The sequence below is a fragment of the Streptomyces sp. DSM 120436 genome (assembly GCF_055778765.1).
Genome location: NZ_JBSKBS010000001.1, coordinates 1806205 through 1919846 on the forward strand (window position 1 = coordinate 1806205; position 113642 = coordinate 1919846).

107 protein-coding genes, 1 pseudogene and 1 riboswitch (1 of these 109 running past the window's edge) are annotated in these 113642 nt (G+C 71.6%); of the genes and pseudogenes, 76 read left to right on the forward strand and 32 right to left on the reverse strand.

Annotated features, from left to right (window positions below; translation table 11 throughout):
- Positions 1–518: the 3' portion of a phosphotransferase family protein gene (locus ACWH4W_RS08280; protein WP_473075156.1), read on the forward strand. 460 nt of this gene lie to the left of the window's left edge; the window shows 518 of its 978 coding nt (coding positions 461–978); its start codon lies beyond the left edge, outside the window; the stop codon is at positions 516–518.
- Between the two features lie 86 nt (positions 519–604).
- On the opposite strand, the gene ACWH4W_RS08285 is transcribed toward ACWH4W_RS08280, so the two are convergent.
- Entirely contained in the window at positions 605–1213 is a 609-nt protein-coding gene (locus ACWH4W_RS08285) for a hypothetical protein (protein WP_473075157.1), read from the reverse strand.
- Positions 1214–1529: 316 nt separating this feature from the next.
- Between ACWH4W_RS08285 and hemL the strand changes: the two genes are divergently transcribed.
- From hemL to ccsB, 7 genes are all read left to right on the forward strand, one after another.
- The gene (hemL, locus tag ACWH4W_RS08290) at positions 1530–2846 is read left to right on the forward strand and encodes a glutamate-1-semialdehyde 2,1-aminomutase (protein ID WP_473075158.1); all 1317 of its coding nucleotides are present in this window, start codon (positions 1530–1532) and stop codon (positions 2844–2846) included.
- A gap of 38 nt (positions 2847–2884) precedes the next feature.
- Positions 2885–3532 (forward strand): histidine phosphatase family protein, encoded by a 648-nt coding sequence (locus ACWH4W_RS08295; protein WP_106416299.1) that lies wholly within the window; start codon positions 2885–2887, stop codon positions 3530–3532.
- A gap of 142 nt (positions 3533–3674) precedes the next feature.
- Positions 3675–4988, forward strand: a complete 1314-nt coding sequence (locus ACWH4W_RS08300) for a polysaccharide deacetylase family protein (RefSeq protein ID WP_473075159.1) — start codon at positions 3675–3677, stop codon at positions 4986–4988.
- Between the two features lie 77 nt (positions 4989–5065).
- On the forward strand, positions 5066–5725 hold the full coding sequence (locus ACWH4W_RS08305) for a TlpA family protein disulfide reductase (RefSeq protein WP_473075160.1): 660 nt from the start codon (positions 5066–5068) through the stop codon (positions 5723–5725).
- A 1-nt stretch (position 5726) separates the two neighbouring features.
- Positions 5727–6500 carry a cytochrome c biogenesis CcdA family protein gene (locus ACWH4W_RS08310; RefSeq protein ID WP_473075161.1) on the forward strand — a complete coding sequence of 258 codons (774 nt, stop codon included), beginning with the start codon at positions 5727–5729 and terminating at the stop codon, positions 6498–6500.
- A 4-nt stretch (positions 6501–6504) separates the two neighbouring features.
- Complete coding sequence (gene resB, locus ACWH4W_RS08315) at positions 6505–8355, forward strand: cytochrome c biogenesis protein ResB (protein WP_473075162.1); 1851 nt, start codon at positions 6505–6507, stop codon at positions 8353–8355.
- A complete protein-coding gene (gene ccsB / locus ACWH4W_RS08320) occupies positions 8352–9461 on the forward strand; it encodes a c-type cytochrome biogenesis protein CcsB (RefSeq protein WP_473075163.1) in 1110 nt (369 codons plus the stop codon). The genes resB and ccsB overlap by 4 nt, the downstream gene beginning before the upstream one ends.
- Before the next feature lie 416 nt (positions 9462–9877).
- On the opposite strand, the gene ACWH4W_RS08325 is transcribed toward ccsB, so the two are convergent.
- Positions 9878–10210, reverse strand: a complete 333-nt coding sequence (locus ACWH4W_RS08325) for a PLD nuclease N-terminal domain-containing protein (protein ID WP_473075164.1) — start codon at positions 10208–10210, stop codon at positions 9878–9880.
- 66 nt (positions 10211–10276) lie between these two features.
- Here ACWH4W_RS08325 and ACWH4W_RS08330 point away from each other — a divergent pair, with 66 nt between their 5' ends.
- Positions 10277–11734, forward strand: coding sequence for a menaquinone biosynthesis decarboxylase (locus ACWH4W_RS08330; protein WP_473075165.1), 1458 nt, complete (start codon positions 10277–10279; stop codon positions 11732–11734).
- Entirely contained in the window at positions 11731–12636 is a 906-nt protein-coding gene (mqnP, locus tag ACWH4W_RS08335; RefSeq protein ID WP_473075166.1) for a menaquinone biosynthesis prenyltransferase MqnP, read from the forward strand. The genes ACWH4W_RS08330 and mqnP overlap by 4 nt, the downstream gene beginning before the upstream one ends.
- 97 nt (positions 12637–12733) lie before the next feature.
- Here the strand turns inward: mqnP and ACWH4W_RS08340 are convergent, their stop codons facing one another.
- Positions 12734–13339 carry a rhomboid family intramembrane serine protease gene (locus tag ACWH4W_RS08340; protein ID WP_473075167.1) on the reverse strand — a complete coding sequence of 202 codons (606 nt, stop codon included), beginning with the start codon at positions 13337–13339 and terminating at the stop codon, positions 12734–12736.
- Between the two features lie 90 nt (positions 13340–13429).
- Here ACWH4W_RS08340 and ACWH4W_RS08345 point away from each other — a divergent pair, with 90 nt between their 5' ends.
- The 11 genes from ACWH4W_RS08345 (at position 13430) to ACWH4W_RS08395 (ending at position 25005) form a co-directional block, all read left to right on the forward strand.
- On the forward strand, positions 13430–14116 hold the full coding sequence (locus ACWH4W_RS08345) for a UbiX family flavin prenyltransferase (RefSeq protein WP_473075168.1): 687 nt from the start codon (positions 13430–13432) through the stop codon (positions 14114–14116).
- Between the two features lie 102 nt (positions 14117–14218).
- The gene (locus ACWH4W_RS08350) at positions 14219–14677 is read left to right on the forward strand and encodes an Lrp/AsnC family transcriptional regulator (protein WP_473075169.1); all 459 of its coding nucleotides are present in this window, start codon (positions 14219–14221) and stop codon (positions 14675–14677) included.
- 49 nt (positions 14678–14726) lie between these two features.
- Positions 14727–15890, forward strand: a complete 1164-nt coding sequence (mqnE, locus tag ACWH4W_RS08355) for an aminofutalosine synthase MqnE (protein WP_473075170.1) — start codon at positions 14727–14729, stop codon at positions 15888–15890.
- Between the two features lie 225 nt (positions 15891–16115).
- Positions 16116–16640 (forward strand): GNAT family N-acetyltransferase, encoded by a 525-nt coding sequence (locus tag ACWH4W_RS08360; protein ID WP_473075171.1) that lies wholly within the window; start codon positions 16116–16118, stop codon positions 16638–16640.
- Positions 16641–16763: 123 nt separating this feature from the next.
- On the forward strand, positions 16764–17081 hold the full coding sequence (locus tag ACWH4W_RS08365; protein WP_473077446.1) for a DUF4229 domain-containing protein: 318 nt from the start codon (positions 16764–16766) through the stop codon (positions 17079–17081).
- A gap of 206 nt (positions 17082–17287) precedes the next feature.
- On the forward strand, positions 17288–17374 hold the full coding sequence (locus ACWH4W_RS08370; RefSeq protein ID WP_354670993.1) for a putative leader peptide: 87 nt from the start codon (positions 17288–17290) through the stop codon (positions 17372–17374).
- A gap of 57 nt (positions 17375–17431) precedes the next feature.
- Positions 17432–18751, forward strand: a complete 1320-nt coding sequence (locus ACWH4W_RS08375; protein WP_473075172.1) for a dicarboxylate/amino acid:cation symporter — start codon at positions 17432–17434, stop codon at positions 18749–18751.
- A 199-nt stretch (positions 18752–18950) separates the two neighbouring features.
- Entirely contained in the window at positions 18951–21077 is a 2127-nt protein-coding gene (locus ACWH4W_RS08380) for a LamG domain-containing protein (RefSeq protein ID WP_473075173.1), read from the forward strand.
- A gap of 165 nt (positions 21078–21242) precedes the next feature.
- Positions 21243–22958: an SPFH domain-containing protein gene (locus ACWH4W_RS08385; protein WP_473075174.1), complete on the forward strand. Its 1716-nt coding sequence runs from the start codon at positions 21243–21245 to the stop codon at positions 22956–22958.
- Entirely contained in the window at positions 22955–24280 is a 1326-nt protein-coding gene (locus ACWH4W_RS08390; protein WP_473075175.1) for an SPFH domain-containing protein, read from the forward strand. The genes ACWH4W_RS08385 and ACWH4W_RS08390 overlap by 4 nt, the downstream gene beginning before the upstream one ends.
- A 23-nt stretch (positions 24281–24303) precedes the next feature.
- Complete coding sequence (locus tag ACWH4W_RS08395; protein WP_473075176.1) at positions 24304–25005, forward strand: TetR/AcrR family transcriptional regulator; 702 nt, start codon at positions 24304–24306, stop codon at positions 25003–25005.
- 220 nt (positions 25006–25225) lie between these two features.
- Here ACWH4W_RS08395 and ACWH4W_RS08400 read toward each other — a convergent pair whose 3' ends face one another.
- Together ACWH4W_RS08400 and ACWH4W_RS08405 are read right to left on the reverse strand one after the other, a co-directional pair.
- Positions 25226–26092, reverse strand: coding sequence for a MaoC family dehydratase (locus ACWH4W_RS08400; RefSeq protein ID WP_473075177.1), 867 nt, complete (start codon positions 26090–26092; stop codon positions 25226–25228).
- Positions 26089–27396, reverse strand: a complete 1308-nt coding sequence (locus tag ACWH4W_RS08405; protein WP_473075178.1) for a 3-oxoacyl-ACP reductase — start codon at positions 27394–27396, stop codon at positions 26089–26091. Before ACWH4W_RS08405 ends, ACWH4W_RS08400 begins: the two co-directional genes overlap by 4 nt.
- Positions 27397–27496: 100 nt before the next feature.
- On the opposite strand from ACWH4W_RS08405, the gene ACWH4W_RS08410 reads away from it, so the two are divergent.
- Positions 27497–28783, forward strand: a complete 1287-nt coding sequence (locus ACWH4W_RS08410; protein ID WP_473075179.1) for an acetyl-CoA C-acetyltransferase — start codon at positions 27497–27499, stop codon at positions 28781–28783.
- A gap of 279 nt (positions 28784–29062) precedes the next feature.
- On the forward strand, positions 29063–30985 hold the full coding sequence (locus tag ACWH4W_RS08415) for an AMP-dependent synthetase/ligase (RefSeq protein ID WP_473075180.1): 1923 nt from the start codon (positions 29063–29065) through the stop codon (positions 30983–30985).
- Between the two features lie 7 nt (positions 30986–30992).
- Here ACWH4W_RS08415 and ACWH4W_RS08420 read toward each other — a convergent pair whose 3' ends face one another.
- From ACWH4W_RS08420 to ACWH4W_RS08430, 3 genes are read right to left on the reverse strand one after another with little or no spacing between them, the layout of a single operon-like run.
- Positions 30993–31676, reverse strand: a complete 684-nt coding sequence (locus tag ACWH4W_RS08420) for a class I SAM-dependent methyltransferase (RefSeq protein ID WP_473075181.1) — start codon at positions 31674–31676, stop codon at positions 30993–30995.
- Between the two features lie 51 nt (positions 31677–31727).
- The gene (locus ACWH4W_RS08425; RefSeq protein WP_473077447.1) at positions 31728–32024 is read right to left on the reverse strand and encodes an AzlD domain-containing protein; all 297 of its coding nucleotides are present in this window, start codon (positions 32022–32024) and stop codon (positions 31728–31730) included.
- A gap of 14 nt (positions 32025–32038) precedes the next feature.
- On the reverse strand, positions 32039–32752 hold the full coding sequence (locus tag ACWH4W_RS08430) for an AzlC family ABC transporter permease (protein WP_473075182.1): 714 nt from the start codon (positions 32750–32752) through the stop codon (positions 32039–32041).
- A gap of 68 nt (positions 32753–32820) precedes the next feature.
- Here ACWH4W_RS08430 and ACWH4W_RS08435 point away from each other — a divergent pair, with 68 nt between their 5' ends.
- Positions 32821–33387: a helix-turn-helix domain-containing protein gene (locus ACWH4W_RS08435; RefSeq protein WP_473075183.1), complete on the forward strand. Its 567-nt coding sequence runs from the start codon at positions 32821–32823 to the stop codon at positions 33385–33387.
- Positions 33388–33656: 269 nt separating this feature from the next.
- Here ACWH4W_RS08435 and ACWH4W_RS08440 read toward each other — a convergent pair whose 3' ends face one another.
- Positions 33657–33860 carry a cold-shock protein gene (locus tag ACWH4W_RS08440; RefSeq protein ID WP_006133199.1) on the reverse strand — a complete coding sequence of 68 codons (204 nt, stop codon included), beginning with the start codon at positions 33858–33860 and terminating at the stop codon, positions 33657–33659.
- A gap of 298 nt (positions 33861–34158) precedes the next feature.
- On the opposite strand from ACWH4W_RS08440, the gene ACWH4W_RS08445 reads away from it, so the two are divergent.
- Positions 34159–35007, forward strand: a complete 849-nt coding sequence (locus ACWH4W_RS08445) for a menaquinone biosynthetic enzyme MqnA/MqnD family protein (protein WP_473075184.1) — start codon at positions 34159–34161, stop codon at positions 35005–35007.
- A 251-nt stretch (positions 35008–35258) separates the two neighbouring features.
- Here the strand turns inward: ACWH4W_RS08445 and ACWH4W_RS08450 are convergent, their stop codons facing one another.
- Positions 35259–39983, reverse strand: a complete 4725-nt coding sequence (locus tag ACWH4W_RS08450) for an FtsK/SpoIIIE domain-containing protein (protein ID WP_473075185.1) — start codon at positions 39981–39983, stop codon at positions 35259–35261.
- A 327-nt stretch (positions 39984–40310) separates the two neighbouring features.
- Between ACWH4W_RS08450 and ACWH4W_RS08455 the strand changes: the two genes are divergently transcribed.
- Complete coding sequence (locus ACWH4W_RS08455; RefSeq protein WP_006133193.1) at positions 40311–40610, forward strand: WXG100 family type VII secretion target; 300 nt, start codon at positions 40311–40313, stop codon at positions 40608–40610.
- Between the two features lie 352 nt (positions 40611–40962).
- Here the strand turns inward: ACWH4W_RS08455 and ACWH4W_RS08460 are convergent, their stop codons facing one another.
- Entirely contained in the window at positions 40963–41433 is a 471-nt protein-coding gene (locus ACWH4W_RS08460) for a hypothetical protein (RefSeq protein WP_473075186.1), read from the reverse strand.
- Between the two features lie 199 nt (positions 41434–41632).
- On the opposite strand from ACWH4W_RS08460, the gene ACWH4W_RS08465 reads away from it, so the two are divergent.
- On the forward strand, positions 41633–42478 hold the full coding sequence (locus tag ACWH4W_RS08465) for a hypothetical protein (protein ID WP_473075187.1): 846 nt from the start codon (positions 41633–41635) through the stop codon (positions 42476–42478).
- Positions 42479–42656: 178 nt separating this feature from the next.
- Here the strand turns inward: ACWH4W_RS08465 and ACWH4W_RS08470 are convergent, their stop codons facing one another.
- The 9 genes from ACWH4W_RS08470 to ACWH4W_RS08510 form a co-directional block, all read right to left on the reverse strand.
- On the reverse strand, positions 42657–43295 hold the full coding sequence (locus ACWH4W_RS08470; RefSeq protein ID WP_473075188.1) for a hypothetical protein: 639 nt from the start codon (positions 43293–43295) through the stop codon (positions 42657–42659).
- 53 nt (positions 43296–43348) lie between these two features.
- Positions 43349–43981: a hypothetical protein gene (locus tag ACWH4W_RS08475; protein ID WP_473075189.1), complete on the reverse strand. Its 633-nt coding sequence runs from the start codon at positions 43979–43981 to the stop codon at positions 43349–43351.
- Complete coding sequence (locus ACWH4W_RS08480) at positions 43968–44381, reverse strand: hypothetical protein (protein ID WP_366253692.1); 414 nt, start codon at positions 44379–44381, stop codon at positions 43968–43970. The genes ACWH4W_RS08475 and ACWH4W_RS08480 overlap by 14 nt, the downstream gene beginning before the upstream one ends.
- Positions 44382–44390: 9 nt before the next feature.
- On the reverse strand, positions 44391–45749 hold the full coding sequence (locus ACWH4W_RS08485; protein WP_473075190.1) for a hypothetical protein: 1359 nt from the start codon (positions 45747–45749) through the stop codon (positions 44391–44393).
- Entirely contained in the window at positions 45746–46042 is a 297-nt protein-coding gene (locus ACWH4W_RS08490) for a WXG100 family type VII secretion target (RefSeq protein ID WP_366253690.1), read from the reverse strand. Before ACWH4W_RS08490 ends, ACWH4W_RS08485 begins: the two co-directional genes overlap by 4 nt.
- Before the next feature lie 40 nt (positions 46043–46082).
- A complete protein-coding gene (locus ACWH4W_RS08495) occupies positions 46083–47168 on the reverse strand; it encodes a hypothetical protein (RefSeq protein WP_473077448.1) in 1086 nt (361 codons plus the stop codon).
- The gene (locus ACWH4W_RS08500; protein ID WP_366253689.1) at positions 47159–47830 is read right to left on the reverse strand and encodes a hypothetical protein; all 672 of its coding nucleotides are present in this window, start codon (positions 47828–47830) and stop codon (positions 47159–47161) included. Before ACWH4W_RS08500 ends, ACWH4W_RS08495 begins: the two co-directional genes overlap by 10 nt.
- 157 nt (positions 47831–47987) lie before the next feature.
- A complete protein-coding gene (locus tag ACWH4W_RS08505) occupies positions 47988–48143 on the reverse strand; it encodes a hypothetical protein (RefSeq protein WP_473075191.1) in 156 nt (51 codons plus the stop codon).
- Positions 48144–48215: 72 nt separating this feature from the next.
- Positions 48216–48578, reverse strand: coding sequence for a hypothetical protein (locus ACWH4W_RS08510; RefSeq protein ID WP_473075192.1), 363 nt, complete (start codon positions 48576–48578; stop codon positions 48216–48218).
- A gap of 455 nt (positions 48579–49033) precedes the next feature.
- On the opposite strand from ACWH4W_RS08510, the gene ACWH4W_RS08515 reads away from it, so the two are divergent.
- The 5 genes from ACWH4W_RS08515 to ACWH4W_RS08535 are packed head-to-tail and all read left to right on the forward strand — an operon-like array spanning position 49034 to position 52419.
- On the forward strand, positions 49034–49345 hold the full coding sequence (locus tag ACWH4W_RS08515; RefSeq protein ID WP_473075193.1) for a WXG100 family type VII secretion target: 312 nt from the start codon (positions 49034–49036) through the stop codon (positions 49343–49345).
- Positions 49342–50565 carry a putative T7SS-secreted protein gene (locus ACWH4W_RS08520; protein ID WP_473075194.1) on the forward strand — a complete coding sequence of 408 codons (1224 nt, stop codon included), beginning with the start codon at positions 49342–49344 and terminating at the stop codon, positions 50563–50565. The genes ACWH4W_RS08515 and ACWH4W_RS08520 overlap by 4 nt, the downstream gene beginning before the upstream one ends.
- 33 nt (positions 50566–50598) lie before the next feature.
- Positions 50599–51195 (forward strand): hypothetical protein, encoded by a 597-nt coding sequence (locus ACWH4W_RS08525; protein ID WP_473075195.1) that lies wholly within the window; start codon positions 50599–50601, stop codon positions 51193–51195.
- The gene (locus ACWH4W_RS08530) at positions 51176–51844 is read left to right on the forward strand and encodes a hypothetical protein (RefSeq protein WP_473075196.1); all 669 of its coding nucleotides are present in this window, start codon (positions 51176–51178) and stop codon (positions 51842–51844) included. Before ACWH4W_RS08525 ends, ACWH4W_RS08530 begins: the two co-directional genes overlap by 20 nt.
- Positions 51841–52419 (forward strand): hypothetical protein, encoded by a 579-nt coding sequence (locus ACWH4W_RS08535; RefSeq protein WP_473075197.1) that lies wholly within the window; start codon positions 51841–51843, stop codon positions 52417–52419. The genes ACWH4W_RS08530 and ACWH4W_RS08535 overlap by 4 nt, the downstream gene beginning before the upstream one ends.
- Before the next feature lie 81 nt (positions 52420–52500).
- Here the strand turns inward: ACWH4W_RS08535 and ACWH4W_RS08540 are convergent, their stop codons facing one another.
- The 3 genes from ACWH4W_RS08540 to ACWH4W_RS08550 form a co-directional block, all read right to left on the reverse strand.
- Complete coding sequence (locus ACWH4W_RS08540; RefSeq protein ID WP_473075198.1) at positions 52501–53457, reverse strand: hypothetical protein; 957 nt, start codon at positions 53455–53457, stop codon at positions 52501–52503.
- Positions 53458–53564: 107 nt separating this feature from the next.
- Positions 53565–54233 carry a hypothetical protein gene (locus ACWH4W_RS08545; protein ID WP_473075199.1) on the reverse strand — a complete coding sequence of 223 codons (669 nt, stop codon included), beginning with the start codon at positions 54231–54233 and terminating at the stop codon, positions 53565–53567.
- A 365-nt stretch (positions 54234–54598) separates the two neighbouring features.
- On the reverse strand, positions 54599–55237 hold the full coding sequence (locus ACWH4W_RS08550; RefSeq protein ID WP_473075200.1) for a hypothetical protein: 639 nt from the start codon (positions 55235–55237) through the stop codon (positions 54599–54601).
- Positions 55238–55788: 551 nt separating this feature from the next.
- Here ACWH4W_RS08550 and ACWH4W_RS08555 point away from each other — a divergent pair.
- From ACWH4W_RS08555 to ACWH4W_RS08625, 15 genes are all read left to right on the forward strand, one after another.
- Positions 55789–56520 carry a hypothetical protein gene (locus ACWH4W_RS08555; protein WP_473075201.1) on the forward strand — a complete coding sequence of 244 codons (732 nt, stop codon included), beginning with the start codon at positions 55789–55791 and terminating at the stop codon, positions 56518–56520.
- 17 nt (positions 56521–56537) lie between these two features.
- Complete coding sequence (locus ACWH4W_RS08560) at positions 56538–57404, forward strand: hypothetical protein (RefSeq protein WP_473075202.1); 867 nt, start codon at positions 56538–56540, stop codon at positions 57402–57404.
- Positions 57401–58708 (forward strand): TadA family conjugal transfer-associated ATPase, encoded by a 1308-nt coding sequence (locus ACWH4W_RS08565; RefSeq protein ID WP_473075203.1) that lies wholly within the window; start codon positions 57401–57403, stop codon positions 58706–58708. The genes ACWH4W_RS08560 and ACWH4W_RS08565 overlap by 4 nt, the downstream gene beginning before the upstream one ends.
- 112 nt (positions 58709–58820) lie before the next feature.
- Entirely contained in the window at positions 58821–59777 is a 957-nt protein-coding gene (locus ACWH4W_RS08570; RefSeq protein ID WP_473077449.1) for a type II secretion system F family protein, read from the forward strand.
- Positions 59778–59791: 14 nt separating this feature from the next.
- The gene (locus ACWH4W_RS08575; protein ID WP_473077450.1) at positions 59792–60703 is read left to right on the forward strand and encodes a type II secretion system F family protein; all 912 of its coding nucleotides are present in this window, start codon (positions 59792–59794) and stop codon (positions 60701–60703) included.
- A gap of 85 nt (positions 60704–60788) precedes the next feature.
- The gene (locus ACWH4W_RS08580) at positions 60789–61040 is read left to right on the forward strand and encodes a hypothetical protein (RefSeq protein WP_473075204.1); all 252 of its coding nucleotides are present in this window, start codon (positions 60789–60791) and stop codon (positions 61038–61040) included.
- 29 nt (positions 61041–61069) lie between these two features.
- Positions 61070–61519: a TadE family protein gene (locus ACWH4W_RS08585; protein ID WP_473075205.1), complete on the forward strand. Its 450-nt coding sequence runs from the start codon at positions 61070–61072 to the stop codon at positions 61517–61519.
- Positions 61519–61947, forward strand: coding sequence for a TadE/TadG family type IV pilus assembly protein (locus ACWH4W_RS08590; protein WP_473075206.1), 429 nt, complete (start codon positions 61519–61521; stop codon positions 61945–61947). Before ACWH4W_RS08585 ends, ACWH4W_RS08590 begins: the two co-directional genes overlap by 1 nt.
- A gap of 38 nt (positions 61948–61985) precedes the next feature.
- A complete protein-coding gene (locus ACWH4W_RS08595) occupies positions 61986–62471 on the forward strand; it encodes a TadE/TadG family type IV pilus assembly protein (RefSeq protein ID WP_473075207.1) in 486 nt (161 codons plus the stop codon).
- Between the two features lie 37 nt (positions 62472–62508).
- On the forward strand, positions 62509–62826 hold the full coding sequence (locus tag ACWH4W_RS08600; RefSeq protein ID WP_473075208.1) for a hypothetical protein: 318 nt from the start codon (positions 62509–62511) through the stop codon (positions 62824–62826).
- Positions 62823–64250, forward strand: coding sequence for a putative T7SS-secreted protein (locus ACWH4W_RS08605; RefSeq protein ID WP_473075209.1), 1428 nt, complete (start codon positions 62823–62825; stop codon positions 64248–64250). The genes ACWH4W_RS08600 and ACWH4W_RS08605 overlap by 4 nt, the downstream gene beginning before the upstream one ends.
- The gene (locus ACWH4W_RS08610) at positions 64247–65569 is read left to right on the forward strand and encodes a hypothetical protein (protein WP_473075210.1); all 1323 of its coding nucleotides are present in this window, start codon (positions 64247–64249) and stop codon (positions 65567–65569) included. The genes ACWH4W_RS08605 and ACWH4W_RS08610 overlap by 4 nt, the downstream gene beginning before the upstream one ends.
- Positions 65566–66180, forward strand: coding sequence for a hypothetical protein (locus ACWH4W_RS08615; protein ID WP_473075211.1), 615 nt, complete (start codon positions 65566–65568; stop codon positions 66178–66180). The genes ACWH4W_RS08610 and ACWH4W_RS08615 overlap by 4 nt, the downstream gene beginning before the upstream one ends.
- An 8-nt stretch (positions 66181–66188) precedes the next feature.
- Positions 66189–66779 (forward strand): hypothetical protein, encoded by a 591-nt coding sequence (locus ACWH4W_RS08620; protein WP_473075212.1) that lies wholly within the window; start codon positions 66189–66191, stop codon positions 66777–66779.
- A 360-nt stretch (positions 66780–67139) separates the two neighbouring features.
- Positions 67140–67367, forward strand: coding sequence for a hypothetical protein (locus tag ACWH4W_RS08625; protein WP_048459635.1), 228 nt, complete (start codon positions 67140–67142; stop codon positions 67365–67367).
- A 43-nt stretch (positions 67368–67410) separates the two neighbouring features.
- Here the strand turns inward: ACWH4W_RS08625 and ACWH4W_RS08630 are convergent, their stop codons facing one another.
- Entirely contained in the window at positions 67411–67737 is a 327-nt protein-coding gene (locus ACWH4W_RS08630; protein WP_086699836.1) for a hypothetical protein, read from the reverse strand.
- 365 nt (positions 67738–68102) lie between these two features.
- On the opposite strand from ACWH4W_RS08630, the gene ACWH4W_RS08635 reads away from it, so the two are divergent.
- The 5 genes from ACWH4W_RS08635 (at position 68103) to ACWH4W_RS08655 (ending at position 74505) form a co-directional block, all read left to right on the forward strand.
- Entirely contained in the window at positions 68103–71069 is a 2967-nt protein-coding gene (locus tag ACWH4W_RS08635) for a BTAD domain-containing putative transcriptional regulator (RefSeq protein ID WP_473075213.1), read from the forward strand.
- Positions 71070–71082: 13 nt separating this feature from the next.
- On the forward strand, positions 71083–71868 hold the full coding sequence (locus ACWH4W_RS08640) for a prepilin peptidase (protein WP_473075214.1): 786 nt from the start codon (positions 71083–71085) through the stop codon (positions 71866–71868).
- Positions 71869–71936: 68 nt separating this feature from the next.
- Positions 71937–73136 (forward strand): cyclic dehypoxanthinyl futalosine synthase, encoded by a 1200-nt coding sequence (gene mqnC / locus ACWH4W_RS08645; RefSeq protein ID WP_473075215.1) that lies wholly within the window; start codon positions 71937–71939, stop codon positions 73134–73136.
- Positions 73137–73143: 7 nt separating this feature from the next.
- A complete protein-coding gene (locus ACWH4W_RS08650) occupies positions 73144–73743 on the forward strand; it encodes an imidazolonepropionase-like domain-containing protein (RefSeq protein WP_473075216.1) in 600 nt (199 codons plus the stop codon).
- A gap of 66 nt (positions 73744–73809) precedes the next feature.
- Positions 73810–74505 (forward strand): demethylmenaquinone methyltransferase, encoded by a 696-nt coding sequence (locus ACWH4W_RS08655; protein WP_473075217.1) that lies wholly within the window; start codon positions 73810–73812, stop codon positions 74503–74505.
- Here ACWH4W_RS08655 and ACWH4W_RS08660 read toward each other — a convergent pair.
- Positions 74492–74857 (reverse strand): PASTA domain-containing protein, encoded by a 366-nt coding sequence (locus ACWH4W_RS08660; RefSeq protein ID WP_473075218.1) that lies wholly within the window; start codon positions 74855–74857, stop codon positions 74492–74494. The two genes, ACWH4W_RS08655 and ACWH4W_RS08660, sit on opposite strands and share 14 nt — an antisense overlap.
- 111 nt (positions 74858–74968) lie before the next feature.
- Positions 74969–75475 carry a GNAT family N-acetyltransferase gene (locus tag ACWH4W_RS08665; RefSeq protein ID WP_473075219.1) on the reverse strand — a complete coding sequence of 169 codons (507 nt, stop codon included), beginning with the start codon at positions 75473–75475 and terminating at the stop codon, positions 74969–74971.
- 98 nt (positions 75476–75573) lie between these two features.
- Here ACWH4W_RS08665 and ACWH4W_RS08670 point away from each other — a divergent pair, with 98 nt between their 5' ends.
- Both ACWH4W_RS08670 and ACWH4W_RS08675 read left to right on the forward strand, forming a co-directional pair.
- A complete protein-coding gene (locus ACWH4W_RS08670) occupies positions 75574–76857 on the forward strand; it encodes a geranylgeranyl reductase family protein (RefSeq protein ID WP_473075220.1) in 1284 nt (427 codons plus the stop codon).
- A 186-nt stretch (positions 76858–77043) separates the two neighbouring features.
- Positions 77044–78747, forward strand: a complete 1704-nt coding sequence (locus ACWH4W_RS08675; protein ID WP_473075221.1) for a hypothetical protein — start codon at positions 77044–77046, stop codon at positions 78745–78747.
- Positions 78748–79025: 278 nt separating this feature from the next.
- Here the strand turns inward: ACWH4W_RS08675 and ACWH4W_RS08680 are convergent, their stop codons facing one another.
- Complete coding sequence (locus tag ACWH4W_RS08680) at positions 79026–79877, reverse strand: C40 family peptidase (RefSeq protein ID WP_473075222.1); 852 nt, start codon at positions 79875–79877, stop codon at positions 79026–79028.
- Between the two features lie 920 nt (positions 79878–80797).
- Between ACWH4W_RS08680 and ACWH4W_RS08685 the strand changes: the two genes are divergently transcribed.
- The 15 genes and pseudogenes from ACWH4W_RS08685 (at position 80798) to recQ (ending at position 99126) form a co-directional block, all read left to right on the forward strand.
- A complete protein-coding gene (locus ACWH4W_RS08685; protein ID WP_007490928.1) occupies positions 80798–81157 on the forward strand; it encodes an NADH-quinone oxidoreductase subunit A in 360 nt (119 codons plus the stop codon).
- A gap of 13 nt (positions 81158–81170) precedes the next feature.
- Positions 81171–81725, forward strand: a complete 555-nt coding sequence (locus ACWH4W_RS08690) for a NuoB/complex I 20 kDa subunit family protein (RefSeq protein WP_030565381.1) — start codon at positions 81171–81173, stop codon at positions 81723–81725.
- Positions 81722–82471 carry an NADH-quinone oxidoreductase subunit C gene (locus ACWH4W_RS08695; protein WP_473075223.1) on the forward strand — a complete coding sequence of 250 codons (750 nt, stop codon included), beginning with the start codon at positions 81722–81724 and terminating at the stop codon, positions 82469–82471. Before ACWH4W_RS08690 ends, ACWH4W_RS08695 begins: the two co-directional genes overlap by 4 nt.
- Positions 82468–83844 (forward strand): NADH-quinone oxidoreductase subunit D, encoded by a 1377-nt coding sequence (locus ACWH4W_RS08700; protein WP_473075224.1) that lies wholly within the window; start codon positions 82468–82470, stop codon positions 83842–83844. The genes ACWH4W_RS08695 and ACWH4W_RS08700 overlap by 4 nt, the downstream gene beginning before the upstream one ends.
- A gap of 146 nt (positions 83845–83990) precedes the next feature.
- Positions 83991–84702 (forward strand): annotated as a pseudogene (nuoE, locus tag ACWH4W_RS08705) (NADH-quinone oxidoreductase subunit NuoE).
- Positions 84702–86048, forward strand: coding sequence for an NADH-quinone oxidoreductase subunit NuoF (gene nuoF / locus ACWH4W_RS08710; protein WP_473075225.1), 1347 nt, complete (start codon positions 84702–84704; stop codon positions 86046–86048). The pseudogene nuoE and the gene nuoF overlap by 1 nt, the downstream one beginning before the upstream one ends.
- Complete coding sequence (locus ACWH4W_RS08715) at positions 86045–88549, forward strand: NADH-quinone oxidoreductase subunit G (protein WP_473075226.1); 2505 nt, start codon at positions 86045–86047, stop codon at positions 88547–88549. The genes nuoF and ACWH4W_RS08715 overlap by 4 nt, the downstream gene beginning before the upstream one ends.
- Positions 88546–89919 carry an NADH-quinone oxidoreductase subunit NuoH gene (gene nuoH / locus ACWH4W_RS08720; protein ID WP_473075227.1) on the forward strand — a complete coding sequence of 458 codons (1374 nt, stop codon included), beginning with the start codon at positions 88546–88548 and terminating at the stop codon, positions 89917–89919. The genes ACWH4W_RS08715 and nuoH overlap by 4 nt, the downstream gene beginning before the upstream one ends.
- Positions 89912–90553, forward strand: coding sequence for an NADH-quinone oxidoreductase subunit NuoI (gene nuoI, locus ACWH4W_RS08725; protein WP_473075228.1), 642 nt, complete (start codon positions 89912–89914; stop codon positions 90551–90553). Before nuoH ends, nuoI begins: the two co-directional genes overlap by 8 nt.
- Entirely contained in the window at positions 90550–91392 is an 843-nt protein-coding gene (locus ACWH4W_RS08730) for an NADH-quinone oxidoreductase subunit J (protein WP_473075229.1), read from the forward strand. The genes nuoI and ACWH4W_RS08730 overlap by 4 nt, the downstream gene beginning before the upstream one ends.
- A complete protein-coding gene (gene nuoK, locus ACWH4W_RS08735) occupies positions 91389–91688 on the forward strand; it encodes an NADH-quinone oxidoreductase subunit NuoK (protein WP_004927567.1) in 300 nt (99 codons plus the stop codon). The genes ACWH4W_RS08730 and nuoK overlap by 4 nt, the downstream gene beginning before the upstream one ends.
- 14 nt (positions 91689–91702) lie before the next feature.
- Positions 91703–93667 (forward strand): NADH-quinone oxidoreductase subunit L, encoded by a 1965-nt coding sequence (gene nuoL, locus ACWH4W_RS08740; RefSeq protein ID WP_473075230.1) that lies wholly within the window; start codon positions 91703–91705, stop codon positions 93665–93667.
- Between the two features lie 5 nt (positions 93668–93672).
- Complete coding sequence (locus tag ACWH4W_RS08745; protein ID WP_473075231.1) at positions 93673–95244, forward strand: NADH-quinone oxidoreductase subunit M; 1572 nt, start codon at positions 93673–93675, stop codon at positions 95242–95244.
- Entirely contained in the window at positions 95241–96893 is a 1653-nt protein-coding gene (nuoN, locus tag ACWH4W_RS08750; RefSeq protein ID WP_473075232.1) for an NADH-quinone oxidoreductase subunit NuoN, read from the forward strand. Before ACWH4W_RS08745 ends, nuoN begins: the two co-directional genes overlap by 4 nt.
- A gap of 226 nt (positions 96894–97119) precedes the next feature.
- Entirely contained in the window at positions 97120–99126 is a 2007-nt protein-coding gene (gene recQ / locus ACWH4W_RS08755; protein WP_473075233.1) for a DNA helicase RecQ, read from the forward strand.
- 17 nt (positions 99127–99143) lie between these two features.
- Here recQ and ACWH4W_RS08760 read toward each other — a convergent pair whose 3' ends face one another.
- Together ACWH4W_RS08760 and fahA are read right to left on the reverse strand one after the other, a co-directional pair.
- Complete coding sequence (locus ACWH4W_RS08760) at positions 99144–100082, reverse strand: M56 family metallopeptidase (protein WP_473075234.1); 939 nt, start codon at positions 100080–100082, stop codon at positions 99144–99146.
- 156 nt (positions 100083–100238) lie between these two features.
- Positions 100239–101453 (reverse strand): fumarylacetoacetase, encoded by a 1215-nt coding sequence (gene fahA, locus ACWH4W_RS08765; protein ID WP_473075235.1) that lies wholly within the window; start codon positions 101451–101453, stop codon positions 100239–100241.
- Between the two features lie 262 nt (positions 101454–101715).
- Here fahA and ACWH4W_RS08770 point away from each other — a divergent pair, with 262 nt between their 5' ends.
- Positions 101716–102588, forward strand: a complete 873-nt coding sequence (locus ACWH4W_RS08770) for an HAD family hydrolase (RefSeq protein ID WP_473075236.1) — start codon at positions 101716–101718, stop codon at positions 102586–102588.
- Here ACWH4W_RS08770 and ACWH4W_RS08775 read toward each other — a convergent pair.
- Entirely contained in the window at positions 102552–103025 is a 474-nt protein-coding gene (locus ACWH4W_RS08775) for a transglycosylase SLT domain-containing protein (RefSeq protein ID WP_473075237.1), read from the reverse strand. The two genes, ACWH4W_RS08770 and ACWH4W_RS08775, sit on opposite strands and share 37 nt — an antisense overlap.
- Before the next feature lie 3 nt (positions 103026–103028).
- Positions 103029–103157: riboswitch (cyclic di-AMP (ydaO/yuaA leader) on the reverse strand.
- Between the two features lie 568 nt (positions 103158–103725).
- Here ACWH4W_RS08775 and ACWH4W_RS08780 point away from each other — a divergent pair.
- The 4 genes from ACWH4W_RS08780 (at position 103726) to ACWH4W_RS08795 (ending at position 108135) form a co-directional block, all read left to right on the forward strand.
- Positions 103726–104736: a polyprenyl synthetase family protein gene (locus tag ACWH4W_RS08780; RefSeq protein WP_473075238.1), complete on the forward strand. Its 1011-nt coding sequence runs from the start codon at positions 103726–103728 to the stop codon at positions 104734–104736.
- A gap of 255 nt (positions 104737–104991) precedes the next feature.
- Positions 104992–106218 (forward strand): LolA family protein, encoded by a 1227-nt coding sequence (locus ACWH4W_RS08785; protein WP_473075239.1) that lies wholly within the window; start codon positions 104992–104994, stop codon positions 106216–106218.
- A gap of 44 nt (positions 106219–106262) precedes the next feature.
- Positions 106263–107252, forward strand: a complete 990-nt coding sequence (locus tag ACWH4W_RS08790; protein ID WP_473075240.1) for an ABC transporter ATP-binding protein — start codon at positions 106263–106265, stop codon at positions 107250–107252.
- Positions 107239–108135, forward strand: coding sequence for an ABC transporter permease (locus ACWH4W_RS08795; protein ID WP_473075241.1), 897 nt, complete (start codon positions 107239–107241; stop codon positions 108133–108135). Before ACWH4W_RS08790 ends, ACWH4W_RS08795 begins: the two co-directional genes overlap by 14 nt.
- Here ACWH4W_RS08795 and ACWH4W_RS08800 read toward each other — a convergent pair.
- Together ACWH4W_RS08800 and ACWH4W_RS08805 are read right to left on the reverse strand one after the other, a co-directional pair.
- The gene (locus ACWH4W_RS08800) at positions 108125–109291 is read right to left on the reverse strand and encodes an amidase family protein (protein ID WP_473075242.1); all 1167 of its coding nucleotides are present in this window, start codon (positions 109289–109291) and stop codon (positions 108125–108127) included. The genes ACWH4W_RS08795 and ACWH4W_RS08800 overlap by 11 nt on opposite strands.
- Positions 109288–109794, reverse strand: a complete 507-nt coding sequence (locus tag ACWH4W_RS08805; RefSeq protein ID WP_473075243.1) for a DUF6668 family protein — start codon at positions 109792–109794, stop codon at positions 109288–109290. The genes ACWH4W_RS08800 and ACWH4W_RS08805 overlap by 4 nt, the downstream gene beginning before the upstream one ends.
- A gap of 159 nt (positions 109795–109953) precedes the next feature.
- On the opposite strand from ACWH4W_RS08805, the gene ACWH4W_RS08810 reads away from it, so the two are divergent.
- Both ACWH4W_RS08810 and ACWH4W_RS08815 read left to right on the forward strand, forming a co-directional pair.
- Complete coding sequence (locus tag ACWH4W_RS08810; protein ID WP_473075244.1) at positions 109954–111693, forward strand: tetratricopeptide repeat protein; 1740 nt, start codon at positions 109954–109956, stop codon at positions 111691–111693.
- Positions 111694–111888: 195 nt separating this feature from the next.
- Entirely contained in the window at positions 111889–113517 is a 1629-nt protein-coding gene (locus ACWH4W_RS08815; RefSeq protein ID WP_473075245.1) for a recombinase family protein, read from the forward strand.
- The last annotated feature ends 125 nt before the right edge of the window (positions 113518–113642 follow it).

Consider the following 113642-nt stretch of genomic DNA (forward strand, 5'->3'; position numbering starts at 1 on the left):
ACCGGCGCCCCCGCGCCTACCAGGCCTGGGCCTCCCCGGACCGGGTGACACCGCCCCCGGCCGCCCGGCGTCCCGAGCTGTGGCACCGGGCCGCCGACGTCATCCGCCGCGAACCCCCCGCCCACGCGGGCCGCTTCCTGCACCGGGACTTCCACCCGGGCAACGTCCTGTTCACCGGCCCCGACGACGCCCCGAAGGCCAGTGGAGTCGTCGACTGGGTGGAGACCTCCTGGGGACCGGCCGACCTGGACGTGGCCCACTGCTCGACCGCCCTCGCCCTGCTGCACGGCGCCCCCGAGGGCATGGCCTTCGCCGACCGCTACACCGCCGCCGGCGGCGCCCTCGACCCCGACCCGGCCGCCCACCTCTACTGGCGCCTCCTGGACACCCTGGGCTACGGCGACGCGGAGAAGGTCGCGGTCCCCTGGCGCCACCTGGGCCGCACCGACCTGACCCCCGCACTCCTCACCCGCCGCCTGGAGGGCTACCTCGACGCCCTGTTCACCCGGTACGGCTGACCCGCCCCCGGCCGCCACGGACGCGAGAAGGGGCGGGTTCCGGGAACCCGCCCCGTCACGTCATGCCCCGTCGCGTCAGTCCTCGCTCAGGGCCACACCAGGCAGTACGGCTGGTGCCCCGCCTCGTGCAGCCGGTGGCTGAAGTCCTGCCACTCGTGGAGGAGCCGGTAGACGTTGAACGCGTCGCGCGGGCCGCCGCGGTCCGGGACCGTCGACCAGATGAACGCGGCCGCGCCGACCGCTTCCTCGCCTATGTCGCGGAGCGGGTCCACCACCGTCATGGGCAGCTTCACGACCGCGTAGTCCGGGTGCAGGACGACCAGTTCGAGCGGCGGCACCCGGTGCAGGGGCACGCCCTCGATGCCCGTGAGGACCATCGCGGCCATGGTCTCCGGCTTGATCTTGGTGAACATGCCGCCCATGCCCAGCTCGTCCCCGCCGAGCTCCTCGGGGCGCATGGAGATCGGGACGCGGGCCGCGGTGGCGCCGTCCGGCGCACCGAAGTACTTGTACGTCACCCCCACCCGACCACCATTCCTGCTCCCCGCCCCGCTCACAGGGCCGATCCGCTCCGGCTCGCCGTGTGAACGACGCGTCTGATGTGTTTCCTCCGCTTCGCGTCGGTGCCTTCCCCGCCGGGCACGTCGAGGACCCAGGTCGCCGGTCCCCTCGCCCAGTCCGCCACCGCGATGCATATCTCCACCCGACTGCTTTTCTAGGACGCGTGGTCCCCGCCGCGCAACCCGATCATCGTGACAGTGACCTCCCCCACGGCCGCCCGCCGAAACGTGCGGTGAACCATCCGTCCGCGAGTTCTTCGCGGGCCCTGGCCGCCCCGGCCGTGCGAGCTGTGTGCACCAGAGGTCAGTTTCGCAGATCACGGCCGCTCCGGGGCCCCGATCGGGGCGGGGACGCCTCTCGGCGCCCCTGGCCTACCCTGAAACGAGTCACAGCAGCCGCAGCCCGGAGGACCACCCGGGACGTCGGAAAAGGTCGGAGAAGTCGCAGGTCATGAGCGAACTGCCATATTCGTACGAAGCCCCAGCCTCGCAGGCGCTGTTCGATCGTGCCGCGGCCGTCACTCCCGGTGGTGTGAACTCACCGGTGCGTGCCTTCCGCGCCGTCGGCGGCACGCCCCGGTTCATGGTCTCCGGCACCGGGCCGTACCTGACCGACGCCGACGGACGGGAGTACGTCGACCTGGTGTGCTCCTGGGGGCCGATGATCCTCGGGCACGCGCACCCCGAGGTGATCGCCGCCGTCCAGGAGGCCGTCGCGCGCGGCACCTCCTTCGGCACGCCCGGTGAGGGCGAGGTCGCGCTCGCCGAGGAGATGGTCGCCCGGATCGAGCCGCTGGAGCAGGTGCGGCTGGTGTCCAGCGGCACCGAGGCCACCATGTCGGCGATCCGGCTGGCGCGCGGCTTCACGCGGCGCACCAAGGTGATCAAGTTCGCCGGCTGCTACCACGGCCACGTGGACTCGCTGCTCGCCTCCGCCGGCTCCGGCGTGGCGACGTTCGCGCTCCCGGACACCCCGGGCGTCACCGGCGCGCAGGCCGGCGACACCATCGTGCTGCCGTACAACGACCTGGAGGCCGTGCACGCCGCGTTCGCCGCGCACCCGGGCGAGATCGCCTGCGTGATCACCGAGGCGTCCCCCGGCAACATGGGCGTCGTCCCGCCGCTGCCCGGCTTCAACCAGGGGCTGAAGGACGCGTGCGCCGCGAACGGCGCGCTGTACATCTCCGACGAGGTCATGACCGGCTTCCGCACCAGCCGCGCCGGCTGGTACGGCGTCGACGGCGTGCGCCCCGACCTGATGACCTTCGGCAAGGTGATGGGCGGCGGCTTCCCGGCCGCGGCGTTCGGCGGGCGCGCCGACGTCATGGCGCACCTCGCCCCGGCCGGCCCCGTGTACCAGGCGGGCACCCTCTCCGGGAACCCGGTCGCCACCGCCGCCGGGCTCGCCCAGCTGCGGCTGCTCGACGACGCCGCCTACGAGAAGGTGAACGCGGTCTCCGCGCAGATCCAGTCCCTCGTCACCGAGGCGCTGACCAAGGAGGGCGTCGCGCACACGCTGCAGAACGCCTCCAACATGTTCTCCGTGTTCTTCACGGAGAACCCGGTGCGCGACTACGAGGACGCCAAGGCGCAGGAGTCGTTCCGCTTCACCGCGTTCTTCCACTCGCTGCTGGCGAACGGCGTCTACCTGCCGCCGTCGTCCTTCGAGTCCTGGTTCGTGTCCACGGCCCACGACGAGCGGGCCGTCCAGCGCATCGCCGACGCCCTCCCGGCGGCGGCCCGAGCAGCGGCGGAGGCCACCGCGTGAGCGACAAGAACACCGAGGACGTCACCGTCGTCCACCTGATGCGGCACGGCGAGGTCGAGAACCCCGACGGCGTCCTCTACGGCCGCCTCCCCGGCTACCACCTCTCCGAGCTGGGCCGCCGCATGGCCGACCGGGTCGCCGAGCACCTGGCGCCCCGCGACATCGTGCACGTCGGCGCCTCCCCGCTGGAGCGGGCGCAGGAGACGGCCGAGCCGATCGCCAAGGCGCACGGCCTGGACATCGCCACCGACCGGCGGCTGATCGAGGCGGAGAACGCCTTCCAGGGCAAGACCTTCGGCATCGGCGACGGCGCGCTGCGCCGCCCGGCCAACTGGAGGCACGTCCGCAATCCGTTCAAGCCGTCCTGGGGCGAGCCGTACGTCGACCAGGTGGTCCGGATGATGGGCGCGCTGGAGGCGGCGAGGGACGCGGCCCGCGGGCACGAGGCGGTGCTGGTGAGCCACCAGCTGCCGATCTGGATCGTGCGGTCCTACGTGGAGAAGCGCCGGCTGTGGCACGACCCGCGCCGCCGCCAGTGCACGCTGGCCTCGCTGACCACGTTCACGTACCGCGGCGACACGATCGTGTCCGTCGGTTACAGCGAGCCCGCCCTCGACCTGGTGCCCGCGCATCTGCGGGCGGGCGCCAGGCCGGTGAAGGGCAAGGGCAAGGCCTTCGGCGCGTGACGCCCGTGTGAGGGCGGTGCGCCGCTCTCGTGGGGGTTTCGTCGCGCAACCTCCGCTTCACCTCCGCTCCCGACGGGAACCTCCCCCTTCGTCGTGTCCTCTGAACGGGTGACCGCTCACGGACGTGACGAAGGGGGCCGCCATGCGCGCTCTCTCCCGCAGGGGAATGCTCGGGCTCGGCGCGGGCGCCGCTGCCGCCGTCTCCTTGGCCGGCTGCGGCGGGCTCACCGGCTCCGACGGAGCCGCCCCCGGCGGCGGTTCCCGCCCCGGGTCCGGTGACCGCCCCGGGACCGCCGGCCGTCCCGCGTCGCCGAGGCCGACCGCGACGGTCCGTCCGATCGGCGACGGCTCCACCTCCTTCACCGGCAGGCAGCCCCACCAGCCCGAGCCGCCCGTCCCCCTGGAGCCGGGTCAGGCGCCCCCGCAGTTCGTGGTGTTCTCGTGGGACGGCGCCGGCGAGGTCGGCGACGGGCTGTTCCCGCGCTTCCTCGACCTCGCCCGGGAGCACGGCGCGTCCATGACGTTCTTCCTCTCGGGGCTGTATCTGCTGCCCGAGTCGAAGAAGCGGCTCTACGACCCGCCGAACAACCCGCGCGGCGCCTCCGACATCGGCTACCTCACCGACGGGCACATCAAGGACACGCTGCGGAACCTGCGCCGCGCCTGGCTCGAGGGCCACGAGATCGGCACCCACTTCAACGGGCACTTCTGCGCCGGCCCGGGCAGCGTCGACGCCTGGACGCCCGCGCAGTGGCGCAGCGAGATCGAGCAGGCGAAGGCGTTCGTGAAGGAGTGGCGGACCAACTCCGGGTGGACCGACGTGGAGTCGCTGCCGTTCGACTACGACAAGGAGCTGACCGGCGGCCGTACGCCCTGTCTGCTGGGCCAGGACCGGCTGCTGCCCGCCGCCCGGGAGCTGGGCTGGCGCTACGACGCCTCCTCGCCCGGCGGACGCCAGGTCTGGCCGTCCAGGAAGCAGGGCCTGTGGGACCTTCCGCTCCAGCAGATACCTTTCCCCGGGCGCTCTTTCGAAGTCCTCTCGATGGACTACAACATGCTCGCCAACCAGTCGCCCCACTCCACCGACGCCCCGGCGCACCACCACCCGGGCTGGCGGCGGCAGGCGGCGCAGGCGTACATCTCCGGCTTCCGGCGGGCGTACGAGACGAACCGGGCGCCCTTCTTCGTCGGCAACCACTTCGAGCAGTGGAACGGCGGCATCTACATGGACGCCGTGGAGGAGGCGCTGACGCACATCGCGCGGGAGGGGGAGAGGGGCGGCGACGTGAGGATCGTCTCCTTCCGGCAGTTCTGCGACTGGCTCGACGCGCAGAAGCCCGAGACGCTCGACCGGCTGCGCACCCTGGACGTCGGCGAGGAACCCCCCGGCGGCTGGCAGGCGTTCACCCGCGACCTCGCCGACGCGGCCGCCACGGGGGCCGCCGGCCCCGTCTGAGAGGCGGGTCCCCGCCCGTTCCGGGGCGCGCAGGGGGGTGCGCAAGATCCCCAGAACGGGCATGCGAAACTTTTCACATGAGTGCCGCCAGCCGTTCCCCCCAGCGCTCGAACCGAGCCGCGCCGAGCCCGCGGCGCGCTGCCCGTGCCGTGCGCGCCCGCCGCCGTGCCGCCCTGGCCGCCGGCGCCGCCGCGGCCGCACTGCTCCTCACCGCGTGCGGAGAGGGGGGCACCTCCGGCGGGGGCGGCGACACCGGCTTCGTCACCGGCACCGACGGCATCTCCACCGTCCCCGCGGGCGAGCGCGTCGCCGCGCCCGAGCTGTCCGGGGAGACCCTGGAGGGCGAGCAGCTCGACGTCGGCGACTACAAGGGCAAGGTCGTCGTCCTCAACGTGTGGGGCTCCTGGTGCAACCCGTGCCGCGCCGAGGCCAAGTACTTCGCCAAGGTGTCCCAGGAGTACGCGGACCAGGGCGTCCAGTTCGTCGGCATCAACACCCGCGACGGCAGCACCACCGTCGCGCTCGCCTTCGAGAAGGACTTCGGCATCACCTACCCGAGCCTGTACGACCCCACGGGCAAGCTGATGCTCCGCTTCGAGAAGGGCACCCTCAACCCGCAGGCCATCCCCTCCACCCTGGTGCTGGACCGGGAGGGCCGGATCGCCGCCCGCTCGCTGACCGCCCTCGACGAGGAACGGCTGCGGAAGATGCTCGAACCGGTCGTCGCGGAGAAGTGACGTGACGGCCCTGCACACGCTCGCCGCGGAGACGGGCTACAACGGCACGGTGCTGAACGGCGCCCTGCTGGTGGCCCTGCCCATCGCCGTGCTCGGCGGACTGGTCTCCTTCTTCTCCCCCTGCGTCCTGCCGCTCGTCCCCGGCTACCTCTCCTACGTCACCGGCGTCTCCGGCACCGACCTGGCCGAGGCCCGGCGCGGCCGCATGGTCGCCGGCGCCTCCCTGTTCGTGCTCGGCTTCACCGTCGTCTTCGTCTCGGGCGGCGCCTTCTTCGGCTACTTCGGGCAGACGCTCCAGGAACAGTCGGGCGTGCTGTCCAAGGTGCTCGGCGTCTTCATGATCCTCATGGGCGTCTTCTTCATGGGCCTGATGCCCTGGCTCACCCAGCGGGAGTTCCGCTTCCACAAGCGCCCCGCCACCGGCCTGGTCGGCGCGCCCGTGCTCGGCGCCCTCTTCGGCATCGGCTGGACCCCCTGCATCGGGCCCACCCTCGCCTCCGTCCTCACCCTGTCCGCGCAGCAGGAGAGCGCCGGGCGGGGCGCGGTCCTGACCGTCGCGTACTGTCTGGGGCTGGGCGTGCCCTTCGTCCTGGCCGCCGTGGCCTTCCGCAAGGCGCTCGGCGCCTTCGGCTGGGTCAAGCGGCACTACGTCTGGGTGCTGCGCGTCGGCGGCACGATGATGATCGCGACCGGCGTGCTCCTGCTGACCGGCGCGTGGGACACCCTCGTGGCGGAGATGCAGACCTGGTCCAACGGCTTCACGGTGGGGATCTGACCCGATGAGCGACACGACGACGGACAACACCACGAAGACCGGTGACGACCAGGACCTGGGCGCCGCCGGCTCCCGGCTGTCCACCGCTCCGGCGGAGGACTCGCCCTCGCCCGACCTGCCCGCCCTGGGCGTCATCGGCTGGGCCCGCTGGTTCTGGCGGCAGCTCACCTCCATGCGGGTGGCGCTGCTGCTCCTGCTGCTGCTGTCGCTCGCCGCGATCCCCGGCTCGCTCATCCCGCAGACCGGCATCGACGCGACGCGGGTCGCCGACTTCCGCGAGCGGCACGACGTCCTCGCGCCGATCTACGACAAGCTCGGCCTCTTCAACGTCTACAGCTCGGTGTGGTTCTCCGCGATCTACATCCTGCTGTTCATCTCCCTCATCGGCTGCATCGTGCCCCGCACCTGGCAGTTCGTCGGCCAGCTCCGCGGCCGTCCGCCGGGCGCGCCCCGCCGGCTGACCCGGCTGCCCGCGCACACCACCTGGCGCACCTCGGCCGCCCCCGAGGAGGTGCGCGAGGCCGCCCTCGCGCTGCTGAGGAAGCGCCGCTTCCGCGCCCACGTGGTGGGCGACGCCGTCGCCGCGGAGAAGGGCTACCTGCGCGAGCTCGGCAACCTGGCGTTCCACCTCGCGCTGATCGTGATGCTGATCGCCTTCGGCTGGGGCCAGCTCTTCAAGTCCGAGGGCAACAAGATCGTCGTCGAGGGCGACGGCTTCTCCAACACGCTCACCCAGTACGACGACTTCAGGTCCGGCAACCTCTTCACCAACGACGACCTGGAGCCGTTCAGCTTCGACGTCGAGGAGTTCACCGGCACCTACGAGCGCACCGGCCCCAACCGGGGCACCCCGCGCACGTACGAGACCGAGGTGACGTACACCGAGGGCGCGGACGGCGAGGAGAAGAGCGCCGTCATCAAGGTGAACAAGCCGCTGGAGATCGGCGACGCCAAGATCTACCTCGTCAGCCACGGCTACGCGCCCGTCGTGACCGTCCGCGACGGCAAGGGCGAGATCGTCTACCAGGACGCCGTGCCGCTGCTGCCGCTGGACAACAACGTCACCTCCAACGGCGTCGTGAAGGTCCTCGACGGCTACCGCAACCCGCAGGGCGAGAAGGAGCAGCTCGGCTTCCAGGCCTTCTTCGTGCCGACCTTCGGCGGGTCCGCGAGCGGCACGATGCTCTCCCAGTTCCCGGCGCTGGACTACCCGGTGCTCGCGCTCAACGCCTACCACGGCGACCTGAAGGCCGACTCCGGCATTCCGCAGAGCGTGTACCAGATGGACAAGACGAAGATGAAGGAGTTCAAGGACGCCGACGGGGAGCTGCTGAAGAAGCTGCTCCTCCCCGGCGAGACCATGACGCTCCCCGGCGGCGCCGGCTCGATCACCTTCGAGAAGGACATCAAGGAGTGGGCCGGCTTCCAGGTCGTCCAGGAGCCGGGCGGCGGCTGGGCGCTCGGCGGCGCCGTCGTCGCGATCGGCGGACTGGCCGCCTCGCTGTTCGTCCAGCGCCGCCGGGTGTGGGTGCGCGCGGTGCGCGGCGACGACGGCGTGACCGTCGTCGAGATGGCGGGCCTCGGCCGCAGCGAGTCCGCGAAGGTGCCCGAGGAGCTCGGCGACCTCGCCGGGATCCTCTACGACCGGGCGCCCGGCGTACCGGACCCCGGACCGGACGGCACACGGGAGCCTGACGGTACACAGAAGCCTGACGGCACACGGGAGCCGAAGGGCGCACCAGGCCCGGACGGCACACCCCCCGAAGACCCCGGAACGCCCGACGGATCCGGAAGAACCAAGTCCACCGACCCCGACTCTCAAGCCGTGCCTGCCGAAGGGGCTGAGCAGCAGTGACTCTCGCCGCCGCGACCAACGAGAACCTCGCGGAGATCAGCAACGTGCTGATCTACTCCGCGATGGCGGTCTACACCCTCGCTTTCTTCGCGTACATCGCCGAGTGGCTCCTCGGCAGCCGGAGCAAGGTCGCCCGCACGGCGGCCGCGCTCACCCCGAAGAAGACGACGGGGCAGGCGCCGGCCGTGACCGTGAGGCAGGGCGGCGGCACCGCCGTGCTGGAGCGGCCGAAGGTCGTGGTCCGCGCCGCGTCCGGCGCGCGGGACGTGCCCGACGGGCCCGGGGCGCACGGCGGCGACGAGAAGGGCGACCTCTACGGACGTATCGCCATCTCCCTCACCGTGCTCGCGTTCGCGCTGGCGTTCGGCGGGGTGCTCACCCGCGCGCTGTCCGTGGAGCGGGCGCCGTGGGGCAACATGTACGAGTTCAACATCACCTTCTCCACGACCGCGGTGGGTGTGTACCTCCTGCTGCTGGCGCTGAAGAAGAACGTGCGCTGGCTCGGCCTGTTCCTCACCACGTCGGTCCTCCTCGACCTCGGTCTCGCCGTCACTGTTCTGTACACCGAGAGCGACCAGCTGGTTCCCGCCCTGCACTCGTACTGGCTGTACATCCACGTCTCCACGGCGATCCTGTGCGGCGCGGTGTTCTACGTCGGCGCGTTCACGACGATCATGTACCTCTTCAAGGACGCGTACGAGAACAAGCTGGCCAACGGCGGCAAGCCGGGCGGCTTCGCCACGTCGTTCCTGGAGCGGCTGCCCGCGGCGGCCTCGCTGGACAAGTTCGCCTACCGCGTCAACGCGGCCGTGTTCCCGCTGTGGACGTTCACGATCATCGCGGGCGCCATCTGGGCCGGCGACGCGTGGGGCCGCTACTGGGGCTGGGACCCCAAGGAGACCTGGTCCTTCATCACCTGGGTCGCCTACGCCGGCTACCTGCACGCCCGCGCCACCGCCGGCTGGAAGGGCCGCAAGGCCGCCTACCTGGCCCTGCTCGCCTTCGGCTGCTGGCTGTTCAACTACTACGGCGTCAACATCTTCGTCTCCGGCAAGCACTCCTACGCCGACGTCGGCCTGGGCGTGCTCCAGGCGGCCGGTTTCTGAGCCGGGCCGCCACGCGCCGCACGGAGGCCGCCCCGGACCACGGTCCGGGGCGGCCTCCGCCGTGTCCGCGCGCTCCGATGTCCTCGCCCGTCACACCGCGCGCCGGCCCGGAGGGGGCGGCAAGGATGCCGCGGCGGCCCGGTGGAGCCCGCGGAGCGTCTCGGGGCGGCACGTACCGGGCCGTCCCCACGGCGTCCGGCGCCTGCCTGTCCGCCTACGGCTCGACGCACCTGGGCGCGTGTGACGCGGGCGACGCCGGGGAACGGCGTCCCGGTTCGGTCGGCACCGCGATCCTCGTGAAGACCGGCAGGCGCCTGGAACACGCCCGGCCGAGCGGCATGATCACGGTGCGGGGCCGCGCGGGCACGGCGGCCCGGAGCCGGAGCTGGATCAGGAGCCGACGCGGGCGGAGACGGTCAGCCGGCCCCGCCGCGGTCGCCGTCGCCCGGCTTGTCGTCCTTGTCCTTGTCGTCGTCCAGCGACTTCAGGAAGTCCGGGTTGTCGTCCGGCGCGACCCACTGCTGCCGGCCGCCGCCCCGGCCCCAGGCGGAACCGCCCGCGCCGGCGGGGTGCCGCTTCTTGCCGGCGATGATCCAGGAGATCGACCCGACCAGCGGGAACAGCAGCACGAGGATCGCCCACAACGGCTTGGGCATGTGCCGGATGTCCTCGTCCTTGGTGCTGATGCAGTCGATGAACGCGTAGACGCTCAGGGCCAGTGGCACGAGGAACATGAGCACCCGAAGCATGGGCCTCTCCAGCGAAAGGGGTGGGCGGTACCCGTCCAGCGTAGCCGCTCGGGGATACTGGACCCCATGGCTTACGACGATCTTCGCTCCCTGCTCAGGGCGCTGGAGCGCGAGGGAGACCTCAAGCGCATCAAGGCCGAGGTCGACCCGCACCTGGAGGTCGGTGAGATCGTCGACCGGGTGAACAAGGCCGGCGGTCCCGCCCTGCTCTTCGAGAACGTGCGCGGCTCCGCGATGCCCCTCGCCATGAACGTCTTCGGCACCGACCGCCGGCTGCTGAAGGCCCTGGGCCTGAAGTCCTACGCGGAGATCGGGGAGAAGATCGGCGGGCTGCTCAAGCCCGAGCTGCCGCACGGCTTCGTCGGGGTGCGCGAGGCGTTCGGGAAGCTCGGCGCGATGACGCACGTGCCGCCGAAGAAGGTGAAGTCCTCCGACGCGCCCGTGCACGAGGTCGTGCTCACCGGCGACGACGTGGACCTGGAGTCGCTCCCGGCGCTCTTCACCTGGCCCAAGGACGGCGGCTCCTTCTTCAACCTGGGGCTCACCCACACCAAGCACCCCGAGAGCGGCGTCCGCAACCTGGGCCTGTACCGGCTGCAGCGCCACGACAAGCGCACCATCGGCATGCACTGGCAGATCCACAAGGACAGCCGCAACCACTACCAGGTGGCCGCGCGGCGCGGTGAGCGGCTGCCGGTCGCCATCGCCTTCGGCTGCCCGCCCGCCGTGACGTACGCCTCCACCGCGCCGCTGCCCGGCGACATCGACGAGTACCTGTTCGCCGGGTTCCTCCAGGGCAAGCGGATCGAGATGGTGGACTGCAAGACGGTCCCGCTCCAGGTCCCCGCGCACGCGGAGGTCGTCCTGGAGGGCTGGCTGGAGCCCGGCGAGATGCTGCCGGAGGGCCCCTTCGGCGACCACACCGGCTTCTACACCCCGCAGGAACCGTTCCCCGCGCTGACGATCGACTGCGTGACGATGCGGAAGCGCCCGCTGCTCCAGTCGATCGTGGTCGGCCGCCCGCCGACGGAGGACGGCCCCCTGGGCCGGGCCACCGAGCGCTTCTTCCTGCCGCTGCTGAGGATCATCGTCCCGGACATCGTGGACTACCACCTGCCCGAGGCCGGCGGCTTCCACAACTGCGCGATCGTCTCGATCGACAAGAAGTACCCGAAGCACGCGCAGAAGGTGATGCACGCCATCTGGGGCGCGCACATGATGTCGCTGACCAAGCTGATCGTGGTCGTCGACTCCGACTGCGACGTGCACGACCTGCACGAGGTCGCCTGGCGGGCGCTGGGCAACACCGACTACTCCCGCGACCTCACCGTCGTCGAGGGCCCCGTCGACCACCTCGACCACGCGTCGTACCAGCAGTTCTGGGGCGGCAAGGCGGGCATCGACGCGACGAAGAAGTGGCCCGAGGAGGGGTACACGCGCGACGGCGGCTGGCCCGACATGGTCGAGTCCGACCCGGAGACCGCCGCGAAGGTCGACCGCCGCTGGAAGGAGTACGGCCTGTGACCTCGGCCTCCGCCGCCCTCCCGCAGCAGCCGGGCCGCGCCAAGGCCTTCCTGCGTCTGGTGATGATCGAGCACTCGGTGTTCGCGCTGCCCTTCGCCTACATCGCCGCGCTCACGGCGATGTACGAGTGGGACCAGAACATCCACTGGGGGCGGCTGCTGCTGGTCACGCTGGCGATGGTGGGCCTGCGCACCTTCGCGATGGCCGCCAACCGCATCATCGACCGCGAGATCGACGCCCGGAACCCGCGCACCGCGCACCGCGAGCTGGTCACCGGCGCGATGTCGGTCAAGCACGCCTGGACCGGCGCGCTGATCGCCCTCGCCGTGTTCCTCGGCGCGGCGGCCCTGCTCAACCCGCTGTGCCTGGCCCTCGCGCCCGTCGCCGTCATCCCCATGGTGGTGTATCCCTACGGCAAGCGGTTCACCGACTTCCCGCAGGCCATACTCGGTCTCGCGCAGGCGATGGGCCCGGTCGGCGGCTGGCTGGCGATCACCGGGTCGTGGTCCTGGGAGGCGGTCGTCCTCGGCCTCGCGGTCGGCATCTGGATCGGCGGCTTCGACCTGATCTACGCCTGCCAGGACGTCGAGACCGACCGGGAGATCGGCGTGAGGTCCGTCCCGGCCCGCTTCGGCATCCCCGCGGCGATCTGGGGCGCCCGCGCCTGCCACACCGTGACGACGGCCCTGTTCGTCTGGTACGCGGTGCTCACCGACGCCGGCGCCTTCTTCTGGCTGGGCCTGCTCATCGTGGCCGCCGCCTTCGTCTACGAGCACACCATCGTCCGCCCGCACGACCTGACCCGCGTCAACCGCGCCTTCTTCAGCGTCAACGGCTTCATCGGCATCGCCCTGTTCGTCTGCGCGCTCCTCGACCTGCTGGTGCGCGGGCTCACCGTGTGAGCGGGCAGGTACAGGGGACCGGCTTTCGGGGTTCCGCCGGGCGACCGACTCCCGGCGTCCCGTCGGGTGGTGGCGGAGACCGTGTGAGCGGGCAGGCCTAGAAGACCGGCTCGCGGCGTCCCTCCGGGCGGCGGCGGAGGAGGAAGGCCGCCGCCACGCCCGCCGCCAGGCCGATCAGATGGCCCTGCCAGCTGACGCCGGACTGGGTGGGGGCGATCCCCGCGAGGATCGAGCCGCCCCAGACCGCGGCCACCAGGACGCCCACCAGCACGCCCAGCGGGCGGCGCTCGACGAAGCCGCTCACCAGCAGATAGCCGAACAGGCCGAAGATCAGGCCGGAGGCGCCCGCGGTGTTGCTGTCCGCGGGGGAGACCAGCCACACGCCCAGACCGTCCGCGACGACGATCAGCGCGCACACGACGAGGAACCGGCGTATCCCGCCGAGCGCGGCGAGGAAGCCCAGCACCAGCAGCGGCACGCTGTTGGCGGCCACGTGGGAGAAGCCGAAGTGCACGAAGGCGGACGGGACGACGTCCACCAGCTCGGACGGGGTGCGCGGCACGACGCCGAAGCCGTCCAGCGCGTGCCCGGTGGCCACGTCGACCACCTCGAGCACCCACAGCAGCGCCACCCAGCCCGCCATCAGCACGGCGGCGGCCCGCACCCGGTCGCCGCGCGACCATGTGAGACGCGTGTCCGTCATCGTCCACCCCCACGCCGGGCCGTTGTCGGGTAGAACGCCCGGCACCCCTGGGCCGGTTCCCGCCCTGCGACTTTGGATAGGCTCGGTCCCGTGAACCCAGTCAAGCCAGGAGAGACGCGGCGTACGCCTTGGATCGTGGGGGTCTCGGGCGCATCGGGCACTCCCTACGCCGCCGCCGTGCTGCGGGGGCTGCTCGCGGCGGGGGAGAGCGTCGACCTCGTCGTCAGCCGGGCCTCGCGGCTCACCCTGCTGGACGAGACCGAGATCGCCTTCCGGGACGCCCACTGGCGTGACGACCTGCGGGAATGGCTCTCCCGGGGGGCGGACGGAAAGCCGGAAACCTTCTCCGTCGACCTCGACGGCGTACGGTACTGGGCCGCCGGGGACCTCGCGGCCGGACCGTCCTCGGGGTCGTACCCGAGCAAGGGCATGCTGATCGTGCCAGCCTCCACGGCGAGCGTCGCCGGAGTGGCGCTCGGGCTGTCCAAGGACCTGCTGCAGCGCGCGGCGAGCGTCACCCTCAAGGAGGGCCGCCCGCTGGTCGTGACCGTGCGGGAGACCCCGCTGAACGGACAGACGCTGCGGCACCTGGTGACGCTGGACGACGCGGGCGCGACCGTGCTGCCCGCCTCACCGGCCTTCTACGCGGGCGCGACGCGCATCCAGGACCTGGTGGACTTCGTCGCCGGACGCGTGCTCGACACGGCGGGCGTCCCCCACACCCTGTACCGCCGCTGGGAGGGCGAACTGGGCGGCGGATCCCGCGCGGACGGCTGACCCACCCGCCCCGCGGCCCGGTGCGCCCGCCGGACCGCGGACGCACCACACGGCACCACCTCTCGGAAACTCCGTACCTCTTCAGTGGAAGGCATCGATTCGATGGACGCGGTGGACAGGCAGCTCATCCAGGCCCTGCGGGAGAACGGCCGGGCCTCGTACGCGGAGCTGGGGCGCCTCGTCGGTCTGTCGGGACCCAGCGTCACCGACCGCATCAACCGGCTGGAGGCGGCCGGCGTCATCACCGGTTACCGCGCCACGGTGGACGCCGCCTCGCTCGGCCTCGGCGTCACCGCCCTCATCGGCATCTCCCTCTCCGACGCCGCCGACCACGAGGACGTGGCGCAGCGGCTGAAGGACCTCCGGGAGATCGAGGACTGCTGGTTCATCGCCGGTGAGGACTCGTTCATGCTCAAGGTGCGCGCCACCGACGTGGACGGCCTGGAGAGCATCATCCGCCGGCTGTCCGGCACCAAGGGCGTCTCCCGCACCCGCACCACCATCGTGCTCTCCACCAAGTGGGAGAACCGCGTCGGTGAGCTGCCCGAGGAGGTCGGCTGACCGGGGCGTACGGTGGGGCGAGTCGGTCTTTCGGGAAAGAGGTAACGGCATGGACGTCGGGCTCAAGCGCGAGTTGGAGGAGAAGGTCCGCTCCGGTGAGCGGCTGACCCGCGAGGACGGCATCGCGCTCTACGAGTCGGACGACCTGGCATGGCTGGGCGGACTGGCGCACGAGGTGCGCACGCGCCTCAACGGCGACGTCGTGCACTTCAACGTCAACCGCCACCTCAACATGACCAACGTGTGCACGGCGTCGTGCGCGTACTGCTCCTTCCAGCGCAAGCCGGGGGAGAAGGACGCGTACACGATGCGCATCGAGGAGGCGGTGAAGCTCGCCGAGGAGATGCGGTCGGAGAACCTCACCGAGCTGCACATCGTCAACGGGCTCCACCCCAACCTGCCGTGGCGCTACTACCCGCGGTCGCTGCGGGAGCTGAAGGCGGCGCTGCCGGAGGTGTCGCTGAAGGCGTTCACCGCCACGGAGATCCACCACTTCGAGACGATCTCCGGGCTCGGCGCGAGCGAGATCCTCGACGAACTCATCGACGCGGGGCTCGAGTCGCTCACCGGCGGCGGCGCCGAGATCTTCGACTGGGAGGTCCGGCAGCACATCGTGGACCACGACACCCACTGGGAGGACTGGTCCCGCATCCACCGGCTGGCGCACGAGAAGGGCCTGAAGACCCCGTGCACCATGCTCTACGGCCACATCGAGGAGCCGCGCCACCGCGTGGACCACGTGCTGCGGCTGCGGGAGCTGCAGGACGAGACCGGCGGCTTCCAGGTCTTCATCCCGCTGCGGTACCAGCACGACTTCGTGGACATGAAGGACGGCAAGATCCGCAACCGGCTGCAGGCGCGGACGCAGATGGCGACGGGGGCGGAAGCGCTGAAGACCTTCGCGGTGTCGCGGCTGCTGTTCGACAACGTGCCGCACGTCAAGGTCTTCTGGGTGATGCACGGCGTGCAGACGGCGCAACTGGCGCTGCAGCACGGGGCGGACGACATGGACGGGTCGGTGGTCGAGTACAAGATCACGCATGACGCGGACGACTTCGGCACGCCGAACAAGCTGACGCGCGAGGATCTGCTGGACCTGATCCGCGACGCCGGGTTCCGGCCCGTGGAGCGGAACACGCGGTACGAGATCATCCGCGAGTACGACGGCCCGGACCCGGCCCGTCGCGAGTCGCCCCAGCCGATGCGGGTCTGACCCCGTCAGGGGGTCCTGGCCGTCGCCGTCCGCGGCGGAGCGGCGGGCCGGTCGCGCAGTTCCCCGCGCCCCTGGGGGTGCTGCGGTGACCGCGCCCCGAAGGGGCGCGGGGAACTGCGCGAGCAACCCATGACGACCCGCGCCCGGGCCGGCGTCGTGACCCCTGCGGCGGTGGCCGCCGGAATTCGACTACGGTCCTGCGGGAGTAAGGGCTAACATCCCAGCATGTCCCTTACTTTCGCCGTGGACCCCGACGTCACCCCCGCCCTCCGCGACGGCATCCTCGACCTGTGGACCGACGTCTCCAACGCCGGCGGGGCCGTCGGACACGTGCCGCCGGTGACGCGGGAGGACATCCGCCCCGGCCTGCTGCGGCAGTTCGCCGACATGACGCAGGGGCGTTCCCGGCTGGTCGTGGGGCACGACGAGGAGGGCCGGGTCGCCGCGACGGCGTTCCTCACCCGGAACGACCACCCTCTGATGACCCACTGGATCTGGCTCTACACGGTGATGGTCCACCCCCGCCACCAGGGCAAGGGGTACGGCCGCGACCTGCTCGCCGAGGCCGAGCGGACCGCCCGCACCATGGACGGCGTGCAGGCGATCCGCCTCGGCTGCCGCGGCGGTCTCGGCCTGGAGCACTTCTACGCCTCCTGCGGCTACAAGGAGGTCGGCCGGGTCCCGGGCGCGATCCGCGTGGCGCCCGGCGACGACCGCGACGACGTGATCATGCTGCTCACGCTGGCGTGAGGCCCGTACCACCCCGTACCGCCGCCCTCCCACCCCGCTGAAAGATCGACCGCCGGTCGTGCTTCACTGGACGTCGTCCCCTTACGGGATGTTTCTGACCGTACGCACGGAAGAGTGGATGAGATGCTCCGCTACACGCTGATGCGCCTCGGGATCTTCACGGGCTGCCTCGTGGTCGTCTGGGCCCTCGTCTACTCGGGGCTCGCGCCGCGCGGTCTCGGCGACTCCAACGGCCTGTGGATCGTGCTGCTCGCGCTGCTGATCTCCGCGCCGATCAGCCTCGTCGTGCTCCGCAAGGAACGGGACCGGGCCTCGGAGCGGATCGTGCGCCGCATGCAGCGCGCCAAGGCCGACCTGGAGGCCAACCGCTCCCAGGAGGACGCGGCCGACGACACGGCCCGTGCCCAGGTCCAGGCCCCGGGCCAGACGCAGACCTCGTGACCCCGTGACGTCGTGACCCCGTGACGCCGGGGCACCGTGACGTCCCTCACGTCCGCGCACCCCACGTCGGCGCCCCGGACTCCCTCTCGCCAGGGAGACCGGGGCGCTTTGCGTTCTGTGCGTGTGGCCGCCGTCACGCCTTTCAAAGCAAGACTTTGAGGTTCCCAAAGTTCAGGTGTTACGGTCGTCGGGTGAAGTCAGCAGCCGTGTTCCCCACGCCCCGGAGTGTTCCGCTCGTGGCGCGCCTGCACGTGGATCTCTGCCGGGTCACCACCGCGAACTGTCAGCCCTGACGCCGCGCCGCCCCCGAGTCCCCCGTCACATCCCTCACGCGTCCCCCTCACCGGAGCATGTCCGTGTCCTCGAACACGCAGTTGAAGCGGTCCGTCCGCGTGCCCTTCTGGGCCCAGATACTCATCGGCCTCGTCCTGGGCGTCCTGCTCGGCTGGCTCGCCCGCAGCCAGGACCTGTCCTGGCTGGTCACCACCCTGGAGAAGGTCGGCGGCACCTTCATCGGCCTGCTGAAGCTGGCCGTCGCCCCGCTGGTCTTCTTCGCGATCCTCGTCTCCATCACCAATCTCAGGAAGGTCAACAACGCGGCCCGGCTGGCCTCGCGGACCCTCCTGTGGTTCATGGTCACCTCGCTGATCGCGGTGGCGATCGGCCTGGTCATCGGCCTGGTCACCAACCCCGGCGCGGGCACCGGCCTCACCCCGGCCGACGGCAGCGTGCCGGAGAAGACCGGCTCCTGGATCGACTTCCTCACCGGCATCGTGCCGACCGACGTGATCACGCCGTTCACCGAGCTGAACGTGCTGCAGATCGTCTTCATGGCCGCCGTGGCCGGCATCGCCGCCCTGCAGCTCGGTGAGAAGGCCCAGCCGATCCTCACCCTCAGCGAATCCGTCCTGGAGCTGCTGCAGAAGGCCCTGTGGTGGGTCATCCGCCTGGCCCCGATCGGCACCGTCGGCCTCATCGGCAACGCCATCGCCACCTACGGCTGGAACCTGATCGGCCAGTACGCCACCTTCACCGCCGACATCTACGTCGGCTGCCTCATCGTCCTCTTCGGCGTCTACCCGGCGCTGCTGGCGACGGTCGCCAAGGTCAACCCGGTGCAGTTCTTCAAGGGCGCCTGGCCCGCGATCCAGCTGGCCTTCGTCTCCCGCTCCTCCGTCGGCACCATGCCGCTCACCCAGAAGGTCACCGAGCGTCTCGGCGTGCCCAAGGAGTACGCGAGCTTCGCCGTGCCGTTCGGCGCGACCACGAAGATGGACGGCTGCGCCGCGATCTACCCGGCCATCGCCGCGATCTTCGTCGCGCAGATCTTCGACGTCCCGCTCGGCGTCGGCGACTACCTGCTGATCGCGTTCGTCTCGGTGGTGGGCTCCGCCGCCACGGCCGGCCTCACCGGCGCGACGGTCATGCTGACCCTCACCCTGTCCACCCTCGGCCTGCCGATGGAGGGCGTGGGCCTGCTCCTCGCCATCGACCCGATCCTGGACATGATCCGCACGGCGACGAACGTCGCGGGGCAGGCCCTGGTCCCGGTCGTCGTCTCCGCCCGCGAGGGGCTGCTCGACCACGACAAGTACAACGCGGTCCACGCCTCCCCGGTCGACGAGACCCCCGACCCGGAGGACACCCGCCCGGTCGCCGCGACGGCCTGACCGGCCGGCGTCGCAGAGCGTCCCCAGGTCCGTTCGCGGCCTGGGGGTGCTCTTCGTCGTCCGTGGCCCTGTGAAGCCCGCCGACCGGTCTCCCGGAAAACGTGATCGCCGATGTCGGAAGCCGCTGTTAGCCTCCTGCCGCCCGGCCGTTCGGTGATCGGGCATTCCAGGGGAGGGGCTTTCGTCCGTGTCGGGAAGAGTGCGCAAAAGACGTGCGCTGCTGGGCAGTTGCCTCGCGGCGCTGGTGGCGGGGACGGTGACGCCGTCCGCCGCGTACGCGGCGGAGCAGCCGAATCTGCCGCCCGCCGTGCAGGACCTGCAGGCCCAGCCCGGGGACTGCGCGTCGGGTGACGAGCCGGCGTACGTCGGGAGTCCTCCGGTGCTCAAGGCCCGGCTGACCGATCCGGTGGAGGACGACCGCATCGGGTATCCGGAGCAGCTCACCGCCGAGTTCGAGATCTGGTGGTCCGACCTGGATGGCACCGAACAGCGCCGCTCCTGGACCACCTGGCCGACCTATGTGGACCGCGTCCACTCCATCCCCCTGCCGTCCGACATCCCCTCGGACACGGTGATCTCTTGGCACGTTCGGGCCAATGACGGAGTGGCGTACTCGTCCTGGAGCTCGGACGCGCCGGGTGCCGCCTGCCGGTTCGTCTACGACGGCGAGATCCCGGCCGCTCCCGTCGTGAGCTCACCGGAGTATCCGGCGGAGACGTACTGGGCCGGCGGAGTCGGTATCTACGGCAGCTTCACCATGGACTCCCCCTCGGCGGACGTCGTCGAGTACCGGTACACCTTCCTCGGCGGCCCGAGCGGTGCCGTGCGCCCCGCCGAGATGGGCGGACCCGCCACCGTCCGCTACGTCCCGCTGAGCAGGGGGCCGAAGACCCTCAGCGTCCAGGCACTGGACCGGGCCGGCCGGATGAGCGCGCCCACCGACTACACCTTCCACCCGGACGCGGCGAGCGCCCCCGTCTCCCGTTGGAAGCTCGACGACGAGGCCGGCTCCACCACGGCGGCGGCCGACGCGGGAGAGGCGGCGCGGGCAGGACGTGGCGTGACCTTCGCAGGCCCCGCGCCCTCAGGGACCCCGCTCACGTCCACGGCCACCCTCGACGGCAGCCGTTACGGCTTCCTCACCACCGACAGCCCGGCGGTCGACAGCGGCGGAACCTTCGCCGTCGGCGCCTGGGTGCGCCCGGCACGGGACGACCGTTCCATGACCGTGCTGAGCCAGGACACGGCATCCGGCGCCGCCTACGCGCTGGCGCTCGAGGCCCCGCGGAATGCGAGCGCCTCCTATTCCTTCGTCCTCGGCGACACGAAGATCACCGGCGGAACCCCCGAGGCCGGCGAATGGGCTTACCTGCTGGGGCTCTACGACACCGAGACCGGGTACGCCCAGCTCTTCGTCAACGGCCACGAGGTCGGCACCAAGGCCGAGGCCGCTCCGGTCAGGGCGGACGGCGCCTTCCAAGTCGGCCGGATCCTGGGTCCGCACGGTTACCGCCAGCGCTGGCACGGCGAGATCGGCGACGTCCGGGCGTACGACCGTCTCGTCGTCCCGAGCGAGGTGACCGAACTGGCCCATCGCAAGCCGAAGTTGCTGGGGCACTGGTCGTTCAGTACGGCCGACGACGGCACCACGCCCGAGAACGCGGGGGGAGCGCCCCTGCGACTCGCGCCGGGTGCGTCGATCCACCGCGGGCCGGACAGCTGCGCCCCCGACATCGACCCCGACTGCCCGTGGCAGCCGTATCCGCTGGTCGGCGAAGGGCACCTGCAATTGGACGGTGAGAGCGGTCACGCGGCCCTCGACACACCCGTCGTCGACACCGGTGACAGCTTCACCCTCGGAATCGTCGTGCGGATCGCGCAGGAGGACGCCACCCGTCCGATGACGGTGCTGTCCCAGGCTGGCGAGCACACCGACGCCTTCAAGCTGCGCTACGACCCGGCGCGGTACGCCTGGCAGCTGATTATGCCGGAGCGGGACGAGGCCGGCGCACCGGAGACGGTCGTCACGCAGCTCACGATGCCGGACGGCGCCAGCGGTCAAGGCACGCGGCTGGCCATCGTCTACGACGACGCGACCGACACGGTCACGCTGTATGCCGACGGCTACACCGAGGCGGACGCCACCGCCCACGTCCGGGACGGCTGGACGAGCGACGGTCCGCTCCAGGTGGGCCGTGCCCGCACGGCCGACGGCTGGGACGAACACCTGAAGGGACAGGTGGACGAGCTCCAGGCGTACGCGGGCGCCCTCAAGGAAGCCGACGTGATCGGCCTGGGCTGGGAAAGCGATCCCTGCCTCTGCTGACGCCTCCGCGACCGCGCCGAGGGGCGCATCCCGGCAACGAGACACGGGTGACCGTTGCTGGGGTGCGCCCCTTCCGCAGGTTCGCTTTCGTGGTGTGTGATCACCGGACCACACGATTCCCCGCCGTCCAGTGCGGGGACGGCACCACAGGCGAAGGGGGACCCCGTGGCACGTACGCGGGCGCAGAGCCTACGCAACGTCGCACAGTCGGTCGTCGGCGGCGCGGATCCGCGCGCCGCGGCCCGTGAGGAACTGCACCGCCGCATCGGAGGCGGCGGTGTGCCGTCGTCGGCCGGCACGCGCGGGGACACGGGCGAGGACGAGCGGTTCGAGACGGGCGAGGGCATGGATCCGGCCGACTTCCCGGCCGCCCGGGAGCAGGACGGCAGCTCCGTCGACACCGTGATGCGGCAGAAGACCGTGTCGCTGGACGAGGCAGGCGAGGCGCTGAGCCGCAGCGAGCAGCTGCGGGAGGACGGGGAGACGGTGCACGCCATCTACCCGATGGTGATGCCCAAGGGCCGTTCCCTGCTGTCCATGCTGCCGGTCCTGTCGCTGCTGGTGGTCGGGCTGATCGGCACGTCGGTCGTGTCCGCGGCCGGCGGGTGGAGCGTGACCCAGCCGCTGTTCGGGCTGCACTACTGGGTGATCGCGGTGGCCGCCGTCGCGTTCGTGTGGTGGCGGCAGGGTCTGGTCATGGTGCCGGACGGCTGCCAGGCGATGATCACCCGCTTCGGCAAGCTGGAGAAGGTCGTCGGGCCCGGCCGGGTGACCCTGATCAGCCCGTGGAAGCGGGTGTCGTACATCGTCAACACCACCCGTGAGTACCCGTTCAACGCGCCGGTGCGGGAGGCCCCCACCAAGGGCGGTGTGAAGGCGTCCATCGACCTGTTCATCCAGTTCCGGATCAGCGACCCGGTGGAGTTCGTCTACACCCTCGGCGCGGTGCGCGGCTTCGAGGAGAAGCTGGGCAACGCGGTCAGCGAGACCATCCGCAGCCTGATCTACGAGCAGGAGGCGGCCGGCATCTACGACATGGTCGGCGAGGACAGCGGGCGGCTGCTGGAGCAGCTCAACCAGCAGTTCCGCCCGGCCGTGGAGCTGACCAACGCCAACATCACGCACGCCGAGCCCTCGGACCGCCGCTACCGGATGGACCTGGCCGCGCCCGAGATGGTGCGCATGGCCAAGGAGGCGTACACGCACGAGTACGCGCTGCAGTTGCGCAAGGAGCAGGACGAGGGCGACCTGAACCGCGAGCTCGCCTCCAGCCAGGAGACGCTGTCCGCGATCCAGGCCGACATCGCCCAGTACCAGGCACAGATGGACACCGCCGTGGAGCGCGAGACCAACCGCGCGGAGGCCCTCGCCCGCCAGCGTTACGTGCAGGCCGAGTCGGAGGCCAAGGCCAACGCGGCGCTGCTGGAGGCGCAGGCCCTCGACATCCGCGCGGTGACCGCCGCGCAGGCCCCGGAGATCCTGGAGTACCGCTACCAGCAGCAGGTGCTCGACACCCTGGAGCAGGTCGCCGACCACCTGCCCCGGCTGGTGCGCATCGGCGGCGGCGACGGCGGCGGGGCCGCCGGGATCGACTTCCTGGAGCTGGCGCGCGAGCTGGTCGGCGAGCGCGGCGCGGAGCTGTTCGGCGACGCGGAGATGGCCGCCGTGCGGGAGCGGCTGGCGGAGGTGTCCGAGCGGATCGCCTCCCGTGAGGAGGAGATCGCCGCGCTGCTGGAGGCCGAGCGGCCGACGGTCGTGCCGCAGATGCCCGACGAGCCCGGCGAGTCCGGCGCGGGCGTCACGAACGAGGTGCCCGAGGGCGCCGCAGCAGGCGACGAGTCCGGGTCCGGGTCCGGGTCCGCCGAGGAGGTCCAGCCGTGAGTTCCGTCCGCAGTCACCGTCGTTCGGTCATCTCCGAGGCCGTCGCGCCCTGGGGTGACATCGCCCGCCTGCTGCGCGGCGGCGAGGCCGGCACCCTGCTGCCGGTCATCATCCCCAAGCACCGCCGCCGCCTATGGTGGATGCTGCCGCTCTGGGCCGGCGGCTACGCCCTGCTGACGGGCGTGATGCTGACGCTGAAGGAGTCCGGCTCCGACGGGCTCGGCGGCATGGCCGCCGGCGCCCTGGCCGCCTTCTCCTACGTCGTCGGCGTGCTGCTGCTGGTGATCGGCGGCCTGTGGTGGTGGCGCTCCTCGATCGTCGAGATCGAGCAGGGCACCCACGGGGTGCTCACCCGGTACGGGGCCGTCGTGCGCACTCTGGACGCGGGCCGGCACTACCTGTGGCACCCCTGGTCGCGGGTGGACTTCGTCGTCGACACGGCCACCGAGATCCCGTACTCGGCGCCCGTCATGGCCTGCCCGACGCAGGAGAACGTGCCGCTGCGCTCGATCGAGTTCTTCCTGAAGTTCCGCATCACCGACGCGGTGCTGTTCGTCCGCACCATCGGCGCGGGCAACTTCGACCTGGTGCTGTCCAGCGCCGTGCAGGACGCGATCCGGCAGCGGGCCCGCAAGGTGCGCACCGAGCGCGCCTACGACCTGCGCGGCTCGGACGTGGCCGACATGCAGGACCTGCTCAACCGCCAGCTCGACCGCTACGGCGTGCGGATCACCGGCTGCAACATCCCCGACGTGCAGCTCCCGGCGCAGTACCAGCAGCACCTGGCCACCCGTGAGCAGGTCGCCAAGGAGCGCACCGCCTACGAGCAGGAGTGGGGCCTGATCCGCAAGCGCCGCATCGACAGCCTGGGCATGGACATCGAACGGGCCAAGAAGATCCGCGACGCCCGGATCGTCGAGGTGCGGGCGGCGCTGAACCGGGCCCGCGAGGAGGTCGCCCAGCTGCTGGAGCGGCAGGAGACCGAGGCCCAGCGGGTGCGCTTCGAGATCGAGACGCGCGGCCGCAGCGGTCTCATCGCCGCCGAGAACGAGGCCCGCGCCCAGCAGGCCCTCGCCCAGGCGTACCGGGACAACCGCGCGGTGCTCCAGTACGAGCTGGCCCGCAGGCGGCTGGAGGTGGGCTCCCGGCTGGCCGGGAAGGCGCCGCGTCCGGTGGTGGTGCGCACCGACGGCGGCACCGACACCTCGGCGCTGTCGACGCTGTTCACCGCGCAGCTGCTGCCCCGGCTCACCTCGGGCGACCGGGCGCCGGCCGGCGGCCTGGTCCGGCCGGCCGAGGACGGTGGCCACGACCCGCAGTAGCGGCGGACCGTACGCTGTGTCCCATGGGTGCCGTGAAGACGAAGCGGATGCCGCGTGCGGTCCGTGAACAGCAGATGCTGGACGCAGCCGTACGCACCTTCGGACACCGGGGGTACATGGCCGCGTCGATGGACGAGATCGCCGAACTGGCGGGCGTGTCCAAGCCGTTGGTGTACCTGTACCTCAACTCCAAGGAGGACCTGTTCACCGCGTGCATCCGCCGGGAGGCCAGGGCGCTCACCGAGGCGGTGCGCGCGGGGGCCCGGCCCGGACTGCCGGCGGACCGGCAGCTCTGGTCGGGCCTGACCGCGTTCTTCACGCACACCGCCCGGCACCCCGACGGCTGGGCGGTGCTGCACCTCCAGGCGCGCACCCACGGCGAGGTGTTCGCCGCCGAGGTGGCCGAGATGCGCGCGGAGATCGTCGCGTTCGTGACGCAGCTCATCCTGGCCGCCGCGCGGGAGGCCCACCGGGACCCCGATCCGCGGGAGGCGGAGGTCTCCGGGCTGGCGGAGGCGCTGGTCGGGGCCGCCGAGTCGCTCGCCGACTGGGCCAACGCCACCCCCGGCGTCACCGCCCGGCAGGCGGCCACGACGCTGATGAACTTCGCGTGGGCCGGGCTGGGCGACCTGATGGCCGGACGCCACTGGACGCCACCTGATGACGACACCGGGGACGGGGACGTTCCGGAGGCTCGGAGTGCGGTCGCCTCGCCGGTGAGGTGAGTCCGGCTGCGGCTCTTGCGCCGGGGGACTGTGCTGGTGGGGTGTGCCGGGTCGCGGCTGTGCGGGGACGCGGGCGTTGCTGAGCGCGGCCACTTCACCGGTGAGGTGAGTCTCGCCGCCCTTCCCCCCGCACAGGATGACGCGGACGGCGCCGGCGCGGGCGGACCCGACCGGTGAGACAGATCCTTCCGCGGCCCCGCGCAAGGGGCCGCGGAAGGCGTCAGAGCGGGCGTACCTCACCGGTGAGGTGGACCCTGCCGCGGCCCCCGCGCAGGGCGAACCGCCCGCCGTGCGCCGTGTACGTCACGGTGCCGGGCAGCAGCACCGGCGCCCGGAAGTCGGCCCGCACCCCGGCCGCGTCCGGGGTGCCGTGGGCGGCGAGGCAGCGGGCGACGGTCCACATGCCGTGCGCGATGGCGCGGGGGAAGCCGAAGAGGCGCGCGGTGAGCGGGTGCAGGTGGATCGGGTTGCGGTCGCCGGACGCGGCGCCGTAGCGGCGGCCCAGGTCGCCGGGGAGCCGCCACTCCTCGACGGCGGGCAGCTCGGGCTCCTCCACCCGGGCCGGCTCCCTCGAAGAAGTCGTTCTGTGCCGGGCCAGGTAGGTGCTGCGCGACTCCCACACCAGCTCGTCCTCCGCGCGCAGTTCCGTGACCACGGCGGCCTCGGTGCCGCGCCGGTGCGGGGCCAGCCCGTCGACGTGCACGGTGAGGTCGTAGCGGGCGTCGGACGGGGTCGCGCGGTGCCGGGTGATGCCGATCGACGTGTGCACGAGGCCGAGCAGCGGGAGCGGGAAGTCCCGGGCGCTCATCAGCCGCATCGCCAGCGGGAAGCCCAGCACGTGCGGATACGTCACCGGCAGGGTGTCCGCGCCGGCCGGGAAGCCGCACACCCGCGCGTACGCGGCGAGCCTGGCGGGGTCGGGGCGCAGGCCCGGCAGGACCAGCCGGGTGCGGGGGTGCGCGGCGGCGGGGTCCGGGCGCCGGAAGGGCGACAGGAGCGCGCCGCGGGCGAGCAGCGGGGGGAGGGACGGGGTGCGGGAGAGCACGGCCACGGCCTGCTCCGGCGGGGTCGCTGGCACGGCGGTCACGCCCCCAGCAGGCTCTGGCCGCAGACGCGCACGACCTGGCCGTTGACCGCGCCCGAGCCGGGGTGGGCGAACCAGGCGGTGGTCTCGGCGACGTCGACGGGCAGGCCGCCCTGGGCGAGGGAGTTCATCCGGCGTCCGGCCTCCCGGATGAAGAGGGGGACGGCGGCCGTCATCTTGGTCTCGATGAAGCCGGGCGCGACCGCGTTCACCGTCACCCCGTGCTCGGCGAGCGCCCGGGGCGCCAGGGCGCGGACGAGGCCGGTGACACCCGCCTTGCTCGCGCCGTAGTTGGTCTGGCCGGCGTTCCCGGCGATGCCCGCGATGGAGGCGGTGGCGACGATCCGGCCGTCGCGGCGCAGCGCCCCGGCCTCCAGCAGCGCGTCGGTGGTGCGCAGCACGCTCGCCAGGTTCACCTCCAGCACCGAACTCCAGCGGTCCTTCGCCATGTTGACCAGGCGGCGGTCGCGGGTGACGCCGGCGTTGTGGACGAGCACGTCCAGCCCGCCGAGGAGCGCCTCGGCGATGCGGGCGCCCGCGTCGGCCGCGGTCATGTCGAGCAGCAGCACGCCGCCGCCGATGCGTTCGGCCACCCGGCGGGCGTCCTGCTCGGCCTGCGGGACGTCGAGGACGACCACCTCGGCGCCGTCCCGGGCCAGGGTCTCGGCGACGGCCTCGCCGATGCCCCGCGCGGCGCCGGTGACCAGGGCGGTGCGGCCGGCCAGGGGGCGGCCGGCGTCCTCGGGGGCGGGGCTCTCCCGGTCGCCGACGGCGATGACCTGGCCGCTGACGTAGGCGGACTTGGGAGAGAGCAGGAAGCGCAGGGTGGACTCGGCGGCGGGGGCGTCGGTGAGACGGACCAGGTTGACGGTCCTGCCGCCGCCGATCTCCTTGCCGAGGGAGCGGGTGAAGCCCTCCAACGCCTGCTGGACGGCGGCCTGGTGGTGGTCGGCGGCGTCGAGCGGAGCGCCGAGCACGACGATCCGGCCGCTCTCGGCGACGGACCGGACGACGGGGTGCAGGGCGGCGTGCACCCCGTCGAGGTCCTCGACGGTGCGCACCCCGGTGGCGTCCAGGACGACCGCGGCGGGCTTCCCCGCGGCCTCGTCCGCGGGGAGCCCGGTGCGGGCGAGGACGGGGGCGAGGTCGAGGCGGGAGGCGCCCGCGGTGAGGTGGAGCAGTCCGCCGTCCAGCGCCGGGCGCTCCGGTGACCAGCGGCGCAGCGGGGCGGGGCGGGGCAGCCCCAGACGGCGCGTGAGGAAGCGGCCCGGCGCGGTGCCGGTGAAGCTCAGATAGCGGTCGGCCATCGGGGACTCCCAGGTGTGCGGACGAGGGGCTCACTCAATGCTTACTCTGGAGTAAGGTTACTGGAGGTAAGCCTATGTCACGGTGGAGGAGCAGGTCGAGATGAGCACCCTGAAACCGGCAGCGGCCCGGCGCGTCGCGGTCATCGGCGGCAGCCGCGTCCCGTTCGCCCGCTCCGACGGGCCCTACGCCACCGCCTCCAACCAGGAGATGCTGACCGCCGCCCTGGACGGCCTCGTCGAGCGGTACGGGCTCGAAGAGCCGGGCGCGGTCGGGGAGTTCGTCGCCGGTGCGGTCCTCAAGCACAGCCGCGACTTCAACCTCGCCCGCGAGACCGTCCTCGGCTCCCGCCTCGACCCCCGCACCCCCGCCTACGACGTCCAGCAGGCCTGCGGCACCGGACTCCAGGCGGTCGTCGCCGCCGCCAACAAGATCGCCCTCGGCCAGACCGAGGCCGCGGTCGCGGGCGGCTCCGACACCGCGAGCGACGCGCCCCTCGGCGTCAACGACGCCCTGCGCAAGGTGCTGTTGGAGGCGCGCCGCGCGAGGTCGCTCGGCGCCCGCCTCAAGGCGCTCGCCAAGGTGCGCCCCGGCCACCTCGTCCCCGACATCCCGCGCAACGCCGAACCGCGCACCGGGCTGTCCATGGGCGAGCACGCCGCCGTCACCGCCCGCGCCTGGGGCATCACCCGCGAGGCCCAGGACGAACTGGCCGCGGCCAGCCACCAGCGGCTCGCCGCCGCGTACGAACGCGGCTTCTTCCAGGACCTGGTGGTGCCCTTCCGCGGCCTGGTCCGCGACCAGAACCTGCGCCCCGGCTCCACGGTGGAGAAACTCGCCGCGCTCAAGCCGGTGTTCGGCCTCGACCGGCCCGGACCCACCATGACGGCGGGCAACTCGACCCCGCTCACCGACGGCGCCGCCGTCGTCCTGCTGGCGAGCGAGGAGTGGGCCGAGGAGCGCGGTCTGGAGCCGCTGGCCTACCTCACCGCGTACGAGACCGCCGCCGTCGACTTCGTGCACGGCGACGTCGCCGACGGCGAGGACGGCCTGCTGATGGCCCCGGCGTACGCGGTCCCGCGCATGCTGGAGCGGGCCGGGCTGGACCTGGAGGACTTCGACCTGATCGAGGTGCACGAGGCGTTCGCCTCCCAGGTGCTGGCCACCCTGGCCGCCTGGGAGAAGCGCGGCCTGCCGCCCGTCGACCGGTCCCGGCTCAACGTGGCCGGTTCCTCGCTCGCCACCGGCCACCCCTTCGCCGCCACCGGCGCCCGCATCGTGGCCACCCTCGCCAAGCTCCTCGCCGAGCGGGACGCCCCCGGCCGCGGGCTGATCTCGATCTGCGCGGCCGGCGGACAGGGCGTCACGGCCGTCCTGGAACGACCCTGAGCGGGGCCCCGAGCGGGGCCCTGAGCAGGACCCCGAGCGGGGCCCGTCCCGGCCCCGGACGGGGGCGTACCGGAGTGACCCTCGCGTAACCGCCGACACTGCACACGCTCGGTCCCGGTCCACCCCCGAACCGGCACGAACCCCTCACGCCCGAGCCGTACGATCCCCGCACCGGCCGGCGGTGTCCCGAGCCGCGGACGCCGCCGGTGAGCGCCCCGGCGTGCGCGGCACGTACGCCATGGCCTCCCGCAGTTCGCCTGCACGCCCCAGGAGCCGCCCGTGTCCTCCCCGCACCACGCCACCGCTCTCGACGCCGACGTCCACGGGGCGCCCGTCCTCGTCCCGCCGGCCACCCGCCGGCGGGACGGGATCGTCCGGGAGGCGTCCGTGCCGCCGTTCGCGCGTCCGGTGCGGCACGGCTCCCTCGCCGACCTGCCGTTCGAGAACGCGAGCACCGCACCCGGCGACGTCGTGCTCAGCCGGAAGACCGCGGACGGCTCCTGGCGCGACGTCACGGCGCGGCAGTTCGCCGCCGAGGTCCTCGCCGCCGCCAAGGGACTCGTCGCCGAAGGGCTCACGCCGGGCGACCGGATCGCCGTCATGGCCCGCACCGTCTACGAGTGGACCCTCCTCGACTTCGCCGCCTGGGCCGCCGGCCTGGTCACCGTCCCCGTCTACCCCACCTCGTCCCCGTACCAGGCCCGCTGGATCCTCCAGGACTCCGGCGCCGTCGCCGTGATCACCGAGACCGCCGCCCAGGCCGCAGCCCTCGGCCCGGAGCTGCCGCGCCTGCCCGACCTGCGGCACGTGTGGGTCATGGAGAGGGGCCACGTCGAGGCCCTCGCGGACGCCGGGGCCCACGTACCCGGCCACGAGATCGAGGTGCGCCGGGGCATGCTCGGCCCCGACACCCTCGCCACCCTCGTTTACACCTCCGGCACCACCGGCCGCCCCAAGGGCTGCGCCCTCACCCACGGCAACTTCTTCGCCGAGGTGGACAACGCCATCGAGCTGCTCCACCCCGTCTTCCGGGACCGCACGAACGACGAGGCGTCCGTCCTGCTCTTCCTGCCCATGTCGCACGTCTTCGGCCGCATGGTCGCCGTCGCCTGCGTCCGCGCCCGGGTGCGGCTCGGGCACGCGCCCAGCCTCGCCGCCGAGGACCTGCTGCCCGACCTGGCGAGCTTCCGGCCCACCTGCCTGCTCACCATCCCGTACATGCTGGAGAAGGTCTACAACACCGCCCGCGCCAAGGCCGAGGCGGGCGGCCGGCAGTCCACCTTCGACCGCGCGGCCACGGTGGCCCGCCGCTACGGCGAGGCCCTGGAGGCCCGGCGGACCGGCACCGGCGACGGCCCCTCCCGCTCCTTGAAGGCGGCCCGCGCCTTCTACGACCCGCTGGTCCACCGGAGGATCCGCACCGCCATGGGCGGCAGGGTCCGCTACGCCGTCTGCGGCGGCTCCCCGCTGGGCCGCCGCCTCGCCGCCTTCTACGCCGGGGCCGGCATCGAGATCTTCGAGGGCTACGGCCTCACCGAGACCACCGGCGCCTCGACCGTGACGCCCCCGCTGAAGCCCCGCCTGGGCACGGTCGGCTGGCCGCTGCCCGGCACGAGGATCCGCATCGCGGCGGACGGCGAGGTCCTGGTCGCGGGCGAGCACGTGCTGCGCGGCTACTGGAACCCGCAGGCGGGCGGGATCGTGCCCGCCACCCGGGACGGCTGGTTCGCCACCGGCGACCTCGGCGCACTGGACGACGAGGGCTATCTGACCATCACCGGCCGCAAGAAGGAGCTGATCATCACCGCGGGCGGCAAGAGCGTCGCCCCGGCCCCGCTGGAGAACTGGCTCCGCTCCCACCCGCTGATCTCCCAGGTGATGATCCTCGGCGACCACCGTCCCTACGTGAGTGCCCTGATCACCCTCGACCCCGACGGCATCGCCCACTGGCGCCGGATGAACGGCAAGCACCCCGTCCCCGCGGAACTCCTCGTCGACGACGAGGAACTGCGGGCGGTCCTCCAGCGCGCCGTCGACGAGGCCAACAAGATGCTGTCCCGCCCGGAGTCCATCCGCCGCTTCGCCGTCCTCCCGGTCGACCTCACCGAGGAGTCCGGCCACCTGACGCCGTCGATGAAGCTGCGCCGCGAGGCCGTCCTGCGGGACTTCGCGGACGACGTGGAGGCGCTGTACGGGGGGTAGCCGGCGGTCAGGCCTGCTCTTCGCCGGGCACGCGGGCTATCAGGAAGGCCTGCGGGGTGGGCTCGCCCCGCAGGGCGTCGGCCTCCCGGACGGTGCGCTGCACCACGGTGAAGCCGGCCGCCTCCAGCAGCTCCGCGATCCGCTCCGGCCGCATCCGCCGGAAGTCGAGGGTGACCGGGTGGCCCCAGGGGTGCACGTGCCGGCGCGGCTCGTCGCCCACCGGGAACGCCAGCAGGAGCAGTCCTCCGGGCGCCAGCACCCGGCGGAACTCGGCGTACACGGCCGGCAGGTCCTCCGGCGGCGTGTGGATGGTGGAGTACCAGGACACGAGCCCGGCGAGGGAGCCGTCGGGGTGGTCCAGGGCGAGCATCGACCCCTGCTCGAAGCGCAGTCCGGGGTTCTCCCGGCGGGCGATCGCCAGCATCGACTCCGACAGGTCGACGCCGTGGACGTCCGGGCCGAGCGAGGCGAGGAACCCGGTCACCCGGCCCGGACCGCACCCCACGTCGGCCACCGGCGCGCCCTCGCCGACCAGTTCGGCGAAACCGGCCAGCACGGCCCGGTCCAGCGGTGTGGCGGCGGGATGGTCCCGGAACGCCTCGGCGTAGTCCTCGGCGATCGCGTCGTAGAAGGCGCGGGTGGCGCGGACGTGCTCCGGCTGCTCGGTGTGCGCGGGTCGGCTCGTGGTCATGGGCGGAACGCTACCGGGGGTCACTGACAGCCCGTCAGGCGCCGCGTCGCCCTACGCCACCCCGGCGGCCCGCAGCACCGCCGTCGCCGCCGCGGCACCCAGCACCACCACGGCGAACGGCGCCCGGCGCCACGCCAGCACCCCGCCCACGGCCACCCCGGCCGGGCGCGCCCACCCGGCGAACTCCCCGCCCTCGCTCAGCGCCCCCGTCGCCAGCAGCGCCACCAGCAGCACCACCGCCCCGGCCGACAGCAGCACGCGCACCCGGTCCGGCAGCTCCACCCGCCCGTGCAGCGCGGGCCCCACCAGCCGGAAGGCGTACGTCCCCACCGCCAGCGCGAGCACCATCACGGCTGTCCCGCTCACGTCCGCCGCCCCGTCCGCCCGTGCCCGTGCAGCAGCAGCCCCGCCAGCGCCGCGAGCACGGGCACGCCCGCCGGCACGGCCGGGGTGAGCGCCAGGGCGAGCACGGCGCCGGCGAGGGCGGCCCGGCGGACGCCGGCGTCCTCACGCAGGGTGGGCAGGACCAGGGCGACCAGGACGGCGGGGAAGGCCGCGTCCAGGCCGTAACGGGCGGTGTCGCCCAGCGCGCCGCCGGCCAGGGCGCCCGCGGCCACGCAGGCGTTCCACACGGCGAACAGTCCGACGCCCGAGACCCAGAAGGCGGCACGGCGGCGGGCCGGGTCCCGCTGGGCGAGGGTGAAGGCCACGGTCTCGTCGGTCACCAGGTGCGCCCCGACCAGGCGGGCGAGCCGGGTCCGCCCGATGTGCTCGGCGACCGCCAGGCTGAACGCGGCCGTGCGGGTGTTGAGCAGCAGCCCCGTGGCCGCCGCCGCGACCGGACCGCCGCCCGCGAGCAGCACACCCACCGCGCTGAACTGGGCGGAGCCCGCGTACACCACCAGGGACATCACCACCGGCACCCACACGGGCAGCCCTCCGGCGACCGCGATCGCCCCGAACGACACGCCGACGACACCCCCGGCGAGACACACCAGGGACACGTCCCTGAGCAGCCCGGCGTCGACGGCCGACGGGCCGGGACCGGACGAGGATGTTCGCTGCATCGAACGCATGTTTTCTACAATGAACAGACGCCCCTGCGTTCGTCAAGCCGAACAAACAGTCTTCTGGAGCGAACGACATGACCGACGGCACGCCGCCCCGCCTGCCCCTCGACTGGATCGCCGCGGCCCTGCGCCGCGCACGCACCAGCGCCGGCCTCTCCCTCTCCGAGCTGGCCAAACGCGCCGGGATCGCCAAGTCCACGCTGTCCCAGCTGGAGTCGGCCGGCGGCAATCCGAGCATGGAGACGCTGTGGGCGCTGGCGGTCGCACTGGGCGTGCCGTTCAGCGCGCTGGTGGAGCCTCCGGCGCCCGCCGTGCAGGTGATCAGGGCGGGGGAGGGACCGGCCGTGCGCTCGGACCGGTCCAGCTATGTCGCCACCCTGCTGTCGGCGAGTCCTCCCGGCGCGCGGCGCGACCTCTACGCGGTGGATCTGGAACCGGGGACGGTCCGGGCCTCCGACCCGCACATCCCGGGGACGGTGGAGCACATCGTGGTGAGCGCCGGACGGGTGACGGCGGGTCCCGAGGGCGAGCAGGTGGAACTCGGCGCCGGGGACTACATGGCGTATCGCGGGGACGTGCCGCACCGCTATGAGGCGCTGGAGCCCGGCACGAAATTCGTACTGATCATGCAGCACGTCTGAGGGGGGGGTGCGGGGGCGCGCGGGGCGGCGAATCCGCCGCCCCGCATGCGGCAGGCCCGGAGTGATCAGGCCCGGAGTGATCCCGTGCCGTCCCGAGGGGGATCCCACACGGTTCCGAGGCGGATGCCGTACGGGTTCGGCAGCCGTTCGGCGGGAGTTCACCGGACTTTCCCCGAGGGCCGTTCCGGAGAAAAGGCAGGAGCCCCGCTCGCCTCGCGGCGTGGGGCTCCTTGGGTACTGCTAGTCGTTCCCGGATCGGAGGATCAGGGTCAGGCCGGGGTGACGTTCTCCGCCTGCGGGCCCTTCGGGCCCTGCGTGACGTCGAAGGTGACCTGCTGGTTCTCCTCGAGGGACCGGAAGCCGGTCGCGTTGATCGCGGAGTAGTGGACGAAGACGTCGGGGCCGCCGCCCTCCTGGGCGATGAATCCGAAGCCCTTTTCGGCGTTGAACCACTTCACGGTTCCGGTAGCCATAAGCCCTCCTTGGGCTCAAAGGGTTGCCCTGCTCCAGAACCAGCAAGTGTGAAGACTATTCCGCACAACTGCATCCGTCTGAGAACGACGAGAGCCCGCGGTCACATGCTCCGCAGGCTCTGTACTGCAAGGGAAACCAAACTGCAACTTGCGATGAGCCTAGCACGCGGAGGCCCGAGTGCAAGAGAGGTCAAGGTCACTTCACCCGAATGTTTGAACGCCCCGTTCGTCACGCGCGTGCCCGGGGACGGACGGGGGCGACCGCTGTGCCGCCCGGCGCAAGGTCTAGCCTCACGACGTGGACAATCCTCGCACCCGGCCGCGCGTCGGCCACATCCAGTTCCTGAACTGCCTGCCCCTGTACTGGGGGCTCGCGAGAACGGGCACGCTCCTCGACTTCGAGCTGACGAAGGACACCCCGGAGAAGCTCAGCGAGCAGCTGGTGCAGGGCGACCTCGACATCGGGCCCATCACCCTGGTCGAGTACCTCAAGCACGCGGACCAGCTCGTCGCCTTCCCCGACATCGCCGTCGGCTGCGACGGCCCGGTCATGTCCTGCGTGATCGTCTCGCAGGTCCCGCTGGACCGGCTGGACGGAGCGCGGGTCGCCCTCGGCTCGACCTCCCGCACCTCCGTACGGCTCGCCCAGCTCCTCCTCGCCGAGAAGCACGGCGTGCGGCCCGACTACTACACCTGCCCGCCCGACCTGGGCCTGATGATGCGGGAGGCGGAGGCGGCCGTCCTGATCGGCGACGCGGCCCTGCGCGCCAACATGGTCGACGGCCCCCGCTACGGCCTCGAGGTCCACGACCTGGGCGCGCTGTGGAAGCAGTGGACGGGCCTGCCGTTCGTCTTCGCCGTCTGGGCGGCCCGCAAGGAGTACGCGGAGCGCGAGCCCGTGCTCACCCGCAAGGTGCACGAGGCCTTCCTCGCCTCCCGCAACCTCTCCCTGGAAGAGGTCGACAAGGTGGCCGAGCAGGCGGCCCGCTGGGAGGCCTTCGACGAGAAGACCCTGGCCCGGTACTTCACCACCCTCGACTTCCGCTTCGGCGCCCCGCAGCTGGAGGCGGTCGCCGAGTTCGCCCGCCGCGTGGGGCCGACGACGGGCTTCCCGGCGGACGTCCGGGTGGAACTGCTGCAGCCGTGACCCGGTGACGGCCGCCTCGCGCGGCGCCGCGTGTCCGGGCCAGGGCGCCGCGCGGCCGGTCCGGGCCCCCGCCCGGGCCGGCCGCCGCCCCGCTGGGTGGCGACGGCGCACCGGTGCGACGGGGGAGGGGCGATGCCATGCGGCCCGGCCGCTCGACGCGGACGGACCCACGGTCGCGGGTTCCTGCCGGCTGCTCGGCCGGCTCGGTCCGGAGCGTGCGGCCGGGCCCCCGGCCCGCGCGGGCGCCTCGCTCAGCCCGGGACGACGACCGTGCGCAGCTCGCCGTCCCCGAGGTGCAGCATGCCCTTGCCCGGAGCGACCTGCCCGCCGACCATCCCCCGGGACAGCCGGACGCCGATGAGGTCCCCGCTGGACGACTCCTGCGGGGAGAGCAGGATGCCCCGCCGCGCCTTCTTCGCGTCGACCTGCCAGCCGGAGAAGCCGCTGCACACGTCCTCCTCGTCACCGGCGATGACGAGGGCGAGCCCGCGTTCGGCGCCGCGCGAGACCAGCTTCTTCAACTGGCTCTCGGCGTCGCAGTCCTCGAGGATCTCGCCGTCGTCGACCAGCACGGCGATCGGCTCCTCCAGCGACGCCTCGTCGACCAGCTCCTCGAAGTCGTCCTCGTCGATGTCGTCGCCCGTGAACACCTTCAGCACGCCCTCCGCGCCGTCCAGCTGCCGCAGCGGCGACTGGCGCGGGGCGGCGATCACCAGCCGCGTCCCCTGGGCGAGGAACGACCGGGCGAAGTTCATCAGCACCGTGGAGCGGCCCGACTTGGCCGGACCCGCGATCACGAACGCCGGCACCCCGTCGGCGAGATCGGGACCGAAGCCGACGATCTCGTCGCCGCCGATGCCGGCCAGACCGAACAGCTTCGACCGCGACGCCTCCGGGTCGCGCAGCTCCCACGCCTCGGGGAAGGAGATCCGGCTCGGCAGGCTGTCCACCCGGAACGGCCGCCGCGTGCGCGGCACTCCGGCGTCCCGCGCGGCCGCCGCCTCGCCGATCGCGGTCAGCGCCGCCGCCTGCCCCTGACCCGTGGTGTCCTCGGCGAGCAGCGCGAACTGCGTCTCCGTACCGGACTCGTTGCGGAAGGCACGGCCCGGCGGGATCTCCTCCGGCACCTTGCGGGCGGGGATGCCGAGCGAGGAGAAGTCGCTGCGGTCGGCGAGCCGCAGACCGTACTTGTCCTCCGTGAGGCTCGCGATCCGGCCCACCAGCAGCGTCCGGTCACCGGTCAGCACCAGGTGGATGCCGACGCTCGCGCCCTCCCGCATCATCGTCTGCAGCTCGTCGGTCAGCGAACCGTGGTCGATCTCGCCGAGCGTGGGCACCCAGCCCTCCCAGCGGTCCAGCAGCACCACGATGTGCGGCAGCCGCTCGTCCTCGGCGACCGCGGCCCGCTGCTCCCCGATGTCCGCGAAGCCGGCCTCCGCCAACAGGTCCTGGCGGCGCGACAGTTCGCCCTTGAGCCGGTTGACCAGCCGGATCACCCGCTCGGTCTGGTTACGGCCGACCACCGCGCCGCAGTGCGGCAGCCGGGTCAGCGCGTTGAGCGCGCCGTTGCCGCAGTCGATGCCGTACAGGTGGACGTCGGCCACGGAGTGGGTGCGGGCCAGGGAGCCCGCGAGGGTGCGCAGCACCTGCGAACGGCCGCTGCGCGGGGCGCCGCCGATCATCAGGTGGCCGAAGGTGGAGAAGTCCACGACGACCGGGCGGCGGGCCTGGTCGGCGGGCAGGTCCTCGACGCCGAACGGCGCCGGCGGCAGCGTGCCCGGCGCGGGCGCGTACGCCGGCGCCTCGATGTCGTCCAGCAGCAGCGTCTCGTCCAGGGCGGGCAGCCACGGGCTGTGCTGGGCGGGGATGCCGAGCGCGCGGTTGGCGTCGCGCACCGCGTCGACCAGCACCTTCAGGTCGGTGATCTCCTCGTCCTCGCGCGCCTCGGACTTCGGCTTGGCGAGCGCGGCCCGGCCCAGGTCCTCCCAGGTCAGCGGAGTCACCCAGGGTGCGAGGGCGGCAGGGTCCGCGGCGCCGGGCCGCCGGCCGCCGACCCGGCCCGACTGGAACGGCACCAGCGAGGCGTGCCCCAGCCGGGCGTAGGCGCGGCCCGGGGTGCTCTTGGCGATGTGCCCGGCCTCGGGCGAGTCGATGACGTCCGTCGACTCGCCGGCGTCCGTCACGCGCAGCGCGATGCGCAGGTTGGTGTTGGCGCGGATCTCGGGGGAGACGACACCGCTCGGCCGCTGGGTGGCGAGCAGCAGGTGGATGCCGAGGGAACGGCCCCGCTGGGCGATGTTCACCAGACCGGTGACGAAGTCCGGCAGGTCGCGCACCATCGAGGCGAACTCGTCGATGACGATGAGCAGTCGCGGCACCGGCGGGTGCGACGGGTCGCGCCGCACCAGATCCTGGTAGTCCTCGATGTCCTTGGCGTCGGCGGCGGCCAGGATGTGCTCGCGCCGCTTCAGCTCCGCGCCCAGCGACTCCAGGGCGCGCTCCACGAGATGGGCGTCGAGGTCGGTCACCATGCCGACGGTGTGCGGGAGTTTGACGCAGTCCTTGAACGCGGAGCCGCCCTTGTAGTCGACGAGGACGAACGTCATGTTCTCGGGGGTGTTGGCGACGGCCAGCGCCGCGACGATCGTCTGCAGCAGCTCCGACTTGCCCGAACCGGTCGTACCGGCGATCAGGCCGTGCGGACCGTCCTTGCGCATGTCGATGCCGAACGGCCCGTCGTACGACTCGCCGATCACCGCGAGCGTCGACTGCCCGCCCGTCCGCCACCGCGCCGCGATCGCGTCGCTCGTCGGCGGCTCCAGCTGCAGCACGTCGAGGAGGCGGCTGGACGCGGGCAGCGCCGAGTCCTCGGTCTCCCCGCTGATGTCGCGCAGCGGCGACAGGGCACGGGCCAGCCGCAGGCACCAGGCGGGCGGGACGAAGTCCGGCCGTACGTCCGCGATGCGCTCCGCGCCGGCCTCCTCGACGCGCAGCCGCAGCTTGTCGGGCGCCTGCTGGGCACCGCGGCCGGGTTCCAGGGCGTCGCTGTGCCAGGCGTGGAAGGAGGGGAAGCCGCCCGCCACGGCCGGCTGGGCCACCGCGCGGTCGGCCCGCTGCCGCTCGCGTTCCTCGGGACGCGGCTCGGCGACGACGAACGCCTGGCACTCGCCGGGCAGGAACCGCTCCTCGGCGTCCAGGCAGATCGCGTACATCGACACCGAGGGGCCCTCGCGCAGCAGCCGCACCACACCGGGCAGCGACCGCAGCCGCCGCGAGCCGTCCCAGACGACCACGATGTCGGGGTCGCTGAACGTCGTGCCCTGGGAACGGTTCTGCTCGGCGGCCTTCTTGCGGGCGTCGAGGATCTGCGTCAGCTCACCGATCCGGGCGCCGACCGTCTCGGCGTCGGTGCCTATGAGGACGTTCACGTCCTGCCCGCCGGAGGGGCGGGCGTGCGGCAGCCAGCGCACCCAGTCCCAGGACTCCCGCGCGGAGTTCTCGCTCAGCACGTAGAACTGCACGTCCATCGGGCTGTGCAGCGCGGCGGTCTGGCCGACGGCCCACCGCCCCAGCGCGCGCGCCGAGTCACCGGGACCGGCGACGCCGATGACGCCGAGTCCGCGCAGGTCCAGCGCGACCGGGGCGTCCTCGATCTTCCAGGTCACCTGGCGCCGGTGGTCGTCCTGCTCCGGGTCGTCCAGCACCACCTCGGACGGCAGCCGCCCGGTGCCGAACCGCAGCAGCAGATGGTCGCGGTCGGTACGGCGCCGCTCCCACAGCCGGGTGCGCGGCCCCGTGCCCAGGGACAGCACCGTCGCCGGGTCGGGGATGGCGTGCCGCCGGTCGTCGCGCTCCGCGACCAGCGCGTCCTGGGCGTCCCTCTCGATCCGGGCCTTCTGCTCCTCGTACTCCTTGACCTGCTTCGCGTGGGACTTGCGGCCGTGCTTCTTGTCGTTGAAGTAGTTGGCGAAGAGGAGGATCGGGCTGAGCGCCGCCATGATCAGGTAGTACCAGCGCTGGAGGATCGCCACCATGACGACCGACCCGACCAGCGGCGTCAGCGCCATGATCCAGGGCAGCGGCCGGGCCTCGTAGTCGCGCGGCTTGGAGGGCAGCCGGAAACTGGTCTGCCGCTGGGGCGGGCGGAGCCGGGGCGGCCGGTTGTAGTCGAGCCCGATGCCGTCGTCGGACCACTTCAGGGCGGCGTTGGGAGGGGAGTAACGGGCCAGCTCGAGCAGGGTGTTGCCGACGGCGACCTGCCCCCCGAGCGGCCAGTCGAACCGCCCGCCACGCTGGGCGGCGGCACTCCCGGCGTCATCCTTCTTCTCCTTTTTCTCCTTCTTCTTTTTCTTCGCCTTCTTCCGGCGCTTCTTCTTGGAGTTGTCGTCGGCGTCGTCGCTCTCGCTGCGGCGCTTCTCCTCGTCGCGCCGCTCCTGGGCGTCGACGATGGGCTCACCGTCGAGGGTGACGCCGGCGTGCTCGCCGTGCACGACGACCTGGCAGGTCCCGTCGGTGGCGACGGAGAGGGTCAGCGCGCGGGCCTCGACCTCGGGATCGTCGACGCGGACGTACGAGGCGTTGCCGCTGCCGATGTCGTAGCGGCCGACGCCGAGCCGGTGCACGAAACCGGCCGCGGGTCCGCCGACGACGCGCAGCTCCACGAGTCCGGTGGGCTCACCGGGCAGACACCCGGAGGGGTCCTGGAGGGACACCACGGCGCCGTCGCGCAAGGGGGAGCCGACGACGGTCGCGGAGGGGTCGACGGCGTACCCGTCGACGTACACCATCGGCGTGGTCCCGGCGGGCGCCTGCCCCTGGTGCCCGTGTCCGATGGGGACGACCCGGGCGCCGGAGTGCCCGACCTGCGCGGCCAGTTCGCGTGTGATGTCGCCGACGGTCGACTCGGGATCGGCATCGAGGACGACATCGGCGGAGCCCCCGCCGTACGGATCGACGACGGTCAGAGTCAGGCGCACGCTTGTCCTCCCCAGGCCCTGCGGCCGCTTCCACCCCGCGGCTCACAGTCCCGCCGACGATATCGGCTCGGACCACCCGGAAGGCAGCCGGGGAACGGGCCGCGTTCCCGGCAGCAACGGCGTCCACCGGTTGTGACCGTTGCCTTCACAAGGCGGGGATGTGGCAGCACAGTTCACCCCCGTAAGCTGCTGCCGCAAGAGCGGACGGACACACCGGTGGGCCTGGGCGGCCCCTGAGCCGCAGGGAGCGCGACGGCAGGCCGGCAGTTCCGCGAACAAGGGAGCCACGGGGGTTGGCCCTGCGGCGTTGCGAAGGGAAGCGGCTTCATGGCCAAGGACCTTGACATCACATATCAGGACATGCGGGAAGCTGCCAAGCATGTCGTCAAGGAGAAGGAAAAGCTCCAGGAGAAGCTGGACGGCCTCCGCAAGTACATCAACAACCTCGTCAACTCGGGCTACGTCACCAAGAGCTCCTCGAAGGCCTTCGACGAGAACTTCGACGAGTTCACCAACGGCGCGAAGACCACGCTGGACGGCCTGGACGGCATGGGCGACTACCTGACCATGGCGGCCGACAAGTTCGAGCAGATCGACGACGAGCTGGCCAAGGCGGCGCGGAAGTAACTTCCGGGCGCTGGGCGGAGTTACATCGGCGGTGGGGCGGGTGAGCAAGGGTTCCCCGTCCCACCGATCCGTGCCGTGACACCACCCAGTGGGGGACATGTTGTCGGATCAGACTGCCGACATCGGACGCATCAAGCGGGTTCCAAGAACCTGACGGCCATCTACCGGGAGTTCACCAGGAACACCAACCCGGCCGAAGGGCTGGGCGCGGCCGCCTTGGGCGATCAGGGACTCGTCTCCGTTTTCGACGACTTCGGTGACAACCGGAAGATTCACCGTGAGCGTTTGTCGGACGAGCTGAAAAGCTGTCCGTACTGCTTTCCATCGTGGCGAGAACGTACGAGGACGTCGATCACGCACTTGTCGAAGCCCTGCGAGGGACGGACAGACGGAAGCCAGGCACCGACGGCGGCGTGAGGTGAACCGCCCGCGGGCCGACGAGTGGGTGGTGATCGGTGAGCAGGCCGACCCGGTCCCCGGAGACCCGGAGGAAGTGGCGAAGCTCGGCCGGGAGCTGAGAAAGACCGCCAGGCCCATGCAGGTAGTACGTGAGGGCGATTGTGAGGAGCGTGCGCTCGCCCATCAGCGTCTTCCATGCATCAGGGTGACGTGCAAGCCAGATGACAATCACCGGTGTGAGGGAGCACAGAGACCACTCCCAGGTGGGCATGGGAAGCATCGCCTCTCCGAACATGTCCTCGGTGAAAGGAACAGCGAGGATGCGGAAAAGGGCCAGCGCGAGGATGACTTTGAAGCCGGCGATTCCGAACGAAACCCAAGGTATTTCTTTGGCGGCCGCTTTGGTCTCGTCAGTTTCTGTCATCGAGTGAACTCCCTCGAAGCGGTGCTGTCGGTGCTCCGGTTACCCGGGTCGGCGTCGTCCGTGGCTGTGCCGTTGCCGGAGGTGGAGGCCGTCGACGTCACCCGTACGAGCCGGCCGGCCTGGAGGCCGTGAAACACTACCCGACCGAAGCCGACACGGGCGGAGAGAGCGAGCTCAATCGTTCCTCGCAGGAGGGGCGATGAGGGAGGAGCGAGAGTTGTTGGGGCGTCGGGTCGGGTGGGCCCTTGGCGTCGGCTGTTACGTGCTTGCCGTCATCGCCGGGATGTACATACTGACGGACGACGTCGGCCTCGCGGTGCAGATCGCGTTGTGGGTGGTGCACGGGGCGCTGCTGTTCCTTGGGATCAGGAAGTTCGGGGCAAGCGGGTCCAGTTCGTATGCAGCCCTCTTCATCGTGGTCGTGTCGTCGATGGCGGTGGGTGTCGCGGACCTGGCCCGGGAGGACCTCACGTTGCAGCAGCGTGGGGAGACGGTGGTCGCCACCGTGGTGAGTGAGCGGCTCGAGGAGGCGGAAGGGCGCAAGTCCCGTGATTCCTTCTACACGCTGGAGCACGAGGACGGGACGCGTGTTCCCGGGCCCGAGCTGCGGACGACGTCGGACCTCTACGACGTCGGGCAGACGGTGACCGTCATCGAGGACCCAGAGGCGGACCTCCGGCCGCAGACGCCAGGGCAGGCAGACGCCGCCGGGGAAGTCCTCGGCGCCGCGGGGTTCGCGCTGGCCGCGGTCGGCTCGGTTGTGTGGATGGCTTGGCGGGGGGCCGTGACCGAGAGGGAGACGGGCGAGGTCGTCGGCCGGGCGCGCTTGCGGCGAGAGCAGGAAGAGAAGCTGCGGGAGGTGTTGCGCGCGTATCCCGCCGATCGGCGCGGCTACATCAAGGTGTCCCCGGGGGAGTACCCCGCTCTGACCCACGGCAGGGCCGCCCGCATCGCGTGGGAGGAAGGGCTGCGCGCGGAGGCTGTCGGGAACCGGGGGGCGTGGCGCTTCAGCGAAACGGTGATCGAAGAAGTCCCACACCGCTGAATGGCACGGCTCCTGCCACTGGCGTCTTCAGCGCTGTCGGATCGCGTAACTGTGCAGTTTGCTGCGTGGCTCTTCCACGTCGAGGCGCGTGCCCAGGTGCGAGGACGATGCCTCAGGGAACTGAGCAGCAGCGGTAGCTGGGTGGATGGAGTGGCCTACCAGCGTGCCGGTGGCCCGGTCAATGGGCCGCCCCGGGAAGTCGGAGCGTCCGTGCGAAGTCGTCCAGTGGCTCCATCACCGCGGCGATCACCTCCGGATCATCGTGATGCCCGCGGAGCATGACGTCGGGGAGGCCGGGCGCTGTGTGCCAGTGGTATGTCACCGAGGTCATCATGATGGTGCTGTCCGCAGGGTAGGAACGGGTGACCCGGACCCCGTCCTCACCCAGATGCGGCGAGACGAACGGAACGCTGCCGGTCCGCTGCTGCCACTCGGGGATCTCCGGGTGCGGCACCATGGCCGCGGTGATCCCCTCGCAGGAGGACGCGTCACGGGCCTCGCAGTGGATGCGGGTGGCATGCATCACGAGGGGCATGTAGGTCAGCGGAACGGGGTGGTAGATGAACGCCTCGTCGGCCTGGACCTTGTCCCGAAGCGTGACGATCGTCTGCTCGTAAAAACTTTTATGGAAACGGCGGATCTTGCGAGTGAGTTCGATGTTGTGTGCGGCGGCCAGATGCGCCAGTGTTGCGTCCAGCCATTCTTTGAAAGTCTTCTTGTCGATCTGGAGCCAGAGGTAGCCCCAAAGGCCCTTGTTGGCATCCGTATCGACGTGAAGCTCACCGAGGTCGGCGCTCCACAGGGTGCCTTCGGACATGGCAGGTCTCTTTCGTCGAGGGGGACTTGGGGCGCGGGGCAGCGGGGGCGCCGTCAAGCGTAGGCCCAGCGGAAGGTTCCCATTACCGCGTCGAACAACTCCACGAGAGTGTCGTAGAAGGCGGGATCCGAGCCGGGCGCGATCAAGGCACTGAAGGCGAAGGTCAGGTACTGGTCGGGGGTGCTGTCCGGGACCGGGACGAAGTACTCGACCCGGCGGTGGGCGACGTCGATGCCCTTGTCCGCGTCGGCGGGTACCTCTCGCTCCGAACGCAGGGCCGCGATGCCGTCGAGCTCCCGCGTCTCGGCGCCGGAGGTCACGCTGGCGAGCGCGGCCAGTACCGCTTCCGGGCCACTGTTGGGCCTGACCCGCGGAATCTCGATCGGTTCGGATGCCACGATCGAGACGGGCAACACGACGCCGTGAAGGGGTTCGGTGGGGAGGTAGAGGGTCATTCCCCCCTTCGCGCTGGCTCGGCGGACGACCTTTTTCATCTCCTGGGTGAGCTTCAGCCGGGCCTTTGGAATGTCGTCCTTGGGGAAGCCGACGGGCAGTTGCGCGACGGCCTTGCGGACGATGCGGTCCATCGCTTCCCTCGTGCCCGTCCGCAGCGGAATCACGTCCCAGCCGGGCGGCGGCACTAGGTTGAAGCCGTTCGGGGACCGGCGGTGCTCAGCGGTGGTCATTTCGCCTCCGCGTCACTTCCACGGCATAGGTAATACCTACGAAGAGTGCCCAGGCCGGGGCGGCGATCATGCCCGGCCAGAAGCCGAGCATCAAGGAGGGCAGGTAGAAGCCACCGCCCATGGCGAGATCTCGGGTGAGGTAGGGCGGACGGTCGGCGTGCCGGGGGTACTTCACGAAGACCCACGCATAGTGGAGGAGACAGCCGATGATCCCGGCCTCATAGACGCGAAGCACTTCGTCTCTCAGGGATTTCGGCACGAGGATCATGATCCCGAACACCAGAAAGACCATCGGCATCCCGATGAACAGGGTGAGCCTGAGCCGCCGGTTGGGGCCGGTCCCCAGTCCCGTGCGGGCGGCTTCGGCCTGGGTGATGCGTTGCGCTGAGTGCAGATCCATGGTCAATCCTCACCAGTGAGTGTCGGGGGCGGGCTTCAGGGTGTTGTCCTTCCAATCGGAATATGCCTCGTTGTAGGGTTTTTCACCGGTTCCGAGATTTTCGTGTGTCCAGCTCGTCAGGTCGCTCTTGCCCAGCGTCTTGTCCATGACGTCCATCCCCATGCCGGTCCACGCAATGCCGAGACCCAACTGGTAGGACTTGTATGCCTTGTCCGCAGCGGCCGCGGCGGCTTCCGGAAAGGCCGCTTTGTTCGCCTGTAGCATTTTGGCCATGCCGGCCATTTCCTTGTCGCCGAGATGCAGAAGAGTCGACAGCGGGCTGACACTCAAAGGCTTCTTGACTACAAGGCCCACGTTCTGGGAGATGGACTTGCGTATGCCGTTGCGTGCCGCACCGATTACCTGACGACCTGGCCCTTCCGGCGTTTTGGACATCAGTCGTCCCATGTCGTCCAAGATGCCTTTGACGCCTCTGAGGCCTTTACTCAGACCAGCGGTGCGGGCGGCCTGAGCGGCGTTCACGGTGGCTTTGGCGCCGCTAGCGAGCTTCGCAGCGGCCCCGATACCTCCCACTACAAGCAGTCCACCCACAACGTCGAAGATGACATCCGTCCAGGTGGCGTCGCCAGACGCCACCAGGGCGAGTCTAAGCAAGATCGTAAGGCCTGCGATACCGAGGATGAGAAGATTCAAGCCGGGGATGGCGAGCGCCAGGAAACCCGCGAACGTCGCTACCCAACCGAGGACATCGATGAAAGCTTTGATCAGGTCGGCGTTGTCGTGAACCCAGCCCTTGACGTTATCCCAAAACGAGTCCTCGATCACGTCGTCGATCTCGCTGCGGATCTTGTCCTTGTGATGGTTCGCGCGGGAGTCCCGGTCGCCGATGATGGTGTTCAACTGCTTGCGGTACGACTCAAGGTGGTCCTCGTAGGGATGGTCCTCGCCACTGGATGAGGCCTGAGGAGTGTTCCCGTCGCCGGAGCCGGACTTCTTGGCCTTTTCCGCCTCGAATTCTTCCTGCTTCTGCTTGGCCCGGTGCAACACCTTGTCGGCGTCGGCCTGAAAGACCTCCAGTTCGTCGGACCATTTAGTGAGGTGACCGTGTACACGCTCATACCGGCTGGCCACCTCCCGCATGTGCTTCTCTAGTGTGGAGGACTCCTCACGCAGGGTCTTGACGTACTTGCCCTTAAGCGTGTCGTCGTCGCTGATCGCCTTCAGATTTTTAGCTTGGTCCCGCAGCTTTTTGGCCACCGAGATCATGTGCGCGACCTCGGCACGGATCTCTTCCGGATCGCCAGGTACTGGATCGGATTCACAGAGCGGCTGCCAGTCCACCGGACGGCGTTTGGATGTCGCTGTCACTTCTGCTTCTTCTTGTTCGCCTTGGCCAGCTCTCCGTCGAGATCCTCGAACGCCTCTTTGCTGCCGGCTACGAGCTTCCCGACGTTCTCGAGGGACTCGACGAGTCTCGTACGGTAGTCGTTCCAGTTGTTGACGAAGTCCTTCATCGCCTCGGCGACGGCGCGGGAGCCCCAGTGCTCCTTCATGTCGTCGCGGCGATTCTCGATGTCCTCGAACGTCCTCTTGAGCTGACCGAGCTTGCGCTCACACTCCGCTAGGAACTCGTAGTCGACCGTCAGATCCGGTTCGCCCATGGCGGGCCCTCCCCCTGGGTGCGTATTCGCTGTTGTGCTTTCAACGGTTGACGGACTGGATCTCTTGGACGGTGACGGCCTGGCCGTTGCCGAAGGTGCCGTCGGGGAGGTCGCCTCCGGCGCCGCCAGTGCCGGTCCATGAGATCTCCCAGGTGATCGTGGCCTGGAGATTGTAGGTTCCGCCACCCGACGAGCGGAGGTAGGTGATGCCGCACGGTGGGGTGCGGTCGGCCTTGCCCCTCGCGTACGGCTCGCCGATCGAGCCGTCGTTGTCGATCGTGCACTCTCCCGAGGCGGGGTGGGTCACGGCGTCGTCGGTGCCGGGTTCGAGGGTCAGGGAGACCGGCCTTGCCGTCGTCGTGGCCTGGAGGTTGAAGCCCGGCACGTTGAGGGCTGCCGTGGCCTGCACCTCGTCGAACACGGCTTTGTCGAGCCATGCCCAGGTGGGCAGGTTGACCTTGGTGGTCTGTTCCGGGGCGAGGCTGACCTCGGTGTCGGGCAGTTGCATGTGCTGGTAGGCCAGGGCCGCGAGGATCTGGGGCGTGATGGCCTGTTCGTACTGGGGCGGTGGTGGTTCGCCATTGTCCACCCAGAAGGGGAGGGCGTTGCAGGAATTGCGTTTCAGCAGGTCGGGTTCGTTCGGGTTCTCGACGGCGGCCCAGAACATTCCCTCGCCGTCCTTGTCGACGTTGTAGTCCTTGTAGCCGGGGGTGTCGGTCCAGCCGTAGTCGTCCTCGTAGTGACGCTTCAGCTCACTGAGGGCCGCGCCGGCATGACCGCCCATGCCGGGGGCGCTCATCTGCCGCTTGATGTCCGCGGACATCTTCTTCTTGAAGTCCTTGGCGCCGAGGTAGGGGGCATACCAGCAGGGCGGCGGTGTCCAGTTGACGTTGGTGGACGTCACGTTGCCGGTGCCTCCGTTCGGAGCCACGGAACCGGAGTACGTGATGCGGGCGGCGGCATAGATGCCCTTACCGTTGCCGCCACCGGTTTGCTCGGTGCTGGCTCCCTTGTCGGAACCCACTGGCTTCGCGGCGTAGGCTGCTTCAGTAAAGGCGATGACGCTGAGGGTCAGAGTGAGCGCTGTGACACCGACGAATGTGCGATGCGACCTTCTCACTGGCACTTCGCCGCCTTCGTCTCGACGAAGACCTTCGACGCTTGCCACAGCGTGTCAGACGTGGGGAGCTTGACCATGATGATCTTGTAGTAGTCGAAGTCCTCAATGCTCGGCTTGGTCGTGAGGACCTTGCCGGTCTTCACTTCCTTGCCGAAGAACTTGCCGGAGTCAGCGCAGAAGGCCACCTCCACCGAAGTGCCGTCTCCTGCGGACCGAGTGGTGGCGTCGTAGTGGCGCAGGGTGCCGGTCGCGGTCCAGCCTCCGTCGATCCAGGCGTTGACCTGAGTCTGTGCGTAATGCAGCCCCTCGCCCGTGGCGTAGGCGACGATGCTCGCATCCTTAGCAGTGCGCTTGTCGACACCACGGTAGATGGCCCGGAAGAAGTTGGCGGCGTCGTCCATGGCGGCCGCCTCGTTCTTGTCCGCCGGCTTGTCCCAGTCGAAGACCAGATTCATGTCCGTGGGCAGCGACAGGTCCACGCCGTCAGGCTTGTCCTGCTGCGGCGCTGCGGGCTCCGCCGACTCGCTCGGCTGCTCGGACTGCTGGCCGGCTCCGGCGATCTGATCGCTGTCGGCGGACCCGTCGTCCCCGCCTCCACAGGCCGTGAGCAGCAGGGCCGTCGCGGCGGCGAACGCGGCGGCGGCAGTGGGCAGGGTGCGGCGCTTCACAGTGACTCCCCGTGAGACAGAAGTGCAGTCGAGAGCAGAGACGGTATCGGTGCGGTTTCCGGTTTCGCCAGGGCGAAGAGGCTTGCGAACGGCGTGTATCCGGCGTGTGGAGTCGAACCGGAGTTATCGGGTGTATCCCCGGAATGCGCAGATCACGTCAGCCGAACCGCCCTTTCGGTAACTCCAGTATGTGCAACCCCACCCAACGGGCCAGCCGTTCGTTCTTCGGAGCTTGTATGAAGAGAACGATGAGCGCCAGGACGATCCTCAGCCCCACCGCCCAGTCCGGCAGGAACCAGCCGAACTGGGCCACGCAGAGACAACAGAGCAGGAAGGCGGTCGCCGTGGGGCGGTGTTTCCGCGACCCGGCGTCAACAGGGCGCGTTCACGACGCCTGCCGGAGCGCGTACATGTGGAGTTCGCTGCGGGACTCCTCCGTGTCCACCCGCAGCCAGGAGTCGTCGCGGAAGCGGATCAGTAGTATCCGGGTCTCGAACTCGCCGGAGAAGGGGTCTTCCAGCGTGGCCTCGTCGGGGGACAGGCGGGCGACGATCTGGGCGTGCCTGTCGCGTCCCGAGCTGACGCGCTTGCGCGGGGCCGCGAAGGTGATGCCGTCCTGACCGGCGAACAGCAGGCGCTCGTGGTGGGTCGAGTGGCTGTACCAGTACAGGAGGAACTGGCCGGCGGCGCCGTTCCAGTCGCCGTCGAAGACGTTGTCCAGGCCGTGTTGTTCGACAGCCGCGTCCATCCGCTTCTCGCCCTCCTTCCGCGCCCGGTGACGTTCCTTCTCCTCCTTCGAGTCGAGGGCACGCTCGACCGACTCCTGCGCTCGGGCCAGAAGGCTCAGGAGAAGGAGGAGTGGGAGGAATGGGGCGCCGAGTACCGTACCGAGCATGGCCAGCGGCGGTCGGCGGGCCGGGTGGAGTGGTGGGTTACCCGCGGCTTGCAGAACATCGGCCGGAGGCTGCGGGATATTTCCGATCCAGCACCATTCGCCCGCATCGGAGTGAATGCCAAGGCGTTCCGCGATTACGCCCTGTTTGCTCTTGCGTGCCATGTCAACGATCTCCTTGCCGATGCCGAACCAGATCGGTCTACTGAGAGTATCTGCTGTGCAGAGCCGGGACGCGGGAGTCGGTGGACGGCTGCGACTGCCCTTGGTGAAGGGAATTGGGCGGGTGCAGGTGAGAAAGGATTGGAATCATGGGGGATCACATAAAAGCGGACCTCGCCGCCATCAAACAATGCTCACGTGACCTGGCGAAGATTCACGGAGAGTTCGAGAAGCACGGAAATCCTGCGGACGAGTACGGCAGCGCGATCGGCCACGGCGGCCTTAAGGATGCGTTCGCCGACTTCGGGGACACCTGGAAGAAGACGCGCAAGAAGCTCATGAAGGAGCTTGAGCAGCTGTCGGAGTTCACCCGGACCGCGGCCAAGGCGTACGACGACATCGACCGTGAGCTGGCCAAGGCGATCCGGGACGCCAAGGTACAGAGCAAGGGGAAGAAGTGAGCAGGGCAGACGCCGACTGGCCGCCGCTGTGGCACGACGACCCCACGCCGGGCGACCCCGAGGAGGTCGCCGAACTGGGCCGCAAGCTGCGCAAGATGGCCGACATGATCGACGAACAGTCCCGCGTCATCAAGGCGCTGGCCTCCGTCGAGGGCTGGGACAGCGAGGCGGGCAAAGGCTTCCATGAACTTGCCGGCGGTACGGCGGACAAGCTGAAGAAATCCTTCGAACGCTACGACGAAGCGGCGAAGGTCATCGGTGAGGAGGCCGGTGAAGGGCACTCCGAACAGTTCGCAAGCGAGATGCGGCGGGCGCAGCGCAAGGCTGACAAGGCCCTTGCCGACTACCGGGAGGCGAAGGCCGAACACGACCTCGCGGACGGTGAGGTCAAAAGGTTCACCAACAAATACCCGACGGTGCTCGAGATTCCCGCCGCGGAGAAAGAGGAGTACGAGCGGTGGGTCAAGAAGCGGGCCGAGGCGTTGCGTCGCATCGGGGCCGCCCGCAAGGCGGTGAAGGACGCCAGAGAGATCTATGACGACGCGGGGGACAAAGCTGCTCGCCATATCAGGAATGTCGTGTATCACGATGCGGTTCGTGATCCCGGCGGATTCATGAACTTCCTGGCGGACTGGGCCGATATGCTGTCGAACATCTCGGCAGTTCTGTCCGTCCTTGCGGTCATTTGCGCATTCGTTCCGCCGCTGCAGTTCTTGGTGCCCATTTTCGCGACCCTGGCCGTGGTGGCGAGCGCGGCGGCGCTGGCCGGTCACGCCTACGACATGACGGTGCGCGGGGGGAAGGTCGACTGGCTGAAGCTGGGTGCCGATGCGTTGGGAGTTCTTCCTGGTCTGGGGGCTCTGAAGGGGTTCAAGGCCCTCAAGGGCGTCAAGGGACTGACGAAGTTCAGGTTCAGTGGCGTGAGGGCGCTGGACGGCATCGGACACAACTTCCTGAACGGCGTCGCCGTCAAGCTGACCAACAAGGTTCTGGGAAGGACGGCCCGAGCTGCGGCGATCGACGGCAAGAAGATCACGGCCGTCATCAAGGGAGCAGGTCTCGCAAGCGCTTTGAACCGCATGTTCAGCGGTGAGAACGGCGGCAGGACCGGTTACCAGGAGCCCCCCAAGGCCACCTCGCCCGCCCCCACGCCGTCGCCCCGCCCTCGCCCCGTACCGAGCGTCTCGCCGAAGCCGTTCAACGCGGCCCTGGCAGCCTAGAGCTGTGGCCACCCATAAGGGAAAGCACATGTCATGACACGGAACGAACAAGCGCTGGGTTCCCGTCAGTTCGTCGGCAGGCGCGGCGGCGACACCGTCACGCTGGTCGACGGCTCCGTGATCGCCGGTGTGCCGGAGGCTAAGCAGGCCGCCGAGGAGGCGGGACGCGAGCTCCGGTTCGACTTCTTCGATGACGAGGCGGTGCTCGACCTGCTGCGTCGGCGGCATGCCGACGAGGAGGAGATGTTCGGCGCGGGCCTCAAGCACGGAGTGCCGCTCGCGCTCGTCGGATTTGGAGCAGTGCTGTACTGGGGCGGCGTCGCCCAGTACTGGGAGACCCTCGCTTCCCGCAACGCTTACCTGGCAGTCGCGGCGGTCGTTGTAGTGACGCAAATTTTTTTCTTCGTACGCAGCGCGATGAAGCACTGGGGCGACCCGGTCCGGCAGAATCTGCGGGCCCGCGCGGCGAAGTACCGCGAGATCGCGCACATCGCCCGCCGGGGAGGGGCCGAAATTCCGGCCCACTATCCGCACTACGGGCCCTACCCGTTCGCGGCGACCTTCCGCCCCGACGTGGACGACCGCGAACAGTCCCGAAGCAAGGGTGAAGATGACCACGGAAACGGCTGACGCAGCGCAGCGCACGCTCACGGGCGACCGCGGCATAGAGGTCCGCTGGATCATGCCCGAGGGCTTCTTCGAACTGCCCTTCGGGGCGGACGACCTGGACGAGCTGGCCGATCAGCTGGTCGCCCTGGCCAAGCAGGCGCTGCCGGGTGCCGACGAGGAGGTGCAACTGCAGTACGCCGCGATGTGCGCGGCGCACTACGACGAGTTCATCGAGGCCGGTGTGCAGTACGCCGGCTTCGTCACCACCGAGGTCGACGGGGTCCGTTGCACGGCGACGGTGAACGTCAGCCTCATGGACCTCGACGAGCGGGCGGGCCGTAACCCGGCCGGTTTCATCGCGACCACGATGCGGCACCTCGGGCTGGGCCAGGTCGACGAGGTGCACCTGCCGTGCGGTCCGGCGGTGACCTGCGTCGGCAACCGCGCCTCGAACGTCGACGGCGCGCTGACGCAGTCGGGTCAGGACGAGCCGATCTGGACGTCGTTCATCCAGGTGCAGATCCCGTTGGACAACGGCACCGTGCTGGTGATGGAGATGGGGACGCCCACGGTCGAGGGGTGGGACGTCTTCTCCGCCATGTTCGCCGGCATCGTGAAGAGCGTCCGCCTCTTCGACGACTCCGGGGCGCCCCTGGTGATGCCGGGGTGAGCGAGTCGTCCGGGAGCGGCGCCGAGCCGGCGACGGCCGGCGCCCGGGACTACCGGCTGCTCGTCCCGCGGGAGTGGTTCCGCGTCGACCTGATGCAGGACCGCTGGCGTCATCAGCTGAAGACCTTTGTGGAGAAGCAGGCGGACGGTCGGCAGGTCCCGGCCGAGCTGACGCGGAACGTGTGGGCCATCCTGCGCAACACCGCGGAAGCGGGTCGGGCGCGGGGCGCCATGGAGTTCTACCTCCTGACCCTTTCCCGCAACGGAGGACTGCCGGCGTCCCTGCTCGTCTCCCTCATGCCGCCGGGCGGGACGCCGGCCGATCCGGACGCGTTCGCGGCGTGGATCGAGGCACGGAAGGGCGAGGACGGCGGGCGGCGCGAGGTCGGCGTGGTCGACCTCCCGGCCGGCCGGGCCGTACGGGTTGCGGGGCCCACGTTCCTGGACCTTCATGTCGTCCTGCTGGGCGGGACGGGCTACCTCACCCTGTCGTTCTCCGCGCCGGTCGTCGGCATGTCCGGTCCGATGCTGCGGCTGTGCGAGGCCATCGCGGGTTCGCTGCGCTGGGTGGAGTGACGGCGACTGTGGCCTGCGGCCCGCCTGGAAGGGCCGTACGGCTCCGCCCGACGCGCGGGCGGAGCCGTGACCGGGCCGCTGTCAGCGGTTGACTGCCTGGATCTCCTGAACGGTGACCGCCTGGCCGTTGCCGAAGGTGCCGTCGGGCAGGTCGCCTCCGGCGCCGCCGGTGCCGGTCCAGGAGATGTCCCAGGTGATCGTGGCCTGGAGGTTGTAGGTGCCGTTGCCCGACGAGCGGAGGTACTTGATGCCGCACGGCGGGGTGCGGTCCGCCTTGCTCCTCGCGTAGGGCTCACCGATCGAGTCGTCGTTGTTGATCACGCACTCGCCGGATGCCGGGTAGGTCACCGCGTCGTCGGTCCCGGGGTCGAGGGTCAGGGACACGGGCCTTGCCGTCGTCGTGGCTTGGAGATTGAAACCCGGCACGTTGATGGCTGCCGTCGCCTGCACCTCGTCGAACACGGCCTTGTCGAGCCATGCCCAGGTGGGCAGGTTGACCTTGGTGGTCTGCTCCGGTGCGAGGGTCACCTCGGTGTCGGGCAGTTGCATGTGCTGGTAGGCCAGGGCGGCGAGGATTTGAGGCGTGATGGCCTCTTCGTACCGGGGCGGTGGCGCCTCGCCGTTGTCCACCCAGAAGGGAAGGTCGTTGCAGGAGCTCCGCTTGAGCACATCGGGTTCGTTCGGGTTCTCGACACCGGCCCAGAACATGCCCTCGCCGTCCTTGTCGACGTTGTAGTCCTCGTAACCTGGGTTGTCGGACCAGCCGTAACCAGCCTCGTAGTGGCGCTTCAGCTCGGTAAGGGCTGAGCCGGCAGTGCTGCCGATGCCGGGAGTCTTCAGCTGGCGCTCGATGTCCTTGGACATCTTCTTAAAGTCCTTGGCTCCCAGATACGGGGCGTACCAGCACGGTGGGGGAGTCCAGTTGACGTCCGCGGACGTCACGTTGCCGGAGGCGCCGTTCGGGGCCACGGACCCGGAGTACGTGATGCGGGCAGCGGCGTAGATTCCGCCGTCGTCCTTGCCGCCCGACTGCTCCATCCTGCCCTCGGTGTTGCTGGGAATCTCGCCAGCGTAGGCCGTATCTGTGAGGGTGAGACCGAAAGCCAGAGAGAGGACAACACCGGTGGAAGTGGCCCATGACTTGGTCACTGGCACTTCGCCGCCTTCCCCTCGACGTACACCTCGGACGCCTGCCAGAGGTCGTCACTGGTGGGCATCCTGACCATGATGATCTTGAAGTAGTCGAAGTCTGTCAGGCTCGGCGTGCCCTTGAGTACATTTCCGGTCTTCACTTCCTTCGAATAAAACTTGGTCGAGTCGACACAGAAAGCCACTTCGACGGTGTTCCCGGCGGGCGTCGAGCGCGTAGTGGCCTGGTAGTGACGACGGGTGCCGGTGGCCGTCCACCCGCCCTCGAGCCTGGCGTTGATCTGCGTCTGGCCGTACTTCAGCCCTTGTCCCTTGGAATAGGCCACCAGGGCGGCGTCGTCGGTTGTGCGCTTGTCGATGCCGTGGTAGATGGCCCGGACGTAGTTCGCGGCGTCATCCATAGCAGCCGCCTCGTTCTTGTCCTCCGGCTTGTCCCAGTCGAAGACCAGGTTCATGTCTGCGGGCAGCGACACGTCCACGCCGTCAGGCTTGTCCTGCTGAGGCGCGGCAGGCTCCGCCGACTTGCTCGGCTGTGCGGACCCCTTACCGGCACCGGCGATCTGGTCGCCGTCGGCGGAGTTGTCATCCCCACCCCCACAAGCCGTGAGCAGCAGAGCCGTCGCGGCGGCGAACGCGGCGGCGGTGGGCAAGGTGCGGCGCTTCACAGTGACTCCCCGTGAGACAGAAGTGCAGTCGAGAGCAGAGACGGTATCGGTGCTGTTTCCGGTTTTGCCAGGGCGAAGAGGCCTGCGAAAGGGGTGATTACGGCGCGTGGGCTGAACGGGAGTGATCGGACGTATCTCCGAAACGCGCAGGTCACGTTAGTCGAGTCGTTCCTCGGAAGCTGCAGTGTGTGCCATTCCACCCAACGGCCTAACCGCTCGTTCCTCGATGCCAGTGCGAAGAGGGCCAAGCGCGCGCTGGGCTGATGCGCCGGAGCCGTGTCAGTCGTCGAGCAAGGCTCGTAGCTGCGGGGACAGAGTCGGAGTGTCCGCGGCCGCCCCCGTGGCCGGCCAGTGATGCCGTGCCCTCACTGCACGCACTTCTTGTTCCCCCGTTCCGACTCGAGCTTCGTGGTCTGCCAGACCCCCGCGTCGTTCTTCTTCAGACGCGTGCTGTACAGCACATAGGAGTCGTCGGTCGCGGGGGTCTTGTCCACCTTGTTCGTCTCGCGGTTCTTGTTGTACGCCTTGCTCTCGTCGGCGCAGTAGGAGACGCCCGCCGACTTCTTGTCGAACACGCTGATCTCGGGTGCGAAGTAGCGCACCGATCCGGAGTAGGTGAGTCCGGCGTCCACGATCCCCTTGACCCAGTCCTGACTGCCCGCGAGGGCGGTGCCGGACTGGTAGAAGCGGAGCGCCGGTGACTCGGGGTCACCCTCGGTGACGGCGTACGTCACCGCCGTCTGCGCCCTCCCCGCATCCGCCAGGACCGCGTCCTTCGTGGCATCGCCGGTCTTCCAACCCTCGAACCGCTCCTCCACGTCCTTGGGCAGGGTCATGTCCGGACGCTCGGCCGACACCTCGGGTTCGCTGGGGGAGGGTGACGCTGTGCTCTTCCCCGTGTCGGCCCCCGCGATCTCGTCACCGGCCTTGGACCCGCCGTCGTCACCACTGCACCCCGTCATCAACAGGGCCGATGTCGCGGCGAACGCTACAGCGATGGGCATTGAGCGGCGCTTCACAATGACTCCCCGTGAGACGGATGTGCAGTCAGGGTCAATGACGGTATCTGTGTGGCCTCCGGTTTCGCCACGTCGGCCTGCCGGGTGACCTCATCCCCTCTCACGCCCCGTCACCGAACCGGGCAAATCCTTCCAGTCCGGACCGCCGTTCGTGCGTGATGCGTGAGGAGGTCACGCGTGAGGTGTGAGGGTGTGAGCCCTCGGACGCTCCTCCTCGTTCCGTCCGCCCGCGTAATTCTCGGCCCCGGCCGTCAACAACCGTCCCCACCGCATTGTTCAATCCTGAAGTTGCTGGTGAGCGCCCCTGTCTCCCCCGAAGTGCCCGGAGCCGCTTCTGCCTTGAGGGCCGTATGCCCGGCTGATACGGTGCCATGGCTTGACACTCACCTCCGCGTTGGTCATTCACCCGGATACGGGGGGTGCATCCGACGCGTCCCGCACGTCCCGCATGTCTGCGCGCGAGCGGACGCTGGTGAAGTGTCCGCTTTTCAAAGGGACTTGGCAGACATCATCTTGGGTGTACGGGGAGCGGCTGCGTGAAGATCCAGGAGCGTACGGGGGCGGGCGCGGGTCGTTCCGCGGCTCCGGTCGGGCCGTCGGTCGGTGAGCGGCTTCCCACTCCTCCCCGCGAGCGCAAGCCGGCGCTCGCCGCGTTGGCCGTGCTGCTGATCCTGGTGGGCGCGCTGGGCGCCACCATGCTCGTGCTGCAGGCCGGCGACCGGATCGAGGTCGTCAAGATCACCGAGGAGATCCCGGCCGGGCAGGCGGTCAACGACAGCAACACCACGTCGGTGATGGTCGCCGAGGACCCGGGCATCAACTACGTCAGGTGGTCGCAGCTCGACGCCCTGAAGAAGCTGAAGGCCGTCACCACCATCCCCGGCGGTGTGGTCGCCGTCGGCGAGATGTTCGGCCAGGAGGCCAAGGTGCCCGAGGGCAAGGCACTCGTCGGGGTGTCCCTGAAGGAGGGGCAGTACCCGGCCGGGCTGAAGTCGGGCGCCACGGTCGCCGTGTACCGGGTCGGCGGGGCCGCGCGGTCCGGGTCGGACGGCGACGGTGACGGCGGCTCCTCCGGCTCCACCGGCGGCGGCGACTCCGTGATCGTGGAGAAGGCGGTCGTCGACTACGTCCAGGACACGGGGAGCGACGACCTCGTCAGCAGCACCAACCGGCCCGTGACGCTCCTCGTCGACGACGCGCAGGCCGCGGCGCTCACCCAGGCCGCCTCCAACGGCGAGGTGGCGCTCGTCCTCGTCCCTGGCAACTAGAAGGCGGCACCCCACCCATGGCCCTCATCGCCCTCGCCGCCGACAAGGGTTCCCCCGGCGTCACCACCGCGGCCGTCGCCCTCGCGGCGGTCTGGCCGCGCCGTGTGCTGCTCGCCGAGACCGACCCGGCGGGCGGTGACCTCGTGTACCGCAGCGCCGCCGCGCACGGCGGCCCGCTCAATCCCAACACCGGCATGCTGTCCATCGCCGCCACCGCGCGGCGCGGCCTCGTGCCCGACCAACTGTGGGACCATGCGCAGCCGTTGAGCGGCGGCCTGGAGGTCCTCGTCGGGCTGGGCATCGCCGAGCAGGCGGCCGGCCTGGCCGGTCTGTGGCCGACGCTCGGGCACGCCTTCGCCGCCCTCGCCGACTCGCCCCACGCGCCCGCCGACGTCATCGCCGACTGCGGACGCATCAGCGGTGACACCCCGGCCGCCGAGCTGTTCCCGCACGCCTCCCTCGTGCTGCTGGTCTCGCGCACCGAGCCCGAGGCGCTGGCCCGCGTGCGGGACCGGGCGGCGGCGCTGGCCGGCAAGCTGCACGGCGGCCCGCGCGGCGCCGCCACCCTGAACAGCCCGGTCATCGGCGTCGTCCTGGTCGCCGACCCGGGCGACGCCGCCAAGCTGGCCGGCCAGGTCAACGACATGCTCGTGCACGCCCAGACCGGCGCCCGCGTGGTCGGCACCCTCGCCGACGACCCGGCCGGCGCCGAGCAGCTCGCCGGGCGCCGCCGCGGCCGGCTGGACAAGTCGCTGCTGATCCGCTCGGCGCGCAAGGTCACGGCCGACGTGTACCAGCAGTACGGCGCCGCGTGGGCCGGCCAGGCCCAGGCCCAGCAGGCGCACGCCGCCCCGCCGCCCCAGGGTCACGGAGCCGGGCGATGACCGCTGTCGACCACTCCCTGGTCAAGCGGTTCCGTCAGGAGGCCGGTGACCGGATCGCGGAGCAGCGCCGCCTCGACCAGGTCAACGGCGTCACGCCGATGTCCAGCGAGGACGAGCGGCAGTACGCCCGTGCCGTCATAGCCCAGATCCTCGAGGAGCACGCCCGCGCCGAGATCAACGCGGGCCGTACGCCGCTGGACGCGGAGACCGAGGAGCAGTACGCGGCCGCGGTGCACGCGGCGCTGTTCGGGGTGGGCCGGCTCCAGCCGCTGCTCGACGACCCCGAGGTCGAGAACATCGACATCAACGGCTGCGACCAGGTGTTCGTCGGTTACTCCGACGGGCGCGAGGTGCGCGGCGAGCCGGTCGCCGAGACCGACGAGGAGCTCATCGAGCTGATCCAGGTGCTGGGCGCCTACTCGGGTCTGTCGTCCCGGCCCTTCGACTCCGCCAACCCGCAGCTCGACCTGCGGCTGCCGGACGGTTCGCGTCTGTCGGCCGTCATGGACGTGGCGCGCCGGCCCGCGCTGTCCATCCGCCGGGCCCGCATGGGCAAGGTGTTCATCTCCGACCTGGTCGGCAACGGCACGCTGACGCCGGAGCTCGGGCACTTCCTGGCCTGCGCGGTCCGCGCCCGCAAGAACATCATGATCGCGGGCGCCACCAACGCCGGCAAGACCACGCTGCTGCGCGCCCTCGCCAACGAGATCCCCCCGCACGAGCGTCTGATCACCGTGGAGCGGGCGCTGGAGCTCGGCCTCGACACGTTCCCCGATCTGCACCCCAACGTGGTGGCGTTCGAGGAGCGGCTGCCCAACTCCGAGGGACAGGGCGCCATTTCGATGGCGGAGCTGGTGCGCCGGTCGCTGCGTATGAACCCTTCCCGGGTCATCGTCGGCGAGGTGCTCGGCGACGAGATCGTGACCATGCTGAACGCGATGTCCCAGGGCAACGACGGTTCGCTGTCCACGATCCACGCCAACAGCTCCAGCGAGGTGTTCAACCGCATCTCCACCTACGCCCTCCAGGCCACCGAGCGGCTGCCCATCGAGGCCAGCCAGATGCTCATCGCCGGCGCGGTGAACTTCGTCGTCTTCATCCAGCGGCGCAACGGCTACCAGAGCGGCGGCCGCCTCCAGCGCATGGTCACCTCGGTGCGCGAGGTCAACGGCGTGGACGGGCGCGTGCTGTCCAGCGAGGTCTTCGCCGAGACGCCCGACGGCCGGGTGATCCCGCACGCCCCCATAGCCTGCCTGGAGGATCTGATGGCCCACGGCTACCGGCCCAGCGGAACGTGGGGGTGAGCCGATGACGCCCGAGCACGTGACCAGCCCCCTGGCCACCTCCGTGTCCAGCACCGTGACCGCCCCCCTGCCCGCCACCGCCGACCTGGCCGCGCTCGGCTCGGTCGGCACCATGGGCGGACTGTTCTCCACCACCGTGCTGTACGCGCTCGGCTGCGGCGTCGCCGTCGGCGGCGGTCTCGCGCTGCTCCTCGTCGCCGTACGCGGTCTGCCCGCGAAGCCCGAGCACGAGAAGCAGAAGGCGAGCGAGCGGGCGGGCGAGCTGATGCGGTTCGCCGGGCGGCGCGGTTCGCTGGCCGTGCTCGTCGGCCTCGCCGTGCTGCTGATGACCCGCTGGGCCGTCGCCGGTGCCGCCTCCGCCGTCCTCGTCTTCTTCTGGGACCGTCTCTTCGGCGGCGCCTCCGAGGAGCGGGCCGCGATGCGCCGCGTGGAGGCGCTCGCCTCGTGGACGGAGTCGCTGCGCGACACCATCGCCGGCGCGGTCGGCCTGGAGCAGGCGATCCCGGCGTCCGCGCGGGCCGCCGCGCCCGTGCTGCGTCCGCACCTCGACGCGCTGGTCGACCGGCTGCGCGCCCGCACCCCGCTGCCCGAGGCGCTGCAGCAGCTCGCCGACGAGATCGACGACGCCTCCGCCGACATCATCGTCGCCGCTCTCATCCTCAACGCCCGCCTGCGCGGCCCCGGTCTGCGGCAGGTGCTCGGCGCGCTCGCCAAGTCGGCGCGCGAGGAGGTCGACATGCGGCAGCGCGTGATGGCGCAGCGCGCGTCCACGCGCCGCTCGGTGCAGATCGTGGTCGCCGTGTCGATCGCGTTCGTGCTCGGACTGTCCATCTTCAACCGGGAGTTCGTGGAGCCGTACGGCACGGCCGTCGGCCAGGTCGTCCTCGCCTGCGTGTGCGGGTTGTTCGCGCTCGGCTTCTGGTGGCTGCGCAAACTGTCCACCATCGAGACGCCCGAGCGCTTCCTGGTGCGCGACGAGTCGTCGGTGCGCCTGGTGCGTCCCCGCACCCCGGGCGCCGCGCCCGCGCAGCAGTCGCCGTTCCAGCCGGAGGAGGGGGTGCGCCGGTGAACGACGGACTGACGATGCCGGTGGTCGTCGGCGCGGTCGTCGGACTGGGCGTCTACGTCCTGGTCCGCGCCCTGATGCCGACCAGGCGCAGCGCCCTCTCCCAGGTCGCCCGGATCGACGCGATGCGGGCCCGCGGCACGGCGTACGAGTCGGCGCGGCCCGCGGACACGGATTCCGGTCGCTTCGCCGCGCTGCGCGCCCAGGTGGGCGAGAAGGTCGCCGAGATCTACCGGCAGCAGGGCTGGGAGCAGCGGTCGCTGCGCGCCGACCTCGCCGTGCTGGAGCGCAGCTGGGAGAAGTTCCTGGCGACCAAGGTGCTGCTGGCGGTGGCGGGTCTGTTCTTCGGGCCGTTCCTGTTCGCCATCGTCTGGCAGCTCGGCTTCGGCAGCAGCCCGGTGATCCCGGTGTGGCTGGCGCTGCTGTGCGCGGTGCTGTTCTTCGTGCTGCCCGACCTGGAGGTGCGCCGGGACGCCGCCGAGAAGCGGCGCGACCTGCGCCGGGTGATCGGCGCGTACCTGGACCTGGTGTCGATGAGCCTGGCCGGCGGCCGGGGTCTGCCGGAGGCGCTGATGGCGGCGGCCGAGGTGTCCGACGGCTGGGCCACGCAGCGGATCCGCAACGCCCTCGCCGACGCCCGGATCACCGGTGTCAGCCAGTGGCAGGCGCTGGGTCAGCTCGGCGAGGAGCTGGGCGTGGAGGAGCTCAAGGACCTCTCCGCCTCGCTGGCGCTGGTCGCGGACGATGGCGCGAAGGTGCGGGAGTCCCTCGCCTCGCGCGCCGAGACCATGCGCCACCGCGAACTCGCCGAGATCGAGGGCAGCGCGGGTGAGAAGTCCCAGTCGATGCTCGTGGCGCAGCTGCTGCTGTGCGCGGGGTTCCTGGTGTTCCTGATCTTCCCGGCGGCGATGCGGGTGTTCCAGGTGTGAGATACCGGGACGGTGCGCCGCGAACCGCGGACCGCGCGCCGTACGTCAGAGCTTCCGTGGACCGAATGCGAGAGGACAACGCGTCATGAACGGACGTACCTTCCACACCGGCGTCCCCGCCGTCGACTTCCTGGTCGCCTTCCTGCGGGCCCGTGTCGAGCGGGCGCGCTCCGGCGAGCTGGACCGCGGCGCCTCCGCGGTCGAGTGGGTCATCATCTCGGCCGTCGTCGTGGCGATCGTGGGCGTGGTGGCCGCGATCATCAACGCCGCGCTCAGCGAGGGCGCCACCAAGGTCGGCGACTGCATCAAGGGCGCGGACGCGGGCAAGACCTGCTGACCGCCCGTACCTTCTCGACGTCCACGGGGATGCCGGTGCGCGTACGCAGTTGGGTACGCCGACGGGTGGAGGCCGCCTCCGCCCGCGGCGATTCCGGCATGACCGCGATCGAGTTCGTGTTCCTCACACCCGTCCTGTTCTTCATGATCTTCGCGACGGTGCAGTTCGCGCTGTACTTCTTCGCGGATCATGTCGCCCAGGCGGCGGCGCAGGCGGGCGCGCGCAAGGCGCGGGCCACGGCGGACGCCGAGCCGGGCGCCTGGCGGGGCGAGGCACGGGACGTGGTGGACAGCTACATCCGGCAGCTGGGCCCGCAGTTGGTCATCGCCCCGGACGTGAGGATGCTCCAGCCGGAGCAGGACACGGTCGGCGTGGAGATCACCGCTCGTATCCCGACGGTGTTCCCGGGCCTGGACCTGACGGTGCACGCGCAGTCGGTGGGGCCGGTGGAGCGGTTCGTGCAGGAGGGGGAGAACTGATGCGCCGTTCTCTCCCATGGGTGAGGCGGCAGGACACCGCCGACCGGGGTCTGTCCACCGTCGAGGTCGTCATCCTCGCCCCCGTGATGATCCTGTTCATCCTCGTCCTGGTGGCGTTCGGCCAACTGGTCGACGGGCGGGGCGCGTTGGACGGCGCGGCGCGGGACGCGGCCCGTGCGGGGTCGATCCAGAAGGACCACGCCACGGCGATGGCCGAGGCGCGGGCGGCGGCGGAGGCGAACCTCCAGGACGTCTGCTCGGGCCCGGTGACCGTCGTCCAGACCAGCCAGGGCTTCGAGCCGGACACCCTGTTCAGCGTCCAGGTGAGCTGCGAGGTGCGCGGCCTCGCGATGCTGGGCCTGGACATCCCGACGACGCTGACCGCGAGCTTCAGCTCACCGCTCGACCCGTACCGGAGGACGGCGTGAGGGCACGCGTATCCGAAGGCGGCGCACGCGCAACGGAGTTGGGTCCGCACGCACCCGTACCTTCGCGCGCACGCGTCCGGACCTGGCTCGCGGACCGCGCCCGACGGCTGGACGACCGCGGCTCGGGCGCCGGCGCGGTCATCATCTTCGCGCTGGTCTTCCTCTCTCTGGCGGCCTTCGTCATCGACGGCGGCATGTCGATCTCCAAGCGGGAGCGCGCGGCGGACATCGCGGAACAGGCGGCCCGCTACGCCGCCCAGGACATCGACCGCGAGGCCCTCTACGACAACGAGGGCGGTCCCGCCCCCATCAATTTCCAGAACTGCGACGCCCGCGTGAAGGCCTTCGCCCGCGAGATGGACATGTCCGGCGCGGACATCGCCGCCACCCACTGCGTGACGGCGACGGCCGACGCGGTCGAGGTCGAGGTCCAGCTCACGTACTCGCCCGTGTTCACGGGGATGTTCTACGGCGGCGACGTGGTGGTGCGGGGGCAGGCGGTCGCGGAGAACGAGGTCGGCTGACGCCGACCGGCCGGACGGCACGGGCAAGGAGGACACGGTGGGAGACCAGGAAGCCGACATCGCGCGGATCAAGGAGACCGCTCGCTCGCTCGGGCGCATCCGCGACACCTTCGCCGAACGCGCCAACCCCGCAGAGGGGTACGGCGTCGACGACCTCGGCTCGGACAAGATCCTGGACGCCTTCGACACCTTCGCCGACAACTGGAAGATCCACCGCAGACAGCTCACCGAGGAGCTGGAGAAGCTGCACGGGATCACCAAGTCCGCCGCCCGGTCGTACGAGACCCTCGACCACGAGCTCGCCGAGGCGCTCCGGCGCACCGACAAGGACCAGCCGAAGGGAGCGGGCCGATGACCGCCAGACCGGCCGCCCACCGCTGGGCCGTGCTCGACGAGTCCGCCGACCCGATACCCGGGGACCCGGAGACCGTCGCCCGGCTCGGACGGCAGCTGCGCAAGACCGCCGAGGCCATCGACAAGGAGGCCCGCGAGATCGAGGCGCTGGCGTCGGTGGAGAACTGGAAGGGCAAGACCGCCACGGAGTTCCGCGGCGCCGCCGAGGGCGCGAGCGGCAAGCTGCGCAAGGCGTTCAAGCGGTACGACGAGGCCGCGCAGGCGCTCGGCACCCAGGTGCGCGAGGGTGTGTGCAGCAACGAGTTCGCCTCGGAGCTGCACCGCGCCCAGCAGATGGCCGACCAGGCGCTGAAGGACGCCGAGCAGGCCGACGAGAGCCTGGGGAGCGCGCGCCGGGCCCTGGACGGGTTGCCGGACGACACCCCGGACGACGACCCGGACCGCAAGCGGCACACCGACCGGCAGAAGGCGGCGACGTCCGCACTGGCCGACGCGAAGAAGGCGCTGGCGGCGGCCAAGGGCATCCGTGACCGCGCCGCGCAGGCGGCCGCCGACGCGATCCACGACGTCATCGAGAACGACGGGCTGAAGGACGGCTGGAAGGACAAGTTCAAGAACTGGGTCCACGAGAACGCCGGCTGGCTCAAGGAGATCTCCAAATGGGCGGGACGCATCGCCCTCTGGGCCGGGGTGGCGGCGCTCGCGCTCGGCTGGATCCCCGTCATCGGCCAGGCGATCGCCGTCGTCGCGAACGCCGTCGCGCTGGTCGCGAGCGTCGTCGCCCTGGCGACCGACCTGGTGCTGGTGCTCGGCGGTGAGGGCAGCTGGAAGTCCGTCATCCTGGACGCCGTCGGTGTCGCCACCTTCGGCCTCGGCCGGGCCGCGATGGCGGGCGCCAAGGGCGTGGCCGCCGGCGGCAAGGCGCTGGCCCGCAGCAACCTCTACAAGAACGCCGTGCGGTCCGGCATGAAGACCAACAAGGCGTGGAACCTCGCCAACCGCGGCGCGCAGGGGTCGATCCGCGGCAAGGACGCGGCCCGCGCCATGGCCACCATGCCCAAGGGCAAGCTGCCGAACTGGAGCAACCTCAAGGAGGGCTTCAGCCCGTCCGCCCTGGCCCGGGATACGGTCGACGGCGTGAAATCCATCCGCAACGCCTTCTCCCGGGAGGGCTGGCGTGAGGGGCTGAGCGGCATGGCGGCCCCCCGGTCCGCCGGCACCCTGGACCCGGACCTCGCCCGCACGGCCGCCGGGCTCGACGGCATCGCCCCGGCCGCCCGCGAGTTCCCCGCGGTCAGCAACGCCCTGAACAACTTCACCGGCCAGACCAACGTCTGGGCGGGCTCCACCGCCACCGGTGTGCTCGCCGGCTCCGAGGGCGCCTACGGCGCGGTGACCTCGGTCGCCGACAAGGTCACCCCGTGACCGAGGCGCCCGCTCTCCGGCCGGCCGCGGGGCGCGGTCCCGGGCTCGAACGGTGTCACGGCTCACGGCTGTCCGTGGAGGACGGCGGGCTCGTGCTGCGCGCCCGGGGCCGTACCCGCCGGGTGCCGGTCGGGGACGGCGGTGTCGCCCGCGCGGTGTTCGTCGACGCGGCGCCCGCGGACGCCGGACGCGACGAGCCCGGCCGTCCCGACGCCTGGGGCGAGGTGCGGCTTCAGGACCGGGACGGGGCGCAGGTCGCCCGCATCCCCCTCGGTGACTGGCTGCCGGAGGCGCCCGCGCTTCCGGAGCGTGCCGTGCAGGGGGAGCAACTGCTGGAGCGTACGGGCGTGGCCGGGCTGCTGAAGGCCGCGGGCGTGCCGCTGCACGTCGCGCGGGACCGGAACGACCCTCGGGCAGGTTCGGGGAAGGGAGGCGTCTCCCTCGGGCCAGGCCCCGCATTCCCGCTTTGGTACTGGTGCGTGCGCGGCGTCGCCGGGACGCTGTGGTTCTCCGCCTTCACCGTGGTCGTCTTCTCCGACACCGTGCCCGGCCGGCTGGTGCTGCTGCTCGCCCTCACCGCCCTGTGCGGGCCGGTGGCGCGGCTGGCGCTGCGCGCCTGGACCCGGCTGCGGGCAGGGCGCCGCCGGGTGACGGTCCTCGAACGCGTCACGCCCGACCCGGCGCCAGGGAGCGGGGCCACGGTCCGGTTCCTGCGGGACACCGAGGTGCGGGTGCAGGACCGCGATCTGGTGCTGCGGGACCTCGGCGGCCAGGAGTACTGGTTCCCCCGCACAGGCGCGCACGCGGTGACGCGGTTGGTGAAGGTGTTCGACGGGACCGGACGGCCGGTCGGGGCGGAGTTGCGGGGGCCGGGCGAGCAGGTACGGGCGGTGTTCCCGTGGGACCTGTGGTTCGGCGGCGCGGACGGCGCCGACGGGTGGTCGCGGTTGTGCGGCGCCCCGGGCCTCGCGGTGTCCGAACGCAGGCTCGGCGGGAAGCGGACCTGGCCGAAGGGACCGGTGCTGGGCACCGGGCTGCTGCCCCGCACCGGCCGGGACGCCCGCCGGATGGCACGCTTTCCCGGCACGGCGGCGGGAGTCTCGTCGACCGCCGTCATGGCCTTCGGGAACCTCTTCTCCGTGATCCAGGGCATCCGCGTCGCCGACACGGCGCCCGGACCCGCGGCCGTCGCCGTGGCCGCGGGGGCGCTCGGTCTCGTCCTGCAGGCCGTGCCGTACGCCGTGCACGAACTGCGCGGACGGCTGGTGCTCGACCGGACCGCGGCGGAGCGTACGACGAACGAGGAGGCCCGGCGATGACGACCCGACCCGAGCACGACGGACCACCGTCCGACTACCGACTCCTGCTGCCCGACGGCTGGTTCCGGATCCTCCTCGACCCCGAACAGCGGGACCGGTCGGCCGACGCGCTGGTGGAACGCCGCTTCCAGGGCGTCGACAACGCCCCGCACCTCAAGGACGAGATGCGCGCGGATCTGCGCCGCCGGGCCGCCGAGGCCTACCGCGGCGGCGGCATCGAGCTGTACCTCAGCTTCCAGGAGGCCGGACCGCTCACCGTCCCCGCCTCGCTGCTGGTGAGCCTCGCCCCGCTGCGCGGCCCCGAGCCGCTGTCGCCGCACGACCTCGCGGCGGCGTTCGCGAAGGGCGCGGAACCGGACGAGGACGACGCGAAGGTGAGCGTCGAGGAGCTCGCCGCCGGCACCGCCGTACGCGTCCGGTCCACCACGCGGCCCACCGAGCGGGAGCGGCGGGACGGGCAGCGGGCCTCCGTCGCGGTGGAGTACCACGTGCCCGTCCCCGGCAGCGCCCAGTACCTGCTGCTCACCTTCTCCACCCCGCTGGAACCCGTCGCCGACGCCATGGCCGGCCTCTTCGACGCCATCGCCTCCTCGCTGACCTGGACGGAGTGAACCCGCCGATGACCGACGACCTGTCGACGCTGGGCCTGGAGTGCTCGGAGGACTGGGTGCCGTTCCCGGTGACCGGCACGATCGACCTGTCCTACTGGGCCAGGTACCAGGCGGAGGAGCTCGTCGAGCGGTACGCGCGCGACGGGGAGAAGGGCAACGCCCGGGCGCTCGCCCGCGATCTGGAACGCGCGGCGGCCGACAGCCGGAGCCGGGAGCCGCTGGGCGCGTTCGGCTGGTACATCAGCGGGCACCGGACCGTGGCCGCGGTGCTGGAACTGGACGCGATCCACCCCGACGCGACGTACCCCGAGGTGACCCTCGACCTGCTCGCCGAGTCGATGTCCGCGACGGACTTCGGGCCGCCGGACGTCCGCCGCGTGCGGCTGCCGCTGGGGGACGCCGTACGCATCCGGCAGAACCTCGTCGAGGAGCGCAAGCGGCTGTTCGGGCCGCGTCCGGTGGTCCGCACCCTCTTCCACGGCGTCCGCCCGCCGACGACCGACGCGGCCGTCACCCTGATGGTGTCCTGGACCGAACCGGTCCTCGACGAACCCCTCGAAGGCATCGTGGACGGCATCGCGCGGACGCTGAAGCTCTGAGCGGCGGGCGGCTCGACGAAGAAATCCGGGGAATCGGCACAGGGTTCACGAGTACACCTCGGACTGTTTACGCGACCACGCGAATTCGCCGGCCGCGACTGCGCCGAGGGGGGATACCGATCAATTGAGTGTGAAGGGTATGCGACCTTTCCACGCTGTTCCCGTCACACCTGTGACGTGGGGGGCGTGCGGGGGCGGGCCGCAGTCCGGACGGCGCTGGTCGGGCGTATCTCCGCGTGCTTTGAGCGGGTGGTGCTGTTCGTTCGTCGTGGACCGGGGATTTCCCTGGTCCGGCCTTCCGTGACGGGAATCGACGGACATTCCGCGACGCATTGTCCGATACGAAGGGAACGCGCCCCCATGAACCTCGCCCCCCGGGTGGAAACCGCCGAACTCTCCGACGCCGACCTGGACGGCGTCTCCGGCGGCCAGTCCGTCTCCGCCGGCTTCGACGCCGGCGCGGCCGTCGTCCTCGGCCACGGTTCCGTCGGCGTGGGTGTGTACGCCGAAGCGGGTCCCCTCAGCGTCTCCGCCGGTCTCGGCGGCTCGGTGAGCCACGCGGACGCCGTGCGCACCACGATGGTCTGAGTGCCGTACCCGGCCCCGGTCCGTTCGCGGACCGGGGCCGCACTCATTTCTTCTCCCGCTTGTCCTCCACGGTCATCTTCTCGTTGACCTGCTTGGTCAGTTCGTTCTCGAGCTTGTTGAACTCACGGACCACCGCGTCGGACATGTCGGCGAGCGCGTCGAGCTGCTGCGTGATGTCCTCGCGCCCGTCCTCCCAGTTCGACTCGAAGTCGGACAGCGCGTCGTTGACGCTGCCGTCGCCGATGTCGTCCTTGTACGAGTCGAAGAGCTTCTTCGTGTGGTTCATCCGCTTCTTCAGCGACCGCAGGCGGCGCCCGTAGTCCTCCAGATCGGACAGCGGAAGCGCGAGATCGCTCTTTCCCTCACCCATGTGAACTCCCCCTCGGAATCCCGCGGCCGGCCCTCACCTTTCAGCAGGGTACGGCTTGGGTCGGGCCGGACGTCCAGCCCGAGCCGTGGCCCAGGTCCCGGGCCGGGATGTCGGCGAGCCTGCTCTCCGGAACCTCCGGAGCCGTGTACCCCGAGGTGCGGACGTGAGGTGAGGCCGAGGGGTCGGCAGGGTTGCCCCTGCTGCGAGTGCGCCGTGGTCGCGTGAGGGCGTTCGCGGCCACAGTGCGCCGCGTCGGACGGGCCGCCGACGCGGAGAGCGGCCGTACCCCTTCGACTGCGGCCATTCGAGTCAATAAGATCCCCGTAGCCCCGACGACCCCCTCCTCCCACCCCAGGACACCCGCCATGCCGCGACGCCGCAGTTCCAGCCCGTCCAGTTCGACGGCTCCGAGGAACCGCACGCCGCAGCCGGTCCGGGTGCGGCAGCGGACGTTCGGGGACTTCGTGAAGGCGTTCCTCGCGTTCGTGGCGCTGGCGGTGCTGCTCGTCGGGGTGCCGGTGGCGCTGGCGATGACGGCGGGCTGGCCGTTCCCGGAGACGTTCGAGCCGATGGAGTGGCTCAGGCAGGACATCTCCGTCTCGACCTTCCTCTCCATCCTGACGTTCGTCGTCTGGCTCGCCTGGGCGCAGTTCACCGCCTGTGTGCTGGTGGAGATGAAGGCCGCGCTGTCCGGGGTCGGGGTGCCGGGGCGGGTGCCCGGCGCCGGGCCCAGCCAACTGCTCGCCCGTCAGCTCGTCGCCGCGCTGCTGCTGGTCGGCGCGACCGCCGCCAGCTTCACGCCGTCGCTCGCGCAGCTCGGGCAGACCCTCGACGACGACCAGCGGCCCACCGTGGCCGCCGCCCAGCAGACGCCGGGTCTCTTCGCCCAGCACCAGGAGCAGGCGGCCGGCGCCGCCGCAGCGGTCGCCGAGCAGGCCTCGCACACCGAGGCGGCCCCCGCCGCCAGGCAGCAGGGCGACACGAAGTTCTACCGGATCCAGCCGCCGGAGGGGCGTCACCACGACTCCCTGTGGGAGATCGCCGAGCGGCACCTCGGCGACGGCCGCCGCTACAAGGAGATCTTCGAGCTCAACAAGGACCGGGTGCAGCCCGACGGTTCGCGGCTGTCCGAGGCCAGCCTGATCCGGCCCGGCTGGATCATGGAGATGCCCGGCGACGCGCGCGGCGGTGACCTCGTGGAGATGCCGGACGACGCCCCCGAGGTGTCGCCGGAGGTGCGGCAGCAGATCAGCGACTACGCGAGGACCGGTGACGGCGCGGCCGGCGGCGGTGACCGGGCGCAGGGCGGCGGAAGCGGCAGCAGCGGCGACACCGCCCAGGTCGACCTCCCCGAGCAGCGTCCCGCCCCCGTCCCCGGGACCGGCCACGCCGACCTCCAGCGTCCCGCGCCGGAGCAGGCCGCCGCGCCCGCCCGGGACTCCTCGTCCTCCGGGCTGCCCGAGGCCCTGCTGGCCGCCCCCCTGCTGGCCGCCGGTCTGCTCGGGGCGCTCGGCCACCGGCGCCGTCAGGCGCTGTGGCAGTCGGCGTTCGCCGGCATCGGCGGGCGGCGCGGCATGGAGCCGCCCACGCCCACCGGCGACGCCCTCGACGTGCAGGACGCGCTGCTGGTCGGCGCCGACCCCGAGGGCGTACGGCTGCTGGACCGGTCGCTGCGCGGGCTGGCCGCGTCGCTGGCCGCCGAATCCCGTCCGCTGCCCACGGTCTACGCGGCCTGGCTCAGCAACGGCGACCTGCACCTCCAGCTCGCCCAGCCGTCCGGCAAGCCGCCGTCCCCGTGGCGGCTCGGGCAGGACCAGACGTTCTGGATGCTGGCCCGCGCCGACGCCGAGCGGTACGAGGACGCCGACACCGCCGCGCCCTACCCGGGCCTGGTCAGCCTCGGCACCATGGACGACTCCCGGCTGCTGCTCAACCTGGAGTCCGTCCCCGGCATCGTCTCGCTGAGCGGCCGTGAGGAGGACCGGGCGGCGGTGTTCGCCTCCGTCGCCGCCGAACTGGCCACCAACGGCTGGTCGGACCGGATGACCATCACCCTCGTCGGGTTCGGCGAGGACCTCACCGCCCTCGCGCCCAGCCGGCTGCGCCACCTCGACGGCATCGAGGCGCTGATCGAGACGATGGAGGCGGAGACCCGGCAGCGGCGCGGCGCGCTCGGCGCCGCGGGCCACGACTCGGTGCTCACCGGCCGCACCGGCCCGGCCCGGCACACCCGCTGGGCCCCGCACCTGGTGCTGCTGGCCGCCGAGCCGTCCCCCGAGGACGCCATGAGGCTCGCCGAGCTCGCCGCCGACGCGAGCCGCCTCGGCATCGGCTACCTCGTCGGCACCGGCAGCGGCGATCTGCCGGGCGCCGCCTGGGAGATGGAGATCACCGGCGCGGGCAAGCTGCTCGCCCCGCTGCTCGGCCTGGAACTCGACGCCCAGCTGCTGCCCGCCGCCCAACGGCGCGCGGTCGTCGAGCTGTTCACCGACACCGACCCGGAACGCAGCCCCGACGGGCCGGGCACCGCACCGCCGTTCCTCGTCGACATCAGCGAGCAGGGCCGGCCCGCGGTGTACGCGCGCCTGGTCGGGCCGTACGAGATCATCGGTCTGGAGACGCCGGACGGCGAGCGCAGCGCGCTGCTGCACGAGGCGCTGGCGCTGCTGCTCCTGCACCGCGAGGGCGTGCACCCGCGGGTGCTGTCCTCCGCGCTGTGGCCGCGCGGCGTCACCGACGACGTGCGCGAGGCGCTGATCGACCGGCTGCGGGACTGGCTCGGCACCGACCCCGACGGCGCCCCGCGGCTGCGCACCGACGACACCGGCCGGCTCACCCTCGCCAAGTCCGTGGTCTCCGACCTGGACGTGCTGCGTTCGCTGTACCACGAGGCGACGCAGGGCAGGGGCGTCGACAGCCGGGCGGTGCGCGGGCGGCTGCTCACCGACGCGCTGGTGCTGGTGCGCGGACCGCTGCTGGCCGACCGGCCCGAGGGCCGCTACCGCTGGCTCACCCACGAGATCGTCGACGCGCAGCTCCCGCTGCTCGTCGCCGACACCGGCCTGGCGCTCGCCGCGTTCCACCTGGAGAAGGACCGCGCGGAGAAGGCCATCGAGGCGCTGAACGCCGCGCTGCGCACCGCCCCGGCCGACGAGCGGCTGTGGAACGAACTGCTGCGCGCCACCCACGCCCTGGACGACCCTGAGCGGCTCACCGCCCTGGCGTCCGACCTGGTGGCCCGCAGCGGGGCCCGCGGGCTGCCGCCGCGCACCGAGGCGCTGCTCGACGAGCTGCTGCCGGCGTGGCGCGACGCGGTCGCGGCGGCGGGCTGAGCGGCCGGGCGGGATGACCGACGGCCTGGAGTACGCGCTGATCGCCGCCGCCGCCCTGTGGGGCGCGGCGGCCGGCGCGCTGCTGCCCCGCGCCGCCCACCGGTTCTCCGTCCCGGCCGGGGAGGAGTGGCGCACGGCGTGCCCGCAGGGGCACCCGCTGGCGGGCTGGCTCGGCCCGGCCCGCTGCCGGGCGTGCGCGCCGGACTCGTATGGGAAGGGCGCGTCAGGCCTGCACGGGAAGGGCACGGGAATCCCGTACGGGAAGGGCGCCGCCGTCCTCGTGACGGTCACCGCGCTGGTCTGCGCGGCCCTCGCCGCCGCCACCGGGACCCGGCCGGAGCTGGCGGTGTGGCTGCTGCTGGCGCCCGCGGGCGTGCTGCTCGCGACGGTCGACCTCCGGGTGCAGCGGCTGCCCGACCCGCTCACCCTGCCGTTCGCCGCGGCGGCCCTGGTGCTGCTGGGCCCGACCGCACTGGTCCCCGAGCACGCGGGGGAGTGGACCACCGCCCTGCTGGGCGCGCTCGCGCTCGGCGCCGGCTACTTCGTGCTGTTCCTGGTCAACCCGGCCGGCATGGGCTTCGGCGACGTGAAGCTGGCGCTCGGCGCGGGCGCGGTCCTCGGCTGGTACGGCTGGCCCACCGTGCTGCTCGGCACCCTCGCCGGGTTCCTGTGCGGGGCGCTGTACGGGGGCGCGCTCGTGGTCGCCCGGAAGGCGGGGCGCAAGACGTCGATCCCGTTCGGTCCGTTCCTGATCGGCGGGGCCTTCGCGGGGCTGCTGATCGGTGCGTACACGGCCTGACGTCGGCGCGCGGGGACGGCTGACGTACGCTGATTCCGTCCGTCCACACCCCTGCGAAAGGGACACCGGTGACCGAGAAGGCCGACCTTCAGCCCGTCCTCGACCGTGCCGCCGCCGGTGGGCGGATCACCCCCGAAGAGGCCCTGGTCCTCTACCGGGACGCCCCGCTGCACGCGCTGGGCGCCGCCGCCGACGCGATCCGCCGGCGTCGGTACGCGGGCACCGAGCACATCGCCACGTACATCATCGAGCGGAACATCAACTACACGAACGTGTGCGTCACGGCGTGCAGGTTCTGCGCGTTCTACGCGGCCCCCAAGGACACCGCCAAGGGCTGGACCCGCGACCTCGACGACATCCTGCGCCGCTGCGCGGAGACGGTCGAGCTGGGCGGCACGCAGATCATGTTCCAGGGCGGCCACCACCCGGACTACGGCGTCGAGTACTACGAGAAGCACTTCGCGGCCATCAAGAAGGAGTTCCCGCAGCTCGTCATCCACAGCCTGGGGGCGAGCGAGGTCGAGCACATGGCGCGGATCTCGAAGGTGAGCGTCGAGGAGGCGATCCAGCGGATCCACGCCGCCGGCCTGGACTCCTTCGCCGGCGCCGGCGCCGAACTGCTGCCGGAGCGCCCGCGCAAGGCCATCGCCCCGCTGAAGGAGTCCGGCGAGCGCTGGCTGGAGATCATGGAGATCGCCCACAACCTGGGCGTGGAGTCCACCTCCACCATGCTGATGGGCACCGGCGAGACCAACGCCGAGCGGATCGAGCACCTGCGGATGATCCGGGACGTGCAGGACCGCACGGGCGGCTTCCGCGCGTTCATCCCGTACACCTACCAGCCGGAGAACAACCACCTGAAGGGCCGCACGCAGGCCACCCTCTTCGAGTACCTGCGGATGATCGCCATCGCCCGGATCTTCCTGGACAACGTGGCGCACATCCAGGGCTCGTGGCTGACCACCGGCAAGGAGGTCGGCCAGCTCTCCCTGCACTACGGCGCGGACGACCTGGGCTCGATCATGCTCGAGGAGAACGTCGTCTCCTCCGCCGGCGCCAAGCACCGCTCCAACCGGCTGGAGATCATCGACCTGATCCGCAAGGCGGGCCGGGTCCCGGCGCAGCGCTCCACGACGTACGAGCACCTCGTCGTGCACGACGACCCGGCGAACGACCCGGTCGACGACCGCGTGGTCTCGCACATCTCGTCCACCGCCATCGAGGGCGGCACGGCCCACCCGGAGCTGAAGCTCCTGCCCGCCAACTGACCCTGTCGTGCTGACCCTTCACGTCGCCGAGGCCTCGCCCGGGGCCGCCGTGCTGGTCGACGGCGCGCGGATCGCCGCCGTCGGCCCGTACGAGGACCTGGCCGCCGCCCGCCCGGACGCCCGGCTGCGGCGGTGGCCCGGCATCCTGACGCCCGGACTGCTCAACCCGTACGGCCCGGAGCTGTTGGAGCAGGCCTACCACCCCGACCCGCGCGAGGCGGACCGGCTCGGCACCGAGCCGCTGTTCGGGCTGCGGGCGCGGGCCCTCCTCGCCTCCGCGCCCTCCGCGCGGGGCGCCAGCGCCCGGCGCGGGGTGCAGCGTCTGCTGGCGCACGGGACGGTCGCCGTCGCCGGTGAGATCCGCGGCCGGGAGGCCCTGGACGCCGTGCGCCGGGCCGGACTCGCCCTGGCGGGGCGCCCGCCCGCGCTGCCCGGGCCCCCGGCGCTCTCCCCGGTGCCGCTCGTGCTGCTGCCGGCCCTCACCGCCGGGAGCCCCGCCCGGTTCGCGGTGTTCGACGTGCCCGACCGCGACGGACTGGTCCGGCAGGGCGCGGCCACCTGCGTGGCCACCGTGGTCGGCGGGCGCCTGGTCCACCGCCGGCGCTGAGACCGCTCGCGCCCGTGCCGGTACGCCGCCGTCGGCGGGCGGGGGCGCGGCTGCAAGAATGGGCCCGTGACCCGCGCATCCCTGGACAAGCAGCCGCACGAAGTCGCCTCGATGTTCGACGACGTCGCGGAACGGTACGACCTGACCAACGACGTGCTGTCCCTCGGACAGGACCGGCGCTGGCGCAAGGAGGTCGCGAAGGCGGTCGGCGCGCGGCCCGCGCAGAAGGTCCTGGACCTGGCGGCCGGCACCGGCACCTCCTCCCTGCCCTTCGCCCGCACCGGCGCCTACGTCGTGCCCTGTGACTTCTCCCAGGGCATGCTCCGGGTCGGCAAGCGGAACAACGCCTGGCTGCCGTACACGGCCGGCGACGCGACCCGGCTGCCGTTCAAGGACGACGTGTTCGACGCCGTCACCATCTCCTTCGGCCTGCGCAACGTGCAGGACACCGACGCCGCGCTGCGCGAGATGCACCGGGTGACCCGGCCCGGCGGACGCATCGTCATCTGCGAGTTCTCGCACCCGGCCTGGACGCCGTTCCGCACCGTCTACACCGAGTACCTGATGCGCGCCCTGCCGCCGGTCGCCCGCGCGGTGTCGTCCAACCCGGACGCGTACGTCTACCTCGCCGAGTCCATCCGCGCCTGGCCCGACCAGCCCGCGCTGGCCGAACGGCTGAAGGACGCCGGCTGGTCCAAGGTGGCCTGGCGGAACCTCACCGGCGGTGTGGTGGCCCTGCACCGGGGCTTCAAGGAGAGCTGAGCACCACCACGGGCGTCCCGGCGCCCGGCTCCTCCAGCGCGCGCCGCGGCCCGCCCGGCGACGGCAGCGGGGCGCGCGGCTCGCGCGCCCCTCCGCCGCCCTCGCCCTCGTCCTCGCCCTCGTCGAAGTCCAGCCACACGTACACCACGGAGTGGCGGGGCACGGGGGTGCCGGGCTGCGGGTACTGGCGGACCACGTGGTCCACGACGGCGTGCGGGAAGTCCGGGCGGCCGGGCGCGTCGACGGACAGGCCCCGCGCGCGGGCCGACTCGCGCGCGTCGACGGCCATCAGTCCGACCAGGCGCGGCACGCGCACGTCGCCGGTCCCGTGTCCCTCGGGTGTCCTGCGCATGGACGTCACCCCCAGCGGTACCGGCAGGGCAGGCCGGGGGCGCGTCCGACGGAAGCAGTCCGTGATGATCCGTGACAGACCGTCACGCGGGGCGGTCGGTCGCGGGGGGTGTCAGAGGTCGAGGCGGTAGCAGTGGCACTCCTCCCGCGTGGTGGGGAGGGTGAGCGTCTCGGCGAGACGCATCCCCAGCCGCCGGGTCACCGCGATCGAGCGGGTGTTGCGGGCCTTCACCATCGCCACCACGCCCGTCAGGCCCGCCGCGCGCACCCGGTCCAGCGTCTCCAGGGCCGCCGCCGTCACATAGCCCTTGCCCCAGTGCTCGCGGGCGAGCCGCCAGCCGATCTCGATCTCGCCGGTGGGACCCCACGCGCGCTCCCAGGGCTGGGCGCCGGTGAAGCCGACGACCCGCCCCTCCTCGTCGAGCACGCTCCACAGGCAGAAGCCCCGTTCGGCGTCGTGCCGCCGCTGGCGGGCGGTGAGCTCCTCGTAGACCGACAGCCCGGCGGGCCGGCCGCCGTGGAACTCCATGACGTCGGGGTGGGCGAAGATGCGGTGCCAGGTGACGGCGTCCTCGTCGGTGGGGACCCGCAGCCGTACGGCGGGGAGAGCTCGGTTCACGGGGCAGCCCTTCAGCCGGGTGATCACGTCCGCTGAATAGACTGCCTGTGTCCAGTGCCGGTCGGCACGAAGATTTCGAACCTTGGGGAGATCCCGCCGTGACCGAGCCCCTCTCCGACAACACCGCCGATGTGATCGTCGTGGGCGCGGGGCCAGCCGGCTCCACCACCGCCTACCACCTGGCCCGGTCCGGCCTCGACGTGCTCCTGCTGGAGAAGACCGAGTTCCCGCGCGAGAAGGTGTGCGGCGACGGCCTCACCCCGCGCGCCGTGAAGCAGCTCGTGGCCATGGGCATCGACGTCTCCGAGGAGTCCGGCTGGCTGCGCAACAAGGGCCTGCGCATCATCGGCGGCGGCGTCCGCCTCCAGCTGGACTGGCCGGATCTCGCCTCCTTCCCGGACTACGGACTCGTGCGCAAGCGCGACGACTTCGACGAACAGCTCGCCCGGCAGGCGCAGAAGGCGGGCGCCCGGCTGTACGAGCGCTGCAACGTCGGCGCGCCGGTCGTCGACGACCGCACCGGCCGCATCACCGGCGTCAGGGCCAAGCTCGGCGAGGACAAGCGGGAGGTCACCTTCCACGCCCCGCTGGTGGTGGCCGCCGACGGCAACTCCACCCGGCTGTCCCTCGCGATGGGGCTGCACCGGCGCGAGGACCGCCCGATGGGCGTGGCCGTGCGGACGTACTTCACCTCGCCCCGCCACGACGACGACTACCTGGAGTCCTGGCTGGAGCTGTGGGACCGGCGCGGCCCGCAGGACCGGCTGCTGCCCGGGTACGGCTGGATCTTCGGCATGGGCGACGGCACCAGCAACGTCGGCCTCGGCGTGCTCAACACCTCCGACTCCTTCAAGGAGCTGGACTGGCGCGAGGTCCTCAAGGCCTGGTGCGCGTCCATGCCGGAGGACTGGGGCTACACCCCGGACAACATGACCGGCCCGATCCGCGGCGCCGCCCTCCCCATGGCCTTCAACCGCCAGCCGCACTACACGCGCGGGCTGCTGCTGGTCGGCGACGCGGGCGGTCTGGTGAACCCGTTCAACGGCGAGGGCATCGCCTACGCGATGGAGTCCGGGCAGCTCGCCGCCGACGTCATCGTCCAGGCGCACGCGCGCTCCACCCCGGCCCAGCGGGAGATCGCCCTCCAGCGCTACCCGCGCGTCCTGAAGGACACCTACGGCGGCTACTACACGCTCGGCCGCGCCTTCGTGAAGCTCATCGGCAACCCGAAGATCATGCAGATCGCCGCCCAGCGCGGCCTCACGCACCCCCTGCTGATGAAGTTCACGCTGAAGCTCCTCGCCAACCTGACCGACCCCACGGGCGGCGACGCGATGGACCGCATCATCAACGGCCTGAGCAAGGTGGCGCCGAAGGCGTGAACCACCGGGCGGGCGGCCGGAGCCGGCGGGCATGTCCGGCGGCTCCGGGCGCGGTGTCCGATCGTGATCGTCGTGTGACGCGTCCGTGAACAACTGATCGGCTCCGAGCGGTGTCGAACGGGACGTGACCCAGCCGGGCACGTCCCGTTCGGCGGAATCCGACGAAATTCGACGAAAGAGCCTTTCATGACACAGCAGGCGAGACGGCTGCGCGCGCGGCTCGCGGCGCTGGGAGCGGCGGGCGTCACGGCGCTGGCCGCCGCGGGGGTCCAGGGCGCGGCCCACGCGGCCGACGCCCCCCTCCCGGTGGTGATCACGGGCGAGGACCGGGTGGACCTGTCCCTCCACTCGGACAACGGCGACCCCACCGAGCCGCAGGTCGACCTCCGGCTCGACGTCCCGGGCGAGGAGTTCGAGGGCGACGGCGACATCCCGCCGGTGCACCTCGGGGACTACACGATCCGCATCGACGCCCGCGGGCTGGAGGGCGTCGCGCGGGCCGACCTGCCCTGCGAGGCCGACGGCCCGGTCGCGGTCTGCACGGGCCACGACCTGTACGCGGGGACGACGTACAACCGGATCGGCGGCATCCGGCTCGACCTCACCGACGACAGCGAGGCCGGGGACACCGGCAGCATCGTCGTCACCGGCGAGGGCGAGGGGCTGGACTTCACGCCGCTCACCATCGACGTGCGCGTCGGCGGTCCCGAGCTGCTCAACCGCGCACTCTCCCTGCCCGACGACCTGAGGGCCGGCGGCACCTTCGAGCCGCCGCTGGGCGTGATGAACGTCGGCCGGCTGCCGTCCGAGGGCGCGGTGCTGCGGCTGTACGGCTCGCGCGGACTGTCCTTCCCGGACGACCACGGCAACTGCTCGTCCACCGAGGTGAACACCGGCCCGCTGCTGCGGCAGCACACCGAGGTGCTCTGCACCTTCCCGGACACCCTCGACGCGGGGGCGGCGTACGCCCTGTCCCGGCCGGTGCGGGTGGAGGCCGCGGACTTCGCGCTGCACGACATCTTCTCCTACTCGTTCCGGCCTCTGGCGCCGGGCGAGGAGAAGACGCTGCACCAGGGCGAGGGGCGCCGGCGGGGCAGCGGACCGGACCTGACGCTGCGGCGGGCGGCCGGGGACACCGACCCCGCGGAGTACACCCGGTACGCCGAGCTGGACCTCCCGACGACCAACACCTACGACCTGGAGCTCACCGGAGCCTCGGCGTCCGGCGCGGCCGGGGACACGGTCACGGCGGAGATCGGGATCCGCAACAACGGGCCGGCCTGGATCAGCGCGCTGCGCTCCGGCGGCGAGCCGTTCTCCTTCACGGTGGTCGCGCCCGAGGGAGCGACCGTCACCTCGGCGCCGAAGCAGTGCCGGACCGTCACCGTCGACGGCAGCGAGCCCGGTCACCGCTGCTCGGTGGCCACCCCGATGCTGGAGGACGCGCGGGTGACCTTCCCGTTCGAGCTGCGCGTCGACCGGGTCGTGGAGGGCGCCAAGGGCCGGGTGGCGCTGCCCGACTGGGACAACCCCTTCGACTCCGACCCGTCGAACGACGTCGCGTGGATCGTGCTGAACGCCCCCGGCGAGCCGGGCGACGACGGCACGGGCGGCTCGGACGGCGGCCCCTCGGACGACCCGTCCGCCCCCGGCTCCGGTGACGGGGACGGCTCCGACGACGGCACCGGCGCCGGCACGGACGACGCGGACGGTGCGTCCGGCGCGTCCGGCGGCGGTGCGGGCGACGACGCCGACGGCGGTCTGGCGCTCACCGGCGCGCAGGGCGTGGGCCTGCTCGGCGGCGCGGCGCTGCTCGCGCTGGGGCTCGGCGCGGCCGTCGTGGCGCTCCAGCGGCGTCGCGCCCGCGGCGCCGGGGAGGCGGCCGCCTGATCCGCGCGTCGCTGTGACGCCCCTGTGGGGGCCGGAGTCCGCCATGGCGGACTCCGGCCCCCGTGGCGTTGCCGGGGCCCCGTGAGGGCCCGTCACGGGGCGCGGTGAGGGCCGCGGTGGCTCCCCGCGCGCTTCCGACGCGCGCCGCGTGCGGGGCAATCGGGGCAACACGGTGATCTCGTCTCCCGGAGGGGCCGGGAGACGCGGAGGGGCCGGGAGACGCGGAGGGCCGCCGCCTCATCGAGGCAGCGGCCCTTCCGTCCGTGGGGAGGCGTGGGTCAGAGCACCCGCACCGCACCCGACGCCGGGTAGCCGGAGAGGTCCTGGATGACGACGCCCTTCGCGGAGTTGGCGGCGTCCAGGTACTGGCCGTTCCCGATGTAGACACCCACGTGGTACGCGGAGCCCTTGCCGCCCCAGTACAGGATGTCGCCGGGCTGGATCTGCGACAGCGGGATGTCGGTGCCCACCATCGACTGGTCCTGGGAGACGCGCGGCAGGTCCACACCGACCTGCTTGAACGCGGCCTGCACCAGGCTGGAGCAGTCCCAGGCGTTGGGCCCGGTGGCGCCCATGACGTAGGCGTCGCCCACCTGCGCGTGGAGGAAGGAGAGGACCGTCGCGACGCTGCCGCCGGCCGGTGCGGAAACCGAGGCGGAAGCGGATGCGGAAGCGGTCGTGGTCTCCGTGGTGAGCGAGGGACGCTCGGTGTCGCGCGCCGCGCGCTCGGCGGCCGCCTGGCGGGCCTTCTCGGCCGCCTCCTCCCTCGCCTTGGCCTTCTTCTTGGCCTCGGCCAGGTCCGCCTTGGCCTGCTTCGCGGCCTCGGCGGCCGCCGCGTCACGCTCGGCCCGCAGCTGGTAGTTGGCGGCCGCCTGCTGGGTGGCGTCCGCGGACTGGGCGACCTGAGCGGCCAGGTCGGCCGTCAGGGTGGGCAGTTCGAGGGTCTGCGTCACCGGCTCGGCGGCGTTGGCCGAGCCGGACGCCCCGGCCACTGCCAGGGTGCTGAGGACGCCACCGGCGACTCCGGCCCGCACCGCGATCGTGGAGGTCGCGGTACGGCGGGGCTTCCGGTGGCTGCGTATGGGAGCGGTGTGGGACATGGGAACAACCGGTACCAGGGGCTGCTTCATATCTTCAAGAAACGTGTGCTGCGCCACAGTTGTTCAATCGAGCGCCCAAATCTCCCGCTCAGCCCTCTCCATTGACGCCACAACGGACATTGCGGGCGGCCGTGACCGGGCCGTGATCACGCACTTTCATCGTTACGCCCGAATTGCTCCTCGCCTACCACTGGTTGAGGTGGTTGGCCAAGCCCTGCTCCTGAGGGTCTCTCAGGAGTGTGATGGAGGTCACGGAACGATCGGGGCCGTCAGGGCGTCCACCGGTCCCGCGTGCCGCGTCGCGGGGGGCGCTTGTCCGGTTCGCGGCTCCTGAGGCGCCCCTGGCGGGGGGAAGTGCCCCGATTGTCCGGCCGGGTCGGCGGCTCGGCCGGCCGGGTCGGCGGCTCGGCCGGCCGGGCCGGCGACGGGGAGGGGTCGCCGGCCTCGGGCCCCGGGCGCCGGACTTCGTGAACGCGTGCACACGTCCACATCGCGTTCCGTGATCCCTCCGAGGTGTGAACGCCGCCTCTATCAAGGCGGGCCGTCCAACGCCAATTTGCATGCAGAGGAATCGTCTTGATATGGAGACTCTTCCCTCGCGACCCCTCTGAGCTGCACCGACGGATCAAGATGTCACCTTTGGTGATCGCGCGAACGCTTGGAGTGTGAAGATCACCGCTCATCCGACTTCATGATCGTTCGTCAGGTGGTGGAGATCACAAAGCTTGTGGAAGACCCCGTGTCGCAGATCACAGACCCACAGGCATAAGATGCGGAGCGGTTGGGCTTGTGACCTGCTTCACATGTTCTCGATCTTCGCCGGGGCGGGCGTGGTTCGAGGGGCGTACGGGGCGGGAGTGAGCCCGATGCACACCTCCCCCCAGGTCTCGGCTTCGCTCGACCGGGGGGACCCCCATGCAGTCAATGCCGACTGAGAGGAGCGAGGAGCGGTGAACGCGTATGCGCCCATCCTCGTACTGGGAGCCCTCGGGGCAGGCTTTGCGATCTTCTCCGTGGTCATGGCCACGCTGATCGGTCCGAAGCGGTACAACCGGGCGAAGCTCGAGGCCTACGAGTGCGGCATCGAGCCGACCCCCACGCCGGCCGGCGGCGGGCGCTTCCCCATCAAGTACTACCTGACGGCGATGCTCTTCATCATCTTCGATATCGAGATCGTCTTCCTCTACCCCTGGGCCGTCACCTTCGACGCCCTGGGGCTTTTCGGGCTCGTGGAGATGCTGCTCTTCGTGCTCACCGTCTTCGTCGCGTACGCGTACGTATGGCGGCGCGGCGGCCTGGAATGGGACTGAGGGGCCATAAGTCATGGGACTCGAAGAAAAGCTGCCGAGCGGATTCCTGCTGACCACCGTCGAGCAGGCCGCGGGCTGGGTGCGCAAGTCGTCCGTCTTCCCCGCCACGTTCGGCCTCGCCTGTTGTGCCATCGAGATGATGACCACCGGCGCGGGCCGCTACGACCTGGCGCGCTTCGGCATGGAGGTCTTCCGCGGCTCGCCGCGGCAGGCGGACCTCATGATCGTCGCCGGGCGGGTCAGCCAGAAGATGGCGCCGGTGCTCCGGCAGGTCTACGACCAGATGCCGAACCCCAAGTGGGTGATCTCCATGGGGGTCTGCGCCTCCTCGGGCGGCATGTTCAACAACTACGCGATCGTCCAGGGCGTCGACCACGTCGTCCCGGTCGACATCTACCTCCCCGGCTGTCCGCCCCGCCCCGAGATGCTGCTGGACGCCATCCTCAAGCTCCACCAGAAGATCCAGAGCTCCAAGCTCGGTGTGAACGCCGAGGAGGCGGCCCGCGAGGCGGAGGAGGCGGCGCTCAAGGCCCTGCCCACGATCGAGATGAAGGGGCTGCTGCGATGAGCGACGCGAACGGCACCGCGGGCGGCGGCGTGAACCCCGAGAAGGAGCTCTCCGCCGAGAACCTCCCCGGCCAGCGAGGACAGGGCGGCGAGGAGATCCGCGTCCAGCGCGGCATGTTCGGCGCCGACAACGGCGGCGACACCTCCGGTTACGGCGGCCTGGTCCGCTCGGTCCGGCTCCCGGGACCGGCGACCCGTCCCTACGGCGGCTGGTTCGACGAGGTCGCCGACGAACTGGAGGGCGCCCTGGAGGAGCAGGACCTGCTCCCGGAGAACGCCATCGAGAGGACGGTCGTCGACCGCGGCGAGATCACCTTCCACATCGAGCGCGAGCACCTGGTGCGGGTGGCGAGGACCCTGCGCGACGACCCGGCGCTGCGGTTCGAGGTGTGCACCGGCGTCAGCGGCGTGCACTACCCCCACGACAAGGGGCGCGAGCTGCACGCCGTCTACCACCTGCGCTCGATCACCCACAACCGGGTGATCCGCCTGGAGGTCAGCGCGCCGGACAGCGACCCGCACATCCCGTCGCTGTGCTCCGTCTACCCGACGAACGACTGGCACGAGCGCGAGACGTACGACTTCTTCGGCATCGTCTTCGACGGTCACCCGGCCCTGACGCGGATCATGATGCCGGACGACTGGCAGGGCCACCCGCAGCGCAAGGACTATCCCCTCGGCGGCATCCCCGTCGAGTACAAGGGCGCCCAGATCCCGGCTCCGGACCAGCGGAGGTCGTACTCGTGAGCACTCCCAACCCGTCGTCCGACCACCACCCCTCATCGAGTCCCTTCGGGACCACCTCTTCAACGGCACCCCCCCGTGAAACCACCGAGGGCACCGTCTACACCGTCACCGGCGGCGACTGGGACGAGGTCGTCGAGGCCGCGGCCAAGGCCGACGACGAACGCATCGTCGTCAACATGGGTCCGCAGCACCCGTCCACCCACGGAGTGCTCCGGCTGATCCTGGAGATCGACGGCGAGACGGTCACCGAGGCCCGCTGCGGCATCGGCTACCTCCACACCGGCATCGAGAAGAACCTCGAGTACCGGACGTGGACCCAGGGCACCACGTTCGTGACGCGCATGGACTACCTGACGCCGTTCTTCAACGAGACGGCGTACTGCCTCGCGGTCGAGAAACTGCTCGGCATCGAGGACCAGGTGCCCGACCGCGCCTCGGTCATCCGGGTGCTCCTGATGGAGCTGAACCGGCTCTCCTCCCACCTGGTGTGCCTCGCCACCGGCGGCATGGAGCTCGGCTCCACCACCATCATGATCTACGGGTTCCGGGACCGTGAGCTGATCCTCGACGTCTTCGAGCTGATCACCGGCCTGCGGATGAACCACGCGTTCGTCCGCCCCGGCGGACTCGCCCAGGACCTGCCGCCCGGCGCGGTCGACCAGATCCGCGAGCTCGTCAAGAAGATGCGGAAGAACCTCCCGGAGTACGACAAGCTCGCCACCGGGAACCCCATCTTCAAGGCCCGTCTGCAGGACGTCGGTTACCTGGACCTGGCCGGCTGCATGGCCCTCGGCATCACCGGCCCCGTCCTGCGCTCCACCGGCCTGCCGCACGACCTGCGCAAGGCGCAGCCGTACTGCGGCTACGAGACGTACGACTTCGACGTCCCCACCGCCGACACCTGCGACTCCTACGGCCGCTTCCTGATCCGGCTGGAGGAGATGCGCCAGTCGCTGCGCATCGTCGAGCAGTGCCTGGACCGGCTGGAGCCGGGACCGGTCATGGTCGCCGACAAGAAGATCGCCTGGCCCGCCCAGCTCGCCCTGGGACCCGACGGACTGGGCAACTCCCTCGACCACATCAAGCAGATCATGGGCACCTCCATGGAGGCCCTGATCCACCACTTCAAGCTGGTCACCGAGGGCTTCCGCGTCCCGCCCGGGCAGGCGTACACGGCCGTCGAGTCGCCCAAGGGCGAACTCGGGGTGCACGTCGTCTCCGACGGCGGCACCCGCCCCTACCGGGTCCACTTCCGCGACCCGTCCTTCACCAACCTGCAGGCCGTGGCGGCGATGTGCGAGGGCGGCCAGGTCGCCGACGTCATCGTCGCCGTCGCGTCCATCGACCCCGTGATGGGAGGCGTCGACCGGTGACCACCTCTTCTTCCGAGCGGGGCGTCAGCCTGGGCATGCCGGAACTGCCCGCGCCGGCCTACCCGGACGACGTCCGGGCCCGGCTGGAGACCGACGCGCGGGCGATCATCGCCCGTTACCCGGACTCCCGGTCCGCCCTCCTGCCGATGCTGCACCTGGTGCAGTCGGAGGAGGGCCACGTCACGCGCACCGGCATGCGGTTCTGCGCGGAGATGCTGAACCTGACCACGGCCGAGGTGACCGCGGTCGCCACCTTCTACACCATGTACCGGCGCCGTCCGAGCGGCGACTACCAGGTCGGGGTGTGCACCAACACCCTGTGCGCGGTCATGGGCGGCGACGCCATCTTCGAGGAAGCTCCAGGAGCACCTGGGCGTCGGCAACGGCGAGACCACCGCCGACGGCAAGGTCACCCTGGAGCACATCGAGTGCAACGCGGCCTGCGACTACGCGCCCGTGGTGATGGTCAACTGGGAGTTCTTCGACAACCAGACCCCCGAGAGCGCCAAGCGCATGGTGGACGACCTGCGCGCCGGCCGCCCGGTCGCACCCACCCGCGGCGCGCCGCTGTGCACCTTCAAGGAGACCGCCCGCATCCTGGCCGGCTTCCCCGACGAGCGGGAGGGCGCCGTCGAGGCCACCGGCAGCGCGGGCCCCGCCTCCCTGGTCGGCCTGAAGCTGGCCAAGGGCGAGGCCGGCCCCGCGCGCGTGGTGCACCCGCGCGGCGAGGCGCCGCAGGACACCCCGCCGCACGAGCCGTCGCCCACCGAGCACCTCAGCTCGCACGACGCGCCACAGGACACATCGGCCTCCGATCCGTCGCACCCGGCCGGACCCGTCGCCGAGGAGGGGGAGTGATGACCTTGGCACCCGAACTGAAGGACACGAGCCCGGAGAAGCTGCTCGCGCCGGTGCTGTCGGCCTTCTGGGACGAGGAGAAGTCCTGGACGCTCGACGTCTACCGCAGGCACGACGGCTACGAGGGCCTGCGCAAGGCGCTCGCCATGTCGCCGGACGACGTCATCGCGTACGTCAAGGACTCCGGACTGCGCGGACGCGGCGGCGCCGGCTTCCCGACGGGCATGAAGTGGCAGTTCATCCCGCAGGGCGACGGCAAGCCGCACTACCTCGTCGTCAACGCCGACGAGTCGGAGCCCGGAACCTGCAAGGACATCCCGCTGCTCTTCGCCAACCCGCACAGCCTCATCGAGGGCATCGTCATCGCCTGCTACGCCATCAGGTCGTCGCACGCCTTCATCTACCTGCGCGGCGAGGTCGTCCCCGTGCTGCGCAGGCTGCACGCGGCCGTGCGCGAGGCGTACGCGGCCGGTCTCCTCGGCAAGGACATCCTGGGCAGCGGACTCGACCTCGAACTCACCGTGCACGCGGGCGCGGGCGCGTACATCTGCGGTGAGGAGACCGCGCTGCTCGACTCCCTCGAGGGCCGCCGCGGCCAGCCCAGGCTGCGTCCTCCCTTCCCCGCCGTCGCGGGCCTCTACGCCTGCCCCACCGTGGTGAACAACGTCGAGTCCATCGCGTCGGTTCCCGCCATCATGAACCGGGGCAAGGACTGGTTCCGCTCGATGGGCAGCGAGAAGTCCCCGGGCTTCACGCTCTACTCCCTCAGCGGCCACGTCGCGAGCCCCGGCCAGTACGAGGCGCCCCTCGGCATCACCCTGCGCCAGCTGCTCGACATGAGCGGCGGGATGCGGCCGGGCCACCGGCTGAAGTTCTGGACGCCGGGCGGCTCCTCCACGCCGATGTTCACCGACGAGCACCTCGACGTCCCCCTCGACTACGAAGGGGTCGGCGCCGCGGGCTCGATGCTCGGCACCAAGGCGCTGCAGTGCTTCGACGAGACCACCTGCGTGGTCCGCGCCGTCACCCGCTGGACCGAGTTCTACGCCCACGAGTCCTGCGGCAAGTGCACCCCCTGCCGCGAGGGCACGTACTGGCTCGTCCAGCTGCTGCGCGACATCGAGGCCGGCAAGGGCCGGATGTCCGACCTCGACAAGCTGAACGACATCGCCGACAACATCAACGGCAAGTCCTTCTGTGCCCTCGGCGACGGCGCCGCCTCGCCGATCTTCTCGTCGCTCAAGTACTTCCGCGAGGAGTACGAGCAGCACATCACGGACCGTCGCTGCCCCTTCGACCCGGCCGCGTCGACGGCCTGGGCCGACCGTACGGAGGTGCACGCATGACTGTGACCACCAACGCTCCCTCCGGAGGGGGAGGGGCGGCGGTCCCGCCCGAGGACCTCGTGACGCTGACCATCGACGGCGCCGAGATCAGCGTGCCCAAGGGCACCCTGGTCATCCGGGCCGCCGAGCAGCTCGGCATCGAGATCCCCCGGTTCTGCGACCACCCGCTGCTCGCGCCGGCCGGCGCCTGCCGCCAGTGCATCGTGGAGGTCGAGGGCCAGCGCAAGCCCATGGCGTCCTGCACCATCACCTGCACCGACGGGATGGTGGTGAAGACGCAGCTCTCCTCGCCGGTCGCGGAGAAGGCCCAGAAGGGTGTGATGGAGCTGCTGCTCATCAACCACCCGCTGGACTGCCCGGTCTGCGACAAGGGCGGCGAGTGCCCGCTGCAGAACCAGGCGATGTCGCACGGCAACGCCGAGTCCCGCTTCGAGGGCAAGAAGCGCACCTACGAGAAGCCCGTCGCGATCTCCACGCAGGTGCTGCTGGACCGCGAGCGGTGCGTGCTGTGCGCCCGCTGCACCCGGTTCTCCAACCAGATCGCGGGCGACCCGATGATCGAGCTGATCGAGCGGGGCGCGCTGCAGCAGGTCGGCACCGGCGAGGGCGACCCGTTCGAGTCGTACTTCTCCGGCAACACCATCCAGATCTGCCCGGTCGGCGCGCTCACCTCGGCCGCGTACCGGTTCCGCTCCCGGCCCTTCGACCTCATCTCGTCGCCGTCGGTGTGCGAGCACTGTTCCGGCGGCTGCGCCACCCGCACCGACCACCGACGCGGCAAGGTCATGCGGCGGCTCGCCGCCGAGGACCCCGAGGTCAACGAGGAGTGGATCTGCGACAAGGGCCGCTTCGCGTTCCGGTACGCGCAGCAGCGGGCCCGGCTCGACACCCCGCTGGTGCGCAACGCGGAGGGCGACCTCGAGCCGGCGTCCTGGCCGGACGCGCTGCGGATCGCGGCGCAGGGCCTGCTCGCCTCGCGGGGCCGCACCGGTGTGCTGACCGGCGGCCGGCTCACCGTCGAGGACGCGTACGCGTACAGCAAGTTCGCCCGGGTCGCGCTCGCCACCAACGACATCGACTTCCGGGCGCGCGTGCACAGCACCGAGGAGGCCGACTTCCTCGCCGCGCGCGTCGCGGGCCGCGGCCGTGACCTGGACGGCACGGGCGTCACCCACACCTCCCTGGAGAAGGCGCCGGCCGTGCTGCTGGTCGGCTTCGAGTCCGAGGAGGAGGCGCCCGGCGTCTTCCTGCGGCTGCGCAAGGCCTGGCGCGCGCACGGGCAGCGCACCTTCGCGCTGGCCACGCACGCCACGCGCGGCCTGACCAAGGCCGGCGGCACGCTGCTGCCGGCGGCCCCCGGCACCGAGACCGAGTGGCTGGACGCACTGGCGAGCGGCGTCGGCCTGGAGGGCGACGGCGCCGCGGCCGCCGAGGCGCTGCGCGCCGAGGGCGCGGTGGTCGTCGTCGGCGAGCGGCTGGCCGCCGTACGGGGCGGGCTCACCGCGGCCGTGCGGTTCGCCACCGCGACCGGCGCCCGGCTGGTGTGGATCCCGCGCCGGGCCGGGGAGCGGGGCGCGATCGAGGCGGGCGCGCTGCCGTCGCTGCTGCCGGGCGGCCGCCCGGCGACCGACCCGCGCGCCCGGGAGGAGGTGGCCGCCCTCTGGGGAGTCGCCGAGCTCCCGCACCGCTACGGCAGGGACACCGCCCAGATCGTCGAGGCGGCCGCGCGCGGCGACCTGCAGGCGCTGCTCGTGGCGGGTGTGGAGGTCGCCGACCTGCCCGACCCGGCCCGTGCGCGGGCCGCGCTCGCCGAGGCCGGGTTCGTGGTCTCCCTGGAGCTGCGGCCCGGCGAGGTCACCGAACTCGCCGACGTGGTGCTGCCGGTGGCCGCGGTCGCCGAGAAGGCCGGCACCTTCCTCAACTGGGAGGGCAGGGTGCGGCTGTTCGAGGCGGCGCTCAAGCCGGACCAGATGACCCGGCGGGTCGCGCCCACCGACGCGCGCGTGCTGCAGATGCTCGCCGACGCCATGGACGTGCACCTGGGCCTGCCGGACCTGCGCACGATCCGCTCGGAGATCGACCGGCTCGGCCTGTGGGACGGCCCGCGCGCCGCCGACCCGGTGGAGACCGCGGGCGCCCTGCCCCGGCCGGCCGCCGGCGAGGCGGTGCTGGCCGGCCACCGGCTCCTGCTGGACCTGGGCGTGCTGCAGCAGGGCGACGAGGCGCTGGCCGGCACCCGGCACGCCGCCCCCGCCCGGCTGTCGGCCGCCACGGCCGCCGAGGTCGGCGTCAAGGACGGCGACCCGCTCGCGGTGACCGGCCCCGCCGGGACGCTCGAACTGCCGCTGTCCGTCACCGAGATGCCCGACCGGGTGGTCTGGCTCCCGCTGAACTCCACGGACGGCGGCGTCGCCTCCGGCACCGGGGCGCTCCCCGGCTCCCTCGTCCGCATCGGCCCGGCGACCCTCGCCGGCGAGGCTCCCCAGGAGGTGGAGGCATGAGCCCGTACCTCGCCGCTGAAGACCTCTCGATGTTCGGCCGCGACCCCTGGTGGCTGATCGCCCTCAAGGCGGTGTTCTGCTTCGCCTTCCTGATGGTGACCGTGCTCCTCAGCATCGTCATGGAGCGCAAGGTCGTCGCCTGGATGCAGCTGCGCGTCGGCCCCAACCGGCACGGCCCCTGGGGCATGCTCCAGTCGCTCGCCGACGGCGTGAAGCTGATGCTGAAGGAGGACGTCGTCGTCAAGCGCGCGGACAAGGCGGTCTACGTCCTCGCGCCGATCGTCGCGGCGGTCCCCGCCTTCATGGCGTTCGCGGTGATCCCCTTCGGGCCGGCCGGCAACGAGATCTCGATCTTCGGCCAGCGCACCACGATGCAGCTCACCGACCTGCCGATCGCGGCGCTGTACATCCTCGCGGTCGCCTCGGTCGGCATCTACGGCATCGTCCTGGCGGGCTGGAGCTCCGGCTCCACCTACCCGCTGCTGGGCGGTCTGCGCTCCTGCGCCCAGATGATCTCCTACGAGATCGCCATGGGCGCCGCGTTCGCCTCGGTGTTCCTCTACTCGGGGTCGATGTCGACGTCGACGATCGTCGGGCAGCAGGCCGACCGCTGGTACGTGCTGCTGCTGCCGGTGTCGTTCCTCATCTACATCGTGACGATGGTCGGCGAGGTCAACCGCGCCCCGTTCGACATGCCGGAGTCCGAGGGCGACCTGGTCGGCGGCTTCAACACCGAGTACTCGTCGATCAAGTTCGCGATGTTCATGCTCGCCGAGTACATCAACATGGTGACCGTCTCGGCGGTCGCGGTGACCCTCTTCCTGGGCGGCTGGCGGGCCCCCTGGCCGGTCAGCACCTTCTGGGAGGGCGCGAACCACGGCTGGTGGCCGATGCTCTGGTTCACCGGCAAGCTGCTCACCCTGCTGTTCTGCTTCGTCTGGCTGCGCGGCACGCTCCCGCGGGTCCGCTACGACCAGCTGATGAAGCTCGGCTGGAAGGTCCTCATCCCGGTCTCCCTGGTGTGGCTGATGGCGGTCGCCACGGTGCGGGCGCTGCGCAACGAGAACTACGCGTTCGCCGACATCGCGCTCTACATCGCCGCCGGCGTCCTCGTCCTGCTGCTGCTCTCCTTCGTCGCGGACATGTTCCGCGGCCGGGGCGAGGACGCCGCACAGCCCGCGGAGCAGCCTCCGTTCGACCCGATGGCGGGCGGGTTCCCCGTGCCGCCGCTGCCCGGGCAGGAGCTGCCCCCGGTGCCGCGGCGCCGTCCGCGTCACGAGCGGGAGCTCGTTGTCAGTGGCGGACCGGATACTCACAGTGACGAATCGCAGGGTGGACCTACGGATGGAAAGGAGGCGTCCGATGGCTGAGGAACCGAAGGACACCAAGCCCGGTTTCCTGAACCCCGTGGCCGGCTTCGGCGTGACCTTCAAGGCCATGTTCAAGAAGCGGCTCACCGAGCAGTACCCGGAGCAGCAGAAGACCACCGCTCCGCGCTTCCACGGACGGCACCAGCTCAACCGCCATCCGGACGGCCTCGAGAAGTGCGTCGGCTGCGAGCTGTGCGCCTGGGCCTGTCCCGCCGACGCTATCTACGTCGAGGGCGCGGACAACACGGAGGAGGAGCGCTACTCGCCCGGCGAGCGGTACGGCCGCGTCTACCAGATCAACTACGCCCGCTGCATCCTGTGCGGCCTGTGCGTCGAGGCGTGCCCCACGCGCGCGCTGACGATGACCAACGAGTTCGAGCTGGCCGACTCCAGCCGGGCGAACCTCATCTACACCAAGGAGCAGCTGCTCGCCGGCCTGGAGGAGGGCATGGTCGAGGCCCCGCACGCCATGTACCCGGGCACGGACGAACAGGACTACTACCGCGGCCTGGTGACCGAGGCCGCGCCCGGCACGGAGCGTCAGGTCGCCCACTCCAAGGGCGAGGTGGTCCAGGAGGCCGAGTCCACGTTCGGCCCGGAGGAGCCGGCCTCGGAGAAGGTGATCGGGCGATGACCGAGCAGCTCGCCGCCTACTCGACCTCGACCGGCGAGGCCGTCCAGTTCTGGATCCTGGGCACCGTCGCCGTGATCGGCGCCCTGTGCACCGTCTTCATGCGGCGGGCCGTGCACAGCGCGCTCTGCCTCGCCGGAACCATGATCATCCTTGCGGTGTTCTACCTGGCCAACGGCGCCTACTTCCTGGGCGTCGTGCAGATCGTCGTCTACACCGGCGCGATCATGATGCTGTTCCTGTTCGTGGTGATGCTGGTCGGCGTCACGGCCGCGGACTCCCTGAAGGAGACCATCAAGGGCCAGCGCTGGCTGGCCCTGCTGTGCGGCCTCGGCTTCGGCATCCTGCTGGTCGGCGGCATCGGCAACGCCTCGCTGAACGAGTTCAGCGGCGTCGGCGAGGCCAACGCCGGGGGCAATGTGCAGGGCCTCGCCTCCCTGATGTTCACCCGGTACGTCTTCGCCTTCGAGATCACCGGCGCGCTGCTCATCACGGCCGCCGTCGGCGCCATGGTGCTCACCCACCGGGAGCGCACCGAGCGGGCCAGGACCCAGCGCGAACTGGCCGAGCAGCGCGTCCGCGAGGGCACGTACCTGCCGCCGCTGCCCGCGCCCGGCGTCTACGCCCGGCACAACGCGGTGGACATCGCGGGCCTGCTGCCCGACGGCACCCCGTCGGACCTCACCGTCAGCAAGACGCTGCGGGACCGCGGCCAGGTCCGTGACGTGTCGCGGGAGGCGATCAACGACCTGCGGGCGATGGAGCAGCGCGCGGAGGAGCGTCTGGAGCGCCGCGCGATCGAGCCGCCGACCTTCAAGCGGTCCGAGGAGGCGTCGAAGTGAATCCCGTCAACTACCTGTACCTGGCGGCGCTGCTGTTCACCATCGGCGCCACCGGTGTGCTGATCCGGCGCAACGCGATCGTGGTGTTCATGTGCGTCGAGCTGATGCTCAACGCCTGCAACCTCGCGTTCGTCGCCTTCTCCCGCATGCACGGCAACCTCGACGGCCAGATCATCGCGTTCTTCACGATGGTCGTCGCCGCCGCGGAGGTCGTGGTGGGGCTGGCGATCATCGTGTCCCTGTTCCGTTCCCGCCACTCGGCCTCGGTCGACGACGCCAGCCTGATGAAGCTGTGAGGGGCTGCTGAATCGTGGAGAACCTGATTGCGCTGCTGGTGGCGGCGCCTCTGCTCGGAGCGGCGGTCCTGCTGTGCGGCGGACGCCGGCTGGACGCCGTCGGCCACTGGATCGGCACGGCCCTGGCCGCCGTCTCCTTCGCGCTCGGCCTGGTGCTCTTCACCGACCTGCTGGGCAGGGGCGCCGAGGACCGCACCGTCGTGCAGCACCTGTTCAGCTGGATCCCGGTGGAGGGCTTCCAGGCGGACGTCGCCTTCCGGCTCGACCAGCTCTCGATGACGTTCGTGCTGCTGATCACCGGCGTCGGCTCGCTGATCCACCTCTACTCCGTCGGGTACATGGAGCACGACGAGCGGCGCCGCCGCTTCTTCGGCTACCTGAACCTCTTCCTCGCGGCGATGCTGATCCTGGTCCTCGCCGACAACTACCTGCTGCTGTACGTCGGCTGGGAGGGCGTCGGTCTCGCCTCCTACCTGCTGATCGGCTTCTGGCAGCACAAGCCCAGCGCGGCCACGGCCGCGAAGAAGGCCTTCCTGGTCAACCGCGTCGGTGACATGGGCCTGTCCATCGCGATCATGCTGATGTTCCTGTGGTTCGGCACCTTCGCCTTCGGGCCGGTGCTCGGCGGCCACGGGGAGGCCGGTCTCGCCGGCGAGGCGGGCGAGGGCAAGCTGACCGCGATCGCCCTGATGCTGCTGCTCGCCGCGTGCGGCAAGTCCGCCCAGGTGCCGCTGCAGTCCTGGCTCGGGGACGCGATGGAGGGCCCGACCCCGGTGTCGGCGCTCATCCACGCCGCGACCATGGTGACCGCGGGCGTCTACCTGATCGTCCGCTCCGCGGCCGTCTTCAACGGCGCCCCGGACGCCCAGCTCGTCGTGACCATCGTCGGCGCGGTCACGCTGCTGTTCGGTGCGATCGTCGGGTGCGCCAAGGACGACATCAAGAAGGCGCTGGCCGGCTCGACCATGTCGCAGATCGGCTACATGGTGCTGGCCGCGGGCCTCGGCCCGATCGGCTACGTCTTCGCGATCATGCACCTGGTGACGCACGGCTTCTTCAAGGCCGGCCTCTTCCTCGGCGCCGGTTCGGTCATGCACGGCATGAACGACGAGGTCGACATGCGCCGTTACGGCGGCCTCAGGAAGTACATGCCGGTCACGTTCGTCACCTTCGGGCTCGGCTACCTGGCGATCATCGGCTTCCCGGGCCTGTCCGGCTTCTTCTCCAAGGACAAGATCATCGAGGCGGCGTTCGCCAAGGGCGGCACCGAGGGCTGGATCCTCGGCGCCTGCGCCCTGCTGGGCGCGGCCGTCACCGCGTACTACATGACGCGCGTGATGCTGATGACGTTCTTCGGCGAGGAGCGCTGGCGCAACGCGCCCACGCCGTCCCCGGCCGCCCCGGACGTCGAGCCGGCCGCCGAGACGCGCGGGGAGTACGAGCCGCCGCACCCGCACGAGTCGCCGAAGAGCATGACGGTCCCGATGATCGTGCTGGCCGTCGGATCGGTCGCGGGCGGCGCGTTCTTCAGCATCGGGGACCGCTTCATCCACTGGCTGGAGCCGGTCACCGGGCACGCCCACGGCCACCCGCCGGTCAGCGCGCTGACGGTGACGCTGTCCACGGTCGCGGTCATGGTGATCGGCGTGGCGGTCGCCTGGGCCCAGTACGGACGGCGTCCGGTGCCGGCCGTCGCCCCGCGCGGTTCGCTGCTCACCCGGGCCGCCCGCCGGGACCTGCTCCAGGACGACTTCAACCACGTGGTCCTGGTCCGCGGCGGCGAACACCTCACCCGCTCGCTGGTGTACGTCGACCACACCCTGGTCGACGGGGTCGTCAACGGCACGGCCGCCTCCGTGGGCGGCCTGTCCGGGCGGATGCGCAGGCTGCAGAACGGCTTCGCGCGGTCCTACGCGGTCTCGATGTTCGGCGGCGCGGCGGTCCTCGTCGCCGCGACCCTGCTGATGAGGGCGGTCTGATACCGATGTCCTTTCCTCTCCTGACAGCGACGGCGGCGCTCCCGGCCATCGGGGCGATCGCCACGGCCGCCGTACCGGCCGCGAGGCGCACGGCGGCCAAGTGGCTGGCCCTGCTGTTCTCGCTGGCCACCCTCGCCCTGGCGATCACCGTCCTGGTCCGCTTCGACCCGGACGGCGAGCGCTACCAGCTCACCGAGTCGCACGCCTGGATCGCCGACTTCGGCGTCCGCTACGAACTGGGCGTCGACGGCATCGGGGTGGCGCTCATCGCGCTGACCGCGCTGCTGATCCCCTTTATCGTCCTGGCGGGCTGGCACGACGCCGACCCCAAGGACACGGGAAGCAAGAGGTGGCGGCCGACGCAGGGCTTCTTCGCCCTGATCCTGGCCGTCGAGGCGATGGTGATCATCTCCTTCGAGGCCACCGACGTCTTCCTCTTCTACATCTTCTTCGAGGCCATGCTCATCCCGATGTACTTCCTCATCGGCGGCTTCGGGGACCGTGCGCACAAGGACGGCGAGGAGAAGGCGGCGACCCAGCGGTCGTACGCGGCGGTGAAGTTCCTCCTCTACAACCTGGCCGGCGGCCTGATCATGCTGGCCGCCGTGATCGGGCTGTACGTGGTCGCGGGGAACTTCTCCCTCACCGAGATCGCCCAGGCGCGGGCCGACGGCGAGCTGGAGATGGCGACCAGCACCGAACGCTGGCTGTTCCTCGGCTTCTTCTTCGCCTTCGCGGTGAAGGCGCCGCTGTGGCCGCTGCACACCTGGCTGCCCAACGCCATGCAGGAGTCCACCGCCCCGGTCGCCGTGCTGATCACGGCGGTGGTCGACAAGGTGGGCACCTTCGCGATGCTCCGCTTCTGCCTCCAGCTCTTCCCGGAGGCCAGCAAGTGGGCGACCCCGGTGATCCTGGTGCTGGCGGTCATCAGCATCATCTACGGCGCGCTGCTCGCCGTCGGCCAGCGCGACATCAAGCGGCTGATCGCCTACGCCTCGATCTCGCACTTCGGCTTCATCGTGATGGGCATCTTCGCGATGACCAGCCAGGGCCAGTCCGGGGCGACGCTCTACATGGTCAACCACGGCATCTCGACCGCCGTGCTCATGCTGGTCGCCGGGTTCCTGATCTCCCGGCGCGGCTCGCGGCTCATCGCCGACTTCGGCGGTGTGCAGAAGGTGGCCCCGGTGCTCGCCGGCACCTTCCTGATCGGCGGTCTCGCCACCCTCTCGCTGCCGGGGCTGGCGCCCTTCGTCAGTGAGTTCCTGGTCCTGGTCGGCACGTTCACGCGCTACCCGGTGATCGGCATCGTCGCCACCTTCGGCATCGTGCTCGCCGCGCTCTACACCCTCGTCCTGTACCAGCGGACGATGACCGGCCCGGTGAAGCCCGAGGTCGCCGCGATGCCCGACCTGCGGGCGCGGGAGATCGCGGTGGTGGCGCCGCTGGTCGTGCTGCTGGTGTTCCTGGGCGTCTACCCCAAGCCCGTCACGGACGTCGTGAACCCGGCGGTGAAGCAGACCTTGTCCGACGTACAGAAGAAGGACCCCCAGCCCGAGGTGGAGGCGGCCAAGTGAGCGCAACAGCAGCCGTCCACAGCCTGTGGACAACAGCGGCCGATCCGATCGCCAAGATCGACGCACCCAAGATCGAGTACGGGCAGCTCGCGCCCACGCTGATCGTCGTCGGCGCGGCGCTCGTCGGGGTGCTGATCGAGGCGTTCGTGCCGCGCAGGTCCCGTTACCACGCGCAGGTGTTCGTCTCCGCGGTCGCGCTGACCGCCGCGTTCGCCGCGGTCGTGGCGCTCGCCGCGGACGGGTACGCCACCACCAAGGCGGGCATCGCCGCGATGGGCGCGATCGCCGTCGACGGACCGGCGCTCTTCCTCCAGGGCACGATCCTGCTGACGGCGCTGGTGGGCCTGTTCACCTTCGCCGAGCGCCGGCTCGACCCGGAGGCCCACGGCAACCGCGTGGACTCCTTCGCCGCACAGGCCGCGGCCGTCCCCGGCAGCGACAGCGAGAAGCGGGCCGTCAAGGCCGGGTTCACCACCACCGAGGTGTTCCCGCTGCTGCTCTTCGCGGTCGCGGGCATGCTGGTCTTCCCGGCGGCCAACGACCTGCTGACGCTGTTCGTGGCCCTGGAGGTCCTCTCCCTCCCGCTGTACCTGCTGTGCGCGCTGGCCCGGCGCAAGCGGCTGATGTCGCAGGAGGCGGCGGTCAAGTACTTCCTGCTCGGCGCCTTCGCCTCCGCGTTCACGCTGTTCGGCATCGCCCTGCTGTACGGCTACGCGGGCTCCATGTCGTACGCGACGATCGCGCAGGTCGTCGACGGCACCGTCCCGGAGATCACCCCGGCGCTCGCCGCCACCATGGGCAACGACGCGCTGCTGCTGATCGGCGCGGCGCTGCTGGTGATGGGCCTGCTGTTCAAGGTCGGCGCGGTGCCCTTCCACATGTGGACGCCCGACGTCTACCAGGGCGCCCCCACGCCGGTGACCGGCTTCATGGCGGCGGCCACCAAGGTCGCGGCGTTCGGCGCCCTGCTGCGCCTGCTGTACGTGGTGCTGCCGGGTCTGCGCTGGGACTGGCGGCCGGTCATGTGGGGCGTCGCCATCGTCACCATGCTGGCCGGCGCCGTCGTGGCGATCACCCAGACCGACATCAAGCGGCTGCTGGCGTACTCGTCGATCGCGCACGCGGGCTTCATCCTCGCGGGCGTCATCGCGACCACGCCGTCGGGCGTCTCGTCGGTGCTGTTCTACCTGGCGGCCTACTCCTTCGTGACGATCGGCGCCTTCGCCGTGGTCACGCTGGTGCGGGACGCGGGCGGCGAGGCGACCCACCTGTCCCGCTGGGCGGGCCTGGGCCGGCGCTCCCCGCTGGTGGCGGCGGTGTTCGCGGTGTTCCTGCTCGCCTTCGCGGGCATCCCGCTGACCTCGGGCTTCGCCGGGAAGTTCGCCGTGTTCAAGGCGGCGGCGGAGGGCGGTGCGGTCCCGCTGGTGGTGATCGGCGTGATCTCGTCGGCGGTCGCGGCGTTCTTCTACATCCGCGTCATCGTGCTGATGTTCTTCAGCGAGCCGCGCCCGGAGGGCCCGACCGTCGCGGTGCCGTCGCCGCTGACGATGACGGCGATCGCGGTCGGTGTGGCGGTCACGGTGGTGCTCGGTGTGGCGCCGCAGTACTTCCTGGAGCTGGCCGGGGACGCGGGGGTGTTCGTGCGCTGACGCGCCCCCTGCCGGTCCCGGACACGGCCCGGTGCCCCCGCGCGGGGTGCCGGGCCGCGGTCGTTCCCGGTCGCGGCGCGCGCCGTCGCGCACGGGACCCGGGCGGTTCCGTGCGGGTCACGGGACCCGGGCGGTTCCGTGCGGGCCTGTGGACGGCTCCGGGGCTGTCGGTCCGGACGCCTATGGTGGACGCGGTGGCCGAGGTACGGCCGCGGGGGACGGGACGATGCACGGGACGGACGGTGTCGCCGGGATGGCAGTGACGGACAGTGAGGCGCTGGCGGCGCTGCACCGGGTCTTCGGCTACGAGGCCTTCCGCGGCGAGCAGGAAGCGGTCGTCGACCATGTGATCGCGGGCGGCGACGCGGTCGTGCTCATGCCGACCGGCGGCGGCAAGTCGCTCTGCTACCAGATCCCGGCCCTGGTCCGGCCCGGCACGGGCGTGGTGGTCTCCCCGCTGATCGCGCTGATGCAGGACCAGGTGGACGCGTTGCGGGCGCTCGGCGTGCGGGCCGGCTTCGTCAACTCCACGCAGGACTTCGACGAGCGGCGCACGGTCGAGGCGGAGTTCCTGGCGGGCGAGCTCGACCTGCTCTACCTGGCGCCGGAGCGGCTGCGCCTGGACAGCAGCCTCGACCTCCTCTCCCGCGGCAAGATCTCCGTCTTCGCCATCGACGAGGCGCACTGCGTCTCCCAGTGGGGGCACGACTTCCGGCCGGACTACCTCACCCTGTCCGTGCTGGGGGAGCGGTGGCCGGACGTGCCCCGCATCGCCCTCACCGCGACGGCCACGGACGCCACGCACCGGGAGATCACCGAGCGGCTGGGCCTGCGGGACGCCCGGCACTTCGTGGCCAGCTTCGACCGGCCCAACATCCAGTACCGGATCGTGCCCAAGGCCGACCCCCGCAAGCAGCTCCTCGCCTTCCTGCGCGAGGAGCACGCCGGGGACGCGGGCATCGTGTACTGCCTGTCGCGCAACTCGGTGGAGAAGACCGCCGAGTTCCTCTCCCGCAACGGCATCGAGGCGGTGCCGTACCACGCGGGGCTCGACGCGGGGACGCGCGCCGCGCACCAGGCGCGCTTCCTGCGTGAGGAGGGCCTGGTCGTGGTGGCGACCATCGCCTTCGGCATGGGCATCGACAAGCCGGACGTCCGCTTCGTCGCCCACCTCGACCTGCCCAAGTCGGTGGAGGGCTACTACCAGGAGACCGGCCGCGCGGGCCGCGACGGCCTGCCGTCCACGGCGTGGATGGCCTACGGGCTGAACGACGTCATCCAGCAGCGCAAGCTGATCCAGTCCGGCGAGGGCGACGAGGCGTTCCGGCGGCGGGCCAACCAGCACCTGGACGCCATGCTCGCCCTGTGCGAGACCGTGCACTGCCGCCGCGGCCAGCTCCTCGCCTACTTCGGCCAGGACCCGTCCGGGGAGAACTGCGGCAACTGCGACACCTGCCTCGCCCCGCCGGAGACCTGGGACGGCACGGTCGCGGCGCAGAAGGTGCTGTCCACGGTGGTGCGGCTGCAGCGGGAGCGCGGGCAGAAGTTCGGCGCGGTGCAGATCGTGGACATCCTGCTGGGCCGCCGCACCGCCAAGGTGATCCAGTTCGACCACGACCAGCTCTCCGTGTTCGGGATCGGCGAGGAGCTGAGCGAGGCGCAATGGCGCGGCGTCGTCCGCCAGTTGCTCGCCCAGGGACTGCTCGCGGTCGAGGGCGAGTACGGCACGCTGGTGCTGACCGAGGCCAGCGGACCGGTGCTGCGGCGCGAGCGTGAGGTGCCGCTGCGCAAGGAGCCCGAGAAGCCGGCCGCCTCCCGCTCGGGCGGCGGGGCGGGCCGGGGCGAGCGCAAGGCCAGGGCGGCCGCCGTCGAGCTGCCCGAGGAGCTGCGGCCGGCGTTCGAGGCGCTGCGCGCCTGGCGCGCCGAGCAGGCCAGGGAGCAGGGCGTCCCGGCGTACGTGATCTTCCATGACGCCACGCTGCGGGAGATCGTCACGGTGTGGCCCACCTCGGTGGAGGAGCTGGGCGGCGTCAGCGGCGTCGGCGAGAAGAAGCGGGTGACGTACGGCGAGGGGGTCGTCGCGGTGCTGGCCGGACTGGCGGCGCCGGGTGCGGCCGCTCCCGACCCGGCTGCTCCCGACCCGGCTGCTCCCGACCAGGCGGCTCCCGGCCAGGCCGGTGAGGCCCCGGCACCCGAGGACGACTGGCCCGACGAGGAGCCCGACTGGATCTGAGCACCCCGGCCGCCCCGCTACGGCAGCGCCGTCAGCCCCGGCGCGAAGGTGATGAGCAGCGGGACGAGGGGAACCAGGGCCGCCGCGCCTGTCGTCAGGGCGCGGTACCGGCGGCCCAGACGCGGCGGCGGCTCGAGGAGCCGGTCGACGCGCTCGCCGAGCAGCCGGCGGCTGGAGGAGCAGGACAGCACGCCCCGGTGCTGGTTGAGCTCGATCAGCGCCAGCGCGGTGGTCAGGTGGCCGCAGCGGCGGGAGGCCGTGTCGTCGGCGGACAGCTCGACCAGACGGTGCGTCTGCTCGCAGAAGTGGGCGAACAGCGGGACGCGCGGGAAGCCGGCCGCCAGCGCCGCCGACAGATGCAGCAGCCAGTCGTGGCGGGCCCGGGCGTGGCCGCGTTCGTGGGTGAGGACCGCGTCGAGCTGATGGCCGGTCAGCCGTCGCAGCGCGCCGGTCGTGACGATCAGCTGGGGCGGACTGCCCGGCATCCACCAGGCGTCGGGGTACTCCTCCTCCAGCACCAGCAGCGGCCCCCGCCCCTCGGGCAGTCCCGCCGGCAGGTCGGGCGCGCGGTCCCGCAGGTGTGCGCGGGCGCGGACGCGACGGCGGCGGGCCTCGACCAGTTCCCGCCCCAGCACCGCGGCGGTCCAGGCCGCGCCGCAGGCCAGCAGCACGGTGAGCACGGTCGTCCACGGCGAGGCGGACGACAGGTCGTACGCGGCGGTCACGGCGGGCGGCGCCGGGGCGAACAACTGCGCGCGGACGGTGCCGAAGACGGCGGCGGCGCCCAGCGCCAGGGCGGTCAGGCAGCACAGCAGGACGGTGGCCACCAGGCACTGCCACACCCACAGGCCGACGACCGGTTCCCGTTCCGGCCACTTCGCCCGGGTCAGCGCGCGGGGGACGGGTACGGCGGCGGTCACGGCGACCACGCTCAGCAGGAGCAGGCAGTACGTCATGCCACGGGCTCCGGATCCTGTCGGAAGGGGCGGCTCGGGGGCGTGCGGTGGGGCGGGGCGCGCGGCGTGGGAGGCGACGCACCGCCCGACGCCAAGTATGACGGCGAAGGGCGGTGCGAGACAGCGTGCCCGGACGGTTCGACAGGGCCGGAGGGGTCAGGACGCGGGGACCACCCGTCCCGTCACCTCGCCGAGGCCCACCCGCACCCCGTCCGGGCCCGGCGCCCAGGCGGACAGCGTCACCACGTCGCCGTCCTCCAGGAACGTCCGCTTGCCGTCGGGGAGTTCGAGCGGGTCGCGGCCGTTCCAGGTCAGTTCCAGCAGGGAGCCGCGCTCGCGCTCGGTGGGACCGCTGACCGTGCCGGAGCCGTAGAGGTCGCCGGTGCGCAGGGAGGCGCCGTTCACCGTCATGTGGGCGAGCTGCTGGGCGGCCGTCCAGTACATGGTGGAGAAGGGGCACTCGGAGATCTCGTGGCCGTTGAGGGTCACGGTGATGCGCAGGTCGTAGCCGCCGGGCTCCTCGCCGGAGTCGTCGAGGTACGGCAGCAGCGGGTGGGTGCGCTCCGGCGGTGCGGTGCGGGCCTCCTCCAGGGCGTCCAGCGGGGTGATCCACGCCGACACGGAGGTGGCGAAGGACTTGCCGAGGAACGGTCCGAGGGGCACGTACTCCCAGGCCTGGACGTCGCGGGCGGACCAGTCGTTGAGCAGGCACAGGCCGAACACGTGGTCGCGGTAGGCGTTCAGCGGCACGGGCCGGCCCCGCTCGGACGGGACGCCGACGACGAAGCCGACCTCGGCCTCGATGTCCAGCCGCACGGACGGGCCGAACACCGGGGCGGCGTCGGCGGGCGCCTTGCGCTGCCCGGAGGGGCGTACGACGTCGGTGCCGGACACCACGACGGTGCCGGAGCGGCCGTGGTAACCGATCGGCAGGTGCTTCCAGTTGGGGGTCAGGGAGTCGGCCGCGTCGGGGCGGAAGATCTGCCCGACGTTCCGGGCGTGGTTCTCCGAGGCGTAGAAGTCGACGTAGTCCGCGACCTCGAACGGCAGGTGCAGGGTGACCTCGGACAGCGGGTGGAGGAACCGCTCGACGGTCTCCCGGTGCGCCGGGACCGTCACCCACGCGGTGAGCGCGCGCCGCACGTCCGACCAGGCCGTACGGCCCGCCGCCAGCAGGGGGTTGAGGGTGGGCCGGGCGAGCAGGGAGGCGTAGGGGGAGCCCAGGGCGTGTGCCGCCGCTCCGGCGTCGAGGACGTGGTCGCCCAGCCGGACGCCCACGGTGCGCTCCGGCGAACCGGGGAGCGAGAAGACGCCGTACGGCAGGTTGTGCGGGCCGAAGGGATCGCCCTCGGGGACATCGAAGGGGGGCATCGGGTGCTGCCTCGCTTTCGTGTGCGCGGGTGCGCCACGTGTCCGTGGCCGTGCCACACGTTACGGGGTCGCGCCCCGGTGGGCTCTTGTATGCGGACGACTTCCCGGGCCCGGGTCCGCCGGAGCGCACCCTGTTCCGGTCAAAACGGGAAAGAGGTCCCAACCGGTCGCGATCCGGCGGCGTAAGAAGGCAAAACGCACCCAATGCGAGGGCATACGGGCGCGGCGAATCGGACGGTCCTCTCGTCCGTATTCTCTGATCATGGCCGCACCCACCGATTGTTTCCTCATCGCCACCGACCTGGACGGGACGCTGCTGCGCGGTGACGACACCCTCTCCGACCGCTCCCTCGCCGCCCTCGCGCGGGCCGAGCGGGCCGGTGCCCGGCACCTCGTGGTGACGGGCCGCCCGGCCCCCAGAGTGCGGTCGCTGCTCGACGACCTCGGCTGCACGGGGCTCGCGGTGTGCGGACAGGGCGCGCAGGTCTACGACGCCGCCGCGCACCGGATGCTGTGGTCGGTCCGGCTGGACCGGGAGCTGGCGGAGACCGCGCTCGGCAAGATCGAGGCCGAGGTGGGGGAGGTGTACGCCGCGGTCGACCAGGACGGGGTCGACGGGCTGACGCTGATCGAGCCGGGCTACCGGATGCCGCACCCGACGCTCCCGTCGGTGCGGGTGGAGCGGCGCGACGACCTGTGGGCGCGGCCGATCAGCAAGGTGCTGCTGCGCCACCCGGAGTTGTCGGACGACGTGCTGGCGGCGGCGGCCCGGTCCGTGGTCGGTTCGCTGGCCACGGTCACGATGTCGGGGCCGGGCACGGTGGAGCTCCAGCCGTGCGGGGTCACCAAGGCGACCGGGCTGGCGCTGGCCGCCGACCACCTGGGGCTGCGCCCCGAGGACACGGTCGCCTTCGGGGACATGCCGAACGACGTCCCCATGTTCCGGTGGGCGGGCCACGGCGTCGCCATGGCCAACGCGCACCCCGAGCTGAAGGCGGCGGCCGACGAGGTCACCCTGTCGAACGAGGACGACGGTGTGGCCGTCGTCCTCGAGCGACTGTTCGGGCAGACGGCCGGGGTGGGCCGTCAGAGGTCGGCTCAGTACGCGCCGAAGACGTTGTCGATCGAACCGTAGCGGTCGGCGGCGTAGTTGCAGGCCGCGGCGATGTTGGCGACCGGGTCGAACGGGTCGAAGGCGGTGCCGGGCACGTGGTACGCCTGGAAGGTCGGGTCGATGACCTGGAGCAGGCCCTTGGACGGGGTGCCCTTCGCGGCGTTGGAGTCCCACAGGTTGATGGCGGCCGGGTTGCCGGACGACTCCCGCATGATGTTGCGGTGGATGGAGTCGTAGGAGCCGGGGATGCCGTTCTGCGCCATGACGTCCATCGCCTCGCGGATCCAGCCGTCGAGGTTGTCCGGGTACGCGGTCGTGGAGGCGGCGGTGGCCTGGGCCGCGGGGGCGGCCGCGGCGCTGGTGGCGCCGAACAGCGGCATCGCGACCACGGCGACGCCGGTGCCGGCGACGGCGAGGGAGCGGACGAGGCGGCGGCGGTACGAAGCGGAAGCGGGCATGTCTGGGTTCCTCTCCTACGCCTGCGAGGTGAGCTGTCGGGTTCGGGCGGGAGAGTGCCCGGCCGTGCCCCTGCGGGCATGGCTTCACCCCGAGCCGTCCCGGCGCGGTGTCCGGTACGGCGGCTTACCTGGGTCCCCCGCTCCTGCCGTGCGTGAGTTCGTCGTCGGGTGTGATGCGGGTGGCGGCAGGACTAGGCGTCCACCCGGCAGGCCCGGAACGTATGCGAGAGCGCATGTCGGGAACAAGTGCGACGATCACACAAAGCACCGTTTGATCTTGAGATGGGCGATTTAGGGTGCTTGATCCTTTGCGGTCGCTCAGGGTCAACTCCGTTGCGTGGAGCGGGATGACGGGCGTGTGCGGGGGTGACCGGACGGCCGGCGGGCGCGTGACTCACTTCACGGGGCGACGACCGTGGGGGCATTTGCGGCCAAGGTGAATTAGAGGGGCGATCGCGGCAAATCGGACTCACGGGTGGGGCAGGATGGTCCACGGGCCGCCGTGTCCGGGAAGTCGAGGTATGTCCCTTGTCATTGCCCGATCAAAAACACTCCGCTTCTGCTCCCGTATCGCCTTGCTTGTGACCCCGGGCCCTGGCGGTGATCGAAACATGACCGGATACGCTGACTCGAGTGGTGGCAGCGACCTATCGACAAACCGTGTAACCGCCAGCAGACACCAGCAGACAGGAGACCCCTCGTGACCGTCGTCGGGCCGTTCGGGCTGAGCGTGCGGGACCAGGCTCTGGAAGCCGATGTCCAGGCCGGATTGACGGCTGTCGAGGAAGGGCTGCTCGAGGCCACCAAGAGCGAGGTGCCCTTCATCACGGAGGCCGCCCAGCACCTGGTGCGGGCCGGCGGCAAACGGTTCCGTCCGCTGCTCGTGATGCTCTCCGCCCGGTTCGGCGACCCCTACGCGCCCGGCATCGTGCCGTCGGCCGTCGTGGTGGAACTCACCCACCTGGCCACGCTGTACCACGACGACGTGATGGACGAGGCCGAGGTGCGGCGCGGGGTCGCGAGCGCGAACGCCCGCTGGGGCAACTCGGTCGCCGTGCTCACCGGCGACTTCCTCTTCGCCCGCGCCTCCCACATCCTGGCCGACCTCGGCCCGGAGGCGGTGCGGGTCCAGGCCGAGGCGTTCGAGCGGCTGGTCACCGGCCAGATCCTGGAGACCGCGGGCCCGCAGAACGGCCGCGACCCGGTCGACCACTACCTGGACGTGCTCGGCGGCAAGACCGGCTCCCTGGTCGCCGTCTCCTGCCGGTTCGGCGGGATGATGTCCGGCGCCGACGAGACGGTGGTGGACATCCTCACCCAGTACGGCGAGCGGCTCGGCGTCGCCTTCCAGCTCGCCGACGACGTCCTGGACATCGCCTCCGACTCCTACGAGTCCGGCAAGACCCCCGGCACCGACCTGCGCGAGGGCATCGCCACCCTGCCCGTGCTGCGGCTGCGCGAGCGGGCGGCCCGGCTGGGCCTCGCCGAGGACCTCGCCCTGTGCGAGCTGCTCGACTCCGACCTCACCGACGACGCCCGGCACGCCGAGGCGCTGCGGCTGCTGCGCGCCCACCCCGCGCTGGGCCAGGCCCGCCGGGACACCGTGCGCTACGCCGAGGAGGCGCGCGCCGCGCTCGCCCCGCTGCCCGACGGCCCCGCCAAGACGGCGCTCGTCGAGATGTGCGACGCCGTGGTGCACCGGGCCGGCTGACCCGTCCGGCCGTCCCCCGTACGCCTCCCGGACCCGGACGACCCCTACGGGGCGGGGGAGGCGCCGTCGTGCCGTGTCATACCGCAGCAGTACGCGCAGTTGAGTCCGCGGTCTGACGCATCCGCCCCGCGCATGCGGTCAGATGGACCACGACGGACAACACCACTTCTCACCGGTTCGGGTGAGAATGGCGGCTCGGACCGGACTGGTGCGAGGACACGGGACGGAAGCCGCCGCCGACGACGGAGGGCACACATGGCACCGTACGCATCCGACGACACGACGACCGCGGGGGAGGTCGAGGAGCCGCGCGCCGGCCGCCGCAGGGCAGCGCGGTACGTCGTCCCCGTCACGGTGATGGGCGTGGCGGCCGCGACGATCGGACTCGTCCCGGCGCTCGCCGACTCCGGCGACCCCGACCTGCCGGACATCACCGCCGCGCAGCTCATCGAGAAGATCGCGCAGTCGGACGTGGAGCGGCTGTCCGGCACCGTGAAGATCACCACCGACCTCGGACTGCCGAACCTCGGCGGCCTGGAGAGCGGCCTCGCGTCCGGGGCGCTGGGCGAGGACGGCGAGGGCGGTTCGTCCGCCGACCCGTCCGGCCGGCTCACCGAGCTGGCGTCCGGCACGCACACCCTGCGCGTCGCCGCCGACGGCCCGGAACGCCAGAAGCTGTCACTGCTGGAGAACGCGGCCGAGTACAGCCTCATCCACAACGGCGAGGACGTCTGGGGCTACGACAGCGCGTCCAACGAGGTCTACCACACCACCGTCGACGCGCCGGACGCGTCCGAACGGCGCGAGCAGCGGCCCCCGGCCCTCCCCCAGGACTTCGCGGAGGAGGCGCTGAAGGCGGTCGACGACACCACGTCCGTGAAGGTCGACGGCACCGCCCAGGTGGCCGGCCGGGACGCCTACCGGCTGGTGGTCGAGCCCAGGCAGTCCGGCTCCACCGTCGGCGCCGTCAGCATCGCCGTGGACCACGAGACGGGCCTGCCGCTGAAGTTCACGCTCACCCCGTCGAGCGGCGGCTCGGCCGTCGTGGACGTCGGCTTCACCGAGGTGAGCTTCGACCGCCCGGACGCCTCCACGTTCGAGTTCACCCCGCCGAAGGGCGCCAAGGTGACCGAGGACACCGAACAGGGCCGGGACCGCGGCGACTTCGGGAAGCCGGAGCGGGGCCCGAAGTCCGAGGAGGACCTGGCCAAGGGCTTCGACGGGCTGAAGACGCTCGGCGAGGGCTGGAACACGGTCGCCACCTTCGACACCGGCTCCGGCGGCGGCCTGCCCACCGGCGAGGCGGGCGGCGACCTCGACGGCTTCCTCGGCTCGCTCGGCGAGCGGGTCGAGGGCGACTTCGGCACCGGCACGGTGTTCGGCACCCGCCTGGTCAACGCCCTGATCACCGAGGACGGCACGGTCTACGTGGGTACGGTCACCAAGGACGCGCTGGTGAAGGCGGCCGACGCGGGCGAGTAGCAGGCCCCGCGCCCGCCGCCGTACCGAGGGAAACGGGGGAGCCGATGGACGCCACGTCCGCCACGTCCGCCACGGAGCAGACGCGCGACGGGCGGTCCGCGGGTGACGGCGTCGTCGTCACCCGCGGACTGACCAAGCGGTACCGCGGCGGACAGCTCGCCGTGGACGGCCTGCACCTGACCGTCCCGGCGGGCAGCGTCTTCGGCTTCCTCGGCCCCAACGGCTCCGGCAAGACCACCACCATCCGCATGCTGATGGGCCTGATCGAGCCGACCTCCGGGACGGCGCACGTGCTGGGGCGCCCCATGCCCCGCTCCGCGCGCGCCGTCCTCCCGCACGTCGGAGCCCTCATCGAGGGCCCCGCCCTCTACGGCTTCCTCTCCGGCCGCGACAACCTCCTCCGCCACGACGCGGCCGACCCCACCGCCGATCCGCGCACCCGCAAGGCGCGGGTCGCCGCAGCCCTGGACCGGGTGGGCCTCACGGCCGCGGCCGGGCGGAAGGCACGCGCGTACTCCCTCGGCATGAAGCAGCGCCTCGGACTCGCCGCCGCCCTGCTGCGGCCCCGCCGGCTGCTGGTGCTGGACGAGCCGACCAACGGCCTCGACCCGCAGGGCATGCGGGAGATCCGCTCCCTGGTCCGCGAACTGGCCACCGACGGCACGACCGTCTTCCTCTCCTCCCACCTGCTCGACGAGATCGAGCAGGTCTGCACGCACGCCGCCGTGATGGCGCGGGGCCGGCTGATCACGCAGGGACCGGTCGCCGAGCTGGCCGCGGGCGCCCGGGGCCGTCTGGTGATCACCACGCCCGACCCGGCGGACGCGGCGCGGCTGTTGAAGGCACAGGGGCTCGCCGACGTCGTGGCGGACGGTGACCGGGTGAGCGCCGAGCCGCCCGCGCGGGACCTCGCCGAGGTCAACGTGGCCCTGGTCACGGCGGGGGTGCGGGTGCGCGGCCTCGGGGTGGAACGGGCCTCGCTGGAGGACGTGTTCGTGGCGCTGACCGGGGAGGGGTTCGATGTCGCGGGCTGAGACGGCGAGCGGGACGGGCGCGGAAGCGGAGGAGGCCGTGCGACCGCGTCCGCTGTGGACCCTCGGGCTGTTCCGCGACGAACTGCGCACCACCTTCCGCCGCTGGCGCACCCTCGCCCTGCTGGGCGTGCTGGCCGCCGTGCCGGTGCTGGTCGGGATCGCCGTGCGGATCGAGACCGGCGACGGGTCGTCCGCCGGGAGCGGTGGCGGGGGACCCGCCTTCGTCTCGCAGATCACCAACAACGGCCTGTTCCTCGTCTTCACCGCGCTCGCCGCGACCCTGCCGTTCTTCCTGCCCATGGCGGTCGGCGTGATCGCGGGCGACGCCGTGGCGGGCGAGGCGGGCGCCGGCACCCTGCGCTACCTGCTGGTCGCCCCCGCCGGCCGCACCCGGCTGCTGCTCACCAAGTACGCGACGGTCGTCGTGTTCTGTCTGGCCGCCACCCTGGTGGTGGCCGGGTCGGCGCTGGCCGTGGGCGCGCTGCTGTTCCCGCTGGGCGACGTCACCACCCTCTCGGGCACCCGCATCGGCTTCGGTGAGGGACTGGTCCGGGCCCTGCTGATCGCCCTGGTCGTCGCCGCGTCCCTGCTCGGCGTGGCGGCGCTCGGCCTGTTCGTCTCCACGCTGACCGACAGCGGCATCGCGGCGATGGCCACCACGGTCGGACTGCTCATCACCGTCCAGATCCTCGACCAGATCCCCCAGCTGCACGCCCTGCACCCGTACCTGTTCTCCCACCACTGGCTGTCCTTCGCCGACCTGCTGCGCGAGCCCGTCCACCGGGACGACCTCACCAGGAACCTCGGCCTCCAGGCCCTCTACGCCGCCGTCTTCGGCTCGGCGGCCTGGGCACGGTTCACGACGAAGGACGTCACGGCGTAGAGGCGGCCGGGGTGAGCGCGGCGGCGGCTCCGCGTCGCTCCGCCTCCCGGGCGGCCGCCAGCAGCAGGTCCTCCCGGTCGTGGGCCGCCACCAGGTGCAGCCCCGCCGGACAGCCGTCGGCGCCGACACCGGCCGGGAGGCTCAGCGCGGGATGACCGCTGAGGTTGAACGCCCAGGTGAGCGCGGTGGAGTAGGTGTCACCGGGACCGTCGTGGCCGTGCGGCGCGGTGGGCGCCGTGGGAGTGAGCAGCAGGTCGGCGTGGGTGAGGATGCCGCGCAGACGGCGGTCGTTGGCGGCCCGGACGCGGTGGGCGCCGGCGGGATCGGCGCCCGGGGTGCGCAGGGCCAGCCAGGCCGGGCCGGGGTCGAGGAGCGCGGGGGGCTCCGGCGGCCGCACCAGGCGTACCACCCCGGCCTCGACGAGCCGCTCGGCCGCCTCCCGCGCCAGGGCGACGGGCCCGGGGGCGGGGGAGGCGAAACCCAGGTCGGGCGACCAGACGGCGGTGACGGGGAAGCGGGGCGGCGCCGGGGGCCCGGCCCGCTCGGAAACGACCCGCCACCAGAGACGCGCGTCCGCCGCCGTACGCGCGAGAATCCCGGGCGCGGCGAGGCCCGTACGGTCGCCCGACGGCAGCCGGCCGCCCGTGACCTTCAGCCCCAGCACCCCGCACCACGCCGCCGGGATGCGCACCGAGCCCGCGCCGTCGGCGCCCGTCGCCAGCGGCACCAGCCCGGCCGCCACCGCCACCGCCGCCCCGGCCGAGGACCCGCCGGGCGTGCGGTCCGCCCGCCACGGGTTGACGGTACGGCCACGCGCCCCGAGTCCCCAGGTCTGCCAGGGCGTCCCCGGACCCGGCACGGAGGTGGCGCCCAGGGCGACCGCACCGGCCGCGAGCAGCGGTTCCGCCGCGCGCCGGCCGTGCCGCCCCTTGACCGCGACCGGCACCCCGGCCAGCGGCGGGCACTCCCCGGCGGCGACCCGCGCGTCCACCTCCGCCGCCCGCCGCAGCGCCTCCTCGGCCCACACGTCGAGGAACGCGCACAGCACCGGATCGGCGCGCTCGATCCGCGCGAGCGCCTCCGCGACCACGTCCACGGCCCGGCACGCGCCCGCGCGCACGGCGGCGGCGATCTCCCGCGCGCCGTCCCCGCTCACCGCGGGACGCCGGTGAGACGGGCCAGCGGCTCCGTTCCGCGCGGCGGCCTGCCGCCCAGGTCGCCGAGGCGCCAGTCGGGCACCCACGGCACCCGGTACACGTCGATCAACGGCTCGATCAGCCGCACCCGGTGCGCGAGGGGACGCGGGAGCCGCCCCGGCGCGTCCGCCACGAGGACGACGGCGTCCAGGTCGAGCCCGTGCGGGGCCTCACCGCGCCGGAACAGGTCGACGGCCGGCGGCACCGCGTCCAGTCCGGCCGCATGGGTGCGGGCGACGAGCAGCACCGGGCCGGGGGCGTCGGGCCCGGGCCAGGAGCGTCCGCAGTCGTGCCCGCCGTAGACCGCGGCGAGCGTGGAGACGCCCGCGCCGCCGTGCAGACCGACCCAGGAGAAGCGCCGGGCCGTCGCACGGGCGGGCACCGGCTCCGGAGGGTCCGCCTCCGGTGCCGTCACCGGCCCTCGCAGCCAGATCTCCGGTCCCTGTCCCGTGCCTGCTCGCATGTCCCTCTCCTGCTCGCCGGCTCGATCGTCCATGCCCCGCGCCCGGCGCGGAACCGGGGCCGACGGCCCTTGGGACGAGCCTGTGACAACGCGGTGACGTGCGCAGAGCGCGCGAGCGGACACACTCGACGGTAGGTGTACGACCCGAATGAGGGAACGATGTCTCGACTCAGCCGCGGGAAGAAGCGGGAACAGCAGCAGGCCACGGACGCGGCGCACCGCGCGGCGGTGCCGGTCGACGTCCGCGTCCCGGCCGACGGGTCGGGCGGGCCGGGCGCCCTCGTCGACGGCGTACGGGTGATCGCGGGCCCCGGCGAGGAGATCCAGCAGACGGTGCTGAACCGCCTGCACCGCATCGCCGTCGCCGCCGGCCGCGCCGTCCACGCCACCGTGCGCGACGAACGCATCGGGTACGTCGTCCCGCTCCGGGTCGCCCCGGACGGCTCCAGCACCTTCACGGCCCAGCCGGCCCAGCTGCACGGCCCGCTCGCACGGGGAGAGGCGTCCCCCGGGACGCCGGCTCCTGGGACGCCCGCCCCCGGGACGCCGGCCCCCGGGGCGCCGAGCCCCGGCATACCGCCGGCTCCGGGGACGCCCCCGCGGCCGGCGCCCGAGCGGGAGCATGCGGCGCCCCGGTCATCGGCCTCCGGGTCGGAGCAGGCGGCGCAGCGGTCGTCGACGCCCGGGTCGGAGCACGCGGTGCCCCAGGGGCCGGCCTCCGGATCGGACACCGACCGCCTGACCCACCTGCTCCGCTCGGTCCCGGAATCCGAAGCCCCGCAGGCGCTCCGTCGCGTCCCGGAGCCTGAGGGACGGGTGACCTCCGGTCCCGCCCCGGAGCCGGGGTCTTCGGCGGCTTCCGGCTCCGTCTCGACGCCCCCGGCGACCGCTGACGCCGGCGGAGGCCCCGACTCCCAGGCGGCTCCTGACCGTTTCCGTTCCGAGCCCGCAGCCCCGCCGGCCCCCGGCTCCGCCCCGGAGCAGGCAGCTCCGGACACTCCCGCTCCCGTACCGGAGCCCGGGACCCAGGCGGCTTCCCCTGCCCCGCCGGCCCCCGGCGCCGTTTCGGCGTCCCCCGCCCCGGAGCCGGAAATCCCGGCGCCCCCCGCCCCCGTGCGGGACGCCACCCCCACCTTCCCCCTGCGTCCCATCCCCGGGACGGAAGCCTCCTTCGACTCCCCGCCCACCTTCCGGCTGCGGAGGGTGACGCCGCCGCCGGCCGGCGGTCTCCCGCCCGGCACCGTCGCGCCGCCCCTGGGCGTGTTCGGGCCGCCCCCGGACATGAACGCCCGGCCGTACCCCGCCGAGGGGCGCGACACGGCACCCGAACCTGACCTCGCGGCCGTGCCCGACGCCGACCCGGACCCCCGCCCCGCCCCACCGCGCGGCTTCGACGCCATCGCGGAGGCCGTGCTCGGCGACGAGCCCGCCGCCCCCGCCGGCAGCCCCCTCGCCGACCCCATGGAGCGCATCAACGACGCCGTGCGGGCGGGCAGGATCGACACGGCCGCCCACCTCGCCCACGACACCCTGGAGCACGCCTCGCGGACCCTCGGGGCCGAGCACCCGGAGGTGCTGCGCCTGCGCGAGCTCACCGCGTACATCGCCTACCTGGCCGGTGAACCGCTGCGCGCCTTCCGGCTCTCCCTCGACCTCGCCGTCGTCTGCCGCCGCGCGGGCGACGCGGAGGCCGCTTACGGCAACGTCCGCAGCGCGGCCACCGCATGGCGCGGGGTGCGCGATCCCCTGCTCGGGCTGGAGCTGGGGCGCGAGCTGACGGCGCTGTGGACCGGGCTGGCCGCCGAGGGCGGTCCCGCCGCCGACGAGGCGGAGGAACTGGACTCCGTACGCGCCCGCATGGACCGCCTCACCGCCCGCGCCCGCGACCTGGAGGACTGAGCCGCCCCCCGGGGACGCCCGCTAGTGGAGGCAGAACTCGTTCCCCTCCGGGTCTCCCGACACGCGTGTCTAGCGGTTCTGGAGATACGCCCGATGGCAGCAAAAGCGCAGGTCAGCACGGTTAGCGCACCGGCTACGCAGAACAGCGAGGGATTCGCGTCCGTCCCCGGTGTGCTGACTCGCTCGGGGGACGGTATGAGCAACCAACCCCGCGCGCTGTCAGCAATCCGTCTGTCGGTGGAGACCGACGAAACCACCTCCCCCGGACGCCAGCGAGAGGCGAACGAGACCGCCGCCGCATCCGTCGGTGCGCAGATCATCGGGGAGGCTGTAGACCTCGGCGTCAGCGCGTCCAAGACCACGCCGTTTGAGCGGCCCGAGCTTGGCCCGTGGCTTGCCCGTCCCGACGATTTCGACGTGCTGTGTTTCTGGCGTTTCGATCGCGCCGTTCGCAGCATGGCCGACATGAACGCGCTGGTTCAGTGGGCGCGCGAAAACCGGAAAGTGATCGTGTTCGCCGAGGGACCGGGCGGCCGTCTCACGCTGGATTTCCGCAGTGGCGTAGATCTGATCACTCAACTGATTCTCCAAATCTTCGCGTTCGCCGCTGAATTCGAGGCACAGTCCATCCGTGAACGTGTCCTCGGCGCACAGGCTGCAATGCGCGGAATGGATCTCCGGTGGCGCGGTTCCCGTCCGCCTTACGGATACGTTCCCGTTCCGCTGGAATCCGGCGGGTGGACGCTGGCACCGGCCACCGAGGAAATCCCCGGATGCGGTCCGGCCCCGGTTGCTGTCATTGAACGGATCATCCGTGACCTGATGGGGGACCCGGCACGGAACGTGAACGGCAAAACTGCAAGCGCTGTTGCCGAGGAACTGAACACCGAGGGAATCCCGTCTCCCCGTGACTGGTGGGCACTGGTCAAGGGTCGGACGACCGGAGGAAAGACGGGCGGTGCCAAGGGTCAGCGCGCGGTAACCCGCGACCGTTTCAAGTGGACCCCGGCCATGATTAACCGGATGCTCCGCTCTCCCGCGCTGCTCGGTTGGAAGATGCACGACGGCAAGCCGGTGCGGGACAGCGAGGGTCGGCCGATCATGGCGACCACTGACCCGATCCTGACCCGCGCTGAATACGACGTGGTCGGCGCGCTGCTCGACTCCCGCAGCATCAACAACCGTGAGCGTAAGGACACAAACGCGCTACTGCTCGGGGTCATTCACTGCGTGAGCTGTGGTGGCCGTATGTACCTCAACGCGCAGACCGGAAAGACGCCCACCTACAAGTGCAACAGCCATGCGCGCGGGGACGTTTGCGAGGCACCGGCGAATGTTCGGGGAGATTGGGCTGACGAATACGCGGAGCGGGAATTCTTCGCTGCGGTCGGCGGGCTGCACGTGACTCGCGTTATCGAGATTCCAGGGTATGACCCGGCCCCCGAAATTGCGGCGACGCTGGCCGAGTTTGAGGAACACCAGCGGCAGGAAGGGCGGCAGAAATCGCGGGCAGCGCGTGAGGCATGGCAGCGCCGGGCGGACGCCCTCGACGCTCGGTTGGCCGAGTTGGAGGAAACCCCGGCAACTCCCGCCCGGCGAGAGGTGATCAGCACCGGCCGCACGTACGCCGACGAATGGCGGGACGCCGACACAGCGGGACGCCGCCGAATGCTGCTGGACGCTGGCGCACACCTCACGGTAAAGCGGGGACGGCCGGGCGGTTGGCGACGGCTGGACGAATCGCGGGTCGTCTTCACGCTGCGGGACGCCGACCACGCCGACGCTGGCGATTACCTCGCCGCTGCTCTTGCTGAGGCTGTGTAGCGCGCTGAGAGGCTTTCAGGGGCCCGGTGGGAAACCTCCCCGCCGGGCCTTTCCCATGCCCGCAGAACGGCGCACAGCGGTGCCAGCACCGAGGGCCGAGACGTGGCTACGCCTACCGGCCCCGA

Excerpts from the sequence above, each read along its gene's own strand:
- ACWH4W_RS08660 (WP_473075218.1), bottom strand. The coding sequence starts at position 74,857 with ATGCGCAGGACACCCGAGGGACACGGGACCGGCGACGTGCGCGTGCCG.
- ACWH4W_RS08540 (WP_473075198.1), bottom strand. The coding sequence starts at position 53,457 with ATGGAGCAGTCGGGCGGCAAGGACGACGGCGGAATCTACGCCGCTGCC.
- ACWH4W_RS08620 (WP_473075212.1), top strand. The coding sequence starts at position 66,189 with ATGACCGACGACCTGTCGACGCTGGGCCTGGAGTGCTCGGAGGACTGG.
- ACWH4W_RS08365 (WP_473077446.1), top strand. The coding sequence starts at position 16,764 with ATGCTCCGCTACACGCTGATGCGCCTCGGGATCTTCACGGGCTGCCTC.
- ACWH4W_RS08590 (WP_473075206.1), top strand. The coding sequence starts at position 61,519 with ATGCGCCGTTCTCTCCCATGGGTGAGGCGGCAGGACACCGCCGACCGG.
- ACWH4W_RS08760 (WP_473075234.1), bottom strand. The coding sequence starts at position 100,082 with ATGACGTACTGCCTGCTCCTGCTGAGCGTGGTCGCCGTGACCGCCGCC.
- ACWH4W_RS08435 (WP_473075183.1), top strand. The coding sequence starts at position 32,821 with ATGACCGACGGCACGCCGCCCCGCCTGCCCCTCGACTGGATCGCCGCG.
- ACWH4W_RS08675 (WP_473075221.1), top strand. The coding sequence starts at position 77,044 with ATGACACAGCAGGCGAGACGGCTGCGCGCGCGGCTCGCGGCGCTGGGA.
- nuoF (WP_473075225.1), top strand. The coding sequence starts at position 84,702 with ATGACCTTGGCACCCGAACTGAAGGACACGAGCCCGGAGAAGCTGCTC.
- recQ (WP_473075233.1), top strand. The coding sequence starts at position 97,120 with ATGCACGGGACGGACGGTGTCGCCGGGATGGCAGTGACGGACAGTGAG.
- ACWH4W_RS08585 (WP_473075205.1), top strand. The coding sequence starts at position 61,070 with ATGCCGGTGCGCGTACGCAGTTGGGTACGCCGACGGGTGGAGGCCGCC.
- ACWH4W_RS08695 (WP_473075223.1), top strand. The coding sequence starts at position 81,722 with ATGAGCGACGCGAACGGCACCGCGGGCGGCGGCGTGAACCCCGAGAAG.
- fahA (WP_473075235.1), bottom strand. The coding sequence starts at position 101,453 with ATGCCCCCCTTCGATGTCCCCGAGGGCGATCCCTTCGGCCCGCACAAC.
- ACWH4W_RS08430 (WP_473075182.1), bottom strand. The coding sequence starts at position 32,752 with ATGCGTTCGATGCAGCGAACATCCTCGTCCGGTCCCGGCCCGTCGGCC.
- ACWH4W_RS08775 (WP_473075237.1), bottom strand. The coding sequence starts at position 103,025 with ATGCCCGCTTCCGCTTCGTACCGCCGCCGCCTCGTCCGCTCCCTCGCC.
- ACWH4W_RS08785 (WP_473075239.1), top strand. The coding sequence starts at position 104,992 with ATGGCACCGTACGCATCCGACGACACGACGACCGCGGGGGAGGTCGAG.
- ACWH4W_RS08350 (WP_473075169.1), top strand. The coding sequence starts at position 14,219 with ATGGACGCGGTGGACAGGCAGCTCATCCAGGCCCTGCGGGAGAACGGC.
- ACWH4W_RS08640 (WP_473075214.1), top strand. The coding sequence starts at position 71,083 with ATGACCGACGGCCTGGAGTACGCGCTGATCGCCGCCGCCGCCCTGTGG.
- ACWH4W_RS08730 (WP_473075229.1), top strand. The coding sequence starts at position 90,550 with ATGACCGAGCAGCTCGCCGCCTACTCGACCTCGACCGGCGAGGCCGTC.
- ACWH4W_RS08815 (WP_473075245.1), top strand. The coding sequence starts at position 111,889 with ATGAGCAACCAACCCCGCGCGCTGTCAGCAATCCGTCTGTCGGTGGAG.
- ACWH4W_RS08325 (WP_473075164.1), bottom strand. The coding sequence starts at position 10,210 with ATGCTTCGGGTGCTCATGTTCCTCGTGCCACTGGCCCTGAGCGTCTAC.
- ACWH4W_RS08805 (WP_473075243.1), bottom strand. The coding sequence starts at position 109,794 with ATGCGAGCAGGCACGGGACAGGGACCGGAGATCTGGCTGCGAGGGCCG.
- ACWH4W_RS08745 (WP_473075231.1), top strand. The coding sequence starts at position 93,673 with ATGTCCTTTCCTCTCCTGACAGCGACGGCGGCGCTCCCGGCCATCGGG.
- ACWH4W_RS08305 (WP_473075160.1), top strand. The coding sequence starts at position 5,066 with ATGAGTGCCGCCAGCCGTTCCCCCCAGCGCTCGAACCGAGCCGCGCCG.
- ACWH4W_RS08420 (WP_473075181.1), bottom strand. The coding sequence starts at position 31,676 with ATGACCACGAGCCGACCCGCGCACACCGAGCAGCCGGAGCACGTCCGC.
- hemL (WP_473075158.1), top strand. The coding sequence starts at position 1,530 with ATGAGCGAACTGCCATATTCGTACGAAGCCCCAGCCTCGCAGGCGCTG.
- ACWH4W_RS08690 (WP_030565381.1), top strand. The coding sequence starts at position 81,171 with ATGGGACTCGAAGAAAAGCTGCCGAGCGGATTCCTGCTGACCACCGTC.
- resB (WP_473075162.1), top strand. The coding sequence starts at position 6,505 with ATGAGCGACACGACGACGGACAACACCACGAAGACCGGTGACGACCAG.
- ACWH4W_RS08465 (WP_473075187.1), top strand. The coding sequence starts at position 41,633 with ATGAGGGAGGAGCGAGAGTTGTTGGGGCGTCGGGTCGGGTGGGCCCTT.
- ACWH4W_RS08530 (WP_473075196.1), top strand. The coding sequence starts at position 51,176 with ATGACCACGGAAACGGCTGACGCAGCGCAGCGCACGCTCACGGGCGAC.
- ACWH4W_RS08410 (WP_473075179.1), top strand. The coding sequence starts at position 27,497 with ATGAGCACCCTGAAACCGGCAGCGGCCCGGCGCGTCGCGGTCATCGGC.
- ACWH4W_RS08570 (WP_473077449.1), top strand. The coding sequence starts at position 58,821 with ATGGGCGGACTGTTCTCCACCACCGTGCTGTACGCGCTCGGCTGCGGC.
- ACWH4W_RS08295 (WP_106416299.1), top strand. The coding sequence starts at position 2,885 with ATGCGGCACGGCGAGGTCGAGAACCCCGACGGCGTCCTCTACGGCCGC.
- ACWH4W_RS08510 (WP_473075192.1), bottom strand. The coding sequence starts at position 48,578 with ATGGACGCGGCTGTCGAACAACACGGCCTGGACAACGTCTTCGACGGC.
- ACWH4W_RS08575 (WP_473077450.1), top strand. The coding sequence starts at position 59,792 with ATGCCGGTGGTCGTCGGCGCGGTCGTCGGACTGGGCGTCTACGTCCTG.
- ACWH4W_RS08300 (WP_473075159.1), top strand. The coding sequence starts at position 3,675 with ATGCGCGCTCTCTCCCGCAGGGGAATGCTCGGGCTCGGCGCGGGCGCC.
- nuoH (WP_473075227.1), top strand. The coding sequence starts at position 88,546 with ATGAGCCCGTACCTCGCCGCTGAAGACCTCTCGATGTTCGGCCGCGAC.
- ACWH4W_RS08770 (WP_473075236.1), top strand. The coding sequence starts at position 101,716 with ATGGCCGCACCCACCGATTGTTTCCTCATCGCCACCGACCTGGACGGG.
- ACWH4W_RS08525 (WP_473075195.1), top strand. The coding sequence starts at position 50,599 with ATGACACGGAACGAACAAGCGCTGGGTTCCCGTCAGTTCGTCGGCAGG.
- ACWH4W_RS08605 (WP_473075209.1), top strand. The coding sequence starts at position 62,823 with ATGACCGCCAGACCGGCCGCCCACCGCTGGGCCGTGCTCGACGAGTCC.
- ACWH4W_RS08550 (WP_473075200.1), bottom strand. The coding sequence starts at position 55,237 with ATGCCCATCGCTGTAGCGTTCGCCGCGACATCGGCCCTGTTGATGACG.
- ACWH4W_RS08480 (WP_366253692.1), bottom strand. The coding sequence starts at position 44,381 with ATGGATCTGCACTCAGCGCAACGCATCACCCAGGCCGAAGCCGCCCGC.
- ACWH4W_RS08360 (WP_473075171.1), top strand. The coding sequence starts at position 16,116 with ATGTCCCTTACTTTCGCCGTGGACCCCGACGTCACCCCCGCCCTCCGC.
- nuoI (WP_473075228.1), top strand. The coding sequence starts at position 89,912 with ATGGCTGAGGAACCGAAGGACACCAAGCCCGGTTTCCTGAACCCCGTG.
- ACWH4W_RS08285 (WP_473075157.1), bottom strand. The coding sequence starts at position 1,213 with ATGCATCGCGGTGGCGGACTGGGCGAGGGGACCGGCGACCTGGGTCCT.
- ACWH4W_RS08460 (WP_473075186.1), bottom strand. The coding sequence starts at position 41,433 with ATGACAGAAACTGACGAGACCAAAGCGGCCGCCAAAGAAATACCTTGG.
- ACWH4W_RS08330 (WP_473075165.1), top strand. The coding sequence starts at position 10,277 with ATGGCTTACGACGATCTTCGCTCCCTGCTCAGGGCGCTGGAGCGCGAG.
- ACWH4W_RS08635 (WP_473075213.1), top strand. The coding sequence starts at position 68,103 with ATGCCGCGACGCCGCAGTTCCAGCCCGTCCAGTTCGACGGCTCCGAGG.
- ACWH4W_RS08395 (WP_473075176.1), top strand. The coding sequence starts at position 24,304 with ATGGGTGCCGTGAAGACGAAGCGGATGCCGCGTGCGGTCCGTGAACAG.
- ACWH4W_RS08795 (WP_473075241.1), top strand. The coding sequence starts at position 107,239 with ATGTCGCGGGCTGAGACGGCGAGCGGGACGGGCGCGGAAGCGGAGGAG.
- ACWH4W_RS08470 (WP_473075188.1), bottom strand. The coding sequence starts at position 43,295 with ATGTCCGAAGGCACCCTGTGGAGCGCCGACCTCGGTGAGCTTCACGTC.
- ACWH4W_RS08425 (WP_473077447.1), bottom strand. The coding sequence starts at position 32,024 with ATGGTGCTCGCGCTGGCGGTGGGGACGTACGCCTTCCGGCTGGTGGGG.
- ACWH4W_RS08440 (WP_006133199.1), bottom strand. The coding sequence starts at position 33,860 with ATGGCTACCGGAACCGTGAAGTGGTTCAACGCCGAAAAGGGCTTCGGA.
- ACWH4W_RS08565 (WP_473075203.1), top strand. The coding sequence starts at position 57,401 with ATGACCGCTGTCGACCACTCCCTGGTCAAGCGGTTCCGTCAGGAGGCC.
- ACWH4W_RS08625 (WP_048459635.1), top strand. The coding sequence starts at position 67,140 with ATGAACCTCGCCCCCCGGGTGGAAACCGCCGAACTCTCCGACGCCGAC.
- mqnE (WP_473075170.1), top strand. The coding sequence starts at position 14,727 with ATGGACGTCGGGCTCAAGCGCGAGTTGGAGGAGAAGGTCCGCTCCGGT.
- ACWH4W_RS08560 (WP_473075202.1), top strand. The coding sequence starts at position 56,538 with ATGGCCCTCATCGCCCTCGCCGCCGACAAGGGTTCCCCCGGCGTCACC.
- ACWH4W_RS08405 (WP_473075178.1), bottom strand. The coding sequence starts at position 27,396 with ATGGCCGACCGCTATCTGAGCTTCACCGGCACCGCGCCGGGCCGCTTC.
- ACWH4W_RS08630 (WP_086699836.1), bottom strand. The coding sequence starts at position 67,737 with ATGGGTGAGGGAAAGAGCGATCTCGCGCTTCCGCTGTCCGATCTGGAG.
- ACWH4W_RS08715 (WP_473075226.1), top strand. The coding sequence starts at position 86,045 with ATGACTGTGACCACCAACGCTCCCTCCGGAGGGGGAGGGGCGGCGGTC.
- ACWH4W_RS08375 (WP_473075172.1), top strand. The coding sequence starts at position 17,432 with ATGTCCGTGTCCTCGAACACGCAGTTGAAGCGGTCCGTCCGCGTGCCC.
- ACWH4W_RS08515 (WP_473075193.1), top strand. The coding sequence starts at position 49,034 with ATGGGGGATCACATAAAAGCGGACCTCGCCGCCATCAAACAATGCTCA.
- ACWH4W_RS08455 (WP_006133193.1), top strand. The coding sequence starts at position 40,311 with ATGGCCAAGGACCTTGACATCACATATCAGGACATGCGGGAAGCTGCC.
- ACWH4W_RS08680 (WP_473075222.1), bottom strand. The coding sequence starts at position 79,877 with ATGAAGCAGCCCCTGGTACCGGTTGTTCCCATGTCCCACACCGCTCCC.
- ACWH4W_RS08340 (WP_473075167.1), bottom strand. The coding sequence starts at position 13,339 with ATGACGGACACGCGTCTCACATGGTCGCGCGGCGACCGGGTGCGGGCC.
- ACWH4W_RS08580 (WP_473075204.1), top strand. The coding sequence starts at position 60,789 with ATGAACGGACGTACCTTCCACACCGGCGTCCCCGCCGTCGACTTCCTG.
- ACWH4W_RS08790 (WP_473075240.1), top strand. The coding sequence starts at position 106,263 with ATGGACGCCACGTCCGCCACGTCCGCCACGGAGCAGACGCGCGACGGG.
- ACWH4W_RS08475 (WP_473075189.1), bottom strand. The coding sequence starts at position 43,981 with ATGACCACCGCTGAGCACCGCCGGTCCCCGAACGGCTTCAACCTAGTG.
- ACWH4W_RS08615 (WP_473075211.1), top strand. The coding sequence starts at position 65,566 with ATGACGACCCGACCCGAGCACGACGGACCACCGTCCGACTACCGACTC.
- ACWH4W_RS08810 (WP_473075244.1), top strand. The coding sequence starts at position 109,954 with ATGTCTCGACTCAGCCGCGGGAAGAAGCGGGAACAGCAGCAGGCCACG.
- ACWH4W_RS08490 (WP_366253690.1), bottom strand. The coding sequence starts at position 46,042 with ATGGGCGAACCGGATCTGACGGTCGACTACGAGTTCCTAGCGGAGTGT.